The organism is Moritella sp. Urea-trap-13, assembly GCF_002836355.1.
Classification (GTDB): domain Bacteria; phylum Pseudomonadota; class Gammaproteobacteria; order Enterobacterales; family Moritellaceae; genus Moritella.
This window is the reverse complement of sequence record NZ_PJCA01000031.1, coordinates 1-115343: the sequence shown is the minus strand read 5'-3', so window position 1 is coordinate 115343 and position 115343 is coordinate 1. Positions and strand designations below refer to the sequence as shown.

The 115343-nt window shown below is 41.6% G+C and carries 100 protein-coding genes (1 of these 100 running past the window's edge); 38 read left to right on the top strand and 62 right to left on the bottom strand.

The features are described 5' to 3' along the window. From CXF93_RS08595 to CXF93_RS08550, 10 genes are all read right to left on the bottom strand, one after another. Window positions 1-542, bottom strand: partial view of an SAF domain-containing protein gene (locus CXF93_RS08595; protein WP_101062012.1) — the start only. 730 nt of this gene lie to the left of the window's left edge; 542 of the gene's 1272 nt are visible here — the first part of the coding sequence; its start codon is at window positions 540-542; its stop codon lies off the left edge, out of view. A gap of 23 nt (window positions 543-565) precedes the next feature. Then, on the bottom strand, window positions 566-1474 hold the full coding sequence (gene rfbD / locus CXF93_RS08590) for a dTDP-4-dehydrorhamnose reductase (RefSeq protein ID WP_101062011.1): 909 nt from the start codon (window positions 1472-1474) through the stop codon (window positions 566-568). 50 nt (window positions 1475-1524) lie between these two features. Beyond that, window positions 1525-2058, bottom strand: coding sequence for a dTDP-4-dehydrorhamnose 3,5-epimerase (rfbC, locus tag CXF93_RS08585; RefSeq protein ID WP_101062010.1), 534 nt, complete (start codon window positions 2056-2058; stop codon window positions 1525-1527). Continuing rightward, window positions 2059-2946 (bottom strand): glucose-1-phosphate thymidylyltransferase RfbA, encoded by an 888-nt coding sequence (gene rfbA, locus CXF93_RS08580; RefSeq protein ID WP_101062009.1) that lies wholly within the window; start codon window positions 2944-2946, stop codon window positions 2059-2061. Continuing rightward, a complete protein-coding gene (gene rfbB, locus CXF93_RS08575; RefSeq protein ID WP_101062008.1) occupies window positions 2936-4009 on the bottom strand; it encodes a dTDP-glucose 4,6-dehydratase in 1074 nt (357 codons plus the stop codon). Before rfbB ends, rfbA begins: the two co-directional genes overlap by 11 nt. A 4-nt stretch (window positions 4010-4013) precedes the next feature. After that, a complete protein-coding gene (locus CXF93_RS08570; RefSeq protein ID WP_101062007.1) occupies window positions 4014-4883 on the bottom strand; it encodes a glycosyltransferase family 2 protein in 870 nt (289 codons plus the stop codon). Then, complete coding sequence (locus CXF93_RS08565) at window positions 4876-5889, bottom strand: glycosyltransferase (RefSeq protein WP_101062006.1); 1014 nt, start codon at window positions 5887-5889, stop codon at window positions 4876-4878. The genes CXF93_RS08570 and CXF93_RS08565 overlap by 8 nt, the downstream gene beginning before the upstream one ends. Then, a complete protein-coding gene (locus tag CXF93_RS08560) occupies window positions 5879-7048 on the bottom strand; it encodes a glycosyltransferase (RefSeq protein WP_101062005.1) in 1170 nt (389 codons plus the stop codon). Before CXF93_RS08560 ends, CXF93_RS08565 begins: the two co-directional genes overlap by 11 nt. A 241-nt stretch (window positions 7049-7289) precedes the next feature. After that, entirely contained in the window at window positions 7290-9533 is a 2244-nt protein-coding gene (locus CXF93_RS08555; protein WP_101063298.1) for a peptidase U32 family protein, read from the bottom strand. A 269-nt stretch (window positions 9534-9802) separates the two neighbouring features. Continuing rightward, entirely contained in the window at window positions 9803-10816 is a 1014-nt protein-coding gene (locus tag CXF93_RS08550) for a hypothetical protein (RefSeq protein WP_101062004.1), read from the bottom strand. Between the two features lie 336 nt (window positions 10817-11152). Here CXF93_RS08550 and CXF93_RS08545 point away from each other — a divergent pair, with 336 nt between their 5' ends. The 3 genes from CXF93_RS08545 to CXF93_RS08535 all read left to right on the top strand — a co-directional run bounded on the left by CXF93_RS08545 (window position 11153) and on the right by CXF93_RS08535 (window position 14386). After that, window positions 11153-13000 (top strand): M3 family metallopeptidase, encoded by a 1848-nt coding sequence (locus CXF93_RS08545; protein WP_101062003.1) that lies wholly within the window; start codon window positions 11153-11155, stop codon window positions 12998-13000. Between the two features lie 260 nt (window positions 13001-13260). Next, the gene (locus tag CXF93_RS08540; protein ID WP_101062002.1) at window positions 13261-13701 is read left to right on the top strand and encodes a thiol-disulfide oxidoreductase DCC family protein; all 441 of its coding nucleotides are present in this window, start codon (window positions 13261-13263) and stop codon (window positions 13699-13701) included. After that, entirely contained in the window at window positions 13652-14386 is a 735-nt protein-coding gene (locus CXF93_RS08535) for an SDR family NAD(P)-dependent oxidoreductase (protein ID WP_101062001.1), read from the top strand. The genes CXF93_RS08540 and CXF93_RS08535 overlap by 50 nt, the downstream gene beginning before the upstream one ends. A 26-nt stretch (window positions 14387-14412) precedes the next feature. On the opposite strand, the gene CXF93_RS08530 is transcribed toward CXF93_RS08535, so the two are convergent. Next, on the bottom strand, window positions 14413-15261 hold the full coding sequence (locus CXF93_RS08530; RefSeq protein WP_101062000.1) for a type 1 glutamine amidotransferase domain-containing protein: 849 nt from the start codon (window positions 15259-15261) through the stop codon (window positions 14413-14415). 185 nt (window positions 15262-15446) lie between these two features. Between CXF93_RS08530 and CXF93_RS08525 the strand changes: the two genes are divergently transcribed. Further along, window positions 15447-16343, top strand: coding sequence for a LysR family transcriptional regulator (locus CXF93_RS08525; protein ID WP_101061999.1), 897 nt, complete (start codon window positions 15447-15449; stop codon window positions 16341-16343). A gap of 303 nt (window positions 16344-16646) precedes the next feature. Beyond that, complete coding sequence (locus CXF93_RS08515) at window positions 16647-17279, top strand: LysE family translocator (protein WP_101061997.1); 633 nt, start codon at window positions 16647-16649, stop codon at window positions 17277-17279. A 146-nt stretch (window positions 17280-17425) separates the two neighbouring features. Here the strand turns inward: CXF93_RS08515 and gltS are convergent, their stop codons facing one another. The 5 genes from gltS to CXF93_RS08490 all read right to left on the bottom strand — a co-directional run bounded on the left by gltS (window position 17426) and on the right by CXF93_RS08490 (window position 22156). After that, window positions 17426-18625 (bottom strand): sodium/glutamate symporter, encoded by a 1200-nt coding sequence (gene gltS, locus CXF93_RS08510; protein WP_101061996.1) that lies wholly within the window; start codon window positions 18623-18625, stop codon window positions 17426-17428. 76 nt (window positions 18626-18701) lie between these two features. Further along, window positions 18702-19205, bottom strand: coding sequence for a CIA30 family protein (locus tag CXF93_RS08505; RefSeq protein WP_101061995.1), 504 nt, complete (start codon window positions 19203-19205; stop codon window positions 18702-18704). Then, the gene (locus tag CXF93_RS08500; protein ID WP_232784151.1) at window positions 19202-20098 is read right to left on the bottom strand and encodes a LysR family transcriptional regulator; all 897 of its coding nucleotides are present in this window, start codon (window positions 20096-20098) and stop codon (window positions 19202-19204) included. Before CXF93_RS08500 ends, CXF93_RS08505 begins: the two co-directional genes overlap by 4 nt. Window positions 20099-20297: 199 nt before the next feature. Next, the gene (locus CXF93_RS08495; RefSeq protein ID WP_101061994.1) at window positions 20298-21476 is read right to left on the bottom strand and encodes a trypsin-like serine protease; all 1179 of its coding nucleotides are present in this window, start codon (window positions 21474-21476) and stop codon (window positions 20298-20300) included. Next, window positions 21476-22156, bottom strand: a complete 681-nt coding sequence (locus CXF93_RS08490; protein WP_198551627.1) for a hypothetical protein — start codon at window positions 22154-22156, stop codon at window positions 21476-21478. The genes CXF93_RS08495 and CXF93_RS08490 overlap by 1 nt, the downstream gene beginning before the upstream one ends. 254 nt (window positions 22157-22410) lie before the next feature. Here CXF93_RS08490 and CXF93_RS08485 point away from each other — a divergent pair, with 254 nt between their 5' ends. From CXF93_RS08485 to oleD, 5 genes are all read left to right on the top strand, one after another. Then, window positions 22411-23613 carry a multidrug effflux MFS transporter gene (locus tag CXF93_RS08485; RefSeq protein ID WP_101061993.1) on the top strand — a complete coding sequence of 401 codons (1203 nt, stop codon included), beginning with the start codon at window positions 22411-22413 and terminating at the stop codon, window positions 23611-23613. Window positions 23614-23740: 127 nt separating this feature from the next. Further along, on the top strand, window positions 23741-24790 hold the full coding sequence (locus CXF93_RS08480) for a 3-oxoacyl-ACP synthase III (protein WP_101061992.1): 1050 nt from the start codon (window positions 23741-23743) through the stop codon (window positions 24788-24790). A gap of 6 nt (window positions 24791-24796) precedes the next feature. After that, entirely contained in the window at window positions 24797-25675 is an 879-nt protein-coding gene (locus CXF93_RS08475; RefSeq protein ID WP_101061991.1) for an alpha/beta fold hydrolase, read from the top strand. A gap of 5 nt (window positions 25676-25680) precedes the next feature. Beyond that, the gene (gene oleC / locus CXF93_RS08470) at window positions 25681-27411 is read left to right on the top strand and encodes an olefin beta-lactone synthetase (protein ID WP_101061990.1); all 1731 of its coding nucleotides are present in this window, start codon (window positions 25681-25683) and stop codon (window positions 27409-27411) included. A gap of 25 nt (window positions 27412-27436) precedes the next feature. Next, entirely contained in the window at window positions 27437-28507 is a 1071-nt protein-coding gene (oleD, locus tag CXF93_RS08465; protein WP_101061989.1) for a 2-alkyl-3-oxoalkanoate reductase, read from the top strand. A 115-nt stretch (window positions 28508-28622) separates the two neighbouring features. Here the strand turns inward: oleD and CXF93_RS08460 are convergent, their stop codons facing one another. The 8 genes from CXF93_RS08460 to CXF93_RS22090 form a co-directional block, all read right to left on the bottom strand. Continuing rightward, window positions 28623-28928, bottom strand: coding sequence for a hypothetical protein (locus CXF93_RS08460; RefSeq protein ID WP_101061988.1), 306 nt, complete (start codon window positions 28926-28928; stop codon window positions 28623-28625). 125 nt (window positions 28929-29053) lie between these two features. Next, a complete protein-coding gene (locus CXF93_RS08455; protein ID WP_101061987.1) occupies window positions 29054-29674 on the bottom strand; it encodes a hypothetical protein in 621 nt (206 codons plus the stop codon). A 64-nt stretch (window positions 29675-29738) separates the two neighbouring features. Then, window positions 29739-30398, bottom strand: coding sequence for a hypothetical protein (locus CXF93_RS08450; RefSeq protein ID WP_101061986.1), 660 nt, complete (start codon window positions 30396-30398; stop codon window positions 29739-29741). Window positions 30399-30438: 40 nt separating this feature from the next. Then, window positions 30439-31134 carry a heme transporter CcmC gene (locus tag CXF93_RS08445; protein WP_101061985.1) on the bottom strand — a complete coding sequence of 232 codons (696 nt, stop codon included), beginning with the start codon at window positions 31132-31134 and terminating at the stop codon, window positions 30439-30441. A gap of 402 nt (window positions 31135-31536) precedes the next feature. Next, a complete protein-coding gene (locus tag CXF93_RS08440) occupies window positions 31537-33213 on the bottom strand; it encodes a diguanylate cyclase (RefSeq protein ID WP_101061984.1) in 1677 nt (558 codons plus the stop codon). A gap of 757 nt (window positions 33214-33970) precedes the next feature. Beyond that, window positions 33971-34234 (bottom strand): DUF5676 family membrane protein, encoded by a 264-nt coding sequence (locus CXF93_RS08435; protein WP_101061983.1) that lies wholly within the window; start codon window positions 34232-34234, stop codon window positions 33971-33973. 461 nt (window positions 34235-34695) lie between these two features. Next, window positions 34696-35910 (bottom strand): MFS transporter, encoded by a 1215-nt coding sequence (locus CXF93_RS08430; protein WP_101061982.1) that lies wholly within the window; start codon window positions 35908-35910, stop codon window positions 34696-34698. Continuing rightward, on the bottom strand, window positions 35910-36083 hold the full coding sequence (locus tag CXF93_RS22090; protein ID WP_198551626.1) for a hypothetical protein: 174 nt from the start codon (window positions 36081-36083) through the stop codon (window positions 35910-35912). Before CXF93_RS22090 ends, CXF93_RS08430 begins: the two co-directional genes overlap by 1 nt. Window positions 36084-36272: 189 nt before the next feature. On the opposite strand from CXF93_RS22090, the gene CXF93_RS08425 reads away from it, so the two are divergent. Then, on the top strand, window positions 36273-37214 hold the full coding sequence (locus tag CXF93_RS08425) for a LysR family transcriptional regulator (protein ID WP_101061981.1): 942 nt from the start codon (window positions 36273-36275) through the stop codon (window positions 37212-37214). Window positions 37215-37252: 38 nt separating this feature from the next. Here the strand turns inward: CXF93_RS08425 and CXF93_RS22355 are convergent, their stop codons facing one another. From CXF93_RS22355 to CXF93_RS08405, 4 genes are all read right to left on the bottom strand, one after another. Next, entirely contained in the window at window positions 37253-37387 is a 135-nt protein-coding gene (locus CXF93_RS22355; protein ID WP_255418832.1) for a hypothetical protein, read from the bottom strand. Continuing rightward, complete coding sequence (locus CXF93_RS08415) at window positions 37377-38495, bottom strand: lipocalin-like domain-containing protein (RefSeq protein ID WP_101061980.1); 1119 nt, start codon at window positions 38493-38495, stop codon at window positions 37377-37379. Before CXF93_RS08415 ends, CXF93_RS22355 begins: the two co-directional genes overlap by 11 nt. Continuing rightward, entirely contained in the window at window positions 38492-40945 is a 2454-nt protein-coding gene (locus tag CXF93_RS08410) for an FtsX-like permease family protein (RefSeq protein ID WP_369832205.1), read from the bottom strand. Before CXF93_RS08410 ends, CXF93_RS08415 begins: the two co-directional genes overlap by 4 nt. Window positions 40946-41028: 83 nt before the next feature. Then, window positions 41029-41703, bottom strand: a complete 675-nt coding sequence (locus CXF93_RS08405; RefSeq protein WP_101061979.1) for an ABC transporter ATP-binding protein — start codon at window positions 41701-41703, stop codon at window positions 41029-41031. Window positions 41704-42076: 373 nt separating this feature from the next. On the opposite strand from CXF93_RS08405, the gene CXF93_RS08400 reads away from it, so the two are divergent. After that, a complete protein-coding gene (locus CXF93_RS08400) occupies window positions 42077-43210 on the top strand; it encodes an ABC transporter substrate-binding protein (RefSeq protein WP_101061978.1) in 1134 nt (377 codons plus the stop codon). Next, window positions 43207-44544 carry a GGDEF domain-containing protein gene (locus CXF93_RS08395; RefSeq protein ID WP_101061977.1) on the top strand — a complete coding sequence of 446 codons (1338 nt, stop codon included), beginning with the start codon at window positions 43207-43209 and terminating at the stop codon, window positions 44542-44544. Before CXF93_RS08400 ends, CXF93_RS08395 begins: the two co-directional genes overlap by 4 nt. A 109-nt stretch (window positions 44545-44653) precedes the next feature. On the opposite strand, the gene CXF93_RS08390 is transcribed toward CXF93_RS08395, so the two are convergent. Continuing rightward, a complete protein-coding gene (locus CXF93_RS08390) occupies window positions 44654-45865 on the bottom strand; it encodes a DEAD/DEAH box helicase (protein ID WP_101061976.1) in 1212 nt (403 codons plus the stop codon). Between the two features lie 243 nt (window positions 45866-46108). On the opposite strand from CXF93_RS08390, the gene CXF93_RS08385 reads away from it, so the two are divergent. Next, the gene (locus tag CXF93_RS08385; protein ID WP_101061975.1) at window positions 46109-47206 is read left to right on the top strand and encodes a YcjF family protein; all 1098 of its coding nucleotides are present in this window, start codon (window positions 46109-46111) and stop codon (window positions 47204-47206) included. Next, complete coding sequence (locus tag CXF93_RS08380; protein ID WP_101061974.1) at window positions 47193-48743, top strand: GTPase family protein; 1551 nt, start codon at window positions 47193-47195, stop codon at window positions 48741-48743. The genes CXF93_RS08385 and CXF93_RS08380 overlap by 14 nt, the downstream gene beginning before the upstream one ends. Window positions 48744-48846: 103 nt before the next feature. Here the strand turns inward: CXF93_RS08380 and dsbD are convergent, their stop codons facing one another. The 18 genes from dsbD to CXF93_RS08290 all read right to left on the bottom strand — a co-directional run bounded on the left by dsbD (window position 48847) and on the right by CXF93_RS08290 (window position 67753). After that, window positions 48847-50808 (bottom strand): protein-disulfide reductase DsbD, encoded by a 1962-nt coding sequence (gene dsbD / locus CXF93_RS08375; protein WP_101061973.1) that lies wholly within the window; start codon window positions 50806-50808, stop codon window positions 48847-48849. Next, window positions 50805-51692, bottom strand: coding sequence for an FAD:protein FMN transferase (locus CXF93_RS08370; RefSeq protein WP_101061972.1), 888 nt, complete (start codon window positions 51690-51692; stop codon window positions 50805-50807). The genes dsbD and CXF93_RS08370 overlap by 4 nt, the downstream gene beginning before the upstream one ends. Then, the gene (locus CXF93_RS08365; protein ID WP_101061971.1) at window positions 51682-52887 is read right to left on the bottom strand and encodes a DUF3570 domain-containing protein; all 1206 of its coding nucleotides are present in this window, start codon (window positions 52885-52887) and stop codon (window positions 51682-51684) included. Before CXF93_RS08365 ends, CXF93_RS08370 begins: the two co-directional genes overlap by 11 nt. 117 nt (window positions 52888-53004) lie before the next feature. Next, complete coding sequence (locus CXF93_RS08360; RefSeq protein WP_101061970.1) at window positions 53005-53721, bottom strand: DUF4266 domain-containing protein; 717 nt, start codon at window positions 53719-53721, stop codon at window positions 53005-53007. Next, complete coding sequence (locus CXF93_RS08355; RefSeq protein WP_101061969.1) at window positions 53718-54182, bottom strand: TlpA disulfide reductase family protein; 465 nt, start codon at window positions 54180-54182, stop codon at window positions 53718-53720. The genes CXF93_RS08360 and CXF93_RS08355 overlap by 4 nt, the downstream gene beginning before the upstream one ends. A gap of 76 nt (window positions 54183-54258) precedes the next feature. Next, a complete protein-coding gene (locus CXF93_RS08350; RefSeq protein WP_101061968.1) occupies window positions 54259-55446 on the bottom strand; it encodes a VWA domain-containing protein in 1188 nt (395 codons plus the stop codon). Continuing rightward, window positions 55443-56054, bottom strand: coding sequence for a tight adherence pilus pseudopilin TadF (gene tadF / locus CXF93_RS08345; RefSeq protein WP_101061967.1), 612 nt, complete (start codon window positions 56052-56054; stop codon window positions 55443-55445). The genes CXF93_RS08350 and tadF overlap by 4 nt, the downstream gene beginning before the upstream one ends. Beyond that, the gene (locus tag CXF93_RS08340) at window positions 56044-56514 is read right to left on the bottom strand and encodes a TadE/TadG family type IV pilus assembly protein (protein ID WP_101061966.1); all 471 of its coding nucleotides are present in this window, start codon (window positions 56512-56514) and stop codon (window positions 56044-56046) included. Before CXF93_RS08340 ends, tadF begins: the two co-directional genes overlap by 11 nt. Further along, on the bottom strand, window positions 56511-57317 hold the full coding sequence (locus tag CXF93_RS08335) for a tetratricopeptide repeat protein (RefSeq protein WP_101061965.1): 807 nt from the start codon (window positions 57315-57317) through the stop codon (window positions 56511-56513). The genes CXF93_RS08340 and CXF93_RS08335 overlap by 4 nt, the downstream gene beginning before the upstream one ends. Further along, window positions 57317-58213, bottom strand: a complete 897-nt coding sequence (locus CXF93_RS08330; protein ID WP_101061964.1) for a type II secretion system F family protein — start codon at window positions 58211-58213, stop codon at window positions 57317-57319. The genes CXF93_RS08335 and CXF93_RS08330 overlap by 1 nt, the downstream gene beginning before the upstream one ends. Beyond that, on the bottom strand, window positions 58213-59145 hold the full coding sequence (locus CXF93_RS08325; RefSeq protein ID WP_101061963.1) for a type II secretion system F family protein: 933 nt from the start codon (window positions 59143-59145) through the stop codon (window positions 58213-58215). Before CXF93_RS08325 ends, CXF93_RS08330 begins: the two co-directional genes overlap by 1 nt. After that, window positions 59145-60500, bottom strand: coding sequence for a CpaF family protein (locus CXF93_RS08320; protein ID WP_101061962.1), 1356 nt, complete (start codon window positions 60498-60500; stop codon window positions 59145-59147). Before CXF93_RS08320 ends, CXF93_RS08325 begins: the two co-directional genes overlap by 1 nt. After that, window positions 60500-61318 (bottom strand): hypothetical protein, encoded by an 819-nt coding sequence (locus tag CXF93_RS08315; protein ID WP_101061961.1) that lies wholly within the window; start codon window positions 61316-61318, stop codon window positions 60500-60502. Before CXF93_RS08315 ends, CXF93_RS08320 begins: the two co-directional genes overlap by 1 nt. Before the next feature lie 2 nt (window positions 61319-61320). Then, complete coding sequence (locus tag CXF93_RS08310) at window positions 61321-61950, bottom strand: CpaD family pilus assembly lipoprotein (RefSeq protein WP_232784150.1); 630 nt, start codon at window positions 61948-61950, stop codon at window positions 61321-61323. Between the two features lie 7 nt (window positions 61951-61957). Next, window positions 61958-63355 (bottom strand): type II and III secretion system protein family protein, encoded by a 1398-nt coding sequence (locus CXF93_RS08305; RefSeq protein WP_101061959.1) that lies wholly within the window; start codon window positions 63353-63355, stop codon window positions 61958-61960. Continuing rightward, a complete protein-coding gene (gene cpaB, locus CXF93_RS08300; protein ID WP_101061958.1) occupies window positions 63352-64215 on the bottom strand; it encodes a Flp pilus assembly protein CpaB in 864 nt (287 codons plus the stop codon). Before cpaB ends, CXF93_RS08305 begins: the two co-directional genes overlap by 4 nt. Window positions 64216-64270: 55 nt before the next feature. Then, window positions 64271-64504, bottom strand: coding sequence for a Flp family type IVb pilin (locus CXF93_RS08295; protein WP_232784149.1), 234 nt, complete (start codon window positions 64502-64504; stop codon window positions 64271-64273). Between the two features lie 36 nt (window positions 64505-64540). Continuing rightward, window positions 64541-67753, bottom strand: a complete 3213-nt coding sequence (locus CXF93_RS08290) for a hypothetical protein (protein ID WP_101061957.1) — start codon at window positions 67751-67753, stop codon at window positions 64541-64543. A gap of 202 nt (window positions 67754-67955) precedes the next feature. Between CXF93_RS08290 and CXF93_RS08285 the strand changes: the two genes are divergently transcribed. Next, the gene (locus CXF93_RS08285) at window positions 67956-70004 is read left to right on the top strand and encodes a hypothetical protein (RefSeq protein ID WP_101061956.1); all 2049 of its coding nucleotides are present in this window, start codon (window positions 67956-67958) and stop codon (window positions 70002-70004) included. A gap of 16 nt (window positions 70005-70020) precedes the next feature. Here the strand turns inward: CXF93_RS08285 and CXF93_RS08280 are convergent, their stop codons facing one another. Beyond that, window positions 70021-70560 carry a hypothetical protein gene (locus CXF93_RS08280; protein ID WP_101061955.1) on the bottom strand — a complete coding sequence of 180 codons (540 nt, stop codon included), beginning with the start codon at window positions 70558-70560 and terminating at the stop codon, window positions 70021-70023. A gap of 173 nt (window positions 70561-70733) precedes the next feature. On the opposite strand from CXF93_RS08280, the gene norR reads away from it, so the two are divergent. The 6 genes from norR to merA all read left to right on the top strand — a co-directional run bounded on the left by norR (window position 70734) and on the right by merA (window position 78538). Continuing rightward, window positions 70734-72314, top strand: coding sequence for a nitric oxide reductase transcriptional regulator NorR (norR, locus tag CXF93_RS08275; protein WP_101061954.1), 1581 nt, complete (start codon window positions 70734-70736; stop codon window positions 72312-72314). Window positions 72315-72502: 188 nt separating this feature from the next. After that, window positions 72503-74167 (top strand): hydroxylamine reductase, encoded by a 1665-nt coding sequence (gene hcp / locus CXF93_RS08270; RefSeq protein WP_101061953.1) that lies wholly within the window; start codon window positions 72503-72505, stop codon window positions 74165-74167. Between the two features lie 270 nt (window positions 74168-74437). After that, on the top strand, window positions 74438-75892 hold the full coding sequence (locus CXF93_RS08265) for a hybrid-cluster NAD(P)-dependent oxidoreductase (protein ID WP_101061952.1): 1455 nt from the start codon (window positions 74438-74440) through the stop codon (window positions 75890-75892). 228 nt (window positions 75893-76120) lie between these two features. Then, window positions 76121-76567, top strand: coding sequence for a universal stress protein (locus CXF93_RS08260; RefSeq protein ID WP_101061951.1), 447 nt, complete (start codon window positions 76121-76123; stop codon window positions 76565-76567). Between the two features lie 249 nt (window positions 76568-76816). Continuing rightward, on the top strand, window positions 76817-77038 hold the full coding sequence (merF, locus tag CXF93_RS08255) for a mercury resistance system transport protein MerF (RefSeq protein ID WP_101061950.1): 222 nt from the start codon (window positions 76817-76819) through the stop codon (window positions 77036-77038). A 30-nt stretch (window positions 77039-77068) separates the two neighbouring features. Next, window positions 77069-78538 carry a mercury(II) reductase gene (gene merA / locus CXF93_RS08250; protein ID WP_101061949.1) on the top strand — a complete coding sequence of 490 codons (1470 nt, stop codon included), beginning with the start codon at window positions 77069-77071 and terminating at the stop codon, window positions 78536-78538. A 145-nt stretch (window positions 78539-78683) separates the two neighbouring features. On the opposite strand, the gene rarD is transcribed toward merA, so the two are convergent. Both rarD and CXF93_RS08240 read right to left on the bottom strand, forming a co-directional pair. Continuing rightward, window positions 78684-79547, bottom strand: a complete 864-nt coding sequence (gene rarD, locus CXF93_RS08245) for an EamA family transporter RarD (RefSeq protein WP_232784147.1) — start codon at window positions 79545-79547, stop codon at window positions 78684-78686. 344 nt (window positions 79548-79891) lie between these two features. Continuing rightward, a complete protein-coding gene (locus CXF93_RS08240; RefSeq protein WP_101061947.1) occupies window positions 79892-80821 on the bottom strand; it encodes an AraC family transcriptional regulator in 930 nt (309 codons plus the stop codon). Between the two features lie 118 nt (window positions 80822-80939). On the opposite strand from CXF93_RS08240, the gene CXF93_RS08235 reads away from it, so the two are divergent. The 10 genes from CXF93_RS08235 (at window position 80940) to CXF93_RS08190 (ending at window position 94428) form a co-directional block, all read left to right on the top strand. After that, window positions 80940-82460 carry an aldehyde dehydrogenase family protein gene (locus CXF93_RS08235; RefSeq protein ID WP_101061946.1) on the top strand — a complete coding sequence of 507 codons (1521 nt, stop codon included), beginning with the start codon at window positions 80940-80942 and terminating at the stop codon, window positions 82458-82460. A 429-nt stretch (window positions 82461-82889) separates the two neighbouring features. Further along, window positions 82890-84323, top strand: a complete 1434-nt coding sequence (locus CXF93_RS22085) for a DUF4041 domain-containing protein (RefSeq protein ID WP_101061945.1) — start codon at window positions 82890-82892, stop codon at window positions 84321-84323. 2 nt (window positions 84324-84325) lie between these two features. Beyond that, a complete protein-coding gene (locus CXF93_RS08225) occupies window positions 84326-85570 on the top strand; it encodes a DUF4041 domain-containing protein (RefSeq protein WP_101061944.1) in 1245 nt (414 codons plus the stop codon). A 459-nt stretch (window positions 85571-86029) separates the two neighbouring features. Beyond that, window positions 86030-86503 carry a pyrimidine dimer DNA glycosylase/endonuclease V gene (locus CXF93_RS08220; RefSeq protein ID WP_101061943.1) on the top strand — a complete coding sequence of 158 codons (474 nt, stop codon included), beginning with the start codon at window positions 86030-86032 and terminating at the stop codon, window positions 86501-86503. 171 nt (window positions 86504-86674) lie between these two features. Continuing rightward, window positions 86675-87379: a histidine utilization repressor gene (hutC, locus tag CXF93_RS08215; protein ID WP_101061942.1), complete on the top strand. Its 705-nt coding sequence runs from the start codon at window positions 86675-86677 to the stop codon at window positions 87377-87379. 227 nt (window positions 87380-87606) lie between these two features. Beyond that, the gene (hutI, locus tag CXF93_RS08210) at window positions 87607-88818 is read left to right on the top strand and encodes an imidazolonepropionase (RefSeq protein ID WP_101061941.1); all 1212 of its coding nucleotides are present in this window, start codon (window positions 87607-87609) and stop codon (window positions 88816-88818) included. Continuing rightward, entirely contained in the window at window positions 88811-89923 is a 1113-nt protein-coding gene (gene hutG / locus CXF93_RS08205) for a formimidoylglutamase (RefSeq protein ID WP_101061940.1), read from the top strand. The genes hutI and hutG overlap by 8 nt, the downstream gene beginning before the upstream one ends. 85 nt (window positions 89924-90008) lie before the next feature. Continuing rightward, a complete protein-coding gene (gene hutU / locus CXF93_RS08200; protein WP_101061939.1) occupies window positions 90009-91709 on the top strand; it encodes a urocanate hydratase in 1701 nt (566 codons plus the stop codon). Between the two features lie 16 nt (window positions 91710-91725). After that, entirely contained in the window at window positions 91726-93258 is a 1533-nt protein-coding gene (hutH, locus tag CXF93_RS08195) for a histidine ammonia-lyase (RefSeq protein ID WP_101061938.1), read from the top strand. A gap of 432 nt (window positions 93259-93690) precedes the next feature. Then, window positions 93691-94428 (top strand): Crp/Fnr family transcriptional regulator, encoded by a 738-nt coding sequence (locus CXF93_RS08190; protein WP_101061937.1) that lies wholly within the window; start codon window positions 93691-93693, stop codon window positions 94426-94428. A 40-nt stretch (window positions 94429-94468) separates the two neighbouring features. Here CXF93_RS08190 and CXF93_RS08185 read toward each other — a convergent pair whose 3' ends face one another. After that, window positions 94469-95050 carry a DUF2238 domain-containing protein gene (locus CXF93_RS08185; protein WP_369832204.1) on the bottom strand — a complete coding sequence of 194 codons (582 nt, stop codon included), beginning with the start codon at window positions 95048-95050 and terminating at the stop codon, window positions 94469-94471. A gap of 377 nt (window positions 95051-95427) precedes the next feature. On the opposite strand from CXF93_RS08185, the gene CXF93_RS08180 reads away from it, so the two are divergent. Further along, window positions 95428-97026, top strand: a complete 1599-nt coding sequence (locus tag CXF93_RS08180) for a BCCT family transporter (RefSeq protein WP_101063292.1) — start codon at window positions 95428-95430, stop codon at window positions 97024-97026. A gap of 133 nt (window positions 97027-97159) precedes the next feature. On the opposite strand, the gene CXF93_RS08175 is transcribed toward CXF93_RS08180, so the two are convergent. The 4 genes from CXF93_RS08175 to amrS form a co-directional block, all read right to left on the bottom strand. Further along, the gene (locus tag CXF93_RS08175; protein ID WP_101061936.1) at window positions 97160-97777 is read right to left on the bottom strand and encodes a DsbA family protein; all 618 of its coding nucleotides are present in this window, start codon (window positions 97775-97777) and stop codon (window positions 97160-97162) included. A 12-nt stretch (window positions 97778-97789) separates the two neighbouring features. Next, complete coding sequence (locus tag CXF93_RS08170) at window positions 97790-98128, bottom strand: DUF1971 domain-containing protein (RefSeq protein ID WP_101061935.1); 339 nt, start codon at window positions 98126-98128, stop codon at window positions 97790-97792. Between the two features lie 151 nt (window positions 98129-98279). Beyond that, window positions 98280-99671, bottom strand: a complete 1392-nt coding sequence (locus CXF93_RS08165) for a glycoside hydrolase family 1 protein (RefSeq protein ID WP_101061934.1) — start codon at window positions 99669-99671, stop codon at window positions 98280-98282. 257 nt (window positions 99672-99928) lie between these two features. Beyond that, complete coding sequence (gene amrS / locus CXF93_RS08160) at window positions 99929-101008, bottom strand: AmmeMemoRadiSam system radical SAM enzyme (protein ID WP_101063291.1); 1080 nt, start codon at window positions 101006-101008, stop codon at window positions 99929-99931. Between the two features lie 52 nt (window positions 101009-101060). Here amrS and amrB point away from each other — a divergent pair, with 52 nt between their 5' ends. The 4 genes from amrB (at window position 101061) to CXF93_RS08140 (ending at window position 103622) form a co-directional block, all read left to right on the top strand. Continuing rightward, entirely contained in the window at window positions 101061-101834 is a 774-nt protein-coding gene (gene amrB / locus CXF93_RS08155; protein ID WP_101061933.1) for an AmmeMemoRadiSam system protein B, read from the top strand. Next, entirely contained in the window at window positions 101812-102381 is a 570-nt protein-coding gene (gene amrA / locus CXF93_RS08150) for an AmmeMemoRadiSam system protein A (RefSeq protein ID WP_157824432.1), read from the top strand. Before amrB ends, amrA begins: the two co-directional genes overlap by 23 nt. A gap of 152 nt (window positions 102382-102533) precedes the next feature. Next, window positions 102534-103340 (top strand): RecX family transcriptional regulator, encoded by an 807-nt coding sequence (locus tag CXF93_RS08145; protein ID WP_101061931.1) that lies wholly within the window; start codon window positions 102534-102536, stop codon window positions 103338-103340. Between the two features lie 117 nt (window positions 103341-103457). Continuing rightward, window positions 103458-103622, top strand: coding sequence for an SEC-C metal-binding domain-containing protein (locus CXF93_RS08140; protein WP_101061930.1), 165 nt, complete (start codon window positions 103458-103460; stop codon window positions 103620-103622). Window positions 103623-103845: 223 nt separating this feature from the next. Here CXF93_RS08140 and CXF93_RS08135 read toward each other — a convergent pair whose 3' ends face one another. Both CXF93_RS08135 and CXF93_RS08130 read right to left on the bottom strand, forming a co-directional pair. After that, a complete protein-coding gene (locus tag CXF93_RS08135; RefSeq protein WP_101061929.1) occupies window positions 103846-104778 on the bottom strand; it encodes an exopolyphosphatase in 933 nt (310 codons plus the stop codon). 266 nt (window positions 104779-105044) lie between these two features. Further along, the gene (locus CXF93_RS08130) at window positions 105045-105371 is read right to left on the bottom strand and encodes a hypothetical protein (protein ID WP_101061928.1); all 327 of its coding nucleotides are present in this window, start codon (window positions 105369-105371) and stop codon (window positions 105045-105047) included. A 451-nt stretch (window positions 105372-105822) separates the two neighbouring features. On the opposite strand from CXF93_RS08130, the gene CXF93_RS08125 reads away from it, so the two are divergent. After that, window positions 105823-107892 carry a methyl-accepting chemotaxis protein gene (locus CXF93_RS08125; RefSeq protein WP_232784146.1) on the top strand — a complete coding sequence of 690 codons (2070 nt, stop codon included), beginning with the start codon at window positions 105823-105825 and terminating at the stop codon, window positions 107890-107892. 132 nt (window positions 107893-108024) lie between these two features. Here the strand turns inward: CXF93_RS08125 and yghU are convergent, their stop codons facing one another. The 5 genes from yghU to CXF93_RS08100 form a co-directional block, all read right to left on the bottom strand. Continuing rightward, entirely contained in the window at window positions 108025-108888 is an 864-nt protein-coding gene (gene yghU / locus CXF93_RS08120; protein ID WP_101061926.1) for a glutathione-dependent disulfide-bond oxidoreductase, read from the bottom strand. A 260-nt stretch (window positions 108889-109148) separates the two neighbouring features. Next, a complete protein-coding gene (locus CXF93_RS08115; RefSeq protein ID WP_026006180.1) occupies window positions 109149-109874 on the bottom strand; it encodes an amino acid ABC transporter ATP-binding protein in 726 nt (241 codons plus the stop codon). A 22-nt stretch (window positions 109875-109896) separates the two neighbouring features. Beyond that, window positions 109897-110844 (bottom strand): amino acid ABC transporter permease, encoded by a 948-nt coding sequence (locus CXF93_RS08110; protein ID WP_101061925.1) that lies wholly within the window; start codon window positions 110842-110844, stop codon window positions 109897-109899. Between the two features lie 57 nt (window positions 110845-110901). Then, entirely contained in the window at window positions 110902-111702 is an 801-nt protein-coding gene (locus CXF93_RS08105; RefSeq protein ID WP_101061924.1) for a transporter substrate-binding domain-containing protein, read from the bottom strand. 624 nt (window positions 111703-112326) lie between these two features. Continuing rightward, window positions 112327-115343: outer membrane beta-barrel protein (locus tag CXF93_RS08100; RefSeq protein WP_157824431.1), on the bottom strand; the 3017-nt coding region annotated here is incomplete at its 5' end.

Below are 115343 nucleotides of genomic sequence, written 5' to 3'. Positions count from 1 at the left end.
TCAGCCCAAGGTAATACCGTATCGGGGTTAGCAAAAGAATCATGAAAACCTTTAAATTTACCCACTGCCACAATCCCAAAACCCAATACATCCGCATAGTTATACAGATGCTTGATTAAACCCGGTTCATCGCCCCACATATTACTGTAGATTAGATCTTTTTCGCGAAATAACTCAGCAAGTACAGGACCAACAAGCGCATCCGTTTCCGCGCTAACCACAAAATGTTTATTAGCCGCTAGCGTAGCAAGTGCCAGCTCGCAACCAAACTCCGTGTCTCCCGTCAATTCAACCACAATATCAGCGTCACTGTTGCAAAACTCTTCAACGCTGTCAGCAATAATAGATAAGGGTAAGTTAGCATCTTTCAGCAAGGCTATAATTGGCGCTCGCGTTTTGGAGTAAATCGAAACAACATCAATAAAATCCAACAGCGTGATCTGTTGTATCAAGCCCTTACTGATATAACCAGCGCCCGCGATGGCCACTTTGATATTGCCATGTTCTATTTTATACGCATCTAATAAATTTCTATTAATCATTGATTTTCCCCAGCAGCAAGCAGTTATGCCATTGTTATTGCGATTACATGGCGTAACTTACGCCGCCAATCCAAAGGTCTAAAGATCGGTGAAATTTTATGACAGTTTAAAATGCCATTCTTAGGCCTTATGGCAATTGAAGCATACTCTTCAGTTGTCACCCCTGTTAAATTTCGGCCCTGCTCACCGGGTTGGTATTTATCTAATTCGTCAAAAATAGCGTAAGCAAAATCGAGCCAACTTACCCCGCTATCACCACTGCTATTTCCACAACCACTATCACCACAAAAGTTATAATCACCAAATTGATATCGACCGGTTTCAGCTTGGTGATCCTTGGTGATATCAACGACTAAATTTGCTAAATCACCTGCATAAGTTGGGCAACCAAATTGATCGTTAACAATGCGAATCGGCGCATCTTTGCGGCTAAGTGACAACATTGTAGTGACAAAATTTCGCCCATATTCACTAAAAACCCAAGATGTGCGAATAATGATGTAATGGCTCAGACAGGCCTTTATATATTGCTCACCTTGCAGTTTCGTGCGCCCGTATACATTCAAGGGGGCTGGCGTATCTGTTTCGACATAAGTACTATGATTGCGACCATTAAAAATATACTCAGTCGAAAAGTGAATTAATAACGAGCCTAGTTTATGACACTGTATTGCCAATAAATAAGGTCCATAAGCATTAACATATTCCGCCGCTGCCACGTCATGTTCAGCCCTATCCACGTCGGTATAACCCGCTGCGTTAATCACCACATCAGGCTTAAATGCCTTAAACACTGCGGCAACTTGTTCGTCATTGGTGATGTCCAATGTATCTATATCAGTAAATAAGACATCCCAGCCTTGATGTTCAATGCGATCTTTTATCGCTTGGCCTATCTGCCCTTTCAGCCCTGTCACTAATAGTCGATACATAAAGGCCGCCATTGCTCAGACATGTCTGCAAATAGAAGTTAAAATATAGCTTAAAACAAATCCTTAAACTCAAGGCCCATTTTATCCTTATCCGACAGCAAGGGATTACCACAAGGCCAATTGATATTCAATTCTGGATCATTCCAAATCAAGCAACCTTCATCACTATTGTCATAATAGTCGGTACATTTATATTCAAAATCAGCCAGATCAGACAACACCACAAAGCCATGGGCTAATCCCGGCGGCAACCAAAATTGCAATTTATTCTCAGCATTTAATCGTACTCCATGACACTGCCCATAGGTAGGCGAACCTAACCGTATATCCACTGCTACGTCGTAAACCTCCCCCATCACCACACGAACTAACTTACCTTGCGGTTTGGTTTTTTGGAAATGCAGGCCACGTAACACGTTCTTTGAAGATCGAGAATAGTTATCTTGAACAAAATCAAACTGACCACCAATCACATCGCGATACCGCACGGCTTGGAATGTTTCCATAAAGAAACCGCGGTCATCACCGAATACATCCGGCTGTATCACCAAGGCCCCCTCAATTGCAGTTTTTGATACTTTCATCTACAACTCCTCACGAAGTAAACCGTAAAGGTATTGCCCGTACTCGGTTTTCTGTAATAAACATGCTTGGTCTTCTAATTGCCCGCGCGTGATCCAACCTTTTGAAAACGCGATCTCTTCTAAGCACGCCACTTTTAAACCTTGATTATGTTCAATAGTTTGTACAAACATCGCCGCTTTCAATAAGGAATAATGCGTACCGGTATCAAACCACGCAAAGCCACGACCAAAGCGCTCAACGTATAACTCACCTGCCGCCAAATACATGTTGGTGATATCTGTTATCTCAACTTCATTACGGGCTGAAGGCGTTAAAGATTTGGCCATATTAATCACCCGATTATCATAGAAATATAACCCAGTAACGGCATTGTTCGACTTCGGTTTCTCGGGTTTTTCCTCAATACTGATCGCATTACCTTCTTTATCAAATTCGACCACACCAAAACGTCCGGGGTCTGTCACTCGGTAACCAAATACCGTCGCGCCGGTATCCTTGCTTGTCGCATTTAATAACTTACCGGTGAAATGCTGCCCGTAAAAAACGTTATCACCTAAAATAAGGCAGACATTGTCCTCGCCAATAAAGTCTTCAGCAATGATAAATGCTTGGGCGATACCGTCAGGGCTTGGCTGCTCGGCGTATTCAATATTGAGCCCAAATGTGCTGCCATCACCAAATAAAGCCTTAAAGTGCGGAAGATCATCCGGGGTAGAGATAATCAAAATATCTTGAATATCTGCCAGCATCAGCACAGACAGCGGATAATAGATCATCGGTTTATCATAAATAGGTAATAGCTGTTTTGAGACAGCTTTAGTAATGGGATGTAAACGCGTGCCGGAACCACCCGCTAACACAATACCTTTGTATTTTTTATTGCCCATTAGCATTTTCTCCTCGACGTGTTAACTGATAATCACCACTTAAAACACGCTGCCACCACCTAGTATTATCTAAATACCATTGCACCGTTTTGTTGATACCAGTTTCAAATGTTTCTTCTGGTTGCCAGCCTAATTCACGTTGAATTTTACTCGCATCAATCGCATACCTCAGATCATGCCCAGGTCGATCACTGACAAATGTAATAAGGTCACGGTAATGGCCTATGCCATCAGGTTTGTCCGGCGCCAGCGTTTCCAGCGCATCACACAAAGTATTGACGACATCTATATTACGTTTCTCGTTGTGACCACCTATGTTATAACTTTCGCCAATCTGCCCTTTTATCGCCACCAGCACCAATGCGCGGGCATGATCATCAACATATAACCAATCCCTGACTTGTAGGCCATCACCGTAAATAGGCAACGCTTGCCCATTCAACGCGTTTAATATCATGTGCGGGATCAGTTTTTCGGGGAAATGATATGGGCCGTAGTTATTTGAGCAATTGGTGATTAACGTTGGCAGACCGTAGGTTCTTAGCCAAGCACGAACTAAGTGGTCAGCACTCGCTTTGGTTGCGGAATAAGGCGAACTAGGATCATAAGCCGTAGTTTCAACAAACAGTCCATCTTTACCAGCTAAATCGCCAAATACCTCATCGGTCGATATATGATGAAAACGAAAACTGGCTTTTTTTTCATCGGCTAATGACAACCAATAAACACGCGCTGATTCGAGTAAGTTATAGGTACCAATAATATTAGTTTCAACAAAACAGTTCGGATTTTCAATTGAGCGGTCAACATGTGATTCCGCAGCAAGATGCATGACAATATCAGGTTGATGTTGCTGAAAAACACGGTCAACGTCTTCTCTGTTACAAATATCAACACACTCAAATACATATTGCGATGAAAGCAAAGTAGCTGGAATTGAGTCAAGATTACCAGCATAGGTTAAACTATCGAGGTTAACTACCTGATAGTCAGTATCACTCAATATGTGTCGAATAACGGCACTGCCAATGAAACCAGCGCCACCTGTTACTAATATTTTCATATTACTATTGCTCGTAATTAACGTTTGAAGAGCTCTGGCTTTGTGACTTTCGCGCTGTAGGGATACTCGGTTTTAATAAATACTGGAAATGGTAGATGAAGGCATCACGAATATGGAAACGTAAAACACGATTACTAAATACGTCTTTAAAGCCGCCATCACTACAACGTAATCCATCGGCACCGACTACTATCTCGCTCTCATAATGGACTTTGTAACCGAGCTCCCAGCACTTATAACAAATATCTGGATCGGCCATAAAGATAAAATAGCGACTATCAAAACCACCAATTTTATTCCACACATCACGGCTTATAGCCATAAATGATGATTGTAACCAGTCCACATTAGCCGGCTTAAAATAATCAAACTCCACATACTCGTAGTAGTCGGCAATACCTTTTAATAAAGGCCAATTTCTAAGTGAGGTGCGACGTACCACTTGCGCGATTAAGTTAGGGAAACGGCGCACGGTATCAGGTGTCGAGCCATCATCATTAAGCTGCCTAGTACCAACAATACCGATTTCAGGGTCGCGTTTATAGATAGTAACAATATCAGCCAATATACTGGCTGACTTCCATTCAATATCCGGATTCACAAACAGTAAATAGTCACCACTACATAAGTCAGCGCCTTGATTGCTGCCTCTGGTATAGCCATTATTTTGCTGATTAAAAATTAACGTCACATTATCGGTATCTTGATATTGAGACAGTATCTGTTGATTACCGCTATCTATTGAATTATCAATAATGATCACTTCGGTTTCAAAATCACCTTGTTGTGTCAGTATCTTTTCGACATTATTTACAACGCGTGCCGCTTTAAAAAAATCAACAATAACAACAGAAATTAATATTTTCTTAGCCATAGGAATCTTCTCTTTGCTCAACAAATAATTTTTTATCGATAACAGCTGCAAAATCATGATTAGTGATATCAATTATTTGCTCGTACCTTGGTATCGCCATTAGCTCTGCCACGGAATACACAGGCAATAATTCATCAGGATAAACAACGGTCATATTTGGATTACTTAACTCTTTGGCGATTTGCAGTTGATGGTCATCTGAAAACTCACCAAATTGCTCTAATCTTGGCACAAATATCACTTTTTTCTGATAGATAAGCATGTGATTAATACTGCCGACCCCGCAATGACTGATAACGAGGCTGCTCTCTTTCACCAAGGCATCCATTTTGTCTTTGGCAACCATATCCACAATTTCGCCATTGGCTGGCTTCATATCAACCTCAAAACCACCGGTTTGAATAAACCAACGTACGTTTGGATCATGATAAATATCAAGTTTTGCCATCGCCTCAATTAACCGTGGAAAAGGATAACAGTTAGTGCCGGTTGTCACTAAGACCAATGGCTTACCTGGCGGTAGTAGTGGCGTAACAACCTTGTTCGCTTTCCCCTCTAAATCAAATGTTTTTCCCGCATAGCCGACATTATATTGCTTAGCAACAGCTTCCCATTGCGACATAAATTCATCATATAACTTATACCTATGGATCATTTTTCCGGTATTCGATAACTCAACCACCCGTGATAATGTATCTAAATATACAAACCTTAACGGTAAGAATTTACACACCAAGGCAAAAGGTAAAACGATAGGTCCACCCGTGGTAAATACCACCCCCGGTCTTTCCTTTGCGAGAACATACAATGCATAAAAAATATTAACAAAATGAATAAACGCATTTTTCTGCGTGCTCCACATCTTGTATACCTTCTTAATTTTATCGTCATCAAATAATGCGTGAGTCGTTACTAGCACTATATCTTCAACATGATCACAAGCACAAAGCGCTTGAGTAAGATGACCACCAGCAGAAGCAATCACAAGTACTTTTCTATTTGGCATTTACACGCTCCAAATTAAGATCATCAATTAAACATTGATAGTGACTAACAACAGTTGCTTTCTCAAAAATGTCCAACAGATTGGTTTCTAACGCCCTATTGATTCGTGCGTTAAACAAATCATGCTGTAAAATCAGCGATTCAACTTTGTTAACTAATTCGTCGGTATTTTGGTTATCAACTTTAACCGCGGCATCAATCCCTTCTAAGTAGCCATCAATACCGGTATTCGCATGATATAAAATAGGTAACCCAGAAAATAAAGCTTCAACGAATACCATACCGAATGACTCGTTCTGACTCGGTAATAAAAACGCTGAATACTCCGTCAGTTTTTTTTGTAAGACTTTATTATCAATGCGTCCTTTGATCGTGACGTGCTTATCTAAAGACAATACGGATATTTTATCCTGCACTATTTTCATCTTATTTTTAGGTCCAAAACCGTATATATCTAGTTTAATACTCGGGTAATCAGCTATAAGTTTAGCGATAGCTTCTAACAATGGCATTATTCCCTTGCGTTCATATTGGTCAAAACGAAAAACTGTAACAAAATTAGCGGCTTTTTTGGGCACATGCAGGTGAGATAATTGTTTCATATCGCAGAGGTTGGGCAGTAAACTTGATTTATCAGTGTCATTACTGATACTTGCTTTGAGTAATTCAGTTATCGGGTTTTGCGCCCAAGCGCTCACCCAGAAAATATGTTCAGCTTCTTCTAACACTCTTTTCCAGCGTCTTCTTAACAAGAATTTATGACGTAAAATACGCACATCAGTACCACCACGGACCGAAAGGAAATAAGGTACTTTTGCCCGTTTTGCTAATGTCGCGCCTAAGGTGCCATCAATGGCGAGTTTATGCCCATGCACAAGTTGATAATCAATGTGCTGGTTTTGAATTAGGCTTAATAGTAAATGACGGGCAAGAAAGAGAGAGATCGTTAACGCAAAGCCAAACGGCAATCCCCAATAGTAAATGGAGTAAAGCTGCGAATTATTTTGGATAACCTTAACTTGCCAAGGCCATGGAGTACGATGAATAACAAAAATAGTATGGGTAATACCAGAGGTGGCATCGAGGAGTAATTTTACTGCGGGCGTACTGGAACTATTACGACCATCTGGATAATCTGAGTGTATATGTAAAACATTCATATCATAACAACCTACCACAACCGGCTTTTAATTAGCAGGTAACCACTGTTAAATAGGAATTATAGGCATTAGATTCTGGTATTGGCCACATTATTAGTTAAATATGATCATGATTATTGCTAAGTACATAAAAATAAAGCCAAGTTTCACATCATGTATTTTCGATACAATCAGCAACACTTGGCTTTGATAATAGATTAAAGCGGTTGGGCTTCAATCTTGATTTAAAGACTTATAAACTTTATAAACCTTGCTTGTATTGCGCATTAGTAGATACAGGTACTAGGTTGTTTAAAGCTGATTTTGATGCTTCATCACCGGCAAGTAGTGCTTCAAAGTATTTGATTAGCTCAACCTTATCTTGTTCTTCTTTAGAGCCTGCTCCGATATTAGTTAAATCGATAAAGAACTCGTCGAACAGATCAGAGAAATCATTTACCACATCAAAGTTTAAGAATTGTTCGTCGTTGTAAATGCTTGGGTAACCACCCTTTTGTTTATCAACAGCAAACGAAATACCTTTCACATTGGTAATTGTTGTCGCTTTTTCACATTTCAGCATACAACCATCTTCAATCGCTGGTTTCTTACAGCCAACAGTTTGTTGGAAGAAACATTGACGACTCGTCATCATCAGGATTGGGTGGTATATACTATAGAACATCTTGAAGTTTTTCGGGCGACTAATGTTTCTTATTTGAATACGGTTAATTTCATTAGAAATAAACGCACCAGCACAGTTTAACTCTTCTTGCAGGGTTAATAACGCATGTGAGTTAGTCGTATTCAAGAACGGACCAGCAACCCACTCAATACCCATTTCAAAGGCTTTATAAGCAATACCAGTATTGTTAGTCACGATACGTTTTGGTTTTACTTGCTCAAGGATCTTCACTGACTCTAGGTAATCTTTACCAATTAATACAGCTGGGAACCAAGGAATTAGGCGTGGGTTTTCTTGCAATAGTTTAATGTGCTTAGGGCAATTCTTTTTCAAGCTTTCAGGGATCTTGAAGTAAATATCTGCGTCCGTTACATCCGCAAGGTGTAGATCTTTCGCATTGGCTATCATCAATGATAACTTCGGCGTTTCTTCTATCTTAGGATGTTTAGGTAATGCAGGTAAATCAACGTTTTTAACCACTTCACGCGAACCGTTTAATAAGAATGCCGCTTGATTTTTCAGGTCGGTTAACTCTTTAAATGGTACTGTTAGGTTTGCATCGAAATTGTCAAAATTCATTGGCGCAAGATCGAATGTTGCATTACTAAAGCTACGGAAACGTTTTTCAACAGTCTCAGGCGTAATTGAAATTTCATCTGCAACACGTAATAGAGAGTCACTTTTCACTTCAAATGACGTATTACCAGCAACAATATTAAGCGTTAACGGGCTATTTTCTTTGGCAGAAAAAGCTAATGTTAATGCGATTTTATCTATGCTTAAGTCTTTAATCTTGTCTGCTAGTTCAGCACCTAAGGCATTTTTATCGGTATAAAGGTCTTGTTTCACATCATGGATTTGTACAACAGAAATGGCATCACTTTTTTCAACAGCGTAGTTCACACTGTTGTCACGTGGGTTATCCGTAAACATTTTTTTGTTTAGGTCGCCCTGTAAGAATGAGTTAGTGAAGCTACGGTTAAATACTTTATGTAGGTTACCGTCGTCTGCTAATAATTTACCTGATTCAACAAAGTTGTTGATCTGTTTACGCCATGTATCAACGACAGTGTAAACATAGTGAGCGCCTTTAATACGGCCTTCTACTTTTAATGAATCAACACCAGCGTCAACCAATTGCGGTAAATCAAAGTATGCCGAGTTATCTTTTAGATTAAGTGGGAAGCGATGACCTTCCGCTGTCACTTCGTATTCATCACGACAAGCTTGGCTACAACGACCACGGTTACCTGAGTTACCAACACTTACTGAACTTGAATAGCACTGACCAGAGAAAGCAATACATAGCGCACCATGTACAAATACTTCAGTTAATACATCGTGGTCATGAGCGACAGTCGTTAATTGTTTGATTTCAGCTAAGTTCAGCTCTCGAGATAAGTTGACGCGCGTTGCACCAATTTTCTGTAAGAATAAGATCTGACCTTCGTTGTGCGTTGTTAACTGAGTAGAAGCATGGATGTGTAGCGATGGGAAATGCTTTTTAACAATGTTGAACACACCGAGATCTTGTACGATGATGCCATCAATACCACTGTTAACCAGTTTATTAAGCAAGCGCACTAAGCTAACAACTTCATGTTCTAGGATCACAACATTAAGGGTTAAAAACACCTCACAGCTATGCTCGTGTGCAAGTCGTAATACGCCGTTTAGTTCATCAAATGAAAGATTGGACGCACGGTTACGGGCATTGAACATATCTAAACCGCAGTAGACCGCATTTGCACCAGCAACAATCGCCGCTTTAATCGCTTCTACATCACCGCCCGGTGCCAATAATTCTATTTTTCTACTCATGCGAAATAACCCACTTAATGCTTTTATTGTAATTTTTTGAGGGGGCATTCTACCTGTATATGCATGTCAATGCTATGAATTAGCGGTTATTGATCTAGATCAATATTTGAAGCCAAGCTTCATCGGAGTGGTATGAGGTCAGGATTTTGATAATAACCTAGGTTAAATTAACATTTCACCCAGGCTATTATCCTTGTATTTAACTCTTTCTAACGACGTAATTAACTAATATTCCAGTCGAAATTAACGAGTATTACCGCCATATTTAATTATTTAGCATCAGGGACTAATTGTTTAATCACGCTCGGTAATAGCGTTACAATCTTACCGCGCACTGGATGCCATAATGCAGATAACAATAATAACGCTGCACCAATAGCAATACCGGTAATGGCAAAGTTAGTGCCGACATCACCATACATGCTCATCAGGCTTGATAATGCATAAAGTACATAAACCAATGATGACACCATAAAGGCGCGACGGTCGATAATAATTGAAACCAGTGACATCAATAAGTACAGGCTAACAATAATCGCAATACTGCTAATGCCTTCTTCGCCGTTTAGAATACCCACGCCTAAAAATACCGGATGGATAATTAATGGTGCTGACAATAGATGCAGCCAAAATGCGGTATCAGTGCGATTAGTGACACGTGCGCGATCAGACGCATCCCAGTACATAGCAAACAGGAAGGTTAAAATACCGCAGGCAAATATCACCACCAATATCCAATCAGTCAGTACATTGAGCATATCTGGCGTGGTAAACGTCGACACAAAAGAAGATACGATGAAACCGATTGTTGCCGCTGTACCCGCTGCAATCGTAATTGGCACACGAAAACGACGCCAATGACAAGCCGCGGCGATAACGGATGCACCAGTTGCCGCAATAATCGCTTGTTGATCAAGGGCTGAAAAGACTTCCATCGATAACTTAAATACACCACCAATAAAGGCCAGTAATAACATAATCGCGGGAAAAGCCATTTTTCTTTTCAGCACAAAAAACTCGGCAAGTGCCCATGACAGGACTGCAAAAGTGGCAAAGCCTAAGCGAGGATCAATGCTTTTGACTGCCCACAATGATGAAAACAACAGTAGCGCACAAGCGATAACAATAAATATGTCGTTAAATCCGCCGATTAAACGAATATTTTCTTCATCAGCAATCGTTACATGTTTTATTGACTGTTGCTCACGTCGAAATTCATCAACGGACGAAGCAGTAAAAATTCCTTTATCTACTGCATTGTTAAGATCTTCATCTGTATACATATTGGCCCTAAAAGTGTTATTAATAATATTCATTATCTATTATAAAGTGCTGAAGTGTATTGGCTTTATTTATAAGGGACAAGAAAACCGTTAAATAATTTCATAAAAAAACTAAATAGAATGCAAATACAGCACACTGCTACTCCGTTTTAGTTAAAGTGTGATGCAGGTCCAGCCACCGGGTATTTATTTATTCATAATAGTCACTGTCCATTTAATAACAATGACCCAAGAAATAAACAACAAAAGTAAATAATAAAATCAGAATAGCGTATGCATTCATTCAGTGCTTCAGATGCACTATCACCGTTATACGTTGTTTCATAAGGAGATGTTTTGAATCCACAAGATTATTTTAACCAGCTTAACGATAACTATTTAGCCCTACACCGCCGTAAAGAAGATTTATTTTGGCAAACTTACATGGGCACCAGTGATAACCATGACGGTTTTGCCGATGCAGAAGAAGCGCTAAGTGCGTTTATCTCAGACCCTGCTCACATACAAGCAACGCGTTGCAACCTTGACGTCCTATTACAGTTAACCGATGAAGACGATGATCTGATTAGAGGCCTCAAAGGTTGGTTAGCCTTTTTCGATGCCAATGCTATTGAAAGTGCCGAAGGTAGAGATAAAATGGCGGCGCTTATTCGCACTGAATCAGCGTTATTTGCCAAACGCCAAGAATACCTGATGTATTGTAACGATGATAATGGTGACAAACAGCAAGCCTCTCTCACCGTGCTTGCCGCTAACATCCGTACTAGCAATAACGAAAGTGTGCGTAAATCAGCGCACCAAGCGTTATTAGACCTTGAACAATGGGTACTGAATAACGGTTATATAGAACTGGTTAAACAACGTAACGACTTTGCCCATCAACAAGGCTTCCGTAACTTCTTTGATTATAAAGTCAATAAAACCGAGCAGATGACACCTGAGCAATTGTTCACTGTTTTAGATGATTTCGAATTACGTACCCGTGAGCGTAACCAGAGCAGTATTAACAATCTAGCCGAAGTTAAAGGTGACAGCGCCGTTAAAGGCCATAACTTTAGCTTTATGTATGCTGGTGACGCTGCACGTCAACTTGCCCCTTATGTACCGTTCTCGCAATCGTTACGTCGTTGGATGGAATCATTTGGTCGTCTGAACATCGATTATTCACAAGCTGATTTGACGCTGGATTTATTAGACCGTGCAGGTAAATACCAAAATGGTTTCTGCCACGGCCCTATCCCGTCATTTTATGCAGAAGATAAATGGCAACCAGGTAAGATCAATTTCACCAGTAATGCCAAGCCCGATCAAATGGGCAGTGGCTACGATGGTATTAATACCCTGTTCCATGAAGGCGGGCATGCCGCGCATTTCGCCAATGTGAAACAAAATTCACCGTGCTTCTCACAAGAGTTTTCGCCAACATCGATGGCCTATGCAGAAACGCAATCTATGTTCTGCGACAGTTTATTAACAGATGGTGATTGGTTAAAACAATACGCTTACAATGCCGATGGTGAAATAGTTCCTGATGCAGTGATCCAAGCATTAATTGCCGCTAAACAACCGTTCAAAGCGTATGAAGAACGCAGCATTTTAGTGGTGCCTTATTTTGAATGGGCGGTTTATAGCGCTGATGAAGACTTGCTCACACCAGAATATTTAACCACCCTAGCTCGTGATACTGAACAACGTATTCTTGGTTTAGCTGCAAGCCCTCGTCCATTACTTGCGGTGCCGCACCTATTGTCACAAGAAGCAGCCTGTTCTTACCAAGGCTACCTACTTGCACACATGGCGGTTTATCAAACTCGCGCTTACTTTACTGAAAAATTTGGTTACCTCACAGACAATCCAGCCATCGGCCCACTACTTGCCGAGCATTACTGGAAACCGGGTAACAGCATTAGCCACGATGCCACTCTGCGTAGCTTAACTGGCGAAGGCTTCTCTGCCGCTTACCTTGCTGATACCTGCAATAAAACCAGTGACCAAGCTTGGTTACAAGAACAAGCTAAAATTGTCGCGGCGCAAGCAAGAGTTCGAGCTGAACCTGCTGACCTGAATGCTAAGATCAGTATTGTTGATGGCGCTGAAACTATCGCAAACAATGCTGTTTCTGATAGTCAGCTATGCGATAACTTCGAGACTTATATTACCCAACGTTATGGTAGTGGCTGTTAGTCGGTTGCCTATTAAGTAAATAACGCTATGTAAATACGTACCTTTTGATTTTAAAAGGTACGTATTTAAACCCTCTCTTCTTTCCCTTTTTCCCTTTTCTTCTTATCCACATCATAGCTGACATCTATTGGCGTTGAATAACCGTTAATAATGATAATCAATTCTGATCTAAAAACCATTCCATTACGTATTCTTTCTTATGATTCGAACCATGTAACCTGAGTATATAACTCAATAAGTGTTTAACGAGGAATAACACCATGACGTTAACGATATTTTATGATGGTCAATGTCCATTATGTTCCTCTGAAATGAAACATCTGAAAGCGCACGACAAATTAGATGTCATTCATTTAGTCGACTTACATCAAATAGGCTTTAGCACCCTCTATCCAGAGATAAATGTAAATGAGGGCATGAAGATATTGCATGGCACTTATCAAGGTCAACGCCTATTAGGACTCGAAGTAACTCACAGGGCTTGGACGTTAGTAGGTAAAGGTTTTTTGGTCGCGCCACTTAATTGGCCAATTATCAAAACGGTGAGTCATTGGGTTTATTTAGTTGTGGCCAAATATCGCCAGCCTATTTCGACCTTTCTCGCAAAACGATTGGGTATCAGCACGACTAACTGCACTTCAGGAACTTGTTATGATAAGAAAACAGACACTGATCATCGGCGCGAACAGCGTCATCGCTAAGGCAATAGCCGCTAAAGTACCAACAGATTCAGAGATCGGGTTAATTGTCATTAGCCGTGATTTAAACGCTTATTCAGAGATGTGCGACGCCAATGTCAAGAAGATCACAGTACCAGACTATCAGTCACGCTCGATTGAACGGGCAGTCATAGAGATAAAGCAGTGCAACCAAGCACCTATTACTCAAGTGTTTATTTGCAACGGTGTATTACATAACGCGCAACTCCAGCCAGAAAAACGCTTAGAAGACTTCAGCGAACAAGCATTTCAGCAAGTGATGCAAATAAATGCTCTCATACCTATGTTGTGGATACAAAAGCTTACCCCGATATTGACAGGGAAAACACCGTGTACGCTGACAGTATTCAGTGCGCGTGTTGCCAGTATCAGTGATAATCATTTAGGTGGCTGGTACAGCTATCGCGCATCCAAAGCTGCACTCAATATGATGCTAAAGACAGCCGCGATAGAATTATCACGACGTGCTAAGAATATCAAACTCATCGCCTTTCATCCAGGCACTACAGATACGCCGCTATCGAAACCGTTTCAAAAGAACGTACCCGCGGATAAGCTATTCACCAGCGATTTTGTCGCCGAACAACTGCTAAAGATTGTTGAAAATAGCGACATTGATGGTGAAGCGAGCTATTTGGATTGGCAAGGTAAATCGATTAGTTGGTAACGATAGCGCCTCTGTTTCCTATGCCATTACTTATCAAATCTACCGAGAATTTCTTGCGCAACACTTACCGCTGAAGCCGGGTTTTGACCTGTGATCAATTCTCGATCAATGACTACATTAGGATGCCAAATCTCTGAGCTTTGGCTATATTCTCCGCCTGCCAATTCTAAAGCTGTTTGCGGATAGAATTTCATCTCTCCCCCGCCTAGCCAACCTTTACCTGCTTCCTCTTCATCATTACTAAACACGGTCATTTTGTAACCACTATAAATCCAGTCTTGTGGTTTTTCCGTGGCTTTACCAGCTTTTAACGAGGCTGTAAATTGTTCAGCATTTGGCAATGTTGAAAGCAAGGCAATAGGCCCATGACAAACTAACGCTGTCACTTTTTGATTATTATGAAAGTAGGTTAACAATGTTCCCATTTGTTTGTCTTTTAACAAATCATTCATAGGTGCATGACCACCGGGTACATAGATGGCGTCAAAACGGTCATAGCCTATCTGCTCTACTCGGCTCAAACTGATCACGGGTGACTCAACTCGATCTACCAATTTCAATGATTCAAGCAATGCTTTATGATCTTTCAGTGCTTGCTCATTACCACCAAAAAACATTACGTTGTCAGATACCTTATCCATAGTAGGCGCCAAGCCTTTAGGGGTAACAAAAGTCACCTCATGACCAGCATCCAAGAAAAGCTTTACTGGCTGCATCAACTCATTTAGATAGAAGCCCGTTTGATATACATCAGTCCCTTTTAGCTTTAATTGGTCTTTATCAGACATAACAACCAGGATGTTCTCAGCAGCAGCCATTTGGCTACCAGCTACAAATATTAAACTCGCTAAGACAGATTTAGTAAAAATTTTCATTGTGTGTTCCTATTATTCCGTTTGTCCACTAACCGTGGCTCTTTATTTCCAAATTAGTAATCAAAATTGATGTATTTTGGTGTTTTTTATCTTGAAGCTAGCTTACAAGCAAAAATGTGATAGAAAAACCGTGAATACGTGTATAGTTAATTTCCATTTTGGAATTTAAACTCTAGGAGACACTGATGGATACCCTACGATCAATGGCCTTATTTGTTAAGGTCGCTGAAACTGGTAGCTTCAAGCAAGCAGCAGAAGAGATGAACTACTCCAACTCCCTGATCAGCAAAGATATTAGCAAGCTAGAAAAAATGGTTGGTGCACGTCTTCTGCAGCGTTCCACCCGGAAAATACATTTAACTGAGATCGGTCAGGGTTATTTAGAGCGTTGCCGTAAGATCCTCAACTCTCATCAGGAAGCTCAAGATTATGTGCAAGAGATGCAGGGGCAACCAAAAGGGAGTTTAAAGATCAATGCGCCAATGACGCTTGGGATAACCGATTTGGGCTCAGCTTTTGCCGCATTTACGGCACAACATCCAGAAGTAGAATTGGAGATCGATTTAAGTGATGAGCCTGTCGATCTTATCACTCAAGGTTACGACATAGGATTTCGCGCCTCTAGCTCCTTCATCGATGTAAACTATGTAGGTAAACCGATTGCCACTTTTAGTCTGCACCTGGTGACGACACCGAAATACCTCAAAGCCAATGGTCCCATTACTAGCCCAGAACAACTCAGTCAACACAATTTCTATATTTATAGTTTGGCTATCAGTAAAAATAAATTGCCCATTAATGGTGGCATTGTGGTCTCAGGCAATATCAAAGCTAATAATACGATCTTTCTTCGAGAAGCCATACTACAAGGAAGTGGTGTTGGGCTTCTTCCCAGTTTTGTGTGTTCCAAAGAGATTGAATCAGGTCATTTAGTCGAGTTATTGAGTGACCAACCCCTACCTAGTTTGAATTTCTATGTGCTATATCCCAGCCGCCATTATACTCCGCCAAAATTAGTAAAGTTTGTCGAATTTATGCAAGCTTGGTTTAAAAACCAAGAGGAACATAGTTTTTCTGGCTAGTTGTACAGAACAATTCTAGATAGTGTCCATAGACGATATGATTCATCGCAGCACCAATCACCATCGGCTTTGCAATCTCTCTGAACTCGATTTGTAAAAAACAGTCAGACTTATATTGTGATTGAAAATTAATATACTCAAAGGTCTTACTAAGGCTTATAATGTATTTACTTGTAATTAATAGTATAGATTTTGCATCGCACATAGTTACATAACAAGAAAGTAAAAAAGGACTTAAAACAGTTTTTTTTAGTTCCTCAAACATTTTTAAGCCTATTATTTACATCTATCAAGGAAGATCTGATGATTCCATTTGAAACACTAATGCTTTTTCTCGTCACTACATTTGTGGTTGTACTTTCGCCAGGTCCTGCGGCAATTGCAGTAACAGCTGAATCTGCATCCAATGGGTTTAAGAGGTCTTTTTTAGTCATTTTAGGTATCGCAATTGCAAACGTTGTATTTTTCGTTTTCTCAGCAACCGGAATCGCGGCGCTTTTAATTGCCTCGCATACTCTTTTTTCCATAATAAAATGGGTGGGCGTTGCATATCTTCTATATCTTGGTTTTACTGCTATTTTCAGCCATGCGGGGCCTTTGAGTATAAATACATCCAGTAATAAAAAAAGCAGTGGATATAAAGTGTTTTTAAAAGGCTTTGTTTTAGAGCTATCTAACCCTAAGGCGCTTCTATATTTTTCTGCGTTGCTACCCCAGTTTATCGACATATCTAATCCAATTTTGCCTCAGTTAGCATTACTATGTTTCATTACGCTTATTTTAGATCTTTTTTGCTACTCTCTTTATGGATATTTGGGGTTCAAATCAATCAGTGCTGGCATAAAACCAGCGATGATTAAATTTATTAATCGTTCTGCTGGAATGATGCTTATTTTTGCAGGAGTAAAAATGGCATCAGTGGAAAGTGATATATAACAATAACTAAAACGAAACAAAGACAGTTGGCTGGGCTGGGTTACGCTGTGCTATTCTAGTCACAAAGATCTTTCACACTGCCAACTTGGAAGTGCAATCGTTACTTGTATATCAGTAATGATACTTTCCCCCAATCAGTTAATTATCTAAAGTGAGACAAAGAAATTAATCGCTAATGCATTGATAATATCGACAAAGAAACCACATACCAGTGGCACAACGATAAAAGCTTTATGCGCAGCACCATTTTGTTTTGTTACCGCAGTCATGTTGGCAATGGCTGTCGCTGTAGAACCTAGCGTGATACCACCAAAACCGGAACAAATAACACTCGCCTCGTAATCTTTCCCCATCAAACGGAAAACCACAAAAACAGCAAATAGTACCGATACCACAATCTGAATACTCATTACGACTGATAAGTAACCGACCAATCCTGAAAGCTCCCACACTTTTAAGTCCATTAATGCCATAACAATAAACATACCTAAACAGATATCTGAAATAAGGGATAAACCACGGTCCCCACCTTCAACATGTTGCCTCGGTAATATTTTATAAGTACGATTACCGATTATAATCCCAGCCATTAAACACGAAACAAACAAGGGTAATTCAATTCCTGTTTGTCCTAACAGTTGGTCTAACCCGTAACCCAACATTATTGCTAAATTAAGGCGTAACCATGCAAATAAGAGGCTGTAGCTATCGACCATTTCATGTGGTTTTGAGTAAGACTGACCAATGTCTAAGTCTTCTTGTAAGTTACCTTCCAGACTGTTTTTCTTCATTAAATAGTTGGCAATTGGTCCACCAACAACACACGCAAAAATAAGGCCGATGGTATTACTCGCAATACCCAACTCCATCGCATTTTCAATGCCATATTTTTCAACAAAGGTAGGCGCCCACGCAAGTGTTGTGCCCACACCGCCAATTAATGAAACAGAACCGGACATCAAACCTGCGCGTGGATCCATACCAAAGGCACTCGCGACAGTCATGCCTATACCATTTTGTAAAAATATATAAACGGCTGCTAATGCTACTAATATGAGTAATGGTTTTCCGCCATTAATCAGTGACTTAATATCAGCATTAAGACCCATTGCGGCAAAGAAATATAGCAATAACATATCGCGAACTTGCACATCAAAGGTGATTTTAATACCAAAGATAAAATAGAGTGCCGCAACGATCGCCACACACATAAAGCCACCGATTACTGGCTCTGGGATGCTATAAGTACGTAAAAACGCATATTTAGCGAGTGTTAACTTACCAATAAAAAGCAATGATATTGCTAAGGTGAATGAGAAAAACCCACCTGCTACTACTGATTCCATGTTGTGTATCCTCCATATGATTTTTAGGTCATTATCTACGTTACAATCACTTTAATTCGATACTGTTCTTTGCTTGTTACAGCTCCAAAAACGCAATACCAAACACTGACAAAACAAAGTCCCCTGCTTTGTGATTATTCACTAAGAATCCAACTTCTCTCACATCTGACGAGGCGAGTATTGGTGCATTGTTGATTAACCGCCCTCGGAAAGAAGCTTTAAAGTCGACAAGCGGAAATGTTAATGTTTGGCGTTGACCTGCGACAGTCTCAAAATCATGTTTGTAAGCTAAGCGATAGCCATTGTCGAAAACCACAGCTCTTAATTGATAACATTGACCGTCACCTTGTACGTCTATTTGAATGCTATGCAGTTTTGTCGGGACGCCCTCAACAGGCCGAAACACCGAACTAAAACCACCATGGTTTTCCAGCGATATATGCCCGGTAAATACCCCATGATCATGGTTGAATAACATGCGCCCTTCTGACAAGCCGCCCATGATTCCATCATTAGTTATTCGCCAAAGGGCCATACTTTCTTCGCTGCTTAAATCGACCATACGCGTTAAATCAATCATAATGACTCCTTAACTTGCTCATTTTGAACTCGCTCTTTTAAATATTTAATAAACAACTGCGTCCGGGTATGTTCATAATCAAGGGTTGGGTAATAAGCACATACTGCGCCGTGGTCAACCGTCACATCAGGCAATACCTGTATTAATTCGCCAACATCAATTAAATCTTTGAGCATTTTTTGACTGGCAAGTAACACGCCCATGCCACATTTAGCACCGTAAAATAGTGCTTCAGGATTGGTAGTAGCAAAATTACCACGTAAAGTAATACGATTACCCGTCGACAATTTCACATCCCGTATCGGCCGTTCGCCCCAAATAAGCATATTGTGTGATTCAAGATCGTCAATGCTTTCAGGTTTACCGTACTTGTCGATATAATCTGGCGAAGCAAAGAACTTGGCATCGTTTTTAAACAGTTCAATGGCTTTATAACTGTGGGAGTTTAACTGTTCTAAATCACGGCTAATAAACACATCAACATGAGTTTCAGGCATTTGCCCTGGTGATGTCGTCAACAATTGAATTTGGATTTTAGGGTACATCAGTAAAAAATCGTTTAAATACTTGATGATAAATTTAGAACCCACCGCGGTGGTCGCACCAATCTTCAATAAGCCAGTCGGTGTTTGATTGATTGAACGCGCCTCGTCCACCAGCGACATCCATTGATCAAGTTGCAACCGTGAACGTTGATAAAATAACTGACCCGCTTCAGTTTGATCTAACGAACGCGTAGTTCGCTTAAGTAACTGTACGCCTACTTTATCTTCTAGCCAATTGATGCGCTTACTGATCGCTGAGCCTGTGGTATTAAGCTGGTAAGCAGCACCATTAAAGCTGCCTTCCTCAACCACCTTTATGTAGCTACGCACACACATAATCCAATCCATCACGCCCCCTCTTACACGACATTGCAACTGAACAAATACTCAGTCCTAATAAGAGTTAATCTAGCATGATTATATTATTTTATGGCAAAAAAAAGCCTTAACCCGATAATCCCCTATATGACAGGAATCGAGGTTAAGGCTTAATTTATAACCGTCTTAGGTTATTTCACCGATTTCACCGCCGTTTTCACCTCAGTTTTCACTGCGATTTCACTGCAAAATAGTCCAATACAATTTTAGTTTTACCGGTTAAATCACCGACAGGTTTAAATTCAACATTGATGTTATCAGTGTCAATTTTGAAGGTATTCACTTTCAGGAATAACGCATCGGTTTTAGCTGTATTAACGTCAATATTAACCGCGACAGCACGGCCATTAACGAACAGATCAAACGCCGGGGTATTTTTATCCTTAGGTATCACAAATTCGATACTATAGCTTGAACCTGCATCCGCATAGGCCATGGTTTTTAAACCACCGTCATCAGTCCAAAAGGTCTCAGACATACCAATATTTTCTGCTTTCCAATAACTGAAGTACGCATGGTAGTCATCCGCATGTTCTGGTGACGCAGCGCTCCACATAACGTTATCAAGTTCCACTTCTTCAGTATAACTAAAGCCGTGTTCTTGCATCGCTTTATTAATCCAAGGCAGTTTGATAGCCACGTCTTCAAACGTATCACTCCAACCAAACTCGGTATAATATTGCACGCCAATTTCACCTAATAGATAAAACTCACCGTCTTTTTCAACCGTAATACCAGAACCACTATCGCCATGAATGATTAACCACTGCAGATCACTTTGTTTAAAGTGATCGGGTTTAAAGGAATATTCAGCCAGCCATTTCTTATCAACTTCATTGTACTCAACGTATTTTTTGCCCCCGTTACGGCCATTATAATTCCCAAAGCCGACTGAATTTACTTCATAACGTTTACCTTTAGGGAATAGCGCTTCCGTTGCTAACTTAGCGGGTTTAATGCCGCGAATTGGTGTATCCAAACGAACGAGTGCGAAATCATATATTTCGTCTTTAAACTCATATTCCCCGTACTCACCGTTAGGATCGGTTGACGCAGAAACTGATTTTATCGTGGTGTATTCGCCATTTTCATCTTTTTCAAACGAAGTACAGGTCACTGTATTACGGTATGATTGTGATTTTGAACCGGATACGTGATTTGCCGTAATCACCCAGAACGGGTCGATTAACGTCGCGGAACCAGCATTCATATGACATGCGAAATCAAGCTTGGTCTGTAATGCAAAAGCCTTATGTTGCGACACTGAACGGTCATAGCGAGCAAGCCCGGCATTAGCCGTCATCGAAATAGAAGCCAGTACCGCGGTAGCAATAAGTAATTTTTTCATTATTTCACCTCACTTAAATTGATTGCTTCTAAGCTGTGATAGCCTTCTGACTGCGAGTAGTCCCACTGACGAGCAACACGTTTATAAGTCACGATTAATTGATCATCAATCGAGGTGGTGTTAAATACAATACTGTTTTGAACCCCTGTCATGTGCGTTGTAATGTCATTTTTGATGGTCACGCACTGCTGTTTAATACAAGCCGTCACATCCGCCGAAGACAACCAATTGTGTGTATAAAGATCAAGTTTATAGCGACCAATACCTTCCGCTTTCACGTTAAAACTAAAACCACCATCACCCAGTGACATAGCGTGATTAAATTGCTCGGTATAATCAGCATAACTACCGCCATCCCAACTATAACGATTGGCGTGGACAGGTTCATCCCCAGGCATATGCTTAATGGCACCGATGTCTGTTAACGCGCCAATTTTATCGCTATTCGGTTTTTCAACAAAGGTATCGACACCATAGAAAAACTGCCAATCAAGTCCTGCTAATTGAATATCTTTACGATGACCAGCACCCGATAATTCATAACCATTAAACTCACTGATGATGGATAGATCCTCTGTGCCTGCTTTGGAGATATTCGATAGATTATTTAAATCTACCTCTATCTCACTGGCCGCGACAGGTGAAGAACATAGCAAGATTGCTAGCATTGATTTTTTCATAACTTTTCCTTTGTAGGATGAAAGGCATAAGTTTATAGCGACCCCTTTACTCCGATTGTAAAGATTTGTAAGAAATCACAGTGTGTCTATATTTATGCTAAACCCTTAACATAATTCATATTTATTCTTGCTATAAAGACGATCTATGTATCAATTATGCTGTATACAAGCTAGCCAACTAAGTCCCAGCAGGACCTAATGAGCATCCAAAACAAAGAATTATAATTAATACAGTCTTAATGTAGACTATATTAATGAATATAAAAACAACCAAATTTAACAAAATCCCACTTGCATTAGCGATGATGATCATCGCTACAGGACAAGTTGGTGTCAGCATTTATTTGCCATCACTGCCATTAATTCGCAGTGATCTTGGCGTGTCTCAAGCCGACGTACAGCAACTGGTTACCTTATTTTTAATGGGGTTCGGCTTATCCCAACTTTTCTACGGGCCATTATCTGACGCAATTGGTCGCCGCCCAGTGTTCTTACTTGGTCAGGGTATCTATCTGGCTGGTACGCTCATGTGTGTATTATTACCAGACAGTTATACCGCGCTTATTACAGGCCGGTTATTACAAGGCTTAGGCGCAGGTAGTGCCTCGGTATTGGGGCGCAGCGTGATCCGCGATAGCTACAGTGGTGCGCAGTTAGTACAAGCCATGTCTTATATGTCGATAACCGCATCAATATTACCGATCGTGGCCCCTGTCGTCGGCGGCTGGGCAGCATGGCATTTCGGCTGGCAGTCAGTGTTCAGTTTTGTCTTGCTGTATCTATCAGCCATTTTAATTCTCGGTTATTTTGTGTTACCAGAAACCCTGCCACATGCCGTCACCAAGTTTAAGATTAAAGATACAATACGAGGTTATTGGCATTTATCTCGAAACTACCAAGTGATTTCATCGGCGAGTTATAACTGGATTGGTTACTTATCCACGCTGGTCTCCGTGTCACTGTTACCGTTCTTATTACAAGAAGGGCTAAAAATGAGTGCTGCAGATTATGGCGAAGTCATGATTATTCCTTCTGCTGGACTGTTAATCGGTAGCTTGATATTAAATAAATTGAATAAACGTTTCACCACCAATCAACTTATGTATCTAGCATCGAGCATCATGATGATGGCAGGCTGTTGGTTAGTATTTAATGAGATGACGTTAGCGAACCTGATATTTGGCTTTACCCTGCTAACTATCGCCCAAGGCATCAGTTTTCCACTGTCTATAAGCATGTTGTTAGCGCCACACAGCAAACAAGTCGGCGCGGTGTCTGCATTATCAGGTTCAGTCCAAATGTGTATTGCTGGCATTGTCGGGGGCTTTTTAATCGAACACCTGATCAACAATCAAACAAGTTTGGGAATTTTCTATTTATGCACAGGTTCAGCTATCGCGCTGGTATTAACCCATAGTCGCCATAAGCATATAAAAACCAACCCGATTTGCACTTGAAATTGCATGACACGAAATAAGTTTTAGTTGAATCTGCACCGCTTTCTTGCTCAAATAACGTTAACGTAAATTAAGTAACTAAAATAAGGCGATAATTCGCCTTACTATTGAGCTAAATAACCTATCTATGAAATATAACCGCGTTTTTATTAATAGCCTGACTTATGAATTAGCACCAGAAATTATAACAAGTACAGCACTAGAGCTACGCTTAGCCGCTTTATATCAAAAGCTACGTATTCCAGTGGGTCAACTTGCCGCACTAACTGGTATTACCGAACGTCGCTGGTGGCCGAAAGACTACATGTTATCTGATGGCGCGTTACTTGCCGCACAAAAAACCCTTGATGAAACGGGCATTGATGTCAATGATATCGGCGCTGTCGTATATACCGGTGTTTGCCGTGATCAACACGAACCAGCCACTGCATGTCGTATCGCTGCAAAACTGGGCGTCTCTAAAAACACCGCCATTTATGACATTAGCAATGCCTGTTTAGGGGCTTTATCCGGTATGTTAGATATCGCGAACCGCATCGAACTGGGTCAGATCAAAGCCGGTTTAGTGGTTTCTTGTGAATCTGCACGTCACATTGTTGATGTAACTATCGATGATATGCTGGCCGACCCGAGCATCAGAAATTACGCTACATCACTCGCAACCTTAACTGGCGGTTCTGGCGCAGTAGCCATCTTATTGACCGACGGCAGCTTAGATTTAGCTGGCTCTCGCAATCACCAACTATTAAGTGCAGCGCATTTATCGGCACCTGAGCATCACGATCTATGCCAGTGGGGATTGAAAGAAATCGATACCCAGCTATACCGTGAATATATGCGCACCGATGCAGTTAAGTTACTCAAAGAAGGTGTGGCACTGGCGCAAGAAACTTGGCAGCACTTTTTAGAACAACAGCAATGGGCACCCGAAGATGTCAATAAAGTCATTTGTCATCAGGTAGGCGCAGCCAACCAAAAGAAAGTATTAACCGCCTTAAATATACCGGTTCATAAAGAATTCCCCACCTTCAAATACCTCGGTAACATGGGCACAGTATCGCTGCCCGTAACCGCAGCGATGGCCGATGAACAAGGCTTTTTGAGAAAAGGTGATAACGTGAGCTTCTTAGGAATAGGTAGTGGCTTAAATTGTATGATGCTTGGATTAAAGTGGTAATCAAATATGTTAGATAAATTATTTCCTTTTAAACGTAATTACCTTGATCGTAATGGCCAGCAATATCATTACCTTAATGAAGGCACTGGAGAACCAGTCGTCATGATTCACGGCAACCCGAGCTGGTCGTTTTATTACCGTAATCTAGTCTCGGCATTAAGCAACAATTATCAGTGCATTGTACCCGACCATATTGGTTGTGGCCTGTCTGACAAACCCGACGATAAAGACTACGACTATACCTTAGCTAATCGAATTGATGATCTAGAAGCATTACTTGAACATCTGGATATTAAAGAGAACATTACCTTAGTCGTCCACGATTGGGGCGGCATGATAGGCATGGGTTATGCGGCGCGCTACCCAGAGCGAATCAAACGTCTGGTGATCTTAAATACTGCAGCTTTTCATCTGCCATTATCAAAAGCATTTCCACTGCCATTGTGGATCTGTCGTGATACCTTTGTCGGTACATTTTTAGTGCGCGGCTTCAATGCCTTTTCATCTATCGCTTCGATTGTCGGCGTGCGTCGTAAAGCCATGAGCCCAGAAGTACGACGCGCTTATGTGTCACCTTTTAACTCTTGGCGTAACCGTATTTCTACCTTGCGTTTTGTGCAAGACATTCCACTGAAGCCTGGTGATCGTAATTACCAACTCGTCACTGATATTAGCGATAGTTTGAGCAAGTTTTCAACAGTGCCGACTCTAATCTGCTGGGGACTGAAAGACTTTGTGTTTGATAAGCACTTTTTAGCGCAATGGAAACAACGCATGCCGCACGCGCAAGTAAATGAATTTGATGACTGCGGTCATTATATTCTCGAAGACGCCAGCGATGAAGTCATTGGCTTAATCACCGACTTCATGACAGAAAAGCGATAATTCGTATGACCATTAATACTACGCCAGAAGCGATAAACTTCTGCCATCATCTCTCACATGCTGCATTCGCAACTCCCGACTCGCTCGCGGTCGCAGTGCAGCGTAGCCGTAAAGACCAGCTTTTTTATGACGAGATCGATTTATCGGCTCTGAACCAACAAAGTGATGAGCTCGCCTATGCGCTAAATGCTTACGGCATAACGCGAGGAATGAAAGCGGTATTAATGGTCACGCCAAGCATCGATTTTTTCATTTTAACCTTTGCGTTGTTTAAAGCCGGTATCGTGCCGATCTTAGTTGATCCTGGCATGGGAGTGCGCAACCTCAAGCAGTGTTTTAGTGAATCAACGCCGGATGCCTTCATTGGTATTCCCAAAGCCCATCTGGCGCGTAAACTGTTTGGCTGGGGTAAACCCAGTGTCAAACTGAGTCTAACCGTCGGTGGTTGTGAAAAACTATCTCGTCTTACAGGACAAATGAGTCTCGGCCGGTTATTAACAGATCACCGAGCTAGCATCGCAGAACAAGAACAAGAACCTGTTAAGCTCTATCCCATTGCGTTGTTTGAACCGAGTGAGTTGTGCGCCATTTTATTCACCAGTGGCAGCACTGGCGTGCCTAAAGGCGTTGTTTATAGTCACCAGATGTTTGAAGGGCAAATACAAGCTCTGCGTGATGACTACGGCATCAAACCAGGTGAAAGAGATCTTAGTACCTTCCCGTTATTCTCATTATTTGGCCCGGCGCTCGGCATGGCATCAATTGTGCCCGATATGGATGCCAGTAAACCGATAACCGCAAATCCTGATTTTATCTTTGCAGCCATTGAAAAATACCAATGCTCTAACCTGTTTGCTAATCCGGCATTAATTGAAATTCTTGGCCAAGCAGGCAGTAAACAGCAACCACAGCTGTTATTAACTAGCTTGAAACGGGTAATTTCTGCTGGCGCTCCAGCAACCTTATCGTCAATATCGCACTTTACCCGTTTGCTTAAAACTGATGTAGAAGTGTGGAATTCTTACGGTGCCACCGAATCTTTACCTCTGACCAAAATTGGCAGTAAAGCGCTGCTTACCATGCAAGATGTCACTGACAATGGTGGTGGTATCTGTGTTGGCCAGCCAATCAAAGATGTGGAAGTCGCGATTATTGCCATCACCGAAGATGTCATTACGGATTGGCATGATGACTTAACCTTAGCCAGCAACCAAATTGGTGAGATAGTGGTGAAAGGACAAGTGGTCAGTCAAGGCTATTATCATCGCGATGCTGCGACCCAACTAGCCAAGATCAAAGACTCCGCCAGTACCGAGTTACAGCCAGTGTTCCGTCACCGTATGGGCGATCTGGGATATTTGGATGCACAAGGTCAGTTATGGATGTGTGGGCGTAAAGCGCACAGTGTTATAACCCCTAGCCAACCCTACTTTTCAATTCCTTGTGAGCGTATATTCAACACTCATGAACAAGTTAAACGTACTGCACTGGTCGGGATCCAATACCAAGGTGAAACCATACCTTTGTTGTGTGTCGAATTAAAAGATGACAGTGCTATCTCTACTGAACAGTTATTTGGTGAACTTCAAGAAATAGGCAGTAAACATCAGCAAACAGCCGCAATCAGCGCATTTTTAGTTCATCCGAACTTCCCCGTTGATATTCGCCACAATGCTAAAATATTTCGTGAGAAATTAGCGCTATGGGCACAAAAACAAGCACCCTATAATCGTTAACCCGATTCCTAAGCAAGGTTTTAACATGACGAATTTCAGCTCACGTCCACCAGCAGAACAGCAAGCTCTGACGGCATTATCTGCAACCACCAAGCATGTATTTGTCACTGGTGCTGGTGGCTTTTTAGGAACCAGTATCTGCCAAGCATTGTGCGCGGCTGGTATTAAAGTTACAGGGTTCGCCCGAGGTAATTATCCGCACTTAACAAAGCTAGGTGTCAACATGATACAAGGCGATATAAGTGATTTATCGACACTAACAGCTGCGATGAAGGACTGTGACCTGGTATTCCATGTCGCATCAAAAGCCGGTGTATGGGGCTCGAAAGCAGAATATTATCAGCCCAATGTGCAAGGTACTGAAAACATCATTCAAGCCTGTCAGTCATTGGCTATTACGCGTTTAGTTTATACCAGCACCCCAAGTGTGACGTTTACGGGAGTAGACGAAGCTGGAATCGATGAATCGCAGCCTTATGCTCAGTCATTCTTAAATTATTATGCCCAATCGAAAGCACTTGCCGAACAAATGGTGCTGACCGCTAACAGTGATAATTTAAAGACTGTGGCATTGAGACCGCATTTAATTTGGGGACCAAGCGATCCACATTTGGTGCCACGAGTCATCGAGCGCGCCAAACTAGGGCGATTAAAATTAGTCGGTAAACAGGATAAACTCGTCGATACTATCTATATCGACAATGCCGCTTATGCGCATATTTTGGCGGCGTTAAAACTTGCCGAACCCACACCCGTTTGTGCCGGTAAATGTTATTTCTTGAGTAATGACCAGCCTATCACTATGGCCAGCATGCTCAATAAAATACTCCATTGTGCCGATTTACCACCGGTGACAAAACGAGTACCTGCACCACTGGCTTACGTGGTCGGTACCGTTCTAGAGTATCTATACTTGTGGTTAGGCAAGACTCAAGAGCCAATGATGACGCGTTTTGTCGCGCGCCAATTATCGACTAGCCATTATTTTGATATTAGCGCAGCAAAAGCGGATCTAGGTTACCAGCCTTTGGTATCTATTGACGACGGAATGCTGCGCCTGAAGGCCTCGTTATCAGGAGTCGATGCCGCTTCTTAGCGTTATTACAAGGCTTAGAACGATCAATCTAAGCCGTATCTGGACATAATTGGCTTAGAGCCTAAGCTTTAAAGGGTATGGTTCGCATTACATAAAGTATGATGAAATTGACTTGTTAGCCGATCAACTTATAGGAGAAAACAAACTCTTTATCTGGTTTACTGCTTAGCATCTTAAACAAGATATCAAAGTCTGTTACGTCTTTCTGATGTGCTCTCCAGATTGCAGATGTATCGCCTAAGGTCACAACTAACTGCCCAGCCATTATTAACTGAACTTTACGAGACTTACTTATTGTATCGATGATGTAAGATAAGTCGCCAGATACAACTTTAAGTGCAATTTGTTCTTGATTATTGCTAATTGAAGAACGAATATGATCAAGCACCTTCACACTCACTTTGACCGAAATAAGACTCATATTCCCCTCAGTAATTAAATGATATTAAATGTAACGCCTCAAACACCCGACTGGTGAAGTTGGTGGCTTTTTGGAACCAAAAGACGACCACGTCACCAAGTCTGAGTGCTTTGACTTGTTAGCCATTACGTTAACGCCTTTCTAAAAATTTCACCAAATTTTGAGTTTTCATAGTTGGTGATACCTATTTCGCTTTCTCTACCGGAGCGGATTAAATCCTGCCGATCCATAAATTGTTCTCTGATTAAAGGACTACCCACCAAGTTTTCAAGGTTTTGTTGTTCCAAATCTTCGTATGTGTAAAACCAGAGGTTTGATGCAGAAACAAACTCAGTAATATCATCAATAAAGTAGTTATGAATGGTATCCACAGATCTTAAAAAGTTTGACTTGTTAATTTCCCCCGAGCAGTATGAAATAAACAATATACTAATTAATTCTGCCTTTTCGATATCAGTGACATTATCTATGACTTGAATTATTTTATTCGAGATTTTCTCACTGTCTGGAGATCGAGAAAAATCATTAATAGCACTTTTTTCTTTATCTGAGAGACTTTCAAGTTTAAAAATAAATTTGCTAAGTTTTTGTAAGAAAAAGTGGTCTCTAATAGACATTGTTAGTTCAGCTACTTTTATAGCAGTACCAAAGACAGGTATATCTTTTAAAATTCCATTTTCTAATCCATTGTCTAGAGCAACCTCTAGAGCATTGGCTGACAAATCCTTTACTGCACTTTTATTCAACGCGAACTCCTTTCTCGGTTTAGTCCGCTAAATGCCTTGTTAGCATGCTCCACAAATGCATTAATTAGGTGTTTACTTCTAAGGCAAGTTCTTTAGTCTTTTGCAGCACATTAACAATAGGATTAGCCAATTTCTTTAATAATATTGGTTGCTTTTTCATGTGTGCTTGCATGAGCGTAGGATCTTTTGTTTGTGCTTTACTTTGACTAGCGATTATAAAAAGCCCATCTGAGATCCAAGTTTGAAATTCAATTACTACTTTAGATAATTCAAGGTGAACTTCCAAAAGTTCTGGCAAGTATAAAGATTGAATCATATCTGCCTTGGTAAAACTTTCTGGATCATGTTCTACTTTTTCTCCAAAAAACGTTGAAATCATTTCATTATTTAGAGAATTGTTTAACAAAGAAATATGAAGAAAGTATTGTTCTAACTTTTCTCTTTTAAGTGTTTCAAGTTCTTTCTTACGCCATACGTTATGCTCTATGGCAGTCTTAATTTGTTCTGAAGTCTCTGTAGTTAACTTAACTTGTTTAGCAATCGTTTCTAAGCTTGATTCAATTGCTAGGTACTTACTCTTTTCTTTTCCAAAACCTTTTAAAAGAGAGCCGAAAAAAGCTCCTATGGTTGAAACACATAGAAGTAATAAATAAAAGTACCAATTAGTGATGAATGTTTCATTCATCACCTCTAAAGCGATTTGTTTTATTAAGTCTTGATCCATTTATAGCTCTTAAGTTGATGTTTGCCTAAACACTAACGTCTCAATCAGCCGACGCGTTAGCGGTCGGCTGCATTGATTTGTTAGGCATTTTTTGATTATCTTTAAGGCCAGAATTAACGGCGGCCAATATACAGATGATTAAGAGCAAGGAAGAAATATAGATGTAGTAGCTTTTAAAATAGCTAAAACTACCTCGCTCGAAAAACTCACAATCACCAAGTTTAGATAAAATAAACTTCGGCACAGTCATAAAAAGTGGCAGAAACATTGATACAAATATGACCCACCACGTATGAATAGTAGGATCACCAAGCCCGTACCATAGCCATATACCAATTGGCGCTACTATTGCTAAAACCCAATAAAATGTAAGATTAGGTTTAACTTCGCTTCCGTATTTTTCACTAATTTTGCGAAAAGCTACTTTTTGCCCCATTGCCTGAACACGCATTCCTATAGCAATACAAATAGAAGAAACAATTGCGACGTGAATCTCTAGTTCGGTATAACTCAAACCAACATTCGATGTTAGGTAAGTTACAGGTTCAACAAATATCGAACGATAGAAACCCAACCCATTTAATATAAATCCCTTCCACGCTACAATTTTGCTAGACAGTTCTGCAAGAGAGCTTAGCGAAAGAATAAATCCCATAGCCATTACAACTCTCGTTAATGCGTTCCCTTCTTTAAAGGACTTCTTTAGCTCATCAATTTCTTTGTTTAAATCTAACACAAATGATTCTCTGATTAAGGTGCCTAACGTCTTAGTATTCGGAATTCCGTATACCGTGAATGCCACTTTAATTTAACTATCATAAACAGTACCAAATTTGTCATTAATTACAAATAGATAATGGAAAATAACGATTCTAAATCAAATAAACCGAGGAAAAAATAAGAATTGTATTTATATAGCCCCATATAAAACTCGGTTGCCGATTGACCCGCAGAACTTATCCATAACAAATATATGGCAAATCGATATGCGCATATTATGACAGAGTAAGGACTCTAAGCCAGAATGGGGCAAATCTGGCTTAGCGTTATTACACTAAGCCAGATTTGGACAGGATGTCTTAGTGTTTAAGTTTCAAATGATATAGTCCACATTACTAAAATCATGCCTGAATTGAGATTAACGCTCACATAAGCCGTGAACAATACTGGCACATTGTTTCTTATCTTGTTTGTATTTATACATACGTTGATCGGCTAATGATAAACACTCGGATTGATTTAGGGTTTCAAAACTCGTCGCAATGCCAAAGCTAATACCAGCTTCTTTCCATCTGATTTTTTGTAGTTCTTTTTCCGTTTCTAGTAGAAGGTCAGACAATTGCATTAATAGCGATTCAACATGTTGCGGATTTTTAATATCGACCACTAAAATAAACTCATCACCACCACAGCGAAATATAGAACCTAACTCATGCAGTTTCTTTTGCATTATATCTGTTACTGCAATCAACACTTTATCGCCTTCATCATGGCCGAGTTTGTCATTTATTTTTTTAAAACCATCAAGGTCAATAAAAGTAATGCAATAAGGTCCTGTTAAACTAGCCAGTTTCTCGTTTTGAGCAAAGCGATTACCAATTTGTGTTAATGGGTCAATACGCGAAATAGCATAGGTACGATGAAATTCTTTTTGTTGTATTTGCAACCATTCAGCTAAGGAAAGCAGTATGCATATGCAATCAATGGTCAATGCAATTTGGACTATCACTTCGAGTGAAATATCCCAGTCAATATGATACAGATGAGATAAAACATATCCCATTAACGTGAGACCGTATAAAGAGTTGCCTATTAAGTAATACTTCGCTCTGAAGTCCTGCTTCGCGAGCATAAATACGCCTGTACCAATACAAAGCGGAATCCATATTGTTGCGAGAATGTGTGATATAAGGAAACTCACAGTAAAGGGTAAAAAAGGCATCAGCACGCCTAAGCCCAAGCTGACTATTGACAGTAAGTTAAATGTTTTTGCCAATTTAGGGTGGTCTTGCTGACAGTTAAATAGCAACTTAGTGAACTGACAGGCTGAAGCTATAGCAAAAGGAAATATGATGATGCCGCTATAAACAGGATTAAATGCCGACACTGCCAATAGATGACCGAAGCTTCCTGATGCTGTAAACCAACCTAAGCCTTGTATACCGATATAACCTGTACAGGCCAATGTAACTACATACTTGGTTCTGAGGTATATAAAGAAAGCGATTAAGGCTAGTGTCATCATCACTGTAAATGAAATTGAGGTGATGCTATTTATAAGGAATTGCTTGCTATAGAACTCTGTTTTACTGTAAAACTTGATGACAACAGGTGTCGCAAACATTTTTGCCTGAATATAAACCCAAAGTGTGCCACTTTCTTCATGGTCTAATGGAAGTGAAAAAACTTGTGAATGTGCCAACTTTGGGTTTTCATTCCCAACCTGGCCAAAGTTTTCTAACCGTATTGGTTCACCGTGTTCAGGCTGCCAATAAGCAGTTCCGATATCTAAATAGACCGCTTCTAGATTGACAAACCAAGTATCTTGTTGCCCCTTTGTATTCGTTAATTTAATCTTTGTGACATAAGCGCCACTACCGCCAAATGTAGACGTGACTCGATTAGCGTTTTCGTACAATTGTCTTAATTTGACAAAGCTAAGACTTTTATCTAACAATTGAGTCTGGAACCAGAGGTTATGTTCATCTAATTCAATTTTGTTGAGATTATCTAATTCTACATAAGGCTGTGCACTTATCGAATTAACGTTAAACAAAAAAACAAAAAGAGTAAATGACACAAAAAAGAATTTCATGGATACCACTTATTTCAAGATAAAAATACGTATTTAGAGTCACGCATAAAATGTAAAAGGTACTCGTAACAAGTTTAAGTTATTATGCGGCAAAATTATCAATCCACCGGTGTTTCCCCATCAATATTGATTTGAATTCCTTCTTGCTTCTATCTGCTTGTAAATGCCTCACTGATAAATTGACAGCCTTGATCTGTGTTGAATTTTTGAGGTTTGTCATAGCATTTTAACTCGATAATGTAGCTTCAAGCCTAGTTGAGCATCCTGTAACCACGAAGAGTATGCTTAGTAGTATTAATGTTTTTATTACTTTCATTATTAACAACCCGACCAATAAGAACGTTGCAACTCAATTTTATCGATGTTAATGAAAACTATAATTTTTTATACATTAATTACCACCTTATCATGAAGCATTATTCATGGGGTGCTTTTGTTTATGTTCTACAACACAATTATTTTATTTACATTTAAAAACTTAATTATATTTAGATAATTGTGGCTGTAATACTTCTTCTATCTTTCGCTGAAATTATGATGGTTAACATTTTAGTATTGAGGACGTAACTCTAAATGAGCAAGGAGTGTATTAACGTGTAAGCTTAGCTTTATTGCACTAAGCCAGAGGTGGACAAATTCGGCTTAGCGTTATTATTGAGTTAATGTTATTGATCTAAGCCATTGCTGGACAGGAACAAGTTAGATTACCTACTCGAAATTAGTGATTTTAGATTAGATATTTCATGGCAAAATCAGTCTAGTCAGCGCCTGACACTACATTGTAAATAGTGGCTATCAGCCATGCAGTAACGCCCGCGATTCCTGCCCAAGAAACAAGGCCAATAAAGAAACCTGACCAAGTTAGCGTCCAATGCATAGCACTTAAATTAACATGCGCCATATGCCCTGTCATCAACATCATTTGCCCTGGGACAAAATATACGATCGCACTACAAATAACCCAAAACAATGCAAATACTGTTGCGCTAGAAATTCCTAATTTTATCGGATTAATTTTCATAACACCCCAAAATTCAACAGTTTATATAAAAAACCAAATCACTCAGTTAGAGGTCTTATGATATACACTATTATTAGTAAAGGTGTCCTAATTATTCACAATTGAGCTCGCAATCGGGTTCGCGTGTGCTGTTTTGATATGACAAATCCCTCACATGAGTAAATGTATGGGAAATCGGTATGAACATATCATGGCTGAGTAACAGCACTAACTCAGTTTGGGGCAAAATCGAGTGAGAGCTTGAGCTAAAAAGGTGTGAACTTAAAGGATTACTTCGCAGAAAGCATGGATAAATTGAGATTAATACGTTGACCTTCCGAATAAAAAAATAGCCTGGTACCAGCATAAATAAGAGAATAACAATAACGCTATATAAAATCGATTTAGTACCATGAGCCTTTTACTACTAGGATGTAATAAGTGATAAAGGCTCACTTTATTGCAACGTTATCAACCAATGATTAGGTTGCGGTTGCGACTGTTAAGCGTGGTACAGGGCGATCATTAATCGGTAAGTGGAGCAACGCAGCGCACAGTGCCATCGCAACTGTTGACCACCATATTGGATCGTAAGAACCGTAATAGTCATACATTAATCCGCCAACCCAAGCACCTAAAAAACTACCAACTTGATGAGTAAAAAACACCAGTCCATATAATGTAGACATATACCGAGCCCCAAATATTTGGCGTACTAAACCAGAGGTAAGTGGCACTGTGCCTAACCAGCAAAAACCAATAGCAGCACCAAAAATAGTGGCGGTATCCACAGTAACAGGTAATACAACAAAAGCGCCAATAACGACTGAGCGGATTAAATACAAGGATGTCATGACGTAACGTTTGTCGAACTTATCCCCCATCACGCCCCAGAAGTAAGATCCGAATATATTAAAAATACCAACATAGGCTAGCGCCATTGCCGCAGTCGCAATAGGAAGTCCTTTATCGGCGAGATAACTAGGCAGGTGAGTTGCAATAAACATGACATGAAAACCACAAACAAAGAAACCGGCGTGGATAAGCCAATAACCACGATGATTAAACGCTTCCTTTAACGCCTGGCTTAAGCTTTGTGAATCATCAATAGCTGTATTTGTAGCAGCGGAAGTCTTGTTGTTCTTGATAAAAGAAGCAAACGCGATCATTAAACAACACATTAAGGCAAACACTTGCAGGGCGCTCTGCCATCCAATATTGCTCAATAGTGATTGTGCACCCGGTATTACTGCAAACATGCCAAACGAACCCGCAGCCGTTGTTAATCCAAACGCTTTTGCAGTGTGCTCTGCAGGAACAACACGAGCAACAGCGCCAAGAACAACAACGTAACTTGTCGCACTTAACCCGAATCCAACCAGCGTACCTAGGGTGAGATATAGCCAGCTTGGGTCAGTTGCTAGTGACGTCAGATATAAACCCGCAGCATAAGCCACTGCACCCAATATAATGATGCGCTTAGGACCCCAGCGATCAGAAGCCATACCAACAAAAGGTTGAAACACACCAAAGAGTAGATTTTGTAATGCGATGGTAAAACTAAAAAATTCACGCCCGGTATTAAAAGTATCTGAAATTGGCAGCATGAAGATACCAAACGATTGTCTGATGCCTAAACTAACGATTAATATTGCTATGCCTGCCCAAACTAAAAGAGGAAAACGAAAAATACTCATTAATGATGTTCCATGTGTTCGTGTTTAAGTGAATTTTGCTGGTGACAACCACCGCTTGTTGCATTTTTAGCTAATGCATCTACTAATGGTTGGCATTGCTGCACACCGTAAAGCGTAAATATCAGTAATAGAAACATACGTATTAGTTGTGCAAAAAGTGACTGAGAAAACATTGATGTTTCCTATCGCAGTAGAATGATCCTGGATAGTAAAGAAAAGCAATACATGAAACAAATGAATAAAAATCACAATATACATGCATAAAACGCAACTATTAAGTTAGCATTCTTAAATAAGTGTTGGATGTCTCTTTTATTGTTGGCCATAATGAGCCTCTTTTTAGTTATATTGTGGATGTAGATATGGAGCTTGAAGAAGTTTATCGTCGAGACTTAAATCTATTAGTCGCGTTAAAAGTGCTGATAGAAGAAGGGAGTGTTAGACGCAGTGCAGTGAGGCTCAACTTAAGCCAGTCAGCGATGAGCAGAGTGTTAGGAAGATTAAGAGAACTACTCAATGACCCGCTTTTTATTCGTCAGGGCCAACACCTGCAACCGACACAACGCGCAATAGAGATTAGTAACGCAGTTAATGAACCGTTAGAATCACTGCGCATTTTACTGTCACCTACCAATTTCGATCCAAAACTATGCAAGCAGCATTTTGTTATCGCCACCACCGATTATGCAATGCAGACAATTTTACCCTATGCATTACCGCGAATTTATGAAGACGCGCCAAATATTTCACTGGAATTCTCTCCACTTAAGCAAGAGCAGATGCTGGATCAATTAACAGCAGAAGGGGCTGATATGGCGATCTGTCGTCCGACTCATAGTATCGAGCCATTAGTGTACGAAAAATTGGGGTTAGTCAGTGTTTTTTGCATGTTATCGAAATCACACCCACTCGCAGACAAAAAGCTGACCTTAGCTGATTACCTTGCTTATCCACATGCATTGATTGCTATTAGTGATGGCGTGAAGGCTCTTATTGACACTGCGCTTAGTGACCATCAAAAACCTAATACTGTATTACGGGCTTATCATCTAGAAGCAGCGTTAGCGATTGTTGATAAAGTGCCACTGATTATCACTGTACCTGCTGATTTAGCCTATTTAATGGCAGAAAAACATGACCTGGTTGTGAAAGCTTTACCCTTTGAGTTTGAACCTTTTGAATATTCACTTATTTGGCACCCTCGCTGCGAACACTCATCAGCACAGATATGGCTACGTAATTTATTAAAAGAGCAATGTGGCAGATTAATAGACAAACGAGTACAAGAGATGAAATTGATATAGCAGGTCCCTCATTGCGTTCGCAATAGTGTTCGAGTGAACTATTGCGATATAACCCGAACTTCATGGACTGTAGCCTGTAAAGATACAGAGCCCGGTTTCACACCTAAATATTTATAGAGTCGCTCAGAAGATGCAAAGCCTAAACGTGAAACCGCCAATTGCTTAGTTAACATAACCCGTCATTTCCACAAACCCTTCTCCGACATGAGTTCCTTTAAAGCTAACCATACCCTCAAAATATTCAATTCCAAAACGCATGATCTGCTGCTGATTAATCACCGCGACACGTAAATCGACATTCAAACCAATACTTTGTTTTTCCACCTGCAAGTCAAAAGCGTAGGGATAATCTAGCGTATCGCTAACATGACTTATCAGCTTAATATCGTTCGTATCAAGAATATCAATATTGCCATCACTGTGCATCAAACTGCCATAGATAAAATCCTGTTCAGAAGAACGAATACGGTAAATCATCAACGCCTTATCGGTTGATAAACGCAGAGAAAACCAGTCCCACCCTTGCTGATCCTGCGCGAGCATTGCCGACCCCCATTCACGATCAAACCATGCTGAGCCAGTCACATTCAACCATTGCCCCTGCCATAATATTTTACCTTCAACGTCAATAAACGGTTGGGAATAATAATGGCTAGCGATCGCTTCACGCTGATGTTTTTTACTATAGCCCTGCTCGCCTTGCAGAAAAAATGAACTCTCCGTCGCCAACGATAATTTTACCTGCCACGCTTCATCGTCCGACCTTGCAGCACCATAGCTAAGCAGTGCCGGCAATAGCTCTGAAGGTAATAACTTTGAAGGTAATTGCGCCGCTGACGACTGCCATAACCAATCATCAATGGCAGCACTAAAAGGCTCCTCGGTAATCGTAACATTAGCAAACTCTTCCCGACCTTGACGGAAGCTAGCAAGATGCACCTTAGTATCCGCCAGCGCACCATGAGCAAAGTACCAATGCGCTCGATTATCCGCGGTACGGAATAACGTCCACTGCGTAGCAAAGCGTATTCCCGTGTCACTCTGTAGGTTCGCCGTTAAATACCACCATTCATGACGATAATCTTTATGTGGTAAATGATCTTGCGGAAAACTAAGCTTATTTTCTGCTGATGCTTGCGTATATTGCGACTCATTATCTTGGCCTTTCAGCGGATTTCGATTCAAGCCAGAAGGCGTTTTCACTTCTGGTTCACAAGACAATAACAAGAGTGCTAATAAGACTAAAAACACGCATAATTTTAAAAGCTTACGTAATTTCATCTGCGACTCCTTAGATTCAAGTTATACAGCGGGATACTCAGTGCAGGCAACAGAAATAACAATCCCAATATGCTGCTAACAGCAAAAGATCCGACATTAAACAGCAGTGGCATTGACCAACCAAAAGAAGCCGGTAATGCTTGGCTCACCAATGCATGAGCCAGTATCGTAGCGATTGGCCAACTCAAGATCACACAACCAACAGCAAGTAAGCACCATTGCATCAGCATATGAACAAACAACTCAACCTTACTATAACCCAGACTGCTAAGGATATATAAATCAGCTTTACGTGCCAGCTCTAAGCCGTTAGCCGATAAAAATAGCCCAAAACAAGCAATCACCAGTAATACAATCGCGATCAACTGCGTCAGTAAAAAGGTCTGCGCAAAAACTTCCAACGCTAATTTTTTTACTTGTGCGGGTTCATATACTTGCTCATCAGCCAGCCCCAGCATCATAGCTACAGCTTGTTTATCGATAACGCTGTCAGGATGAAAATACACCCTGAAACCACTATGAACCCAACCCGTAAATAACTTATTTGCTTGTGGATCATCTAAAGTCAGCGAAAATCCTGGGTAACCGTATTCATAATAAATACCTTGAATATGGCAGCTATATTGCTTATCACCCTGACTAAAAGTAATTGATTGATCGACGGTCAATTGCTGGTTAAGCGCGAGCTGCTCATTGATAAAACACCCCGATTTGGTCTTAATTGATGACGACTTTAATAATAGCGATGCTAGCTGCCGTGGTGATTGGAAACTGGAGACTTTAACGGCATCATTATCCATCCTCGCCCAAGTATGTTGATGCAGAATATATTCATCAACATCAGCGTTTTTTTGCAATCCAAGTTCTACCTGCGACTTTTGCCCATGGTGATAACGAATAAACAAATCGGCACTTAATTGCTGATCGAGAAAGCGCACAAACGCGCCCTCAAAACTGTGAATCATTAAGGCGGCGGCAATGCTGGCAGTGAGGGCTAAATAGAACGCCGCCAAGGGTAAATAACGCCGGCCAATCTGGTTACTGGCATCTTTGAAGATATAGTCACTCCGAAAAGCATTACCTCGGAAATAATTGGCTTGAAAAAACTTAAAGCAAAGCCCAGTTAGCAACAGCATCCCTTGTAAAAAATGCGGTAACAGCGCCACACTCGCGAACAATAACCAGCCGTACTTCAGCATGATCTGATACCAGCTATGACTAGGCCACCAGCTAAATAACAATAATAAGCTAACGCCTACGGTTAAAGTTAGCCATCGTGGAAAACGCGCCGTTAATGCACTGGCAGATAACGTGACATGAGCCGTACTGATGCGCTTAAATTGCTTTGCTAATGCCAGCAATACTGCTACTGATGAGATAAACAGAGCCCATAACCCATATTGCCATTGCCAAGCAAAATGACCCGTCATATTGAGTGAATAAAGCTGACTAAACGTTAAACCCATTAACGGTAACAACACAGTCACCAAGGCGACGGCAATCAATATCCCGACAATACTGGCCACCAGCACCAACAATAAAGCTTCAATCAGCATCGCTAGTTTGATGGTATTTAGCGCTACTCCCAACAAACGTAACTGCATGGCTAATTCAGTGCGTTTATGCCAAGCCTGTTCTCCGGCTTGAAACGCAATAAACATACTGACAATAAATCCTAATACCGCTAATGCCATCAGATTAAGATGCAGGGCATCAGCGAAACCACTGCGTTGTTGATATGACCAAGGCTCGTTAAGCGATAGATGCGCGGGTAATGCCGCCGCTAATGCTTGCTTCTGCGGCACCGTCAATGGCGCAACCATTAACGAAGTAAAATCAACTTGTTGGGGAAATAGCTGCCAAGCGAGCGCAATATCAAGTAGCGCCACCCTGCCCCATTGCTCGCTAGTGGTTAAAGCAATGGGGATGACGGTCTTGTCAGCCAATATCAGTACCGGATTAACGTCTGCGTTTACATCTACATCAATAGCCAGAGACGCAAGATGTGCTTTCGTTAGCAAGACCGCTTGATGATTAAATTGGCTGGGGTTAGCAATACTCAGGGGCAGCATATCAATAGCAAAAAACTTCAGGCGCTTGCCATTAGTAAGCTGTTTTCGAAAAGTTAATACCGGGGTTATTTGCGTAAAACCTTGCCTGCGCAAGTCAGCAAAATCACGTTTGCTTACTCTAGCGCCTTGCTCTGCGACAATATAAAAACCGACTGGACTGATTAATTGCGCATTAGCTTGTTGATATTGCTGTTTACTCGCATGATTTAATACCAGAATGGATAACAAGGTACTGGTCGCGATGGCTAAACTAAAAATAAACCCCAAATGTAATAAGCGATGATGGTTATATTCGGCAATTTGGGTTTGTAATACCAGCCGCAGCTCTTGCCAAGCATCTCGATTAATCAAATTAACTACAGGGTTAGCCGCCATCATTTTTATCTACCATCATGTCTATTCACCGTCATATCCACCGCAATTGCATCGGCCAACTTGATTATTTATATCTATCCCCCCTTTCAAAGTACCTTGCTAATTAAGGTTAGCTGACCATTCGCTAATTGATAGGTTTTGTCCATTTTGCCCGCCACATTGTGGCTATGTGTAACCAGCACGAGTGCAGTATCGTGAGATTTAACTAACTTGACCAACAGCGCCACCACGCCAGCACTATTATTATCATCCAGATTACCGGTCGGCTCATCAGCAAGCAGTAATTTCGGTTGGGCGCTCATCGCCCTAGCAATCGCGACGCGCTGTAATTCGCCACCAGAAAGAGTCGAAGGGTATTGCGTTAATAAGGATTGGATATCTAACTGTCGTGCCAAATCGCGGCACAGAGAGGCATCGTAGCGCCCTGCCAGACGGGCGCTGAAAGCAATATTATCCTGAACCGATAAACTAGATAATAAGTTGTACTGCTGAAAGATTATCCCTAACTGTTTTTTTCTCAGCCCACTCAGCTGCTGTTCGCTCGCTTGTGCCAGTTCAACCCCAGCAAGGGTGATCTGTCCTTGCTGTATTGGCTCTAGCCCAGCAATAAGATTAAGTAAGGTGGTTTTACCGCTGCCACTGTCCCCCATCAGTCCAATGCATTCACCTTGCCCCACTGCTAAACTTAGATCTGACAGCAACTGTCGTTGGCCATGGCCGTCCGAGACCTGATGGCTAAGTCCTGCTATGGTTAATGACATTCTTACTCCTTGGCACATAGTGCTTACAAGTCGATGGAGATAGCACGAATGCCACGCCGTTAGTTTAACAATAGTGCGAATTTAACAAGATTGGTACATTTATTCAGTGGCTTGATATCGGGGTCTTGGGCGTGAATTTGTATTTTTTGAGGCATTTTAGCGACAAGTTCTTACAGACTATATATTGACACGACATTCAAAATTGTTAATATTCAGTGAATAATCATGTCACCATAGTTATGTTGATTCGGTAACATAACGTAAATGTCTATTTAAGGGCTCGGATGCTAATTTAATAACAGTGAAATATCCCGTTGTTCTGAAGTCCTTTTTAATTAATTAGCATGTTGCGTTAACTCCGGAGTCTTATTTAGTGTCATTAATTGCATCTCAAGTCATGAACGTATTCAAGTGCCAGCTTGTTTTTCTGCTCCTGATATTTGTTCCCACCGTTAATGCAACGTCACATACTGTTGTCTTCATTAGTCCTGGACATGCTGATCAAGGTTTTTGGCAGGCGGTAACTGATACGATGAGTGCCGCTGCCGAACAATTGGATTTTGAGCTCGAAGTTCATTACGCCGATCGCGAATGGGCAAAGATGGTTCGCATTACAGAGCTTGTAGTTGCCCGAACTGACAAGCCTGATTTTTTAATACTGGTTAACGAATATCAACAAGGTGCACGCTTGCTAGCATTAGCGGATAAGGCTGGAGTGCCGACTTTGATGCTATTAAATAGTTTGACCCCAGAGCAACATAATATCTACGGCGCACCTCGCGGCCAGCTCAAAAACTGGTTAGGTAGCCTAACGCCTAATAATGAAATCGCCGGATACGAAATAGCACAGTCCTTAGTACGTCATGTTAACCAGGAAAATAACCCGCCACCAATCGCCTTACTAACCTTGGCTGGTGACAATAAAACACCAGCTTCACAAGCAAGGCTTCGGGGTTTAGATCGTGCCCTAAATGACTTTCCAGTATTAAAAGAACAGCGTCGCGTCTCCGTTAACTGGTCAGGGGATGAAGCTTATAAGCGGACGCGCCTCTGGTTACAAAGCGGACAGCCATTAGGGGCAGTTTGGGCGGCGAATGATGCCGTAGCTTTAGGCGCTATCAAAGCCATTCGAGAGGCCGGATTGAAACCCGGTATTGATGTCAAAGTCGCAGGATTAAACTGGTCCCAAGACGCCATTGAGCATGTCATAGATGGCGAGATGACGTTAACCCATGGCGGCCATATTTTTGCTGGTGCCTGGGCCATAGTGATGCTTTATGATTATGTACAGGGGCACGACTTTAACAGCATATCTGCGGAGGTGGACTTTCCCATGACCGCGATTAACCAAGCCAATGCGCCTGACTACCTCAAACATTTTGGCCGTCAACAATGGTCTCATATTGATTTCAAAAACTTTTCTTTGACACATTCAAAAAAATTAACTGGCTATCAATTTACATTACCCAAGCTATTTCAATCTCTACGAGAACCGATACAAAAATGAGTACCAAATCAACAATGAATTATGGTCAAGGCTTAGCATTTCGTCAGGCTTATTTGACGGTCGGCATTGCTTTGCTGGTTGGTTTTCTTATGGCACTGATATTATTAGTGTTCGAATATAAAAGTGAACAGCGTCGTATCGAACAGCAGTTACACAGGATAATAGAAGCGTCATCCGCAGCTGCTGCAGAGTCTCTGTGGACACTGAGCACCGACTTGGCTAACGTGGTATCAGAAGGACTAGTAGGCCACCCTTTTATCGTTGAAGCAAAAATTGAAACGTTTACTGGCACTATGCTGAGTCAACGCAGTAATCCTATTATGTCTGAATCCTGGTTAGATAATGTATCGTGTTTATTTGGCGCAGCAAAAGTGAAAGTGATGCCGCTATTTCACGGCAAGGATATTATCGGGTATTTAAAGTTGAAGATTGATCTGTTACCAGCACGGCAAGCATTTTTTAACATCATGCTGACTCTTTTTATGGGCGAACTGGTAAAAACCTTGATTTTGGCGAGTGCCTTGCTGGCACTATTCTATGTGACACTAGCACGCCCTATTCGAAATTATGCGAAATGGATTGAGCAGATTGATCCAGATGATCCTGAAGGCTGGCAGCAAGCCCCACCAAAACGTCAACAGCATGATGAGTTGACCGTTTTCGGTGAATCCATCTTCCAACGCTTTGTACAGGCGCGGGTCTATTTTTTGGAATTACAGCAAACTCGTCGTGCTCTGAACATCTTAAATCTGGAATTGGAAGACCGCGTACAGGCAAGAACCAAAGAGTTGAAAGCCGCTCTAGCCCGTGCAGAGCATTTGGCTACGACAGATGTGATGACAGGTATTCCTAACCGCCGTAGTTTTATGGAACAAGCAAAGAAAAGGCATGCGGAGTGGTTGCGATGTCAGCACCCCTATGCTTTGCTGATGATAGATTTGGATAAATTCAAGCCGATTAACGACACTTATGGCCATCCAGCAGGGGACCAAGTGTTGATATCTGTCGCCTCTGCTTTACGCCAACATACTCGAACAGAGGATATAATCGGCCGCATAGGTGGGGAAGAATTCTGTGTATTACTGGTTGGTGTATCCGAGGCTGGAGCCATGACGTTGGCCGAACGTATTCGTGTTGAAATAGCGAAATTGTCAATTGAGTTTGGAGGGCTAACTATCTCGGTAACGGCAAGCTTTGGACTAGTGCCGCCGGAACTATTACAAGCAGATTTCGATGAAGTACTTAAAAACGGCGACCAGATGTTATATCAAGCTAAAAATGAAGGGCGTAATCGAGTTTGTATTTTACCAGGCACAAAAAAGCGACTCAAGTGAGTCGCTTCAATTCATACTAAGTACTGTTAATTTTCAGTACTATCTCTTTTCAACACTACCTATTTTTAATACTGGCTATTCTTAATAAGCCAAGCTTAAAGAACAGTTCTTATTTTTTTACCGGACGTCGACGACGTGGCGGTTGTGAACGTTTTGGTACATAACCTAAGATAGAATCAGGGATACCCACTTTCGCTTCAAAACCTTCCACTTCTTTACGTTCAATAACGTGCTCTAGCAATTGTTCGATAGCACATAAGCTACGGAAATCATCACGAGATACCAGTGAAATAGCTTCACCCGTTGCACCAGCACGGCCAGTACGACCAATACGGTGAACATAATCAGCGGCTTCTTCAGGTAGATCGTAGTTAACTACACGATCTAAATCATCAATATCAATACCACGAGAAGCAACACCAGTTGCAACAAGTAAGCCTAGATCACCGGCTTTAAATTCTGCAAGTAACTGCTCACGCATCGCTTGGCTACGGCCACTGTGGAATGATTCCGCTTTGATACCGCGTTTTTCAAGCTGAGAAACTAATTTAGCCGCGCCACGTTTAGTCTCAATAAAGATCAACGCTTGCTTCCAGTCATTTTCAATAATCAAATGGCTAAGCAATGCAGATTTCACATCTTTATCAACCACTGTTAACCACTGGTCAATTTCTGGTGCAGTTGTGTTTTCTGGTTCAATCGAAATTTCCAGTGCGTAGTTAATCGCAGTTTTTGCTAAGAAACGTACTTTGTTCGATAACGTTGCCGAGAACAATAAGTTTTGACGTTCTTGCGGTAAACGCTCGATGATTTTGTTGATGTCGTTAACAAAACCCATGTCTAGCATTCTGTCCGCTTCATCAATAACCAATACTTCTAGTTCATCAAAATGAAGTGCACGTTGATGGATCATATCTAATAAACGACCAGGCGTCGCAACCAGAATATCAACGCCTTCGATTAGACGTTGTTTCTGTGGATCTATGTCAACACCACCGTACATCGCCATTGATGTAAGGTGTAAGTGACGACCGTATTGCTCAACATTTTCAGCTACCTGAACCGCTAGTTCGCGTGTTGGCGTTAAGATCAGCGCACGAATACGTTTACCACGTAATGTATGTTTGTGGCTGAACATTTGTAATAGTGGTAATACAAAACTTGCTGTTTTACCTGTGCCTGTTTGCGCAGCCGCGATCAGGTTTTTACCCGATAAAATAGCCGGTATTGCTTTTTGTTGAATTGGAGTTGGTTGCGTATAGCCTTGTTCCGCTACCGCTTGTGTAATTAATTTGTTTAATCCAAACTTAGAAAATGGCATTTTTAATCTCAGGTATTTGATAAATAGGTAAAATAAACTTCAATAGGTAATAAACTGTTAAGGTCGGAATAAGTAACAGTTGGATATTGGCGTGCATTCTAACACGAAGCAAGGCTCGCGGGGTAATTTAACGTTTACTGTTTTTATGTCATATTGTGAAGACTTATTCAAAACGAAATATGCATGAATAACAAAATACATTATGATTTCTATACTTATCGTTTATGAGGCAATAAAAATAATATGTTTGATGCCATAAAAGAATTTATCAACCCAAGTAAAAACCCAGATATCGCCAAAGCATTCGAGTATCAAAATACGTATTTGCCGACACTGTGGTTATTAGGTAAAACAGGCGCAGGTAAATCTTCGTTAATACAAGCTATCACTGGCGATAGCGATGTTGAAGTCGGTAATGGTTTCGAACCTTGTACCATGACATCGCACGCTTATAACTACCCTAAAGCAACGCCCTTACTGCGCTTTCTTGATACCCGAGGATTGTCAGAAGCAGATTATGATCCGGCAGAGGATATTGAGATCAGCGCGCAACAAGGCCATGCTTTACTTGTCATCGCTAAAGCTGAAGAACCTGAACAAAGCGATGTTATCAATGCATTGCAGAAGATTAAAAAGCAAAATTCAATCAAACAAATCTTAATCATCCACACCGCGGTTAAACAAGTAAGCGCCGATGAGCAAGCTAAAACGGTGCAATATAACCAGCAACAGTTCGAGAAAATATGGGGTGAGCAGCTCGCTTACCTTGAAGTTGATTTTGAATTGGCCAACGGCGAGACATTCGGTATACCCGCACTAACAGAAAAGCTGGCCGAACTATTACCGATCATCCAACAATTTAATCAACAGCAGCAACATGACGATACCGAAGGCGCTAACTTTCAAAAACTAAAAACTGAAATACTCTGGTACGCAGGTTCCGCTGGCGCGGCTGATGCAATACCCGCCGTGGGTTTAGTCGCAGTGCCAAGCATTCAAGCAAAAATGCTCCACAGTTTGGCAAATCAATACGGTGTCGATTGGGATAAACAGGCCTTTGCAGAGTTTATCGGAACATTAGGATCTGGCTTTGCCTTTCAATATGCGTCTAAGCTCGGGATCCGCCAGTTAGTTAAACTCATTCCAGCTTATGGACAAACCATCGGCAGTGCATCTGCTGCAGTCATTAGTTTTGCATCCACCTATGCTATTGGTCGCGCTGCGTGTAAATACATGTACCATAAAAGCAAAGGTGAAACGGTGTCGAATCAAGATATGCAGGACGTATACAAAGACGCATTAGCAAATATTAAAGAGGTAGCAAAAAGTGAGACGCGTTAAAAACAGCCTGACTCAATTAGACAAGCTTTCAAGTGGTGTCACCGCCGTACTTACTTTGGCTATATTGCTACCAGTATTGGTACTGTGTGGCTTTGGTTTATACGCCATTATCCAATATGGTTACACCTTACATTTTGCTATCGCGCTGGTCGCTAGTTTTTTCCTTTTCTACATCCCCTTGCTATGGCTACGCAGAAAAGCCAACATCAAAGTAGCGACACAGGAAGTCAGCGAAGACAGCGAAGACAGTCTCGTTCAAGCTTCTGCTGACTGGTCTGAAGCTGAAAATGTAATTTGGCAGCGCCTTAATGAAAATATTGACACACAATTAGCCGAAGATGATGCCTGGGGATCGTTAAAAAACCATGGTTTAGTTATCGCCAATGCGACTGCACAAGCATTCTCTCGCGGTGATTTACAATTTTCAGTCACCGACGGTTTAAAGCTACTGGAAGAAGTCAGCAGACGTTACCGTGCAACCCTCAAAGACAACGTGCCTTTTGTTGAAAGCATTAAAGTCTCACACCTCAAGTTTGCTTTTGATCACCAAGACAAAATAGCAACCGGAAAACAAGCGGCAAGCTTAGTCAGTAAAGCTTATCGCGTTTATCAATTTATCAACCCTGTTGCTGCGATCACTAAAGAAGTGCGCAACAAGTTGCTCGGCGATATTGCTGGTAACGTCGGCGATAATTTACAACTCAATATGAAACGCGCATTTCTGCAAGAAGTGGCTGCCGTTTCGATTGATTTATACAGTGGCCGCTTTTCGATTGAAGATAAAGACATTAAGAAAAGTACTATCGCAGTGGAAGATGAGCAAAGTGAGCCTAAACCACTAGAGCCTCTACGCATTGCCGTTATCGGACAAATTAGTGCGGGTAAGTCATCGCTGATTAATACAATTAAAGGCGCTCTGGATGCAGAGGTAAGTGCACTGCCCTCTACTAACGCAGTGAATGTCTATAGCTGTGCCGTCGGTGATATTGAAGTGCTGAACTTGGTGGATTTACCCGGCCTTGATGGTAATGACAAAACCAACAAAACAGTACTCAAACATGTGACGAATGCAGACATGGTGCTGTGGGTGTTAAAAGCCAACCAATCATCACGCCAACTTGATCGCCAATTTATGCTCAGCTTAGAAGAGTTTTACGCGCACAAGGATAACTTACATCGTAAGAAGCCTGTGTTTACCGGGATCTTAAATCAAGTTGATAAGTTAAAACCGTTAGCAGAATGGTCGCCACCTTATGATTTAAACCAGCCTGATTCGCCCAAAGTGGATACCATCAATAAAGCCATTGAATACAATCAAAAACTGCTCAACTTGGATAACATCATCCCGACATCGTTTTCTAGCGAATCACAGGTCTGGGGGCTTGAAAGTTTAGAGCAACTGATTGCCAGTAATCTCGATGCAAGCATTAACGTGCAACGTAATCGACAACGTTTAGAGGGTGGCAATACCAGTGCAACAGCACAATTTAAGCGCGTATTTAAAGGTGGTAAAAGCCTGTTTAAAAACATATTGTAAATCTGTCTATATGAGCCAGTCTATATAAGAGAGTTATAAGCAGTAATATTGGGCTAGTTTTATCTAACCAGCCCAATATTACTGAATAACCATATAGACTAAACTAGCTCACAGGTACAGTGCCCACAACCAGTTCCAGATGCGCCAAGAACTGCTGTTTATCCATTTCTCCAACAACGCGTAATTGTTGCAACTCCTGACCATCGGCATCAAAGAACATCATACTTGGTGGACCAAATAACTGCGCTTTCGCCATCCAGTCAGATTGTGCTTTGGTATTGTCGGTAATATCAAACTTCATTGCATTAATACCTGTCATTTTAGCGACCACGTCTGCATGAGAAAATACCTGCTTATCCATCACTTTGCATGATGTACACCAGTCTGCGAACAGATCTACCATAGTCACCGCTTTAAGCGCAGGTAAGTTATTAATTGCCGTTTCAATTTTAGTTAGCGACGCTGTTTTCATAAATAACGGTTGTGAACCTTGTTCAGTACCTTTATTCATCACACCTCGCTGGGTAATATGTTGCAGCGGATCGGCTAAATCATCAGCCCCCGTCACCACGCCAATCATAAGCATCGCGCCATAAACCAAGGATACGAACACCACCACGTGACGTAACCAAAATCGACTGACTTGTATATCAGTCATATTATGGATGTACATCGCACAGCTGATAATCAACAGCGCCCATAATCCAAGTGTTACCGATGGTGCTGCAAACCGGCTTATCAGTAATATCGCTATCGCTAATAACATCACGCCAAAACCTTGTTTAACGCGGATCATCCAAGGACCACTGCGCGGTAAGAATTTCCCGCCTGATGTACCAATAATCACTAACGGTACGCCCATGCCTAACGCCATTACAAATAATACACCACCACCGAATAGCCAGTCCTGTGTGGTCGATACATATAATAATGCCCCCGCTAAAGGTGCAGACACACAAGGTGAAACAACCAAGGCAGAAATAGCGCCCATCATGAACACAGTAAATACCTTTCCGCCAGATAATCGTTGTGATTGGTTATTTAACGCCACCTGCAATCGCGATGGTAATTGCAGTTCATAAACCCCAAACATAGCTAAAGCAAGTAATACAAACAGTCCCGCAAAAATCACCAACAACCAAGTTTGCTGCATCGCAGCTTGGATATTAATACCTTGACCCACTGTCGCCATCAACACGCCAATCATGGCATAGCTCGATGCCATGCCAAGCACATACGCTAACGAAATATAGAAACCTTTCCACCCAGTCATGCCATCACCTTGCCCGCCAATAATACTCGATAAAATCGGGATCATCGGCAACACACAAGGCGTAAATGCAAGCCCTAAACCAAGTACGAAGAATAATAACAATGCTTGAGCACGCCCGGTACCAGCGAGCATGCTAGCCAAACCTTGACTGTCATTCGCCGTATCATTAACAGCCGCTACCAATGAACTGCTTGCTGCTGTTGTGTGTGCTTTTACCGCAGCAGTTATAACAGCAGGAACCTTATTTTCATTCACTCCCTTAGCATCGTTAACATCAATGCCATTAGAATCAACCGCACTCACATTAATTATTTTACGTTGTGGTAAATAACATAAGCCGCTATCGGCACAACCCTGATAACTGACCTTCACATTACCACTGCCAGTGAAAGGTAACGTGATCGTTAACGCTTGATGATAAACTTTAACTAAGCCAAAGTTAGGATCTTGCTTCTGCTCTGCCTGCACTGAGAATTGCGGCTTAGCTAAACTGATATCACCATTTATATTACCATCGAGATCACTATTGATAGCTTTAAACAAAAAGCGTTTATGGTAAAGGTAATAGCCAGCTTGAGTCGCAAAGTTAAGCACCAATTTATCGCCATCAGTCGAGCGAGATATTTGAGAGGTGAATGGAAATGCCTCGTTTACCGTTAAAAATTTGGCCTGTGTATTACTGCCCGCTTGTGCCCAGGTTGATACGCAGATACTCATGAGTAACATCAGGAAAATAATGCACTGCGCTACAGCCTTATTTGTCTGTAGCGATGTTTTTAAAAATAACTTCATAGTAATAAAAAATCCGTATTTTGGTGAACATTTAATTGTTCATCTACCAGTGCAAAACCGATCTCTTCAGGAACGGTTAAACGAGGGTTAATTGTTAATGCGGTACTCATGATCCCAGCTTGTAAAGCCGTGTTCGCGACAACGGTTACAGACATAACCTGTTTATGAGTATCCTGCGAAGCCAGTATGTGCGAACTGTCATGATCTGAAAACTGCTGTCGCCTGGCATAATGTGCCGACGTGGTCAGCGCTTGATTACGTAACGGTAAGGCAAACAACGCTTGTGTTTGCTCATGGGGATTAACCACCCCGACAATAAAATCATCACCATCAGATTTTTTACCTGCAACACGAATATCACCACCAAAGTTAATCAGTACACCACTGCTTGATGCTGATGCCATCGCCAGCGCTTGATCAACAGCGACTTCTTTAATCACACCACCAAGGTCTAACTGAGTAAGTGGAAAATGTAAGAGTAAGTAATCATCTTCAATCTCCCAGGCGCTCAGCCCCATATAAGGCGCCGCATCTTGATAGATTTGCTCTCGCGTTAGGGTACTGCGCTGTAATAATGCTTTCACTGTGCCAACGGTAATATCAAAAATACCCTGCGTTAACGCACTATAATCACGAACCTTGGTTAAAATATCGCGAGTCTCAGCATCGACCATTACCCGCTTGCCCTCTCGCTGATTAATCAAGGTAGTGAGCATGGACGTATCCGAATAGAAGTTAAACTTGGCTTCCAATCGTTTGGTATTTACTTCTATATCACGGGCTATTTGCGCGGCATTAGTCGCAGCATCAATCGTAATTAAAGTCACTTCACAAGGTACAGTCATGCCCATAAAATGGTGCGTATAGGCTTGGTTAGTAGTCATAAGTCACTCCCACTGCCCACCAATTACTGGCATAACCATTACTCTGTTCATAATAAGCAGCCAAGGCATTCATACGCCATTTAGACGATAACTTAATGCTTGCACCCAGTTCATAGGCATTAGCATTAAAATCACCTAACCGAATATCTGAAGTGGCGTAACCTGTTGATGCAAAAGTAGGATCTTGTGCTTTAGGATCAATAAAGAAGTTCGCCCCTTGTTGGGTGTACCAAAAATAACCTGGCGCAAACGTTAACCAATCAGTTACTTTGACACTCATTTTACCGCCGAGTTGATGTGACGTTACGCCCCAGTCATCGGTAAAGAATTTATAACGAGGACGAACAACAACGCTGTCGCTAACGCTGTAGAATGTTTGCAAGTTCACGCCACCAGAAATACGAGTATCAGGACGTGAATCTTGTCCTAAAAACACCTCATCATCACCAATTGAACCGTCACCATCAATATCTACTTCACGTAGTACGGTCAAATAATGATTACTTAAATAACCACTTTTATAACCGCCATAAGCCGTGAAAATGGCATATAAATTAGGTGTGAATACTTGTGACATGCCCACTTCCATACTCGATGTGAAAATGTCTTGCCATGCTTGGGCATTACCACCATTTTGATATTCTTGGAATGCTAATGTCTGATCCGTCAATATCGAGCCACCAACACTAAACGAACGGTTTTTAGTATTGTCGGTATAGAACAGCGCTTTCGCATTGGCGCCCATACTCTTGTAATCTTCCTCTTGCGAATAATTTACCCCGGCAGTCCATTCATCACGGTCTTTATCACGGTAGGTCACATTAGTTGACGCAGAATAACGGGTATCTTCTAGCTCAACAGGACGTATTTCATAATTGCCACGATGGGGGTCATAACCCGCTCGGATCACTTCCGAGGTCATATTTTGTGCATCTTGGGTAATTTGGTCATGTGAGCCAGATGATGGTGTCGTCGCGACCCAAGCTGGAGAAGCGCCAGAAACAGTGTCATAACCCAATTCAGCAGTAATGGTCCAATCTAAACCAATATTTTTTTCTAATGACAACACATTATCACCGGCTTTAACTTTATCGCCGTATTCTTCAAAGTTCATATGATGGATAGAAATGTGATCGGCTGCAGATGCTGAACCAGCAACAAGACCAAGTATCGTTAACGGTAATTTTATATTCATTATTTTATTCATCTTTAATTAGTTACAACAGTGGCTTATCAACAGTGACTTATCAGCTATTCCTTATAAACCACTCATGATAAAACAGGATAAGTTTACAGGCGGTGATGGGTATATTTAGTTACAGCCACAACCGCCGCCCCCTACGCCATTACCACCAATAGAACCTTGTTTATAGGCAAATACTTTTTCAGAGAAAAAATCAAATTCAGGTACTTCCCCACCAGGCTTCATTGCCTTTTTCGCTAGCGTGCCTTTTTGCCAAGGTTTAACCGGTTTAACACTAAACCAATCACTTATCGCAGAGAATAATGACGGTTCTTGCTGTTTCTCGTTGGCTTCTGGGCGCGCTAATCCTGCCGTATTCAAAATAGGATGAACAGGCGTTGGCATAATGACAGCTTGCATTGTCGGTTTAACTGCTGGCTCAGAGAACGTGGCCAAAGGTAATTGCGAGTTAGATCTGACAAGTGAACTCACCGACACCATAGATACAGATGTGATTTTCGCGGGTAAAGGTAGGCTCAACGCCGTTTTATTAACACCACCTGCACTTGCAGGTATTTGCTTGCTTTGCGGCGTCTTAACAACAGAGAGCACAGCTTCGTCAGTAGAATGTTTAACCCTTGTTGACTGAGCCTCAATTGACGATACTTTTTTTAACGGTACAGGTGTTGAAGATACAGATGTTGTTTTCTGGCTTTTATACACCACTCTCGACACTGATTCTGAAACTTGATAGTGATCATTCAAGGCTGTTTCAACAACTGCGGCCTGCAATCCAAAACTTAAAACTGAAGACGCTAATAATGTTAATTGTGAATAGTGCTTCATTGGCTTAATCCCATCGCTTTCAGGTCACTCATAATGACGTCACCTATATGGTTAATCGCGCCATAACGCACCTTAAGCACTTGCCCCTGATAAACGTAATACAATGCAGGCATACCAATAGGTTGAAAGTCATCAACTAGAGTTTGTTTATCGTCATTTACTACCCTAAAGTTGAGCCCAAGAGATTGCTGAAATGCAATCCCTACAGCCATATCCTCATCAACATCAACGCCGACTACATCAACCCCTAATGCACCTAATTCGGGAGTAAGTTCATTCACTTCCGGTAATTCCGCACGACAAGAAACACACCATTCGGCAAAAAAATCAATCAGCGATACACGGTTTGGATCTAAGCCTAATTGCGCCTGTGCAGATGCTGATAACATCTCACCTTCTTGATAAGCATGTGCTTGGCTAGACAATAATAATGTGAACACCACAAGCCACTTTTTAAACATAACTACCTCTAATATAATAAATAAAACATTTCTTAAAAATTAAAAGCTTCAAAATAAAAGCTTAAAAACTAAAACGCTACTGACCCAACACGAGCCTAGGCTTGGATTCAACCTTAAGTGCATTCTCAAAATAAACGGCTAGATCGGCACTGTTTTTAGCATCAAACACCGCACCAGTACGGCCTGCGCATTGTTGAAATTGCTTAATACGATTAGCAGATACGCCAAAACCAATAAAGCTCACTTCAATGTTTAAGTTTTGTTGGATTTCGTCACATAAACCCGCATTCATTAGGTCATCAAAATGCCCTCCGCCGTTATCAGACCCATCGGTAAACAAAATTAATCGTTGAGTTAGTGACGAAGATGTCACAGGGGTAATCTTCCATTCCAGCTGCCATTTTTCAGTAAGCGTTCTAACGCCCCAAATCAAGCCTTGATAAGATGCGGTAGTACCACTGGTACTTAAGCTGTTAACATAATCAATAACGTTATTGAGATCGTTTGTAAGTGGTAAAATAAATGCAGTCTGACTACAACGATCTAACCACCGCCCAGGTGTGACCTCTTTAAAATCAAGGTTTTTAGATGACGAATTTAACAATTCTACCGTTTTGTCGGCATCAAAACTCCCATTGCGGTAGGCCAAGCCATCAACACATTTAGGGCTTGCTTTAGAGCTCGGAAGCCAAGGTGCTGCAGTCACCCCTACTCCGGTTTGAAAAGGCACAATAGAAAAGCGAACTTGATTATTACCCGGGTCAATGTCGCTTATCACATCGGTAATGATTCTTTTTAGTTCAGGTAAATCCGACACCATCGAACCTGAAATATCAAGAACGAGTGAAAAATCAGTCTGATTTTGAATTACATTCGCCACTAATTTAGAGCTAGATCCGCTATTTGATGTGACCAGACTTGAACTATTAACTTCAACTGGCAGTAATTTATTCATTGCTGGCTTAAAATGATATTGCACTGATATATTACAAGCCTTGTCACCATCCAAGCTGACACTATTACCAAGCGCAGGCAGCACAAAGTTAGGTCGGTAATAATTCAAAATACCGTCAATAACAGTTGGAACATTACGTTGTTGATACGTGCAGGCAAGCCCTGCGGCTTCAGCGGCTTGACCCGTTCTAATCACAACTTGGCTGTACATCGAAAAAAACACCGTCATGGCTAATAAGCTCATAATCGCGGGTAACATAAACGTGAATGTGAGTGCTATTGCGCCACGTTGACGTGATATGGACATCATATTTTACGCCCTATTAATAACGCCGAGCTTTGATAATAACGATCACTGAAGCTACGTATAAATAAAGGGGTAATACCATTACCAAAGCTCTCGATACCCTTAATACACAGGGTGACTTGAAATAATTCAGCCCGTAGTCCATCATTTATGCTCGGCGTCATCCCTAAGGGTGATAAATCCTCTAATGAGGATAATGACGTAGCCGCGTCACACTCTACCCCTCTATTTAAAGAGTACCGTTTTGAGTTTTTGGTTGAAGGATCAAAGACCAGCCTTTCAACTTGAAGTCCAATATCAGCTGACGATTCAACAATTAAATCGTTGAAATGCCGCAGTGCAACTTGAAATAATGAATCCGCTACTTGATCCGGAATGACACCTGGAGTAACAGGACTTGAAGCTGGCTTATTCATGCCATTATCACATTCAGCACAAGCTACAATTGATGTCAGTGAATAAGCTAACGCATTAAGTTGGTTCTTGTGGTTGATCCCTTGGTTTATCTTTATGACAAATAAAACAAGAATAACCATTACTAATGTAATGATAGGGAATTCGATGACACTACTGCCACGCTGAGCAGCATGCGGCCTGCGTTTAGTTAGCATAATTAGCACTCCGCTCTACAGTCACTAACGTCGTGCGTTTAAAGTTGGATAAACGCTCAAAACCATCAGAAAACCCTGCAACAAATAGCGCTTTATACGGATACAACAAGGTAAACTCAGCGAAGTCTTGCCCGTCAAAACTGGCTACAAAATCATCATTTTCTAATGCAACCAAACTGGTAAAATAATGAGCTTGAACAGTGATGTTGTTACCATTCAATAATGGTAACTGTTGTTCTGACAGGGTTAATTGTAATTTGGCGGTTAAATCTTCACGCGAATGATCAACCACTAACTCTCGCGTGGCTGAAGCTAAGGCAACATCAACCATGCTGCTCACCATCATAAAACGGCTAATTTCGATCAATCCCAACAACAATACAAAAAATGGCACAATCGTCACTGCAAATTCAATACTAACGCCACCTTGCTGACGATTTCTCATGTTAGACAGAGTCATTGTTTAACCTGCTCTGTCAATAACGATCCTTGCTGTGACAGGCCTTGATAAAGCTGCTGATAATAAGCAAGGTTATTTTCTAATTCAGCTTTAGTTAGATCTTGTTTTGCAATTGTTTCTGCAGCTTCAACATCGCCCTTCATAGCAAAAGCTAAGGCCAAATTCTGGCGGCTTTTAGACGTCGAACTACCACGTAAATAATGTGAATAAAGCACACCGATACCTTGCTGTGGTTGCCCATCTAGAATCCAAGCGAGTGCTAAATTATTACGGTATTCTAAATTGTCTGGTGCATTAGCAAGCGCACCTGTGAACGCGATTCTTGCTTGAGGATAGTCCTTAAATAATGCGTAATTAATGCCTAAACTGTTTAATGCTTTAGCATCGTAAGGTAATAATTCAGCTGCTTTTGTTAAATCTACAATGGCCCCATCTAAATTACCTAAACCTTGCTGTGCATTGCCTCGTTCACGTAATATTTGACCATGTATCACAGATGATTTATTGGTCTCAGTTAACATCAACGCCTGTGCTTGATTAAGATAATGCAGTGCTAAATCAAATTCAGACATTTTGTTGTAAGCAGTTCCTATCGCTAACAACAGATCGGTATCGTTTGGGTGCAAATCGAGTTGCTTACGATAAATAGAGATCGCACTGTCTGGTCGGCCACTATCAAGTGCCAACTTTGCTAGGTCACGATCCGAGTGCATTTCTTCGGTTTGGCTTAATTGATTAGTGCTACAGCCAGATAACATGAGCAAGCCAAACATAATAAACGCTTTCACCAGTGACTTTTTCATCACATACCTCCAAGGCTATCTAATAATGCGATGATCGTTGGTGAAACGATCAGGACGACTACAGGCAGCATGATTAATACCACCACAGGTAATGACATTTTCGCAGGGATCTTACCGACTCTCTCTTCTAGACGTAAATATTGATATTGACGGCTGTCACTGGCGATTAAGCGCATCGTAGGCGCTATCTTACTGCCATATTTTTCAGCTTGAGATAAGGCGATAACCATGTTTTCAACTTCCACTAAACCCGTTCTCTCCGCCAAGTTATTTAATGCCGTAATACGAGAGTCCAATAAACGTAACTCCGCTTCAGTGATTAACCACTCACGTGATAATTCAGGAGTAACGGTAGTCATTTCACGGCCAACACGTTGAAATACGGCTTCCAAGGTTAAACCTGATTCGACACAAATAACCATTAAATCAAGCGCATCAGGTAGCGCTAGCGCAATACGGTAATTAACAGTGCGGGCACGCCATTTCAGCCATTGTTCAGCAACAAGCCCGCCAGAAATAGCAAAGATCAAGGTCTTAGCCATGACGAATTTATCGGTATCAAAATTGACATACCACTGCCACGCCATCGCACTAATAAGCATTAAGCTTACTTTGCACAATAAAAATATAGCGCTTGCTCTTGGGCCATGAAATCCAGCTTTAACCAATAGTGCGCTAATATCAGGCGCGACAGTTAAACGGCGTAACCAGCCAATTTTTGACGCTGATTTACTTAAACCAAGAGACGAATATTGCTGTTGTGCCGATTCCGATGCTGATACCAACACCAGTCGTTTTAACAGCTGCTCACGGCGCTGTGCTGGAGCACTAAATAACAGTGCTATAACCGCGCCAGTAATAAGCAAAGTAACGGCTATCCATAAAGATAAAGACATTAAGCTCTCACCTTCGTTAACAAATGAATAATAGCGAAACCAAGCGCCATACTGGTAACCACATAACCTAAGACTAAATGTCCACTCTGGTTTTGAGTTAACGTAATAAATACACTCGGATTTTTAAAGAACATCACCGAGATAAGGACTACCGGCAAGCTTGCTAAAATAGCGGCTGTCATGCGCGGCTCTGCCGTTAAACTTCTGATCTTCATCTTTATAGCGGAATTGTCATGCACTGTTCGACTCAAACTATGTAATACCTCACGCAGCTGACCACCATTTTCTTCGTTCAAAATTAATGCCACGCTAAAGAAATGAAAACTCACATAAGGCAAACGAATACGGGCCTGGTTTAGCGCTTGCTTTAGGCCAATACCAATCTCTAATTTATCGCGGATCAAACCAAACTCGCGCCCCAATATCCCTTGTTGATAATCAGCTATTTGAGCGATAGCTTGCGGCACTGAAATACCTGCCGACACAGCCCGTGACATTTGACCTAATACTTGCGTGAAACCAGCATTAAATTCACTATGTTGACGCACAGTCATGATCCAATAGCTCACAGCCAATACCGCAAGCATGATAATCGCAATAATCATCATTCTTATTAGCAGTGTAAAAAAAGGTAACGTAAACCAGACAACAACAGCCAAAATCGCTAACAATAGTTGTATAAGACGCTTAGCTTTACGGTCAAATAAGGCGTCGATACGCGCTTTCAGATCGTGACTATATTTCAATAAAGGGCTCGTTTTTTGCGCCCAATGAAATAATGTTGACGTCGCTTTACTATCTGCACTATTCACTGTTGATATCGAACTTAACCGACGCTTTAATACCTGTCGTTGACGCTGATGCTGTAAGGCTTTATAACTACTAAACACAAACATAATCAATAACAACAGGCCTGTCACCATGACTGACATTATCTAACTCCCATGGCTTGTTTTAACTGAGATTCAAGTTGGTAGTAACGCGCCTTTTCACTAAAACGCGGCAATATTTTCGTGGATAGAAACTCCCCAACAAGATCACCGTTAACGTCCATGTGCTGATAATCAAAATGGAACAAATCATAAGTAAGGTATTGATCACCTTCAAGGCCGACGACCTCGGTAATATTAACCACTCGACGTTTACCGTCTCGCATACGTTCCACTTGTACAACCACATCCAAAGTACTAGCGATTTGGCGGCGTAAAGCAGACACAGGTAAATTAATCTCTGCCATTAACAGCATGTTTTCTAAACGGATTAACGCATCGTGCGGTGTATTAGCATGCAGCGTTGACATAGAACCATCATGACCAGTATTCATCGCCTGCATCATATCAAACGCTTCCGCGCCACGGACTTCACCTAAAATAATTCGGTCAGGACGCATCCGTAATGCATTACGTAACAATTCACGCTGACCAATGGCTGCAGCGCCTTCGATATTGGCAGGCCTTGTCTCAATACTCACCACATGTGGTTGCTGTAACTTTAATTCTGCAGCATCTTCAATCGTAATGATGCGTTCGTCGGGTGAAATACCAAACGACAATGCATTCAGTAATGTCGTTTTACCGGCACCTGTACCACCCGAAATCAATACATTAACTCGGCAGCGAGCAATAATATTCAGCACATCTGCCATATCAGACGACATGGCTCCGAGCGCAGCAAGTTGCTGCAAGCTATGTTTTTGCTCATTAAATTTACGGATAGAAATACACGTACCATTTAATGCCAATGGTGGAATAAGCACATTCACACGGCTGCCATTGGGTAAACGCGCATCAACCATCGGCGTTGTTTCATCCACACGGCGACCGATACGGCTTACTATTCGGCGCGCTAAATTCAATACATGTTCTTCATCGCGAAAGCTAACATCAGCACGCTTGACCTTACCGCGATATTCAACGAATACCTCGGTATGACCATTAACCATGATGTCTGTTATCTCAGGATCATCCATTAACACTTGTAAAGGACCCAACCCCAGCATTTCATCAACAAGACGCTGGCTGATATTACGCTGCTCAGTTCCCCCAATTGGAAATTGCTGACGAGCAGCAATATCACCGACGGCTTCAAACGTACGAACTTCAAGTTCTTCAGGCGTCAGCGTGACAACGACAGCAGGAGCAATAATCGCCATTATCTCTTGTTGGATAACACGAAAACGTTGCTCTTCAACATTACTATTCGGTGTGACGTCCGCAACATCCGTGGATACGGATAATGTCAGTAATGACTCCGTTGGCGTCGGTGTGACTGTATTAGTTCCAAACATTACGCCCCCTTACGCCAGCGAAACACACTAGGCTTTGATACTTTTGATTCACCACTAATAACAGCAACCAATTTTTTCAATGCTTTTGCACTGCGGCTTTTTTGATTAATAGCCAATAAACCGAGCGCATTACCGGTCCGCATATCCTCTGGAGAATACGGAATTTCAACATCCAATTTACGGTCCAAAGTCGCCGCGACATCATTAGTCGTAATTAAGGATTGTGCTGCGGGTTTCGTGTGATTAAGCACCACGATCGTGCGAGTATCTAATGAGTCTGTAGATGCTAATTTCGTCAATAATTGATTGCTGCTGCGGATAGATGCCAATGTCGGTTCAACAATCACCACGCGAATATCACTGCGATTTAATGTTTCAAATCCCACTTTATCGCGTAAACAGAATGCAGGAATATCCCAAATAACATGGTTTGCTTGTTCTAGGCAAAAATCAGACACTTTATCCATACTTGCAACATCAGGCCAAAAATGCAGTTCAAAACCAGATGCATAACCGGTGAATAGGTATAAATCATCATTAACCTTAACCCCGCTACGTTGATAGATAACAGGCTCTAAGCGGTCTGGGAATTGCAGCATTTCTAATAATGCGTTGTTCGCTTGCACACTAAACTGTAAGTCTAAGTCACCCGTCAAAAAATCAAGATCCGCACAGGCGACACTGGTCTGACTCAATTGAGATAAACCCCAAGCAATATTGGCGATTAACGAGGTTGTACCAGCGCCACCTTTGGCACTCACGACTGCGATCTTATGACGCTTTACATGACCATTCGCGATTGGATTAGACGCTTGCATTATTACTGCCCTCCTAAGCTAGACGAAATACTACTGCTGTTATTTTTATCTGCTTGTTCGCTGTTGCTGGTCGTAGGCTGATAATAAGTATCCACTCTTGATACAGCTTTACGGCCCTCTGTTGCATCGAGCGTACGCCCAACAGCAAGATCTCTTGGTGTTGCAACCATTTGCGCTAAAGCACTCGCATTAGCGCAACCAAAGTTAGGGCTCGATTTGAATTCATTTAACACACTGTGTTTCTGCTTCCCCGCAGCACAATTCGGTACTAGGCTACGATAAGATTCAACGAATAAGGCTACATCAGCTACCGTCGATGTTTCAGCTACTTCGCTCGTTACCTGAGATGGATACACACCAGCTTGTTTTAACAATGCCGTTAATGCAGGTACCGCACTCACGCCTTTGCTGCTATAAGTAGCTATTTTTATTCGCAGTGCTGACGAATCACCTCGTTGATAAATAAATTCATTCAACGCGACCTGATCACTTTTTGATAATCCCTTTTGATCCAGTTGTAACGCTATTTTGTGCGTAACGGCTTCTACTTGAATTTCAGGTTGACGCTGCACAGAATCAATTGCACAAGCACTCAACAAACCACACATTATTAATATCGAAAATATCCGCATAACTACCTCAGTAATAAAATCCGTTATCGCCAAGCAGTCGCGGTTGGCGATTGTCAGTGCGATTTTCATTGGTTGTTGAACTTGCTGTTTGTTTTTCTATTGGCCAGGCTAATAACCGTTCAACATCACTCATCGGGATCAAACCATCTGTTGGCAACGCGAGTGTGTCAGAACGAGTCGGCTGGACTAAATAAGCGGTCGCAATAATAATAAGTTCCGTTTCTTCACGTTGAAACTCGGTTGAACGGAATAGCGCGCCAAGTACTGGAATATCACCCAACAATGGCATTTTTTGTAACTGTTCAACATCTTTTGATTGCAATAATCCACCCAATGCAAAGCTTTGACCACTGGCCAGTTCTACCGTCGTCGCAGCTCGGCGCGTCACAAACGTTGGGAATGAAGAACTGCCTTCCTGCCCACCAATTTGCACGCTGGTTTCCGAAGATACCGTGCTTACTTCAGAAAATACTTGCAGGCTAATTTGATTGGCACTTAATACCGTCGGTTTAAAATCAAGCTTCACACCAAACTGCTTATATTCAACTGACGCCGTATCGTTATAAACCAAAGGCAATGGGATCTCGCCACCAACGAGAAACGAAGCTTCTTCACCACTCATCGCGGTTAAATTAGGCTCAGCGAGTACCGACATCATGCCGTTAGTTGCCAATGCATCAACAATCACCGACAGGTCAGCCCAGCCCGCAGGGTTCATACCACCAAGTTTGCCGCCGTAATTATCTAAAAAGGCAAACGTACCAGTACCAAAACCTTGCGAGCCCCATTTAATGCCCAATTTGTTAGACACCTTACGAGAAACCTCAGCAATACGAATACGCAAATTAACTTGATTTGGCATAGTGACTTGTAATTGATTGATTAACTCATCGTCATCCGTTTTGGCGACTGGCGCGGCGGTAGTTGTGCCACCTTCCGAGCTAGTGCCTTGCTGAACCTCACTTGATTGTGCTAACGCCGAGACATAACCTTCAGATAAACGAACTATCTTTTCCGCCATGCTTGCTGTTGGTACTTGTCCTTTTAAAAACAACTTACCGGCTGTTGATTCCGCGTTAAATATTGCATCAGGAAATTCACTGTGAATCAGCGAATTAAGCTCAGCTATATTATGATTAACTTTCACTGTCGCAGAATAAATAACGTTTTCTTTAGCATCGAGTACATACAAAGACGTGCTGCCAGTTTTCTTACCAAACACCATGATTTTGGTATTGGTTAAAGTTTGGTAATCGGCAATACCACTACTCGCAATAAAAATAGACTTTGCAGTGCTTGGAAGAACCACTAATCGCGCTTTGTTTAATACCACATCCAACGTTTGCGCTTGTAACACAGTGCTGAGTAGTAATAGCGACAATGCACTTACTAATTGCTTAATCATTTTTCGCTTCCTGCATTATTCATCACTCGTTTATCCTTGGCACGAAATTCAACTAAACCAATATCCGGTTGGACTTGTTTAATTGCAGGTAAAATATCATCGACATTTATAGCTGCGATCTCCGCATTATCTGTATCCAAGTTGTTTTTACTGCGTAAGACCATCGACAATGTACCCAGTTGATTGGCTAGCGTAATTTGGTTTGCTTGTGTCGGTGACACTTCTAGCGTCACGGTACTGTTATCTGGAAATACGCCTTTATTATTTTTTTGCTTTTCCATATAACGCGTAAGCTGTAAGGCGTCATTAAATGCCAACACGCGGACGTTCTGTGCGATAGTTTTAACGTATAAACTTTGGGTTTCATTACCACGAGAGCGAAGTTCTTGCTCTTTTGATGCCAGCAGTAATACATCAACATGATCACCTGGACCAATTAAACCTGAGTTAGCCGTGACTTGATCAACAGGTACTGAAACTGCACGATAACTGGGACGTAACATCACCGACAAAAAACCGCCTTGCTCAGGTTTCAAAAAATCAGACGGGCTTAATATTTGTCCTACGACAAAATCATTCGCTGCCACGGTATTGTCTAACGTCGACATTAAGAACGTGGCTTTATCAATAAAGTCGATACGGTCACTAACATCCTGTTCATTTACCGTTTTCCAGGCAAATAACGAGGCGCTATAAGGACGACCAATAGCGATATCCTGCGTGGTAACAAGTGCTTCATAAGTCTTAACGATATTCTCTGTAGGTGTACTGATCACTGGCGCGGACAAGCTGAAAAATAGCCAAACCAACCCAAGTAAAGACGTACAAACAGACAGATAAACTAAACGTTTTGCATGCATAATTGTTGCTTCTATTAATACGGCCGAAACCGTATATCCTCTGAGTTAATGTCTATTATTTATCAGCTTGGATCGTTTCAAGCTTTTCAATTACAGACCCATAAGTATCTTCAATTGCGCCTGTAAGCTTGCCGTCAGAACCAAGAAATTGCAGCATAAGAAGTGACATAGCCGCCGCTAAAATTGCATATTCAATTGCTGCAGCGCCACGTTGTTTTTGTTTGTTGTTTTTCATTTTTTTCTCTATTATTTTATGGTTATGGTTATTGAGTGTTTTTGCAGTTAACATTAGCTAACTGCCTTAACAAAAAATATAAGAATATAATTAATCAGAAGTAATCAAACGATAAATATAGCTATTTGAATTGTATGGTTTTTTATCTACGCCATCACTTTTTTCAGAACCTGTGTAATAGCATTTTTGACGGCTGTACCTTGCCGGATCAGCGCTCACATAACACAGTTCTTTACCGTATTTCTCAACATTACTGTAAGTAAATACTTCGTGATTAACAGGCGATAACGTTTTTAGTTCAGCCAAGCTTGGCACACGCCAATTACTCTTATTACATAGCTTTTCACTGTTGCGTTGTACTGCCTCAGCTAATACGGTGCCAACATCAGCGTTTGTATTACCGTAATCTTTTGATCTTGTCTCTAGATCTGCATTATCAAATAATTGCCACGTTACCTTCGACTCCGGCTGATAAGCACATACGGCCGCATCAGTATCAGCCGTGATATCACCAGCGCTATCAAGCAGTTGATATATAAGTTTAATTTCACTTACTAAACGTCCCATTACCACTTTATCCTCATCACCCTCTTTTGATTCTGAGCCAGTAGTCGACGACTTATGGTCTGTAGCAAAGTGGTAGGTACGCTGTTCGCTACTATTACGCTCTTCATTCTTCCAGTACCAAAATCGAGTTGATGGCTTCGCCGAAGATGACCAATCGTTGGTGTCATACTTAGCATCAAAAGCAAGATGATGAGGGAATACATCAACATCAATTGTTGCTGTACCATCAATCGTTCCAGTTTCAAGCGAGGTTAACTGACTGCTACTTGGTAGAGCCCAATCACTACGCCCACATAATTGCGCTGCTGTTGTTGATTCAATTAAACCACCAGTCCCCATCACACTTGCAATACCAGCACTAGATGCATCAAATGCCAAATCATCAGCACCATTTGGCAGCCCGTCCTTAAGCAATGTCCACATACGTTTACGCACAAGGTCGCGGTTATCCATCACACAACGCCAGCCTCGTGCATACGTTGTGGCGCTTGGTAAATAGTCACCATTAATGTCTAACTTAGCAAAGTGAGTACCAATAACAGCATCCGCAGCAGCAACGCTATAACCCCCACTTGATGCACGTTCTAATCCTTTAACAGCATGTGCAGTCAGGGCCTCTGAATCAACAGCCGTCGGTAAGTTGTTAAACATGATAAGTAACTTATCCAGCGCCGAAATAAGTGCTGTATTACTCGTAACTGGTAGTTCTGAAGTAGCGCTATTCAAGTCTGCAACAAGGCTTACATTCGCTTTAATAAAGTCGTTTATTAAAGCCGCTGCAGCAAATAAATCTAAACTACGGCCATGAATATCAGCGCCATCATTGGCCGCTAATAACGTATCTCTGACACTATTCGCAGTCGTTTTTTGATCTGTTAACTTAATCAGCGCGGTTAACGCGGGTGTCACTGTTAATGCAGATTGGAATGAAGTATGTAACGAGGTTAGATTAATAAAGTCGAGTTTAATCGAGGCTATATTGTTATTGATCGTCGCTTTAAGTGCTTTATCAACACTGCTATCGCTTTCGAGCATAGTTGAGTAAAGCGTTAATACGTCGATTTTATTCTGGTATTCCGTTAACGCTAACGTGAGTGAATCAAATGCAGTTTTAGAGTTAGCCTCCGCAGTCGTCACATCAGATAATAATGGTGTCAAAGGTTGATCCACTAACGCGCTAATATTATTGATAACATTAATTAAATCTACTGAGGTAGTTTGCCAATTACTATTCTGCGATGACACTAGAGCTTTCAGTGCGGTATTCGTAGATGTAGTCTCTGTTAATATTTTCGCCGTATCTGGTAATTCCCATTTTAGAATCACTCTTGTACTATATGCAGCGTTAACCTCTTGACCTGCACTAATAGCTTTCAGTGCTTCAATACCATTAACCGTTTCAGATGCCCAATGTTTATAATAGCTGTCGCTAGTCACTAAATAGTGATTCAAGGTTCCTGTGATATAACTCGAATCCACTAACGTTTTCACTTTCATTTCTGTCGTAGTTAGCAGCTGCCAATTCTGCATGCCGCAAAACTCCGTACTCAATAATTCAAGCACCTTATCAGCATTATCATTAGTACCTGCATAAGCCCAGAATTGTGGATTTTCTCCATTGATATCATATTCAATGTAACAGCCCTCAGCCCCTTTTGAAGACTTCGCTTTAGACCAGTTACCAGCTGACGTTAATTCTTGAGCTTGATTCCATGTATTCATCGAAACAACGCGGGTTACATAAAAATCAGCACTTGCACCTGTAGCAAAAAGTGTTTGTCCAGCGGGGTTAACTTGATTCGCAATCGCGTTTTTCTTAACACGCACACCGACCTTATTTTTAGCATAAGCTTTAGGGCCAACATGTTGCGGTCGACTCGTTACGGCCTGCCAGGTCATGCCGCCATCATTGGTAAATTCATAATACTCAGGCTCATCATAATCTACGCCTGTATTGCCATTCGTCACCCACTCCCAGCTAAAACCATTGGTTTTAATTTCTTGCGGATAATTTGTGTTACCAATATTGTTGTTAACAATAACTGGCGCCGTAGGCGCTGATATCACAACAAGAACACCCGCTGTAAAGGCTTGCGTGCTGATTAACACCGAACCTGCAGCAGTGCCATCGGCAGCATTTTCTTTAACGCGTACTTGAACATGGCCAACATCAATATCAACATCACCAACAAGCAGAGGTTTATTGGTTACCGTATTCCAACTTACGCCGCCAGTGAGTGAATATTCATATTCGTTAGCCGTGCTAAAACCACTAACAAACTCCCAATCAAAGGTATTCAGGCTGTCATTCTGCACTGGGTTAGTTGGGGATTTGGGGCGTTTGACCAATGAATTAGCAGTATAAATAATGGGATTAACTAATACGTCACTTGCTGTTCGATTCTTGCTTGAGTCTGCCTTTACACGGATTTGAATATCACCCGCAGCATAAATACCATCAATAACGAGTTGATGAGGATTACCATTCACCGTCGACCATGGCTGATTCGGTATTTTTATTTCATAAAATTGTTTATCACTCAAATTATGACTCCAAGACCAGCCAAACTGATCAAGGTCATCATTCACGATAGGTCCAACGGGAGCATCTGGTTTAACGATATTTTGCGTCGGATTTGTTGATTTTTGATCTGGGCTTGCTTCATTACAACCCGTTAACAACGTACCTGTAACCACTGTCAACGCGAGCAGTGACTTGTTTACTCCTAACAACATTTTACCTATCCCTTTTATGTAATTATAAATAACTTTATGAAAACTATAGTCAAACATAAATTTTCGCATATACTAACGGGAATGAGAGTGATTATCAATTGTATTTGATCATATATTTTACTAATCATCTTTATTTACATTAAAATGACTGGTTTCCAAAAGGTAACCGGTATAAAACTTCAATCAACAAAGTGTTATCTATATGAATGGAAAATTTAAACTATCTAAAATAGCGGTTATTCTAGCGGGATGTAGTCTCGTGATTAGCTGTGGCGGCGAAGAAAGCAGTAATACAAAATCAGATCTCTATGACTACAGTAAATTATCAATTTGTGTCGATGCAGATCGTAATTATGCTTGCGGACCTCAAGAACAAAAGGTGTCAAGCTTATGGAGTGTTGCGGCTGATAACACAGCTCCATTCGTCATCGATAATGTGGCATATTTACTTACCGCACCAGCAAGTGCCAATGTAGTGAGTCCGTTTACGACATTGATTCAAAATGAAGTGTTATTTAACCCACAAGTTTCCGGTAGTGTTGCGCAAGCACAAGCGCATTTACAACAGCTATTTGGGGATCAATATAATCTTGATTTTCATAAGCTAAATACCGAGCATGGACCAAAAGAAGCGACTAATCTATTACTCGCTTCTTTTGCCCATGCATTGTCATTAGAGGGGGATTCTAAAGCGTTAAAAATCTCGGCTGCTGTAGATAAAATGGTAAGTAGCGGTAATTTTGATATAACAGGAAGCTTGCAACAAGCAGATTTAGATAATACCTATGTGAACTTAAATAAGCGCTATTTAATTCCTGGTTCATATCCGATGCGTACGCTATCCAGTGGTCGTGCAATCACGATGAATGAAAATACCGGCATGTTACTTGCGCTTACCTCTGGCGACAAATTACTACAAGTTGATACCGCCACAGGATTAAGTAACACCTTCACTCCTGCAACGACGACGCAAACATCGCCAGTGATAAGTACGTACGATGACCATGATGACGACGACGATGATGATGATGACCATGACGGGGATGATTGTGATGATGATTACGGTTCCCTTTTCGGTGATGACTGCAATGGCGGCGGCACAACCCAACCGGCATCAGCCATTTTATCAGCCGCTCAAGGCGACCATAATAAAAATGCTTATTTGATTTATCAGCCAACGATCTATGGCGATAACACCATGAGTTCTACCTGCAATAGTACGGGTAACAACGGTATTTTCTTAACAGAATTAGGCAAAAATAGTCAAGTTTCTCCCTTGTCTTCTGCACCGCAAATTAGTACCTACAGCAGTGCATCTGGTGGTACAACACCTCCAGTAGTCGTGCCGGTATTGCCGGTTTCATCTGCGGCCTGTAAAAACAACCATATTAATACCTTAATCGTCTCGCAGAATCACGACACAGTGACGGCAGTATTTAGCAAAGGTTATTATGGACAAAGTGCTGAATTAAAACAGTTAGTTAGCGGCACTTTAAAGCCCACTGGTAATAGTTATGATCTATCCTCAACTCAGCCAGTACTCATATTAAGTAAGCAACAAAAATCATTATTCGTGCTGCAAAATGCTGGTACTCCAGCGGTTGTGATTAATGCTCAAACCTTGAACTTACAAAGTGAAATAATAAAAAATGACATAGATAAAGCCGCATTCGTCAATAATGATAAACAGCTGATTGTCAGTGATCAAACCAATACCCTTCGTTGGATTGATATTGCGCAAGGCTCATCAATCGCAACCTTAGTATTAGCTGAAAATGCCATTAAACTCACCTCCGACCCCACTGGTAAATATAGTACTGCGTTAACAAATAAAAACTTGTACCTTATTGATAATGAAACAAAAGCTGTTATCTACTCGCAAGCTTATGCACAACGTAATGTGTACGGTATGAGCATGCTGAGTAATCGCATCATTATTAGCCGTGCGGGTGCGATTGATTATATTCAATTTGATAATTTGACCGGTACCCCAATCAAAGTAGCCAAGCAGATGTTATCTAAAGACTTGCTACAAAATTGGTCAACAACAAAGTCCGGCGCTTCATTAACGGATATGACGCTTGCAGAACTACTGCGAGATATTGGCGAAGATGATGTAATTAGCCAACAATTCAATGATATTGACCTGCAATGGCGACCAGCAAGTGCTACCAATATTGAAGGCGTAAAAGAGGTTATTATAACGGGGGATTATCGCGACCAACGCATTAGCATATCTAAAATGCTATAACATCAACTGGCAGCGATTAGTTACTTGAATCCAGCACCAGTCCACTCAGCATCACCGACAGGCGTTCAATTTTGATATTGGATAACTGTCGGTAATCAAAATACGGGCACACAACTAAACGGTTTTTAACATCAATCGCAAACTCATCATCTATCCACACCAGATTAGCCTCTAGCTTACCAGACGCCAGTAAGTCTTTTGCATAAGTGCGTCCGCATATAATGTGAATAGTCTGGGTATTGGCATTAAGTACTGGTGGGCTAAATAACAAGGCTGTTGCACTACCCGTTTGCAGTAAATAACTATCACGGTACTGCTGCCAAGTCGGTGCACGCTGTGCAAAGTCAAAATCGGTAGGGTTTAATACATACAAGAGTTTGGCATAGACGTTAAATACTTTACGCCAGCCATTGCCACAAGCTTGACCGATAGCATTCACTTCACCACTGACGAGTGAATTAACGCTGCTTATGTCTTGGTATTCCAACATGTTCGGCGTATTTGCTAGATATACTGCAAAGGTAAATTTAGAACAGCCAAGGCCTATATTTGTCATTATGTTTACGCCTTAAATTTCGAATATTAACAAGCGTATTATAAAGGATATCGAGAGCAAAATTAACCCAGATCAACAAACTCTTTGTTATCCAGCCGTTTCTTTATCTAGTCATTTACAGCCCCTACCCCACGATGTAAAAATCACATCACTCTCGATATTAAGGCTTATGCATGCAGACTTCTCTCGACCAAGCAATGTTACAAATTGCACTCGATCTCAATTTAAATTTGCCCTCAGGTCATCATTATCAGCGTTTGATGCAATCTCTGCAGTCTGTATTACCTTGCGATGCGAGCGCCTTACTCTTGCTTGATAATGAAGGGCTGTTATCTGGTGCTGCCGTTAACGGTTTATCCGAGGAAGTATTAGGTCAACGCTTCGACCCGCAACAGCACCCTCGCCTACAAGCTATTTTGTCAAGCCGAGAACCTGTGCGCTTTCCCGCGACATCACCCTTACCAGACCCTTTTGACGGTTTATTAAAAGACGATCCGAATCGTTCTATTGATGTACATGACTGCATGGGTTGTAGTTTATACGTTGAAGATCAACTGGTTGGACTTATCACCATCGATGCGATGCAAGTTGGTGCATTCAAACGGATTGATGATATTACCGTTGCCACTTTCGCTGCATTAGCCGCTGCAACAATAAGAAACGTCAATCAAGTGGAAGCTCTGCAAAAAAGCCACCAGCAACAACAGAATATGAATCAAGTGCTGATCCAAGAGGCCCGCAATAAAGGCGGTGAACTCGTTGGTGTTAGTCCTGAAATGCAAACCCTGCGCAACAATATCAACATGGTAGCTTATTCCGATTATGCGGTATTAATCAGTGGTGAAACAGGTACAGGTAAAGAGCTAGTTGCCCACGCGGTACATTCACAATCCTCACGCGCAACCAAGCCGATGATTTATGTAAACTGCGCCGCTTTGCCAGAAAGCCTTGCTGAGAGTGAATTGTTTGGTCATATCAAAGGCGCATTTACTGGCGCTACCAGTAACCGCGCAGGTAAATTTGAGTTAGCGGATGGCGGCACTATTTTCTTAGATGAAATCGGTGAATTACCACTGTTAATGCAAGCTAAACTACTGCGTGTTATCCAACAAGGCGAAGTACAGCGTGTTGGTGCAGATAAGAACTTGCTCATTAATGTCCGCATTATCGCCGCAACTAACCGCGAATTAACTGAAGAAGTCGCTGCAGGTCGTTTTCGAAGTGACCTATACCATAGGTTAAATGTGTTTCCAATTAAGGTGCCACCATTACGCCATCGCCAAAGTGATATTGCGGTATTATCAGGGCACATACTCGATCGTGTACGTAGCCAATTCAATGTGGCTAAATTGCAATTGCATCCACAGGCATTAACAGCACTGAATCATTACAGCTGGCCAGGTAACGTCCGTGAATTAGAACATACCTTGATGCGTGCCGGACTACGTGCAATTCAAGCACAGCAAAGCCTGATCTTACAGCAACACTTATCCGATGAAGTGAGCCACACTTACGCCTATTCAACAGAAAGCGACTCGAATACAGAGGCAGATGATTTGCCAACGACATCATTTGAGCTACGTGGCGCAGTAGAAACCTATCAAACCAAGCTTATTTCCCACGCCCTACAGCAATCTAATTTTGTGTGGGCGCAAGCGGCTGAGTTTTTACAGATGGATCGCGGTAATTTATACAAAATGGGCAAAAAACTCGGCATTGAACCTAAAGCGTTACGTGCTGCAGAGTTAGTTTAAAATCAATATGAACGCTGTTGATGTATAAATCACATCAGCAGCGTTGTTATAACCACATCAAAACACCATTCACAAAAACACAAACCCCTTAAATATCAAACACATAAAAGTTGGCACGTTAGCTGCAACATAGATTATGAGATCATCGTTAATTCGATATCAATCATATAATTATAATGGAGTTTTAAATGTTCTGTATTCAATGTGAGCAAACGGTTCAAACACCTACGGCTAAAGGCTGTTCTTATACTCAAGGTATGTGTGGTAAAACGGCTGATGTTTCAGACCTACAAGACATATTAGTATTTAATCTCCAAGGTGTGTCTTTCTGGGCCGAGCTAGCGCGTAAATACGACATCATCGATGCTGAAATTGATGCTTGGGCACCACGTGCATTCTTCTCTACACTAACTAACGTCAACTTTGTTCCAGAACGTATTACTGAATACACTGAAATTGCTGAGCGTTATAAGATCCAATTAAGCACACAAGTAATGGCAGCCGCTGCAGCAGCCGGTGATACATTACCTGAATTATCTCCAGCAGCGCAGTTTGTATTGCCAAGCACAGCTGAAGAAATCATGAACTTCGCACCTGAAGCAGCGGTTAACCGTGGTCATGAAGAATTACACGAAGACATCATTGGTCTACGTTTATTATGTCTTTACGGCCTTAAAGGCGCTGCAGCATACATGGAACATGCCCATGTTCTTGGTCAAAGTGAAGAGTCTATCTGCGCTGAATACCACCAAATCATGGCATTCTTAGGTACTGAACCTACAGATGCGAATGCGCTACTTGAAACATCAATGCAAATTGGTTTATTAAACTACCGCATCATGGAAATTCTAGACCGTGGTGAAACCAATACGTTTGGTCATCCACAACCAACACAAGTAAACGTGAAACCAGTTGCGGGTAAATGTATTCTTGTTTCCGGTCATGACTTACATGATTTAGAAAAAATCTTGCAACAGACTGAAGGTAAAGGCATCAACGTTTACACCAATGGTGAAATGTTACCTGCTCACGGTTACCCTGAACTAAACAAATACCCACACTTAGTTGGTAACTTCGGTAGCGCTTGGCAGAATCAGCAAAAAGAATTTGCTAACTTCCCTGGCGCAATTGTGATGACATCTAACTGTCTAATCAATCCAAACGTAGGTCAATACGCAGACCGTCTATTCACACGTAGCATCGTGGGTTGGCCTGGTGTTGTACATATTGAAGGCGATGATTTCTCGCAAGTTATCGAATGTGCATTAGCACAAGATGGTATCGCGCACACAGAAATCGAACACATGATCACGGTTGGTTTTGGTCGTAACGCGCTAATGGAAGCTGCTCCTGCAGTTATCAAAGAAGTTAAAGCGGGTAACATCAAACACTTCTTCCTAATCGGTGGTTGTGACGGTGATAAAGAAGAGCGTAGCTACTTCACTGACATCGCTGTTAATACACCTAAAGATTCAGTGGTACTAACGCTGGCTTGTGGTAAATACCGTTTCAATAAGAAAGAGTTTGGCGATATCAATGGTATCCCGCGTCTATTAGATGTTGGCCAATGTAACGATACTTATTCTGCAATTCAATTAGTGTTAGCACTGGCTGAAGAGTTTGATTGTGGTGTGAATGAATTACCGCTAAGCATTGTTTTATCTTGGTTCGAACAAAAAGCAATTGTGGTTTTATTAACGTTATTCGCTTTAGGTATCAAAGGTATTTATACCGGTCCTACAGCTCCTGCGTTCTTAACTGACAACTTAATCAAAGCACTTCAAGATAACTTTGATATGCGCAGTGTTGGTGACGCTGAAACTGATTTAGTGACTATGTTAGCTGGTAAATAGCACTCGCTGATCAATGCGGTGATAAGCCGCATTGGTTAAAGACGTTCGACACGCCGTAGCGCCCATCCATGGGGCTATTTGCTAGAACAGAGGCTGACATCCATGCCAGCAACAGTCGACTTACTTTAATCAATGCTCATGGTTTTAGATCAGCATTCGAATTAAAAAGACAGCAGCTACAAGTTCAAATATTTCATTCTAGCGGCTGTCTTTAATAAACATTTTCTTAATAACAATTATTCTTAAATTATCACTGCGATAGGTGCAATAATGTCTTCTTCAAATACGCCGTCTTCAACTATTTCGCCACCAGCGCTTTCTTCACCAGTACTTAAGCCTCTTAAATTAAACAGTGCTGGATTAGGTCAATCAACGACGAGCAAAGAAAAACCTGCGCCTGTAAGCAGTAAACTACAAGCTCCCAAGCTTAGTTTTTCTCTTGGGGGTTCAGATAACAACAGTTCAAAAAACACAGCCAAACCAGCGACTGCTAAGCTGTCTACTTCCAAGCTAAAACCACCTAAGCTTAACTTTGCTCTTGGTGGTAGTAAGTCGACGAGCTCTTCAAAACTTGCAACGCCAAAGCTGAATTTCTCACTTGGTGAAATGGTAGCTAAACCAAGCTTAAAGCCAACAACTTGGTCACCTACTACAACTTCATTAGTATTGGTAAAGCGTGAATTAGAAACGCATGACTCGATGAGCTTTACTTTTGCGGCCGCAGACCAAACTTTGTTTGATTTCAAACCTGGTCAATTCGTGACATTAGCGGTAGAAATCGACGGTAAAACCCATTATCGCGCCTATTCAATTAGCTCTGTACCACAACAAAAACAATTACGTTTAACCATTAAGCGTGTACCTGACGGTTTAGTTTCTAATTGGTTAGCGGATAACTTAACTATCGGCGATAACTTGTCGGCATTAAACATTGCCGGCCAATTCAATAGCAGCGATTGCCAACACAAAGCAAAACTACTTTTGGTTAGCGCAGGTTGTGGTATCACTCCAGTCATGTCGATTGCCAAAGCATTATTAGCGCAAGATAGCGACGCTGACATTGAGTTCTTACATTGCGCCCGAGACAAAGACAACGTTATCTTCCATGCAGAGATGCAAACGTTAATCGCTCAACATAGCAATTTCAAAGTTCAATTACTGTTAGAAAACAGTGACGGTTTTGCTAACTTCAGTGCTAATGACAATGATGACAATGCCACGACTAATAGTCCTGCTTTAGCACATCAAACAGGCATGGTGAGTAAAGACGTTATTCAGCAGTTATATCCAGATTTACAAGATCGCACTATTTTCTTGTGTGGCCCTGTTGGCTTTATGAAAGCAGTAGAGAATATAGCCCAAGAAAGTGACTTTGATATGGCGAATTTCTTCCAAGAAAGCTTTACGCCAGCTGCAGACAACAAACAGCAAGATGACATCACATCAGGCGCATCAACAGAGAGCGTGATGCTGTACGTACCCGACTTTGCAGTAGAGAAAGAAGTTGCACAAGGTTCATCACTATTAGAGTTACTAGAGAACAATGGCGTGCCAATTATCGGCGCTTGTCGCGCGGGTGTTTGCGGTTCGTGTAAGTGTAAAGTCACTAGCGGTGAAGTGAAATCAAGCAGCAGCGAAACACTGACCGCAGCAGAAATTGAACAAGGGTTTGTATTAGCCTGTTCAAGTACAGTTGAGGGGGATATCACTGTAGCACTCAGCTAATAAAGCAAATGAGTGAGATGAAATAATACCAGATAAGCATCGAGGTATCATAAAGTGGCAGGCTTTATCGATAGCTCGATTTTATGCGTCTGCCAATTTTTCACACCCTACAGCCCAATCTATTCCTCAATCTATTTCCCACGCCCTACTTCTCAATCTATTCCTCAATCTAGTCAACCAGATTAACTCTGCTACTCTTAATAAGAGACATCGTAGAGGATAAACTCAATGAGTTATAACCATATATTAGTGGCTGTCGATTTAACTAGCCCCAGTGAAATAGTCATGAGTAAAGCAGTTACATTAGCAAAAGAGGCTAATGCTAAGCTTTCACTTATTTATGTTAGTGCGCATCATTTGAAAGTGTCGGCTCCCGGGGGCATTCCGTGGTTAGCGTCGCATGACATCGAAGATACAGACACAGACGAAAAAGAAAAGGAGCAGTACCAAACAGAGCTCAACGCATTAGCTGAACAGCTTGATTACCCCGTTGAAAATAGGTTGGTTTTAATGGGCGAGTTGGAAGTGGAATTAACAACAGCTATCCATCAATTAGAGGCTGATTTATTAATTTGTGGACATCACCATGATTTATGGAGTCGGTTATTATCTTCAATACGAAAAATTGCTAACGCCGTCGACACTGATTTATTAATTGTTTATCTTGAAAAATAATAAGATAGCCTGTGAACGTTAAGCCTACCTCCCCAAAAAAGTACATTAGGGTCACTATTTTTGTTCAGTAACCACGTTCATTTTCTATCGTGACTTACCTTCACGGTTAACATTTTTGTAGGCATCAATTAATTCAAAATAGCCTTATGGCGATGTTTATACGCCTTTGGGCTAAGCCTCAGATATGTGTCTCTAGAACTACCGACAACGAATGCGGACTACCCCTCATACTTAAAAAAGTAGGTTTATATGAATAAAGAACGTCCTCTACTAAAATGGGGCATTACAGGTACTGTGATTTTTGCACTGTGCTGTTTTACTCCAATTCTGGTTATCGCTTTGGGGGTTGTTGGTCTTTCTGGGCTACTTGGTTATTTAGATTACGTCCTACTGCCTGCACTCGTTTTTTTTATTGGGTTGACGGTTTACGCATTGTTTAAAAGTAAGATGAAAGATAAATCTGATTGCTGACATATAAGCCCAAAGAATGGAGGAAAATAAATGGATAAGTGCGATTCTAGCAAGCAGCCAAATGCATCATCTTGTTGCAGCAGCAATAAAACCAAACAAGACCATGACCTTCATCTTGCAATTATAGGTAGTGGCTCAGCGGCATTTGCCTGCGCGATAAAAGCAGCGGAAGGTGGCGCGAGAGTCACCATTATAGAGGCGGGAGATGTGATTGGCGGCTGCTGTGTCAATATTGGATGTGTGCCATCAAAAATATTAATCCGTGCAGCACAACTAGCTAAGCAGCAACGAGATAATCCATTTTCAGGGTTGAAGAATCAGACTCCAATTATTAACCGCGCGTTATTGACGAAGCAGCTAACATCGCGTGTTGATGAATTGAGAGCAGCTAAATACCAGAATATTTTAGATGGTAACCCGTCATTGAGTTTAATTAAGGGGTACGCCCGCTTTAAAGATTCAAATACTTTAACTGTTACCTCAGAGAGTGGGCAGGAAATCGAGGTTGTCGCAAACCGCATTTTAATCGCAACAGGCTCAACACCAACTATTCCACCGATTGCAGGTTTAGTTGATACGCCTTATTGGACTTCGACAGAGGCATTATTTTCAGAGGAAACACCTGACCACTTAGTGGTGATTGGCTCATCGGTAGTCGCTCTGGAAATCGCTCAAGCCTATCGCCGTTTGGGCTCCGAAGTGACAGTACTGTCAAGACATACCTTACTGTACAGAGAAGACCCTCTTCTGGGAGGGCGCTTATGTCAGTCTTTTGAAAAAGAAGGGATTAGAGTTCTTAACCAGACGCAAGCCAGTCAAGTAAGCTTTGATGGTATGTCTTTCACTCTTTCAAGTAACAATGGTCAAATTAATTGCGATAAATTACTGGTGAGTACAGGGCGTCATGCGAATACAGCTAGATTAAATCTTGATGTGGTCGGTGTTAATACAGACAGCAATGGCTGTATAGAAGTTAATGCTCGAATGGAAACGTCTGTGCCTAATATCTTTGCTGCTGGTGATTGCTGCAATATTCCTCAACATGTGTATGTTGCCGCTGCGGCAGGCAGTCGTGCGGGAATTAATATGACGGGAGGGAATGCAGAGCTTAATTTATCATCAATGCCAGCAGTCATTTTTACCGACCCACAAGTCGCAACGGTTGGGTTAACCGAGACTCAAGCAGAAAGCCAAGGCATAGAGACTGACTCTAGAGTATTAGATATGGAAAATGTACCAAGGGCATTAGCTAACTTCGAAACTGACGGTTTTATAAAATTAGTGATAAATTTAGATTCACAACAGCTCATTGGTGCGCAAATTCTTGCTCATGAAGGTGGTGAGTTAATTCAAAGTGCTGCGTTAGCTATTAGCAATAAAATGACAGTAAATGAATTAGCGGATCAGCTTTTTCCATACCTTACTATGGTTGAAAGCTTAAAGTTATGTGCCCAAACTTTTAATAAAGACGTCAAAGAGCTTTCTTGTTGTGCTGGTTAAATCGAATGCATAATATTCATTTTTCCATATTAAAACGGCTCTGAAGCTATGTGGTTAAAGTATAAGATCTAACTCACTTATGCCCACATATGGCTTAGAGCAGTCCATTCATTACAGCAGTCCATTCATTATTTCCAATATAGTACTAACCGCGTCGCTTATAACTATCTATAGCGATTAATACCAAGGCCAGCATAATAGCCCCGTAGATTGGCCATTGGATTAGCTCAATGCGCTCACCAAGTAATAGGCCAACACAAAAAACCAAGGTCGGTTCTAAATAAGTTAATAAGCCAAATAGGCTAAGTGGCAGCATTTGTGAGGCGTATAAAAATAATAACATGGGTAGTGTGCCAGTGATCCCGAGTCCTAGGTAATAAGCCCAAGATGATACTTCGATTTGTTGCCAATCATGAAAAGGTTGTAAATAGAGCATGGCAAGCAATGCGATTGGTAGTAAAAAAAGGTTGTCTAAGGTGAATACCAGGTCGCTCGCCATTGGGTAACGTCGGCGATTCATAAAGTACAGCGGATACCCTAAGGCAACCACAAACACAATCCAAGAGATGCCATCGGCAATAACATAGGCATAAACAACACCACAAGCAGCAATGATGCATGCGATTAACTGTACACGGCTTAATTGCTCACCATACACAAAGTAACCAACGGCAACCAACGTCAGCGGCAGCGCAAAATAGCCTAATGCCACAGAGAGTATTTCACCCTGTAGAGGCGCCCAGATAAACAGCCAAAACTGTGGCGCAATTAAACAGGCGGAGAGTAAAAATCTAGGCCATAACCGCCATTGTTTTAATTGTTCCCACAACATTGAGATTCGCCCAACTATGATTAAACCCAATAGCATAATGACGGAACTCCACAAAACCCTTTGCCCGGCTAGCCAATGACCAGCGCCTCCGGTAACAGCTGTTTCTGGCCAGGTAGGTTGAAACTGTACATACATGGGCAGCAATGCAAATAAACAAGACGCTATTATTGAAGCCATTAATCCCTTTTTGTGATCGGAAAAATGAAAAGTTTTATTATTAAGTTTGGAGAAAATCATAGGTTATCAAATTAAACTGGTTAGAGAATGAGAGTAAGGGCGTGGATGATACCATGACCACTGCGCATAACAGATAGAGACCTTCAATTACCCCACAAAATATAATGGATATTACCATCGGCTAGTACCATGATTCTAAGCCATTCCCGTCCAGCTATGGCTTAGTGCAATAACATTAAACCGAATTCCCCCAAAAACACGTTAGAGTCACAATTCGCTCATCAGTAACCACATTCATTTCTATCGTGATTTGTCTTCACGGTTAATATTTTTGTAGGCATAGATTAATTCAAAATAGTCTTATGGCGATGTTGATATGACTTAGGACTAATGCCATAAAAGCGTTTGAAAATACGACTGAAATGACTGCTACTAATAAACCCTAGCTCAAAGCTAACTTGGGTGATCTGCATACCTGTCTTAATCAATTCTGCCGCTTTCTTCAAACGTTGCTGTTGCTGAAAAGCCAAAGGCGTACAACCAAAGTGAGCTTTAAATTGATTAAAAAATTTGGTTCTGCACATGCACGCAATACGGCACAACTGGTCGATATCAATACATTCATGTAGGTGTTGATTAATAAACTCAACCGCCATGGTTAACCCACTGTGATCGGGTTGCTGCTGGCAAAACGACATCATAAAGTCACGACTTTGCTGACGTAACAAACGTACCGTCAATTCCGATACCGCTAAATTGATCATGTAACTACGATCAGGATCGTCATCCACATACAACTCGGTCATACGTTGCAATAGTGCCTGCGTCTGCGAATTATGATGAGTATGTAGTAACTGTTGTTGATATTGCACTGGGCCAAATTCACTGTGCTTTTCAGCTTGGGCATTAAGGTTATCAGCTATCTTCGCGATACGGTCGGTGGATATTTCAATCGCTAGACAACGAGTTGGCGCAGCTAAACTGGCAATGGGAAAATCAATTTCAACGCTTTGACTTGGCGCTAATACAAAGGATTCATGGGGTACAAAGTCACTGTCATAATTCGAGTCCTGACTGTGCATTACCTTTTTCCCGCTGATCATGGCGCAAAACAACGGATTTTCTGACTTCAACTCTACCCGCTTAGCTTGTTGAAAAGTATCATAAATACTTAACTGAGACTCGGGGCCATCATAGCTGGTTTGGTTTTCTACCATCACTTCTGGCTTAAATTCTGGATCGAGGTTGGATCCTCTATTAGGCACTATCTGCATCACACACTTCCTTGTTATGGACTGACAGTCAATTTTTGCGAACTCCCAGCGCAGTTTATGACACACCGTCATGATAACTTCACTCTCTCGCAAAAAACAATAACTAAAGGAAAGAGTTATGATCTATGCAGCACCTGGAACCAAAGATGCACTTATTAATTTTAAGCCGCGCTACCAAAACTTCATTGGCGGTCAATGGGTAGAGCCTCAAAACGGCTGCTACTTTGACAACATCAGCCCAATCAATGGCGAAGTCATCTGTCAAATTCCACGTTCAAACTACCTAGATATCGAACTTGCATTGGACGCAGCACATAAAGCTAAAGATGCTTGGGGCTCAGCGTCAGTAACCGTTCGCTCTAATACCCTACTTAAAATCGCTGATCGTTTAGAACAAAACATCACCAAACTAGCCATCGCAGAAACGTGGGATAATGGTAAAGCCATTCGTGAAACACTGGCCGCTGACATTCCTTTAGCGGTTGACCATTTCCGTTACTTCGCAGGTTGCTTACGTGCTCAAGAAGGCAGTATTGGCGATCTAGATGAGAATACTGTCTCATATCATTTTCATGAACCATTAGGTGTTGTTGGCCAGATCATTCCGTGGAATTTCCCTATTCTAATGGCTGCATGGAAACTAGCACCGGCATTGGCTGCTGGTAACTGCGTGATCTTAAAACCTGCTGAACAAACACCTGCCTCTATCTTGGTATTGATGGAGTTAATTGAAGATCTATTACCAGCTGGTGTGTTGAATATCGTCAACGGTTACGGCGCTGAAGCGGGCCAAGCGTTAGCAAGTAGCACACGTATTGCTAAGATCGCGTTTACAGGTTCAACCCCTGTTGGTTCGCATATTCTAAAATGTGCGGCGGAAAACATCATTCCATCAACTGTCGAACTCGGCGGTAAATCACCAAACATCTTCTTCCCCGATATTATGAACCATGAAGATGCTTATCTGAGTAAATGTATCGAGGGCGTGGTATTAGCGTATTTCAATCAGGGCGAAGTCTGTACTTGTCCATCACGCTTGTTAGTACATGAAGATATCTATGAGCAGTTTATGGCTAAGATCATCGAACGTACCCAACAGATCAAACGTGGTAATCCATTGGATACCGAAACCATGGTTGGCGCGCAAGCATCAAAAGAACAATTTGAGAAGATCTTAAAGTACATTGAGATTGGTAAAGAAGAAGGCGCTGAACTGCTTATCGGTGGCGAGATTGAAGAAGTGCATACCGATCATGAAAATGGTTTCTATATCCAGCCTACCTTGTTTAAAGGCACCAATAAAATGCGTATCTTCCAAGAAGAGATTTTTGGCCCAGTGATCGCAGTAACCACCTTCAAAACTGAAGCTGAAGCATTAGAGATAGCCAATGATTCTGAATTTGGTTTAGGTGCAGGTGTTTGGAGTCGCGACATGAATGTAGCTTACCGTATGGGTCGTAAGATCCAAGCTGGTCGCGTATGGACAAACTGTTACCACATGTACCCTGCCCACGCAGCATTTGGTGGTTATAAGAAATCTGGTGTTGGTCGTGAAACCCATAAAGTGGCGCTAGAGCATTACCAGCAGACTAAAAACTTACTTGTTAGCTATGACGTTAACCCGCTTGGTTTCTTTTAATTAAGCTTTTATTCTGATTTATTCAATTAGCAGCTTAACGGTTATCTCATTATCGTTAAGTTGCTGAGTTAGACCTCTAGCCTAACATTTCATATTTAAAGATAGCCAAACCTACATTTTTGTAACCATCTTATTCGTCAAAATAAGTCAGTTACCTCGGTAATGAAGCGACAAACTAAAACCCAAAAATAAATGACAGCTAGATACACTGATACTTAATTACTTCAATTAAAACTCTGATTAATAAAGTATTTTATAATTTAAAATATAAATAACCCATAATTTTTTAGACTTGTTCTAATATTCAAAATCCCCCCCTATTAATGACAATCAATTGAAATAATTCATAAAAAATTGATTTCATTAACTTATATCAATTTACTGAGTGTTATACTTCTCACCAATTTTAATTGACAGCTAAAGGTATACATGAAACGACTCTCGACTTGTGCCCTACTCTATCCTACCTCGGTATTATCCAGTGAGGAAACAAGTACTACGATCTCCAATGTTAGTAATGAAAGTTACCAATTTTTGGTGCTTGGTATTCTAACTATTGCTTTAATTATTTTCTATATCAGCATCAGAACCTTAATTTCAGCTTCCAAAGCTAAAAAAGAAGCTATCGATTTACAAAAAAAATTGGATACTGAACCATTAGATGCTGCTCTTTCTCGCTTAGAATCTGAAATTAACGAATCCAAAAATAAAGTCGAAAAGAATATAGGGTTGCTAGATACTCTTTCTAAACTAGCTTCTCCAGTCATTCTTAATGCTGAAAAAATTAAAGTTGGTCTATTGCCTCCAACCTTTTGCTCTGAAGATACTCAAGAACTTAAAGAAAATATTCATCAGTGTAGAATAGAGCAGTTCGAACTTATAAAGAATGGCTTAGCTGTTGAAATTTATGGTGAGTTCACCTGGTTAGGTTCTAAATCTAATGGCATGATTTTCATGAGTTCATATCGAGACCTGATCTTAAGAGCATTCAACGCTGAATATGAGATGATCTGTAGAAAAATGCGTATCAATAGTTATGTAGGCGCGGTAGAGAAAGTTAATAAGCTAACAACTCAATTGAGTAAACTAGGCGAAACGGCAAATGTTGAGGTTACTAATGCATATGTTAAATCCAAACTTATTGAGCTCAAATGGTGGTATCAAGGTTTAGAGCATATTGATCAATTAAAAAATCAGCGCAAAGTTGAAAAACAGCTATTGAGAGAACAAAATAAAGTAATGGGTAGCGTAAATGCAGCTCTGGAAGATAAAATTGAAGATTCAGAATTAGAACTAGAAGAAGCTAGAAAACGAGCAGAAAAAATGGTTGATAATGAACTTGCTGAAATTGAAAAAATGATTTCTCGAATAGAAAAAGAGAAAAAAAGCCTGGAAGAGAAGTTTGAACGTGCTATATCTCAAGCTCAAATTACACGTTCAGGCTATATCTACGTTATATCAAATAAAGGTTCATTTGGTGAAGGTGTAGTAAAAATAGGCATGACTCGTCGACTAGAACCATTAGATCGAGTGCGAGAATTAGGTAATGCATCAGTTCCATTTAGATTTGATGTACATAGCTTGACCTTTGTAGACGATGCACCGTCAATTGAAAAAAAACTTCACAATAAATTTCATGATAAACGTGTTAACACGGAAAACTTTAGAAAAGAATTCTTTAAAGTGAGCATCAAAGAGGTCATGGAAGTATTTGATGAATGTGGATTAGAAACTGATTGGTACGTGGAAGCAGAAGCAAAAGAGTATGAAGAAACAAAACAAAAACGTGCAGCGTTGATTGCAGTATCCGGATCAAAAGAAAAGCCAAAATCTGTTGCTCAAGACTTACCGGAGTTTATTTAACTATGACAAGCATTCTATTACTAGGTGTTAGTACAGGCATTATTTTTATTGCAAGTATTGCACTCTATTTCAATTCGAAGTCTAAGCTCAATAAAACTAATGAAGAATTAAATCATCTTAAAGAAATTGCTTCACCTCGTGTTAATCTTGAGAAAGAATTATCAGGAATCAACGACAAAGACGAAGCTACGAAATCTACATATCGTAATTTAAGAGAGAAGCTAACTGATTGTGAAGCATTAATTGAAGAACATGATATTGGTGTCGGTACTGTAGACAGCAAATTATATATACTGCCAGACTATACCGATAACACGTATTCCATTGAGCAAGAAATAAAATCCGTAAAAGATGAAGCAAAAAAAATGGTCAAAGATCGTACTGCTTGTATCTGTAATATAGGTGATAATATTACGTTAGGTAACAGTAAAGCAAAAGCAAGATCTGCATTTAAACGAGAAGAAAAACTTCGTATTCGCTGTTTAGATAATGAAGTTAAGGCCGCTATTGTCCTTGTCGATTGGTATAATGTTCAACGCCTTAAAGAACGTATAAAGAAAACATTTCACGTGATCAATTCTTCTGGCCATCTTACCAAGACATTTTTACAAGAAGACTATTTAAAGCTTAAACTTGCGGAGCTTCAGTTAAGCTTTGACCTAACCGAGCAAAAACAAGTCATCAAAGAAAGAGAACGTGAGGAAAAAGCTATTCAAACTGAAGCTGAACGTGATGAACAAAAGCTACAAGCAGCTCAAAAGAAAGCAGAAACTGAGCGCTTAAAAATGGAAACCCTTATTGAGAAAGAATTGGCAAAGCTAACAGATAAAACCGGAGCATCTCAAGATAAGCTCAATGAATTAAAAGCTGAGTTAGCAAAGCTAAAGGAGCGTGAAGTACGCGCTATGTCGATGGCACAACAAACACGTGCTGGTTATGTGTATGTGATTTCAAATCCAATGGCGTTTGGCGATAGAATTTGTAAAATTGGTATGACGCGTCGCTTAGAACCATCCGATCGAGTCAAAGAGCTAAGTAGTGCCTCTGTACCAGATGTGTTTACGACACATGCATTTATTTATTCTGAAGATGCTCCATCACTTGAACGCCAGCTTCACAATAAATTTGATAATAAGCGGTTAAATCTGGTGAATTTACGCAAAGAATATTTTGAAATAGATCCTAACCAAGCTATCGATGCGGCTTCAGATATCGATAGCTCCTTAGAGATTAAACGGTTTGCTTAATTTGAAATACGTTTAAAATCAGTAAATTTGACATAAAGCCTCTCCCTACAGGGCTTTATGTCAAACTACCTCTGAGTTTAAGTGAGCAAGCCGAGTCATTCTACGCAAAATATGGTTTCGAGGTACTTTGTTAAATCAACGGTCGTGTAAGAATGTTCATTCCAATAAAAACAGTCAGCTATTCACTTAGATGTATCAAGTAATCAAACCCAGCCCAACCCAGAACAGAGTAAGACTTTTATTAAAATTCCCCCTTTCCTTAAAGTTACATTGATCCTTTCCCGATATTCATCCGTATAGATTCATTAAGAATTATGAGTAGGTAGGGAAAACCAACGTACTTAGATGTCACGGTATGGCAGGCGTCGATGGTTATACCTGTTGGTGACTTACAAATTTTCTTCAATAAAATTGAAAATTTGCAATCTGATAAACCCATTGCTGAAAGATGAGGCGTTAATGAATATTTTCATTTTAGATACTAATATTCAAAAGTGTGCACAATACCACTGTGATCAACATGTGGTGAAAATGATCTTAGAGAGTGTACAACTACTCTGTACTGCATTAAATAAAAAAGGCTTCGTAACTCCTTACAAGTCGACCCATTCAAATCACCCTTCAGTATTATGGGTTGAAGAGTCTTATGACAATTTTTTGTGGCTTAAAAAATTAACGTTCGCACTCAATAAAGAATATAAATATCGATACAATAAAGAAGTAGATCACAAATCAATAGCAACGCTAAATGAAATTAGTCATTATTCATTTCCGGCCATTGGTCTAACTGCGTTTCCTCAAGCGATGCCAGACAAATATAAAGTTGATAGCGATGCCGTCAGTGCCTACAGGAATTTCTATATCGGCGATAAATCCAAATTTGCAAAGTGGACTAAACGTGTGGCGCCAAATTGGTTTATCGAAGGGTTATAAGCGGTTCTGATCCTACATTTAAAAGCAAACTCCCCCCTCAGTCCTTTACCACCAACACATAATAACTTGCATTTTCTCACCAACTAATAGATCATTTGTATAGTCAATTAAGCTTAATTGATTACTTCATTACACTGCTATTAAAATTAGACGTTATCAAGGTTAGACACTATGAACAGTTCGCCGCGCTATATTCAGATCCAAGACTTCATCCTTGAAAAAATCAATACCCATGTTTGGCTGCCTGGTAACAAGATCCCAACAGAACTAGAGCTAACCAAACAGTTTAACGTCAGTCGGATGACAGTGAATAAAGCCATACGCGATCTAGTCAATCAAGGTCTGTTAGAAAGAACCCCGCGTCTAGGTACCTTTGTATGCCAGAAAAAGGTCGAATCATCCCTGAGTGATATTCGTAATATTGCTGATGAGATCCGTCAACGCGGTAAAGCCTACAGTAATAAGATACTGCGTCAGGTGACGATACCTGCTGATGATGAAATAGCGATGCGCTTGGGCGTTAGAATAGATACGCCAATTTTCTTTAGTGAAATCATACATTACGAAGACGATGTCGCATTACAGTTAGAAGTGCGTTGGGTCAATCCACAGTTTGCGCCAGACTACATCACGCAAGACTTCAGCCTAGCGACACCCAATGAATACTTAACTAAAAACTGCCCATTAAGCTCGATTGAACATACTGTTGAAGCGGTAATGCCAATCACGTCTATCCAACAGCACTTGAACTTAACAGCACTACAGCCTTGTCTGTTACTCAATCGTCGCACTTGGAGCAAGCAAGATTTGATCAGTGTTGCCCTACTTTATCACCCAGCAGATAAATACAAGCTAAGCCTGAAAACTGAAATATAGCACTGCCTATTCAACGCCAAATCAACTTATTCCGCTAAGCTATTACCGTCAAACCGTGTCGATTCAATATCGACACGCATCATAAAAACACCTCAAATAATTAACAAAACCACAACTAGATCACAACAAATTGATTTAGAACTTGCGCTTCATCCTTAAATTGTCTATTTAATTGTATATACATTTAAACGTGCCTTTATATTTGAATCTAACAACGTGAGTATCTGATGAGTTTATTGCTAACCAATACAACAATTGTATCTATGGATCAAAGTGATTCCGATTACCAAACCCAACCTCATTGTTACATTGCAATGGAGCACGGTAAGATCGTCGAAATTGGTGCGATGCAGCAATGCCCAACAGCCGCGTTTACTCAGGTTATCGATTGCCAAAACCGTCTTATCACTCCGGGTCTTATCGACAGTCATACCCATCTGGTATTTGCAGGTAACCGCGCTAAAGAATTTGAGCAACGCTTAACAGGCGTGCCGTATGAAACAATCGCCAAGCAAGGTGGTGGCATTCTTTCTACTGTAAACGCCACCCGCGCTGCCACTGAAGCAGAGTTAATCGAACTGGCACTTAAGCGCCTTTCTGCACTTACTGCAGATGGCGTCACAACGATTGAAATCAAATCAGGTTATGGCTTAACGTTGGAAGATGAATTGAAAATGCTACGTGCAGCCAAGCAATTAGAGCAGCACGCCAATATCAAGGTATCAACTACCCTGCTCGCAGCTCACGCTGTGCCACCCGAATATAAAGGCGATGCCGATAGCTACATCCGTTACGTGTGTGACGAAATCATTCCGGCAGCTGTCGCCGCCAAACTAGTCGATGCAGTTGATGTGTTTTGTGAAGGTATCGGTTTTAACTTAGCGCAAACCCAAGCAGTTTTCGAAACGGCCTTATCTTATGGACTCGGCATCAAAGGTCACACCGAACAATTAAGCAATCTAGGCGGTAGTGAACTGGCGGCAAAAATGGGCGCGACCTCGGTTGATCATATCGAATACCTTGACGAGCAAGGCGTGAAAGCACTGGCTGAACATGGCACAGTCGCCACCCTGCTACCTGGCGCATTTTACTTTTTAAGAGAAACCCAGTTACCGCCCATTGAATTGTTGCGTCAACATAACGTGCCAATGGCATTAGCAACCGATTTCAATCCGGGCACCTCGCCTATTGCCTCATTAACTATGATGATGAATATGGGCTGTACCTTATTTAGATTAACGCCGGAAGAAGCACTGCGAGGCGTAACTTGCCATGCCGCCCGTGCATTAGGGTTACAAGATGCTCGCGGCCAAATTAAAGTCGGCTACGATGCTGATTTAGCCATCTGGGATATCGACCACCCTGCACAGTTATCCTATGAAATCGGAACACCAAGGTTGCACGCACGCATCTTAAATGGAGCGCTTTGTCATGACTAAGACTATCTATCCGGCAGTAAGTAATTACGAAACGACCAAAGCGGACATCTGGCAAGGTCGTATTGACGCTGAAGACGGCGAAGCTGGTATGCGTTTTCATCAAAAGGTGCTCGTAGCAGATAAAGACGAACAGTTTACAACTGACAGCCAAAATGGTGTTGTGCTACTCGGTTTCGCCTGTGATGAAGGTGTTAAGCGTAATAAAGGCCGTGTTGGCGCAGTACAAGCACCAGATGTGATCCGTAAAGCGTTAGCCAATATGGCGTGGCATCATGACAATCCAGCTGCGATGACGACTAATAAAAATACATCAACCTTTATTGATGGCGGCAATATCTATTGCAACGATACTGATTTAGCTCGTAGCCAACAAGAACTGGCGAAACATGTTGAAGCCGCACTGAACAAACAGAACAAAGTCATCGTATTAGGCGGCGGACACGAGATCGCTTGGGGCACATTCCAAGGACTTTCTCAGCACTTACAAACAGTTAATCAGCACTTCCAAAGCACAAGCGTTAACAAAGCCAATGTAACTAAACCGAAAGTTGGTATTATCAACTTTGATGCCCATTTTGATTTACGCACCTATTCAGCAGACGATAAAGCATTCCCGACCAGCTCTGGCACGCCTTTTAATCAAATAGCCAAACACTGCCAACAATTAGGCTGGGAATTTAACTACGCCTGCCTTGGTGTCAGTCGCGCCAGCAATACCCAAGCGCTATTTACACTAGCAGATGAGCTAGGCGTACATTATCGCGAAGACCACCAGCTGGCCTCTTATTACCTTGCTGAACGAATCAGTGAGCTAAATACATTTATAAATAAGGTCGATTATCTGTACTTGACCATCGACATTGATGTGTTCTCGGCATGCACTGCGCCCGGTGTCAGTGCACCCGCAGCGCGAGGCATATCTCTTGAAAGCGTCGAAGCTTTATTGCAACCCATCTTTAATGCGACAAACAGCGCAGGTCAAGCCAAGTTATTAGTGGCAGACCTAGCCGAATACAACCCTAATTTCGATATAGACAATCAAACAGCAAGGCTTGCAGCGCGACTAACGTGGGATATCTCCCGCGCTATGTTCACAGTTAAATAGCTCAAGCTTACATAGCAAACCAGATAAAAACTGAATTGCTCATTAATTAAAATACCAAACAAATTAAAGTGAAAAGGAAATCCCAATGACTGATAAACGTTTAGATACATCTCGTACTATCATTGCCCCGCACGGCACAAAGCTGAATACCAAGTCGTGGCAAACCGAAGCGCCATTACGCATGTTAATGAACAACCTACATCCTGATGTTGCCGAACACCCGCATTCATTGGTTGTCTACGGTGGTATCGGCCGCGCCGCGCGTGATTGGGAATGTTACGACAAGATCGTCGAAGTACTTAAGCGTTTAGAAGATGATGAAACCTTATTAGTACAGTCCGGTAAACCAGTAGGCGTATTCCAAACCCACAGCAACGCACCGCGCGTATTAATTGCTAACTCAAATCTAGTACCACATTGGGCTAACTGGGAACACTTCAACAAGCTAGATAAAGCCGGCTTGATGATGTACGGACAAATGACCGCAGGTTCTTGGATCTACATCGGTTCTCAAGGCATTGTTCAAGGTACTTACGAAACATTCGTGGCCATGGCAAAACAGCATTTCGATGGTAAAGCCCAAGGTCGTTGGGTATTAACTGGCGGCTTAGGCGGCATGGGCGGCGCGCAACCGCTTGCAGCGACTATGGCTGGTTTTTCTATGATCGCCGTTGAATGTGATGAATCGCGTATCGACTACCGTTTACGCACAGGCTATGTCGATAAGAAAGCCACCACGCTTGATGAAGCATTAGCGCTACTTGATGATGCAATCAAAAGTGGCAAACCAACTTCTATTGGCTTATTAGGTAATGCCGCTGATATCTTCCCAGAATTAGTCAAACGCGGTGTCGTGCCCGATTGTACTACCGACCAAACATCAGCACATGATCCACTGAATGGCTACTTGCCACAAGGTTGGACAATGGCACACGCTGCAGCAATGCGTAAAGAAGATGAAGCAGCCGTTGTTAAAGCTGCTAAACAGTCAATGGCAATTCAAGTGCAAGCCATGTTAGACCTACAAAAAGCAGGTTCAGCAACGGTTGATTACGGTAATAACATTCGTCAAATGGCTATGGAAGAAGGCGTAGAGAATGCGTTTGATTTCCCAGGTTTCGTTCCAGCCTATATACGTCCTTTATTTTGTGAAGGCATTGGTCCTTTCCGTTGGGTGGCATTGTCTGGCGATCCAGAAGATATCTACAAAACCGATCAGAAAGTAAAAGAGCTGATCCCCGATAATCCACAACTGCATAACTGGTTAGACATGGCACGTGAGCGTATTCAGTTCCAAGGTTTACCTGCGCGTATTTGTTGGGTTGGTCTAAAAGACCGTCAACGTCTGGGATTAGCCTTTAACGAAATGGTTAAAAATGGCGAACTAAAAGCACCGATTGTAATTGGTCGTGACCACCTCGATTCCGGCTCTGTTGCCAGCCCTAATCGCGAAACCGAAGGCATGATGGATGGTTCGGATGCTGTATCGGATTGGCCACTGTTAAACGCCCTGCTTAATACAGCCAGTGGTGCAACGTGGGTTTCACTACATCATGGCGGCGGCGTTGGCATGGGCTTCTCTCAACATTCCGGTATGGTCGTGCTTTGTGACGGTACTGAAGATGCGCATCAACGTATTAGCCGTGTACTACGTAACGATCCGGCAACAGGCGTGATGCGTCATGCTGATGCGGGTTATGACCTTGCCAAAACCTGTGCTAAAGAACAGAATTTAGACCTACCTATGCTTGATACAGCTAATAACAGTAATAATCATAATAAATAATCTTGGAGAAATAAACATGTACCAACTAACAATTAAACCAGGGTTATTAACGCTGGCACAACTTCGTCAAATCAGCCGTGCACCAGTACAGGTATCACTTGATCCTAGCTGCCACGAAGATATCCACGCCAGCACTAAAGTCGTTAACGACGTGATTGCCGAAAACCGCGTTGCTTATGGTATCAATACTGGCTTTGGCTTACTGGCTAACACCCGCATTGCGCCTGAAGATTTAGAAACCCTGCAACGTAGTATCGTGTTATCCCACGCGGCTGGTATCGGCGAATTAATGAATGATGAAACCGTACGCTTGATGATGGTGCTGAAAATTAACAGCCTAGCACGTGGTTTCTCAGGTATACGTTTATCAGTAATCGAAGCATTAATGCAGTTAGTTAATGCCGAAGTATACCCTTGCGTGCCGAAAAAAGGTTCTGTAGGCGCATCCGGCGATCTTGCGCCACTTGCTCACATGAGCACTGTGTTGTTGGGTGAAGGTGAAGCGCGTCATCAAGGTAAAATCATCACAGGTGAAGAAGCATTAGTCATCGCCGGTATGCAAAAAATCACCCTAGCACCTAAAGAAGGCTTGGCGCTGTTAAACGGCACCCAAGCATCGACAGCATTTGGTCTGGAAGGCTTATTTGCCGCTGAGGATCTATTTGCTTCGGCCACCTTATGTGGCGCAATGACAGTCGAAGCCGCGTTAGGCAGCCGTCGTCCGTTTGATCCACGTGTACATCGTGTTCGTGGTCATCGCACGCAAATGGATTCGGCGACTATGTATCGCCATATTCTTGGTTTTAGTAGTGAGATTGGTAATTCTCATACTGCCTGTGAGAAAGTCCAAGACCCTTACTCGCTGCGTTGTCAGCCACAAGTGATGGGCGCTTGTTTACAACAGATACGTAATTCTGCAGAAACATTTGAAGTCGAAGCCAATTCAGTATCGGATAACCCTTTGGTTTTTGCTGATGATGGTGACATTATTTCAGCCGGTAACTTCCATGCAGAACCTATCGCCATGGCCAGTGATAACCTTGCGTTAGCGATTGCAGAAATAGGCAGTTTGTCTGAACGTCGTATGGCACTACTAATTGATAGCAGCTTAAGTAAATTACCACCCTTCTTAGTGGACAATGGCGGCGTTAACTCTGGTTTCATGATCGCGCAAGTCACCGCGGCAGCTTTGGCCAGTGAGAATAAATCATTAGCGCACCCAGCGTCAGTTGATAGCTTACCGACATCTGCGAACCAAGAAGATCACGTATCTATGGCAACCTTTGCTGGCCGTCGTTTAAAAGACATGGCAGAAAACACCCGTGGTATCTTAGCGGTTGAATTGTTGTCAGCGGCGCAAGGGTTAGATTTCAGAGCACCACTAAAATCGTCGCCTTTAGTTGAACAAGCGAAAGCAGAATTACGCGAACGCGTGACGTTCTACGATAAAGACCGTTATTTTGCGCCCGATATTGCTAAAGCTAATCAGCTTATTCTCGAAGCTAGCCACAACAAGCTTGTTGCTACTGACATGCTTCCGAGTTTATAAATTCAGGACCTTGCACTATAAATAAATTATAAATAGATTCGCAGGCTTGACTCTAAATTAACGGTTAACCGTTAAAGATTGTCTGCGAATTTTTACATTTTATCTACGGTAACATCGACACTTTGTTTCCCTCCGACACTAGTCTCGATATAACCACCGCTACCTATATTTGCACATTTACTCTCTCCAATCTCATCCAATTTAGCTTTTAACCTTAAGGCTTAGACTCAACGATTACTTGCCCATTAATTACACAACGAATCTAGACATGCACGCCGTAAACGATTAAACGAAGAGAATATAACCTTGGGTAGTCTTGTACTGTTCGATATAGGACATTTGTTGTATATTTGCGCTAATATATTTTATAAATATGCCGTTTTTTAATTATCTATTTATCAAAAAAATAAACCACCATAAAGGAAACACCTTTTGATTGATTCAGCATTAGCCAAATCCATAAACTGGACCACAAAACTATCTCCAGAACTAATGACGCAACTGACATCAATTGCACAGGTAAAAAAGAATCTAACAACAAGCGAACTCGAAGGATCCGATATTGCCCATCAAGGTATTAGTTTCATTCTTGAAGGTACCGTGGCAATTTGCTTACAAACACCAAATCTGAAAACAGTTAACAGCGTCATTGTCGGTAAAGGCAGTTGGTTTGGTGGATTTGAGGAAGGTGAATCTGACTATACGCCATTCTTTATAAGCCAGATAGATCCAGTATCTATCGTCCATTTTAAAAATAGCCAGCTACAGCGTATCGCCGAAAATAATGTCGAAATATACAAATGGTTTCACGGCATGTCGTTTGATGTAAAAGCGAAATGGTTACAAGCACAAATAATAATGAGTGCAAATACCTTATCGCGCGTTATTTATCTGCTACTTGAAATCGCAACAAACAAGCAGAAGTTACAAGGTGAAATACCTAAAATAATGATATCGCAACAACAGATTAGTCGTATAACAGGTATTGCACGTCAACGTGTTAATGAAGCAATCAAGCAGCTCGAAAAAGAAAAGATGGTAGATTTAGGCAGAAGTTGTATTTATTTATCTGATATAGCTGGTTTGAGCGCTAAGCTCGATGACATAGATCTCAGTGTTAGTGATCCAAGAAGCTTCTTTTTTGAATCGCAAATAAAGGGCTGGGTTTAAATATAACGTTGCCATTAATGTAAACCCAGTCGCATGCTATTTATAGCCTTGAATTATCAATAGCATTTAATTGTCTATCATGCGGTTTGGCTAACAATATTACCGAGCAAATAGCACCGATCAGCGCCAGTCCCATATCTGATTGGGTATCCCATATATAACCTTGGGTACCTAAGAATGCTTCCGCATCTTCACCCGTCGCTAATGCCACCCACCACTCAATCAGCTCGTAGAATGCGCTAAAGGCTAAACTCACAGAGATGATAAATAATACTCGCCAGCGCGCACCATTAACGACATTTTTACGAATAAACAATTCTCTGGCAATCAATGCTGGTACAAATCCTTGGAAGAAATGCCCGACTTTATCGTAGTTATTACGTTCAGCACCAAATAGGCCATCAAAGAAAGGTACTTCGGAATAGGTATAATGACCGCCTATCATCAGCACAATACAATGCGCTAAAATGAAAAAGTACAATAGTGAAGTTAGCTTGAAAGACCGGTAAGTGAGCGCGAGAACAACAGCACCGATAATAGCCGGTACAACTTCAAGGAACCAAGTAAACTGATCTTTAGGCTCAATACCAGACCACACTATTACCACTGCAAAAGTTAACATCCAAAGATATTTAATAACGCTACACTCCATAAATAATAGTTAGGCTACTAAGTATATTAATCGAAGCTAATTGTGACAAGTTAAATACCAATAACCCCGAATAGCTTCTATTTCGATGCCTATCAGCTATTGACCAGCAGTGGTCAATAAGTGAACAATGGTGAAAAGTGTCGAAAAAATAACCGTGATAAATATCACATTAATACTTGTGGGGTAATTAATAACGTAACTAACTGATTATGAATAAAATTTAAATATCATGTAAATACAAGGATATAAGATAACAAACCAGACGGCTAATCTAAGGAGGTAGATAAAACTGGAAAATCACGCCAATGTCGGTATTATCTCGCCCCTCACCCCTTAGTGAGAATTTTATGCAAGTAAATGCATGCCAGATTGGCGAAGATGTACCCGTAACAACGACTACCTCAGAGCGTCGCAAAAGCGACAAATTGGTTCCAGCATTAACGATTGGCTTCATTAGCCTATTCTTATTAGCTGCGATCATTGACCTTCCTCGTTTCACAACCTTAATTCAAAACTTATTTTCAGCTGCTGCTGAACAATTTGGTTACTTTTGGCAATGGCTAATGGTAGCAAACTTTGCAGTTGCATTATGCATCGCAGCAACCCGTTACGGTAAAACTCGTATGGGCATGAAAACCAAACCCGAAATAGGCACCTTCCGCTGGTTAGCAATGATCATGTGTACGCTTTTAGCAGGTGGTGGTGTTTTCTGGTCTGCAGCCGAACCGATTTATCATTTCATTACGCCATCAGCAAGCTATCCTGACATTACAGGGTCGACTGTTGAAGCCGTAGTTCCAGCACTAAGCCAAAGCTTTTTGCATTGGGGCTTTCTCGCCTGGTCTGTACTGGGTACCCTCGCAACGATTGTGTTGATGCATGCGCATCACCATCACGGAATTAAGCTACGCCCACGAGCGTTACTTTTCCCTATCGTTGGTAACCGTTTAGAAAACCATTGGTTTGGTGCTGTAATTGACGCTTGTTCAATTATCGCCGTAGCCGCTGGTACTATTGGTCCTATTGGCTTTTTAGCATCACAAATGGGCTACAGCCTTGAAGTGCTAACAGGCCTTAAAAACGACATGAACTCTCAGCTGATGATTTTAGCTGTGGTAGTGTTTATTTGCGCGGCATCAGCGGCATCAGGTATGGATAAAGGTTTACAGTGGCTTAGCCGCTTAAACGTTATCGGTGCATTTGCATTGCTGCTCGCAATCTTAGTATTAGGTCCAACACAATTCATCTTTGAACAATTTGGTCGTGCTTTTGCAGTTTACTTGCAAGACATGCCAACCATGAGTATCACTAACGACAATCCAGGTTGGAATGTTTGGTGGACTTGGTTCTTCTGGGGTTGGTTCATTGGTTTTGCACCTATGATGGCTATTTTCATTGCGCGTATCTCTGAAGGTCGTACTATTCGTGAGTTGGTATTGGCTGTTGCCGTTGGCGCACCGATTGCAACAAACTTCTGGTTCGCAGCACTCGGTGGCACAGGTATCTTCTTTGAGCTACAGACGCCTGGGATTATTTCTGGACCATTAGCTGAAGCGGGCTTGCCTGCGGTATTGCTAGCAACATTACAGCAATTACCATTAAGCTGGCTCTTGTTACCTGCATTCTTGGTACTGACAACCACGTTTGTCGTGACGACTGGTGACTCGATGGCTTATTCAATTGCTATGGTGGTATCAGGTGATAACGAACCGGATCGTAAACATCGCGTATTCTGGGCAGTGATCATGGGCTGTGTTGCGGCGGTATTATTGCTTGCAGGTGACGGTGGTTTGAATGCATTGCAATCATTCATTGTTATCACTGCAGTGCCAGTATCATTCTTAATAGCTATCACTCTGGTAACAGGGCCTATGGCTGCGATTAAGATGACTCACGCACAAGAAGCGTTAGCTTTAGCTGCTGAGAAAGAACTAGCACAAGCGTAATAGGCTATTAATTTTATAAAGCTATTAGCCTTACAAAGCTATTAACCTACAAAAATCAGCCTGACTTTATAAGCGATACTTGCTTAAAATTGTCAGGCTGATTTTTTTTATCTTTAAAAATCGTTAAAATATTTCAAATAACACTTCTTATCAATTCTATCGTCACTTCCGCATCTTTATAATCTACGGGTATTTCAACCTGCTTACCCTCTCGCACTACAAATAGAGAAGGAAAACTACTGCCACCTATCGAACGGGCAAATCTAATTTCAGTTAATAATGCTTGATGGGTTTTTAGCGCCAACAAATCTGTTTCGAATTGAGGTATATCCAAACCAATATTTTTTGCTAAAGCCACCAGCACAGAGTTATCACTGGGGTTTTTAGCTTGCGTATAATAAGCAACTTGAATCGCATCTAACATCGCTTGTTCGGCGTCTTGTGCTCGCGCGGCAACAATAGCGCGACAGGCAGGATAAGTAGCACGTCGAGGGGTATTATCAGTCCAAAATTCATAGTTAAATTTACTGCCAAGGAAGTTCTCAATTTTTTTCCAGTGAGAGGCTATTTGTGCCTGCATCATTTCTGGCATAGGTTCGTCTGTATCCGGTGCTAAACCACCCAATACATAAATAATCTCAACATCATCAGTAACGGCTTGTTTAATTTGATTCCACACCGGTTTATAACCCCAACACCACGAACACATAGGATCATAAACATAATATAATTTTGGTTTTAAAACTGGCATTGACGCTTTCCTTTAATCGTTACGCTCAGAGCGATTTTCAGCAACAATATCCGAATCTTGCTGAGCATAAAAATCAACACGAAAGCTGGTATCATCCGTCATAAATTCGACTTTGTGCCAATACTCAGGAGGTGATACCGCTATTTCACCTTGTTTAATCACGATCTCTTGTTCAATCGCGCCACGTCTTTCGGTAAAACCATAAAATTTAAGCTCACCGCTAAGCACATTGATCTGTCCATAAACACCCGCACGGGTATTATGCAAATGTAGGAACATCTTCGGGATATTATCTGAGGTAAAAACAGGGGTTGATTTGTAGTTCACAAAGTCTGTATGGATTGCAGGCATAAGAACCTCACTTGTATAGAAATACGTAATTGCTAGTTGATAGCGAATAATTTATAACTGACTGCTAATAGCTGATTGCTATAAAATATACGCCCATTATCCATGAGCGCAAGTAAGGTGTTACAACAATTAGATCTTACAACCGTAGATCTTAAACGGTAAGCGACGCGCCACGTGTTTGAATTACATCGCGATACCAGAAAAAACTTTCTTTACGGGTGCGCTCTAAAGTGCCACTGCCATCGTCACGACGGTCAACATAAATGAAGCCATAACGCTTATCCATCTCAGCGGTGGAGTTAGCCACTAAATCAATCGGCCCCCAACTGGTGAATCCCATCAGTTCAACACCGTCTAAAATCGCCTCTCTGGCCTGCACAAGGTGATCATTCAAATATTGGATGCGATAATCATCTATGATCTCGCCATCCTCAGTCACTTCGTCACGGGCACCTAAGCCATTCTCAACAATGAATAACGGCTTTTGATATCTGTCATGCAAGAAATTCAATAATATCCGTAAACCTTTCGGGTCGATTAACCAGCCCCACTGACTTTTTTCTAAATAAGGATTCGGCACACTAGCAACAATATTACCGACTTCTTTCTGCTTAGGATCAGCACTCGCACAGCCACTGGCGTAATAACTAAACGAGATAAAATCAACACTGGCATTGGCAAGTGTCTCTAAATCGCCCTCTTTCATCACCACTTCAATATTATTGTCTCTGAAATAACGCAACATATAACCAGGGTAGCGACCACGGGTTTGCACGTCACCAAAGAATAGCCATTTGTTATTCTCATGGACGGCTGCCATCACATCGTCAGGGTTACAAGTATAAGGATAATTAAGCGCGCCCAATAACATATTACCGATTTGCGCATCTGGGATGATTTGTTTACACAAGGTCACCGCTTTGGCACTGGCTAGGAGTTGATGATGAATAGCTTGATAAATTGCCTGTTCATCAGCAGCTTCAGGTAAACCAACACCAGTATACGGCGCATGTAACGACATGTTGATTTCATTAAAGGTCAGCCATAGTTTTACTTTATTTTTGTAACGTTCGAATACAGTTGTCGCATAGCGTTCAAAAAAGCCGATCAGCTTACGGTCTGCCCAGCCGCCATAACCTTCAACGAGACCGACAGGCATTTCATAATGCGATAAAGTGACAAAAGGTTTAATATCGTGCTTGGCTAACTCATCAAAAATACCATCATAATAAGCCAGACCCGCTTCATTAGGTTGGCTTTCATCGCCGTTGGGAAATATACGCGTCCACGCAATCGACAGTCTTAAACAAGTAAAACCCATCTCTTTAAATAATTGAATGTCTTGTGGATAGCGATTGTAAAAATCGATAGCAAGATCTTTAATGCCAGGGGTTTTATCAGCACTTTCTTGATGCTGGCTCAATATACCATTAGGCAATAAGTCCGCTGTTGATAAGCCTTTACCGTCTTGCTGAAATGCGCCTTCGGTTTGGTTTGCAGCAATAGCGCCGCCCCATAAGAAGTCTCGTGGAAATAAATTCATCTGTCCCTCAATTATTATCACTATCCATGTAGAGCACTAGAGTAAACGATCAAAAATAATAACTCATTGAAGAAGTTCACATTTTTGATATTGAATTAGGCTAACATTGATTTTATAAAAGTTTATAGAGGTAATTATAAGAAGGCTAATTTATGAATAACAATTATCAAATGTACTTATTATGATTACGTTTGCTAATGGTAATAGTCATGGTATTAAGTAAGTGATCTTTATTCAGTGAGGATAAATTGGCACTACTACTCGATTAAAACGGGTAATCGTCTCGCTCCCCATTGCCCAGGTTGATCTTCAAATACTCCCGCGATCGGGTGACCACAATGCTGGCAATTCCCTTGATTAAGCGCCCACTGTCCGAGGGTGTACCAATCCCGCTCAATAACCAGACTGCCACACTGAGGGCACCAGGTGCTGTCTCCCTTTGGATCGTGTACGTTGCCGGTATAGACATAATGTAAGCCCTGCCCTAATGCAATCTCACGGGCACGGGTTAATATTTGAATGGATGTTGCAGGGATATCTCGCATTTTATAATCGGGATGAAAAGCAGTAAAGTGCAGCGGAATTTCCGGGCCAAGATTGTCTCGAATCCATCGCGCCATCTGCTCTAACTCTTTACTGGAGTCATTTTGACCGGGAATGAGTAGTGTGGTGATCTCAAACCAGACTGAAGTTTCATGTTTCAGATACAAAAGCGTATCGAGTACGGGCGCCAAGCTACCGCCGCAGATTTGATGATAGAACTTCTGGGTAAACCCCTTGAGGTCAATGTTGGCTGCATCCATCGCATTAAAAAACTCAACTCTGGGTTTGGGATTAATATAACCGGCCGAAACCGCGACCGAGCGAATATCACGCGCATGACAAGCAGCGGCGACATCAATGGCATACTCCATAAAAATAACGGGATCATTGTAGGTAAATGCCACACTCCGACAACCATATGTCTCAGCCATAATAGCTAACTGTTCGGGGGTCGCATGACCAGCTAAGGTGTCTAATTGGCGGGATTTACTGATATCCCAATTCTGGCAGAATTTGCAGGTTAAATTACATCCCGCGGTGCCAAAAGAGAGTACTGGCGTGCCGGGTAAAAAATGATTCAGTGGTTTTTTTTCAATCGGATCGATACAAAAACCTGACGAACGGCCATAACTGGTCAGCACTATTTCACCGTCCAGTGCCTGACGAATAAAACAGACCCCACGCTTGCCCTCCCGAAGATGACAAAATCGGGGACACACAGTGCACTCGACAAGCCCATCATCAAGCTGACGCCAGTATTTGGTTGCCACAATGCTTGGATTATTATTGGCCATAAGCACCACCTCTATTATAATCATAGTATGAAAACGCATTGAGTGAGGCCTTATGAAATCACGTTCCGCTGCTGTTGCTGGTCTTTTTTATCCTGAAGATCCAACCGAGTTGACGCACTCGGTCAAGCAGATGCTTGCAGCACAACCCTTATCCCAGATCGAGAGGATCCAAGCACTGGTGGTTCCCCATGCAGGCTATCGTTACTCTGGCCAGATCGCAGCGGCCGCCTACAAACAGCTGACTAAGGGACAATTTAAACGCGTGCTATTACTGGGACCGAACCACAGGATCCCGCTGCGTGGTATCGCGGCACCGAGTGTTGACGCGTTTCAAAGCCCCGTCGGCGCACTGCCACTCGATACTCTAGCAATCAAACAGGCAACGCAACAAGCAAGCGTCTCCTACCTTGATAAGGCACATCAGAGTGAACACTGCCTGGAAGTGCAGTTACCCTTTGTACTTCTCACGCTTGGTCAAGTGACACTCATACCGCTAATTGTGGGTAATACCCCGGCCATACAAGTGTGTGAGTTAATCCAATCACTAATGACCCCAGAAACCCTGTTGTTGATCAGTACCGATCTAAGCCACTTTCACCCACTCTCACAGGCGAACCAAATAGATCAACAGACGCTTGACCAGATCATGGCATTGCACCCGACATTAACCGGAGAGCAAGCTTGTGGTGCTTTCCCCCTCAATGGTGCTTTGATGTGGGCAAAACAGCAGGGATTAACCGCGACCTTACTCGCCAAAGGCAATTCTGTAGATGGTGGCGGTGATGCAGATTCGGTGGTGGGCTATGCCTCAATCGCTCTGCATTAGTCCAGTGGACCAAAAACAGCTGTTGTTAACAGCACGTATGGCCATCGCAAGCCGGTGGCAAAATAACGCCATTGCTAAAAATTCACTGCCCTTGTCGGTTAAAGATAAACAGCTTGGAAACTTCGTCTCCCTACACATACAGGGTGCATTGCGTGGGTGCATTGGCTTGATAGAAACCAATCAGCCACTATCAATCACCTTGGTCAGTAACGCCCTCTCCTGTGCCTTCAATGATCCGCGTTTTCCTCCGCTGACTAAAGACGAGCTCGCACAGTGCCAAATAGAGATCAGCCTATTATCACCAACACATCAGCTCGTTTTTAACCGTAAAATAGATTTACTAACACAGCTAAAACCCACCCACGGGTTAATATTGGAAGATACCAACAGACTTGCAGTCTTTTTACCGCAAGTGTGGCAACAATTGCCGAAACCTCAGCAGTTTGTTGATGCATTATTACGTAAAGGGGGATGGTCGGAGAAATTCTGGTCTGACCGTATCAAAGCCCGCACATTCACCAGCTTGGTGATAGCCGAGAGCACTTAAATCACAAATTAAAGAGGGGAAATAGTTTGACGCTTAAGCCCTATCTTAATCCGTTCCATAATCTCGTCAGAATTAACCGCATCAATAACCTAGATAAAGCGTATGATATAAGATCATTCAAAAACATAATATGTTACAGGTAGGCTAAAGACATGCTGCAAAAAGAACTCAGGCAAGCGAAGTCGATCGACAATGTCTACAATTCGGCATACTGGCATTTAGCTCAACAAGACTACACCATTGCCGAAATTCGCACCAAACTTGAACGTAAAACAGAAAATCAAGACTGGGTTGAAACGGTACTAGCGGATCTCATTGAGAAAGGTTACATCAAAAGCGACTTTGACTTTGCAGTGAAATTTGCGGGTTCAGCGTTTAGCAACGAACAGGGTAAATCGGCCATCACCCGTAAATTACGCGCCCGAGGCGTGGGCCAGAAAGAAATAGCAGAAGCCATCGAACAGGTTATGTATGATGAAGATATCGATCAATTCGCCCTCGCCGAATCACGCTTAAGCAATACATTTCAAAACTTTCACAACACCACAAAAGAGAAAGTTTACTCTCAGTTCACCACCAAAGGCTTTTCACGTGCCGAGATTGACCATGCCCTGTCGATGCACCCAGAAAAAGACACCTTAAGAAGTAAGCTCGAAGTAAAAGCCGAGAAGGCAGACTTAAGCAAAGAAACCATGAAGCTGTACCGTAAAGGCAAAGGTAAACGGGTAATACAGAATGAATTGCGCAGCAAGCTGATTGACGTCGAAGACTTTGATAACCTAATTGATCAACTTGAAGAAGCTGGTGATATCGACTTTTATCAAAGCTGTATCGATGTATTAACCAAAAAACGCCTCGATATAAGTAGCGGCAAGGGGAAATCCAAGGCTTACGCATATCTATCTGGTAAAGGTTTCGACTCAGATCAAATTAAAGAAGCCCTCAATCCGTCTGATTAATGGCTAATTTAGTTCCCACGGCAATTTTTTTGCAATAACTTTAGCCAAACCCGAAAAACTTTGTTATATAGTTTCATCAAAGATAACCAAGTACTGAAATCGAATAAGGAATAGACAATGACAAACCAACACACACACGGCGAAGAAGGTCACGTACACGGTCCAGGCTGTAGTCATCATCACGCACAAGCTCCAATCGTAAGAGATGGCGCTAAAGTGGGTCGTAACGATCCTTGCTCATGTGCTAGCGGTAAGAAATTTAAGAAGTGTTGTGGTAAATAATCACCCGCTTTATTAAATGCGCTTTTGGCTAACCTAGTAGACGTACTAAATTAGTTCAAAGCAGTACGGTTAATAGCATTACTTATTAACCTTACTAAAAAGCCCCCCACAACTATGTCTGTAGCTGTGGGGGCTTTTTGCTAACTAGGCTATAGTCGATTTCTTATTAACCCATCAATACGAAACTCTTAACTACTCGCTAATAACGACTGGCTAATAACGATTAACCGTCAGCAGTGATCTTGGCAATCAATTCTTGCTGTACTGCTTCTGCTTTATCAATTTCAATCTGACAAGTACCTGCAGCGATGTGACCACCGCCGCCATAACTAAGCATTAACTCACCGACGTTAGTTTTGGAGTTACGATCAAAGATAGACTTACCTGTGGCAAACACGATGTTTTGCTTTTGGAAGCCCCACATTTTGTGGATAGAGATATTACATTGTGGGAATAACGCGTAAATCATGAATCGATTACCGGCGAAAATAGTCTCTTCGTCCGTTAAATCAAGTAACACTAAGTTACCGTGTACTGTTGCACAACGCTCAACCTGTTGTTTAAACATAGTTTCATGTTCACGGTATAAATCAATGCGTTCTTTCACATCAGGTAATCCCAAAATGTCATCAATATTGTGGTCTTTACAATAATCAATCAAATCCATCATTAAGGCGTAGTTAGAAATACGGAATTCGCGGAAACGCCCTAACCCAGTTCGAGCATCCATCAGGAAGTTCATCAGGTTCCAGCCCTGAGAGTCTAATACTTCGTCACGATTGAACTGTGCAGAGTCACCTTTATCAACCGCCTCCATCATTTCAGTCCACTGCGCAGGGAATGTGTCTAAACCACCATAATAGTCCCACACTACACGTGCAGCAGAAGGTGCATCAGGATCAATGATGTGATTAGCGCGTTCGCCTGTATTACGGATCGTTTCAGAAAGATGGTGATCAAAAGTCAGATAAGCACTTTTAACATAAGGTAGATTAGTGACGATATCATTCGGGGTAATATCAATTTTCCCGTCTTGCATATCCTTAGGATGAACAAACTTAATGTCACTGATAAGACCTTGCTGTTTCAATAGTACTGCACATACTAAACCATCAAAATCACTACGCGTTACCAATCTATATTTTTGCTCTGACATATTCATTCCTTTGTCACATAAGTTTAAACCTAAGATAACTAAAGATAACCGTATAGAAGTGTGAGAATCAAGCGGAGATTACCCAAGATAGGGGTTGCAGTTACCCAAGCTTGATCTTGCGCGCAAAACAAGCTCAAGATGGGTAAATTATCAACGTTATTTTCGCTTAACATTTGAATTTAAGAGACCTGAAGAGCACCAAAGATAACCGCTATGTTAAGCGCATAGTGAACCAATATTAAAAACAAATAAAATCATAAATTACTTCATTTTAACTTAACGACGTCACCGGATACTGTAGTCTGATAACCGTTCAATATCCATGCCCAAAACCAATCTTCTTGTACTTCGACATTAATAAGCGCGTCACCACCTTGGGTTGCAATAGCCGCATTTTGAGCACGTACAAAGCGGTCATTTTGTTGGATCGGAATAAACTGAAATAACATGATGCCAGTTGCTGTCGCAGAACCAGGTCCAAGAACAGTATATTGACTCTCGTCGAGACTTTGTGTTTTCATCGATGTGCCAGAACAACCCGCTAAAATTACCGACGACAACAAAATAGTACTTAATGCTTTGACCATTTTCATTAACAAACCCTCGTATTGTAGTTAAAGACTATAAATAGACTCATTATGCCTAAGTCTAGTGGTAGCTAAATAAAATGCCATCAGATGTAATTAATAGGCAAAAATAAAGCTTTATTTACTGATAACATGCGACTTTTTTAAGATTTACATCAAAAAAAACAATACCAAGTTCACCTTTTTAGCACTGCCATTATGCGAAAAGGTAACGATGAACTAAATAGCACTTTAGTATGACCAAATAATGACTACTTTCATCTGAAACCATTATAAATCACTCGTAACACTTTATTATTTTGCATTAACTTGCTATAAACATATTTAAAACATTTAGTATGATGTTTATTTGAAATATAAACCTAACAGATGTAACTATATTAGGGTATTAAAGGGAATTTAAATGGGTTCGTTATCAGTTCAATGGAAGATAACTTTGCTTTCTGGGTGTTGCATTTTGCTTGTCGCAATATCATTAATCAGTTTTACACTTTCATCATCAACTTCCAATCAAGAAATTATTCAAGTCCAAACCAGCAATTCTGTCGGTGAAAAGTCCGAACAATTACTCATGAGCGAAGCCAACACACAAGCTTCTATCGTGCAAAAATATTTAGATGAAGCGACATACCGTGCAGAAATGCTAGCCGAAAGTATTGCCTTCGTGCAGTATAATGCCGAAGACAATTTTACCAGCAGTGATGAGTTGCGAGATTCAGTCTCCGAGTTATTAAAACGCTCAGTACTAAATTTCGATAATATGCATGCCGCGTTCACGACCTTCCAGCCCGATATGCTCGATGGTGAAGATGCTAATTATGCCGATGCCAGTTATGTCAGTTCCAATGATAAAGGCCGTTTTTCTGCTTATTGGTATAAAGACAACCAAAATGACCCAAAATTGATAATCAAAAGTGAACAGCAAATCAATGACACATCGCTGGCTGCCAGTGGCCAAGCAAATAACTTTTGGTATACCTGCAGTATTACCAACAAACGCATGTGTGTGATTGAACCTTACTTATACAATGAAGATGGCCTAACTAGCTTAATCAGTACCATAACAGTGCCGATTCGTAAGCAAGGTGTCATCATTGGCGTAACCGGCATTGATCTCAAAATAGACGTATTACAAGCGTATGCCCAGCGTGCAGACCAGGCTTTGTTTGCTGGCGCAGGTAAGGTTCGTATTGTCAGTAATTATGGGCTACTGGTCGCTTCTGATGATAAAAATGCTGCGATTGGTAAAAAAATATCAGACCCACAGTTAAAACAATGGTTAGTCGATGGCGTTACGCAATCGCAATGGAGTACAGACCAGCAGTTTTTAACCGTATTCATGCCAATCAAGCTCAATGACATTAGCTGGGGCATTGTCATTACCATGCCAAGAGAAACCGTGATGGCAGATGCATTAGCGCTGAATAAGCTAATTGAAGAGCAAGCAGGCGAAACACTTAGAATTCAAATTATCACAGGGGTTATTGTTACCCTACTCGGTTTATTGATTATTTGGTTTGCAGCAGTGAAATTAGTGGCTCCGATTAAAGCCGTTGCTAATCGATTACAAGATATCGCCACTGGCGAAGGTGATTTAACCCAGCGACTCGATGTTAGATCAAGCGATGAAATTGGTGAGCTGGCCACTTGGTTTAACCGTTTTTTAGATAAGATCCAAGGCACCATTAAAGAAGTCATCGAAACGTCAAATACCATCAGCAACACCTCAAAACAAGCTGAAGAGATCGCAGTGCAATCACGACAAGGCTGTGAATCTCAATTTAAAGAAGTGGATATGGTGGCAACCGCTTCCGAAGAGATGACGCAGACATCAGCGTTAGTATTAGAAAATGCCGACAGAGCCGCTGAAATGGCGAATCAAGCCGAACAACTTGCACAAGGTGGTCAAACGGTTGTGCAGCAATCTGCTGATACCATGCAAGAATTGGTCGAAAGAATGGCAATGGCAGTACCAATCGCGAATGAGTTGGAAAAAAATAGCGGTAACATTAGCTCTATACTGTCGGTTATTGAAGGCATTTCCGAACAAACCAACCTGCTCGCTCTGAATGCAGCTATTGAAGCGGCAAGAGCCGGCGAACAAGGCCGAGGTTTTGCTGTGGTCGCCGATGAAGTAAGGCTGCTGGCAAGTCGTACCCATGACTCTGTCGATGAAATTAGAGTGGTTATCGAGGAACTGCAATCAGGTACTCGCAGCGTCACAACCGCGATATCAGAAGGTAATCACCTTGCTCTTGAAACCGCTACACAAGTAAAACAAGCGGTAGAGAGCTTAGCTAACATTTCATCATTTGTGGCAGATATTCAAGTGATGAACAGCGAGATTGTTAATGCAGCAAGCGAGCAAAAGACAGTATCGACAGAAGTGAATGGTAACGTCGCAAATATCCGCGACCTAAGCCAATCAATGTTAGAACAATCAACAGCCGCAGAAAAAGTCGGTCAGAATATTGCCCAGCTATCGTCGCAACAACAGGCATTAGTTGGTCAGTTTAAAGTGGATTAGTGACCCATAGGTAGGTAGAAATAAAAATAAAAATAAAAAGATCATTAGGGTCTAAAAACAATGCCCGGTATTAGCCATAACGTTTGGCTAATACCGGGCATTTTAATTAGCGTTGAATTAAAACACTCATGTTTAAGGTTTAGGCTTTAGCTTCAACACGTTATCAATATCAGCTGCACTATGACGCTCAGGGACTTGTTCCCAATCTTCGCCAAATGAACGATTAACAATACGACCACGTTGCACTGCTGCTCTTTGTGAAATCATCGTCGCCCAACGCATAATATGGGTATAACCTTCTACCTGTAAGAACTCTCCAGCATCATATAGTTTACCCAATACTAAATTGCCATACCAAGGCCAAATAGCCATATCAGCAATGCTGTACTCTTCGCCTGCAACATAGGTATGTTGAGACAATTGCTTATCTAAAACATCTAACTGACGTTTAGCTTCCATCGCAAAACGATTAATCGGGTATTCAAATTTTTCATCCGCGTAGGCATAGAAATGCCCAAAGCCACCACCTAAAAATGGTGCAGAGCCTTGCGCCCAGAACAACCAATTAAAAGTTTGCGTTCGAGCAGGCCCTGCTTTTGGTAAAAACTGGCCAAACTTCTCAGCCAAATGCACCAGGATTGAAGCCGATTCAAATACATTAACGTCATCATCGCCAGACTTATCGACTAACGCAGGGATTTTTGAGTTGGGATTAACATCCACAAAGCCTGATGAAAATTGATCTGCTTCGCCGATATCAATTAAATAAGCATCGTATTCAGCTTCTTTAATGCCTAATGCTAATAGCTCTTCGAGCAGGATCGTTACTTTCTGGCCATTCGGCGTACCCAAAGAGTAAAGTTGTAGCGCATGATCGCCCACAGGTAAGTCTTTTTCATGAGTTGCCCCTGATACTGGACGATTGATATTTGCCCACTTATTACCGCCATCAGTGTTATGAACCCAAACTTTAGGTGGTGTATATTCATTTTCCATAATGTTCTCTCAATACTATTTATTTAGATGAGGTGAGGTAAGTCAGTTCACCTATACATGAAACGGCTTTGCTGTCATAAAAGACTATATTGATACGCGATATTACTCAAGGAGTATGGGACAATTTTGTCCGCTAAGAGGATGCTCGTTAATGCTTTTGGTTAGTACTTTTCATAAATACAAGTTAGACCACCTCACAGATAGTCAATTTACTGCTATCGGTGAGGTGAAGAGAGGTAAGGTTGAATTAGCGATTTAAATTACAAGATACTCGATAGGAATTTTTTCAACCTTGGATGAGAAGGGTTTTCAAAAAAGTTGGCCGGCACATCGTCTACAAGCAGTTGACCATCTTCCATAAACAACACTCGGTCGGCAACTTCGTTAGCAAAGCCCATTTCGTGCGTAACCACAACCATGGTCATGCCTTCTTCTGCCAGTGATTTCATCACCTCAAGTACCTCCCCGACCATTTCAGGATCCAGCGCCGATGTTGGCTCATCAAATAACATCAGATCAGGTTTCATGGCTAATGCTCTGGCAATCGCCACTCGTTGCTGTTGCCCGCCGGATAACTGACTTGGGTACACATCCACTTTTTCAGCTAAGCCAACTCGAGTAAGCAAGCTTATAGCGTCTTTTTCAACTTGCTCCTTACCCAAATTTGATACCTTTAATGGCGCTAACTTCACATTTTCTTTAACCGATAAATGCGGGAAAAGATTAAACGATTGAAACACCATGCCGACGTTTTCACGTAAGGTATTAATATTGGTAGAGGAGTCGTACATATTGATACCATCAATAGTAATATCCCCTTCAGTCACCGTTTCTAACTGGTTTAGCGTACGTAAAAATGTAGACTTACCTGACCCTGATGGGCCAATAATAACCACTACTTCACCACGCTTAACAGTCACGGATACTTTTTTAAGGGCATGACACTTGTTAGGGTATATTTTATCTACATCAGTGGCGATCACCATATCATCGCCGTTATAATTTGCTCTAGTCACTGGTTGATAACCTCTTTTCTATGCGCTGAACGCCGAAAGATAACGTTGAAGTAAGTACAAGATAAAGCGCTGCTACCGCAAACCAAACTTCAAATGTAGCGAAACTGCCCGCAACTACTTCCCTACCAGCTTTAGTTAAATCTGTAATTGAGATAACTGATACCAGAGACGAATCTTTGATTAAGTTAATAAACTGACCAGCCATTGGCGGCAAAGTACGTTTAAATGCCTGTGGTAAAACAACGTAGATCATCGCTTTTGGATAACTCATGCCCAACGAGCGTGCAGCTTCCATCTGACCAGGTGAAATAGACTGAATACCTGAACGTATTATCTCCGCAATGTAAGCACCGGTGAACACAGATAGGGCGGCAATACCCGCGGTAAATCGATCTAAATCGAAAATGGTCCCTAAGAAGAAGTAAACAATAAATATCTGCACAAGTAACGGTGTGCCACGGATCACTTCGACATATAAGAAGGCAAAGTTCCGGCTTAAAGGATTAACAGATATACGCATTAATGCCGCGACTAAACCAATGATAATGGCAAAAAATAGCGAGATAAGTGACAACTTAATCGTCATTAACAAGCCTTGTAACAATACCCCCATACTCTGTTGATTGAGGCTTGATACTGTATCACCTTCAAAAACCAGATCGCCATCACTGACAAATACATCATCTGCTTTTACGACGACCTGAGTTGGTTCACCGTTATCGAATTCAACAGTAACGAGGCCACTGCCATTAATACTGATAGTACCATCATACTCAGCATAGGTTTCCACTGGTGAGGTATCTATAATGTAGGGAACCACGCGATTCCATTGCCAAGTATAATCAATTTTTTGTGATGCTGAATAGATTGAAAATCCTACTGCTACCAAAACCATAAGAGACAGTAAGTGCCACATCCAATTATTTTTTTTATCGTGCATATTAATCCCAAATAAAGAGCTAAAAAGCCAGTAACAGAAGGCTACTGGCCCATTCGCTTATTTAACTTGCTTTAACCAAGCATCACTCTTGAACCATTTGTCATAGATTCGATCATAGGTGCCGTCACCTTTGATTTGACGCAAGAAGTTATTCAGGAAGTTAAGCATGTCATGATCACCTTGTTTCACAGCCCAACCAAGCGGCTCGTAAGTGAAAGGTTCAAGAATCGATTCAACTTTATCGCTATTTTGCGCAGCATAAATAGATATAAATGGCATATCGTAAACCATTGCATCTGCTTTGCCGTTGATAACCTCTAAAGCCGCGTCAGTTTCTGTTTCAAACGCATTGTATTTGGCTTTTTTAAGCATTCTTTTGATAACAACTTCGCCTGTTGTGCCAAGTTTACCCGCCACTGTGTATTGTGGATCGTTCAGGTCCTTATAACTGGTAATTTCACCCTTAAGTTTCGGGTTGATAATGATAGATTGACCAACAACAATATACGGGTCAGCAAAGTTCACTTTGAGATTACGCTTAGCTGTAACCGTCATACCAGCCATGATCAAGTCACATTTCCCGGTGATAAGTGCAGGGATAATACCGTCCCATGCTGTATTGACGGGTACATATTTAACACCCATCTGTTTCGCCATTATTTTACCTAAGTCGACATCAAAGCCTATGTAACTGTTATTCTTTGATTTCATCTCAAATGGCATATAGCCTGCATCAAAACATGCGCGTAGCTCACCAGATTCAGCAATGCGATCTAATACAGCACCGGCATTAGCACTTGCAGAACAAAATATCATTGTACTTAAAGCGATAATTTTGCTGATTTTATTCTTTTGCATATTAATTCCTTGTTATATTTTCGAACAAATTAATCCATTAGTCGGTGTTTATTCATAATTACCATTGCTTTGCACATATGTAAGCAAGACTGACGCTTACATATTCATATCTAAAAACACTTAAAATCAGTGTTCCGCTCTACGTAGATAAAGTAAAGCAGCTAATTAGACCTAAATAGAATGATAATTAAAAATATAGAACAACTATGCACTAGGCTGAATCAAATAACATTGAACTAAAACACATAACAATAAATTAACACTAGTCACAACAAGAAAATAATGCAAACGATAAAATAAATGACGTAATACTAACTAAAACGCAGAAAATAAGAGGTATTTTTAGTGATTGTTAAAAATCATAACGCTAAACTGCGTAACTCGCTATAGTTCAAGTTTGATATGAACAACCTCTTCGCCATCGATTGCAGCAGGTACGGCACAACAAAGTCATCGTCAGCAATTGGCAGCACAGTAATCCGCTGCGGGTTAGATAGGATTTAATTTGTCCATAAAAATGGCCTGAAAGTCAGACCATTTTTAGTTATTTTATTTCGTTTAAAATAAGCTTAAAACTGATAAGCCAGCGTTAAGTTTTAATACCATGCATTCCACAGTTAGGGGTTAGAAACGGTATTTGATCCCAAACTCCCATGCATCAACATGGGTGTTGGCAAAATCATAACGGTTCCAGCCAAAATATACAGGCAATGCGGTTACAAACTCGACTTCAACCCCAGCTCCATAATGGGTGCCCCAACCACTGTCATCAAACTCACGGGTAATCGTTCCCGTGGATAACTCATACTTACTGGCCCAACGCATTTTGCCCACTTGCAATACTCCGCTGATATGATCAGTCAAAGCCAAATTAAAGATCATGTCAAGCACGCCAGCATCTGCGGTGACCGGATAAACCTGCTGAGCACTATCTAAATAGACGTTAGCATCAATCGCCTGCCCAGTTAGCGTTGTTTCAACCTGCCCTAAATTAACATAACCTAATTCAAATGCTAACCAGGGGGTAGTTTGTAGTCCGATATAACCCCGGAAACCCGGTCGAGACAAATCACTTTGGCTAACCTGAGCATCTAAGCCTAACTGAGTTAGCTCACGCTCAAAATCATCGTTACGCTCTTCACTTTTGACCGCCAGTACGCTCATGCCGATGTAAAAACGTTTCTGTGTGGTTTTTTCCAATGCCATTGTTGTTGTTGTCGGCGTCGTCACACCCCGAAGCTCTTGCTCAATGGGAGTAGCGGTTACCACAGTTGTCGTCGTACTTACTGGTATATTTTCCGTCGACGTGCTGTCGGCGGCCTGAGCTGACTTCAACATAATAGCCATAGCAATCAAACTATACTGTAATACCCGCCAGTAAGTGGTGCCGGTTTTTGATTGCATTACGCCCCTTGTTAACGCCAATAATCCAAGTAATATCACTAAACTTTCAGACATTGACCCCGCGCCACCTTTACCCTTCGTTGTCACTTCAATGGGTTCAAAGAGTGCCGTAGCGACACCGCCTGGATCATTCACGGCACCATTGATTTCACCATCGGCATCATTCGGTCCGCCATCTTCAATGGTGAGCTGTACACACCAATGACCCAGTGTTAATCCCGCCACGTAAGCAACATCACCAGGAGGTGGGCAATAGCCTTTTTCGCCGGGTGCCGATCTCAGCTGATTATTGGCATTTTCGGTAAAATCGACCCAGCCCGTTGGCATCAGTTTTCGATAAATAGCATCGGCGGGGATTGCTTTAAACTGCGCCAGCACAATATTAACGCTTTGCCCTGCTACAGGCAGATCATCGACAATGAAATTGAAAATACCATTATCAAAATTATAACGGGTTAGCTCCTCAGCAACGCCGCTGCCCACTTCATGAAACTCGGCAATATTCTCGGCTGAGACGCCAGAACCCGATTCATTACCGGTTTGACTAGTGCTTCCTGAGTCAAATGCCACATGCCCTAATCTCAGTGACAATCCGGCCTCAGTTTCCATTAAGAACGCCTGACTATTAATCACTTCGCCAGCAGACTCACTGCGTATTTCCTGAATAACATTACTGGCCAGTGCAATATGGTCAAGGTAATCAGGGATGCCATCAAGATCACTATCTGTTAAGCCCTCGCTTTCATCGCTAATACCATCACCATCGCTATCGCTACTACCAAGCGCTATCACATCTTTTATCACTCGCAGGGATGTTTCTACCATAGCGGTTTTTTCACCATCACTTATCTGCACCACTAACTTATAACTACCTGTAGCCAAGTCCGCTGGGTTAATCGTGAATAGACTATTCGTACTATCAATATCACCTAAAGCACCGTCACTGGATGACCAATCATAACTGTGGTTATCACCCGTATTTGGGTCGGCAACCACAGCGTGAATAGTAAACTCGTCATCATCATTATGGATAATTCGTTTAATCGCACTATTTTCCGTAACCGTTGCTGTAGCACTAAACCGTACCTTGGGGGCAACATTTTCTTCATAAATCGTGATCGTGTGGCTATCTTTAGCACCTATAACCGCATTAGTTGGTTGGTTCATGGTAACCGTAATGTTTTCAGTCCCCTCACCTACGCCATCATCCCTTACGTCAAAGGTCACGGTTGCTGTTGTTTCACCTTTGACTGCACCTGTTATTTTTTGCAAGCTAACGCTTCTATCGGTAAGGTTATGATCTTCAGGGTTAACCGCTGTTCCCGATATAGTAAATGGAATAGTCACTGGATATATTGCAGCCTGTCCATTAAGGATAATATCAAAGGACACCTCGCCCTCTTCTGCGGTATCTTGGTTTTTACTGAACTCCACCAACGGAATAACATGCAGTTTTTGGGTTAGATTGGCGTTGTTACCAGCGGAATCTACTGCTGACCAGAGGATGTTATAGCAACCAGGTGCAAAATGGGTTTGCGCTGATTTGCCAACCGCATCATCTTCGCTAACACAGGCGAACAGATCATATTGAGCAAGCAAGGTTCCATCTTTACCATCTTCGACAGTTGGGACAACCAAACTGACTTTAGTAAATAACCCCGTGGCATTTACGGCTAAGTCTCCGATTAAATCTTCCGGCGCGGTAAATACAGGGGCGTAATCATCCCGAGTCGGATCAGTTCCAGCTAAATATTCATCTAAATTAGTGACGCCATCGCCATCTAAATCCAAACTAGCATCGCTAGCATCCAGCGGATCTAAGCCATTTGCAAGTTCAAACTCATTGCTCATGCCATCGCCATCGATATCGCTATCAACATCATCACCGATTTGATCGCCATCCAGATCGCCATCTACTGCAATGCTAAAGGAGAGTGAATCGCTGGCGCTGCCGTCTGATACACTCACTGTAATATTACTGGTGGTCACATCGACTTCCGCTGCCGTAGGCGTACCACTGACCACACCACTTATTGCGTTAATCGTTAACCAGCTTGGTTGATTACTGAGGCTATAAGTGAGTTCGGCTGACGTATTATCCACATCAGTTGCACTTGCCGTAAAGCCATAAGCAACGCCTGCGACAGCGAGTGTTATTGGTGATGCTGATATTACGGGCGCATCATTTTGTCCCGTAATCGCGATAGATACAGTCACTATATTGGAATCAACCGTGC

Excerpts from the sequence above, each read along its gene's own strand:
- rfbD (WP_101062011.1), bottom strand. The coding sequence starts at position 1,474 with ATGTATCGACTATTAGTGACAGGGCTGAAAGGGCAGATAGGCCAAGCG.
- rfbC (WP_101062010.1), bottom strand. The coding sequence starts at position 2,058 with ATGAAAGTATCAAAAACTGCAATTGAGGGGGCCTTGGTGATACAGCCG.
- rfbA (WP_101062009.1), bottom strand. The coding sequence starts at position 2,946 with ATGGGCAATAAAAAATACAAAGGTATTGTGTTAGCGGGTGGTTCCGGC.
- rfbB (WP_101062008.1), bottom strand. The coding sequence starts at position 4,009 with ATGAAAATATTAGTAACAGGTGGCGCTGGTTTCATTGGCAGTGCCGTT.
- CXF93_RS08570 (WP_101062007.1), bottom strand. The coding sequence starts at position 4,883 with ATGGCTAAGAAAATATTAATTTCTGTTGTTATTGTTGATTTTTTTAAA.
- CXF93_RS08565 (WP_101062006.1), bottom strand. The coding sequence starts at position 5,889 with ATGCCAAATAGAAAAGTACTTGTGATTGCTTCTGCTGGTGGTCATCTT.
- CXF93_RS08560 (WP_101062005.1), bottom strand. The coding sequence starts at position 7,048 with ATGAATGTTTTACATATACACTCAGATTATCCAGATGGTCGTAATAGT.
- CXF93_RS08555 (WP_101063298.1), bottom strand. The coding sequence starts at position 9,533 with ATGAGTAGAAAAATAGAATTATTGGCACCGGGCGGTGATGTAGAAGCG.
- CXF93_RS08550 (WP_101062004.1), bottom strand. The coding sequence starts at position 10,816 with ATGTATACAGATGAAGATCTTAACAATGCAGTAGATAAAGGAATTTTT.
- CXF93_RS08540 (WP_101062002.1), top strand. The coding sequence starts at position 13,261 with ATGACGTTAACGATATTTTATGATGGTCAATGTCCATTATGTTCCTCT.
- CXF93_RS08535 (WP_101062001.1), top strand. The coding sequence starts at position 13,652 with ATGATAAGAAAACAGACACTGATCATCGGCGCGAACAGCGTCATCGCT.
- CXF93_RS08530 (WP_101062000.1), bottom strand. The coding sequence starts at position 15,261 with ATGAAAATTTTTACTAAATCTGTCTTAGCGAGTTTAATATTTGTAGCT.
- CXF93_RS08525 (WP_101061999.1), top strand. The coding sequence starts at position 15,447 with ATGGATACCCTACGATCAATGGCCTTATTTGTTAAGGTCGCTGAAACT.
- CXF93_RS08515 (WP_101061997.1), top strand. The coding sequence starts at position 16,647 with ATGATTCCATTTGAAACACTAATGCTTTTTCTCGTCACTACATTTGTG.
- gltS (WP_101061996.1), bottom strand. The coding sequence starts at position 18,625 with ATGGAATCAGTAGTAGCAGGTGGGTTTTTCTCATTCACCTTAGCAATA.
- CXF93_RS08505 (WP_101061995.1), bottom strand. The coding sequence starts at position 19,205 with ATGATTGATTTAACGCGTATGGTCGATTTAAGCAGCGAAGAAAGTATG.
- CXF93_RS08500 (WP_232784151.1), bottom strand. The coding sequence starts at position 20,098 with ATGGATTGGATTATGTGTGTGCGTAGCTACATAAAGGTGGTTGAGGAA.
- CXF93_RS08495 (WP_101061994.1), bottom strand. The coding sequence starts at position 21,476 with ATGAAAAAATTACTTATTGCTACCGCGGTACTGGCTTCTATTTCGATG.
- CXF93_RS08490 (WP_198551627.1), bottom strand. The coding sequence starts at position 22,156 with ATGAAAAAATCAATGCTAGCAATCTTGCTATGTTCTTCACCTGTCGCG.
- CXF93_RS08485 (WP_101061993.1), top strand. The coding sequence starts at position 22,411 with ATGAATATAAAAACAACCAAATTTAACAAAATCCCACTTGCATTAGCG.
- CXF93_RS08480 (WP_101061992.1), top strand. The coding sequence starts at position 23,741 with ATGAAATATAACCGCGTTTTTATTAATAGCCTGACTTATGAATTAGCA.
- CXF93_RS08475 (WP_101061991.1), top strand. The coding sequence starts at position 24,797 with ATGTTAGATAAATTATTTCCTTTTAAACGTAATTACCTTGATCGTAAT.
- oleC (WP_101061990.1), top strand. The coding sequence starts at position 25,681 with ATGACCATTAATACTACGCCAGAAGCGATAAACTTCTGCCATCATCTC.
- oleD (WP_101061989.1), top strand. The coding sequence starts at position 27,437 with ATGACGAATTTCAGCTCACGTCCACCAGCAGAACAGCAAGCTCTGACG.
- CXF93_RS08460 (WP_101061988.1), bottom strand. The coding sequence starts at position 28,928 with ATGAGTCTTATTTCGGTCAAAGTGAGTGTGAAGGTGCTTGATCATATT.
- CXF93_RS08450 (WP_101061986.1), bottom strand. The coding sequence starts at position 30,398 with ATGGATCAAGACTTAATAAAACAAATCGCTTTAGAGGTGATGAATGAA.
- CXF93_RS08440 (WP_101061984.1), bottom strand. The coding sequence starts at position 33,213 with ATGAAATTCTTTTTTGTGTCATTTACTCTTTTTGTTTTTTTGTTTAAC.
- CXF93_RS08435 (WP_101061983.1), bottom strand. The coding sequence starts at position 34,234 with ATGAAAATTAATCCGATAAAATTAGGAATTTCTAGCGCAACAGTATTT.
- CXF93_RS08430 (WP_101061982.1), bottom strand. The coding sequence starts at position 35,910 with ATGAGTATTTTTCGTTTTCCTCTTTTAGTTTGGGCAGGCATAGCAATA.
- CXF93_RS22090 (WP_198551626.1), bottom strand. The coding sequence starts at position 36,083 with ATGTTTTCTCAGTCACTTTTTGCACAACTAATACGTATGTTTCTATTA.
- CXF93_RS08425 (WP_101061981.1), top strand. The coding sequence starts at position 36,273 with ATGGAGCTTGAAGAAGTTTATCGTCGAGACTTAAATCTATTAGTCGCG.
- CXF93_RS22355 (WP_255418832.1), bottom strand. The coding sequence starts at position 37,387 with ATGTTAACTAAGCAATTGGCGGTTTCACGTTTAGGCTTTGCATCTTCT.
- CXF93_RS08415 (WP_101061980.1), bottom strand. The coding sequence starts at position 38,495 with ATGAAATTACGTAAGCTTTTAAAATTATGCGTGTTTTTAGTCTTATTA.
- CXF93_RS08410 (WP_369832205.1), bottom strand. The coding sequence starts at position 40,945 with ATGATGGCGGCTAACCCTGTAGTTAATTTGATTAATCGAGATGCTTGG.
- CXF93_RS08405 (WP_101061979.1), bottom strand. The coding sequence starts at position 41,703 with ATGTCATTAACCATAGCAGGACTTAGCCATCAGGTCTCGGACGGCCAT.
- CXF93_RS08395 (WP_101061977.1), top strand. The coding sequence starts at position 43,207 with ATGAGTACCAAATCAACAATGAATTATGGTCAAGGCTTAGCATTTCGT.
- CXF93_RS08390 (WP_101061976.1), bottom strand. The coding sequence starts at position 45,865 with ATGCCATTTTCTAAGTTTGGATTAAACAAATTAATTACACAAGCGGTA.
- CXF93_RS08385 (WP_101061975.1), top strand. The coding sequence starts at position 46,109 with ATGTTTGATGCCATAAAAGAATTTATCAACCCAAGTAAAAACCCAGAT.
- dsbD (WP_101061973.1), bottom strand. The coding sequence starts at position 50,808 with ATGAAGTTATTTTTAAAAACATCGCTACAGACAAATAAGGCTGTAGCG.
- CXF93_RS08370 (WP_101061972.1), bottom strand. The coding sequence starts at position 51,692 with ATGACTACTAACCAAGCCTATACGCACCATTTTATGGGCATGACTGTA.
- CXF93_RS08365 (WP_101061971.1), bottom strand. The coding sequence starts at position 52,887 with ATGAATATAAAATTACCGTTAACGATACTTGGTCTTGTTGCTGGTTCA.
- CXF93_RS08360 (WP_101061970.1), bottom strand. The coding sequence starts at position 53,721 with ATGAAGCACTATTCACAATTAACATTATTAGCGTCTTCAGTTTTAAGT.
- CXF93_RS08355 (WP_101061969.1), bottom strand. The coding sequence starts at position 54,182 with ATGTTTAAAAAGTGGCTTGTGGTGTTCACATTATTATTGTCTAGCCAA.
- CXF93_RS08350 (WP_101061968.1), bottom strand. The coding sequence starts at position 55,446 with ATGATGTCCATATCACGTCAACGTGGCGCAATAGCACTCACATTCACG.
- tadF (WP_101061967.1), bottom strand. The coding sequence starts at position 56,054 with ATGCTAACTAAACGCAGGCCGCATGCTGCTCAGCGTGGCAGTAGTGTC.
- CXF93_RS08340 (WP_101061966.1), bottom strand. The coding sequence starts at position 56,514 with ATGACTCTGTCTAACATGAGAAATCGTCAGCAAGGTGGCGTTAGTATT.
- CXF93_RS08335 (WP_101061965.1), bottom strand. The coding sequence starts at position 57,317 with ATGAAAAAGTCACTGGTGAAAGCGTTTATTATGTTTGGCTTGCTCATG.
- CXF93_RS08330 (WP_101061964.1), bottom strand. The coding sequence starts at position 58,213 with ATGTCTTTATCTTTATGGATAGCCGTTACTTTGCTTATTACTGGCGCG.
- CXF93_RS08325 (WP_101061963.1), bottom strand. The coding sequence starts at position 59,145 with ATGTCAGTCATGGTGACAGGCCTGTTGTTATTGATTATGTTTGTGTTT.
- CXF93_RS08320 (WP_101061962.1), bottom strand. The coding sequence starts at position 60,500 with ATGTTTGGAACTAATACAGTCACACCGACGCCAACGGAGTCATTACTG.
- CXF93_RS08315 (WP_101061961.1), bottom strand. The coding sequence starts at position 61,318 with ATGCAAGCGTCTAATCCAATCGCGAATGGTCATGTAAAGCGTCATAAG.
- CXF93_RS08310 (WP_232784150.1), bottom strand. The coding sequence starts at position 61,950 with ATGCGGATATTTTCGATATTAATAATGTGTGGTTTGTTGAGTGCTTGT.
- CXF93_RS08305 (WP_101061959.1), bottom strand. The coding sequence starts at position 63,355 with ATGATTAAGCAATTAGTAAGTGCATTGTCGCTATTACTACTCAGCACT.
- cpaB (WP_101061958.1), bottom strand. The coding sequence starts at position 64,215 with ATGCATGCAAAACGTTTAGTTTATCTGTCTGTTTGTACGTCTTTACTT.
- CXF93_RS08295 (WP_232784149.1), bottom strand. The coding sequence starts at position 64,504 with ATGTTAACTGCAAAAACACTCAATAACCATAACCATAAAATAATAGAG.
- CXF93_RS08290 (WP_101061957.1), bottom strand. The coding sequence starts at position 67,753 with ATGTTGTTAGGAGTAAACAAGTCACTGCTCGCGTTGACAGTGGTTACA.
- CXF93_RS08285 (WP_101061956.1), top strand. The coding sequence starts at position 67,956 with ATGAATGGAAAATTTAAACTATCTAAAATAGCGGTTATTCTAGCGGGA.
- CXF93_RS08280 (WP_101061955.1), bottom strand. The coding sequence starts at position 70,560 with ATGACAAATATAGGCCTTGGCTGTTCTAAATTTACCTTTGCAGTATAT.
- norR (WP_101061954.1), top strand. The coding sequence starts at position 70,734 with ATGCAGACTTCTCTCGACCAAGCAATGTTACAAATTGCACTCGATCTC.
- hcp (WP_101061953.1), top strand. The coding sequence starts at position 72,503 with ATGTTCTGTATTCAATGTGAGCAAACGGTTCAAACACCTACGGCTAAA.
- CXF93_RS08265 (WP_101061952.1), top strand. The coding sequence starts at position 74,438 with ATGTCTTCTTCAAATACGCCGTCTTCAACTATTTCGCCACCAGCGCTT.
- CXF93_RS08260 (WP_101061951.1), top strand. The coding sequence starts at position 76,121 with ATGAGTTATAACCATATATTAGTGGCTGTCGATTTAACTAGCCCCAGT.
- merF (WP_101061950.1), top strand. The coding sequence starts at position 76,817 with ATGAATAAAGAACGTCCTCTACTAAAATGGGGCATTACAGGTACTGTG.
- merA (WP_101061949.1), top strand. The coding sequence starts at position 77,069 with ATGGATAAGTGCGATTCTAGCAAGCAGCCAAATGCATCATCTTGTTGC.
- rarD (WP_232784147.1), bottom strand. The coding sequence starts at position 79,547 with ATGGCTTCAATAATAGCGTCTTGTTTATTTGCATTGCTGCCCATGTAT.
- CXF93_RS08240 (WP_101061947.1), bottom strand. The coding sequence starts at position 80,821 with ATGCAGATAGTGCCTAATAGAGGATCCAACCTCGATCCAGAATTTAAG.
- CXF93_RS08235 (WP_101061946.1), top strand. The coding sequence starts at position 80,940 with ATGATCTATGCAGCACCTGGAACCAAAGATGCACTTATTAATTTTAAG.
- CXF93_RS22085 (WP_101061945.1), top strand. The coding sequence starts at position 82,890 with ATGAAACGACTCTCGACTTGTGCCCTACTCTATCCTACCTCGGTATTA.
- CXF93_RS08225 (WP_101061944.1), top strand. The coding sequence starts at position 84,326 with ATGACAAGCATTCTATTACTAGGTGTTAGTACAGGCATTATTTTTATT.
- CXF93_RS08220 (WP_101061943.1), top strand. The coding sequence starts at position 86,030 with ATGAATATTTTCATTTTAGATACTAATATTCAAAAGTGTGCACAATAC.
- hutC (WP_101061942.1), top strand. The coding sequence starts at position 86,675 with ATGAACAGTTCGCCGCGCTATATTCAGATCCAAGACTTCATCCTTGAA.
- hutI (WP_101061941.1), top strand. The coding sequence starts at position 87,607 with ATGAGTTTATTGCTAACCAATACAACAATTGTATCTATGGATCAAAGT.
- hutG (WP_101061940.1), top strand. The coding sequence starts at position 88,811 with ATGACTAAGACTATCTATCCGGCAGTAAGTAATTACGAAACGACCAAA.
- hutU (WP_101061939.1), top strand. The coding sequence starts at position 90,009 with ATGACTGATAAACGTTTAGATACATCTCGTACTATCATTGCCCCGCAC.
- hutH (WP_101061938.1), top strand. The coding sequence starts at position 91,726 with ATGTACCAACTAACAATTAAACCAGGGTTATTAACGCTGGCACAACTT.
- CXF93_RS08185 (WP_369832204.1), bottom strand. The coding sequence starts at position 95,050 with ATGTTAACTTTTGCAGTGGTAATAGTGTGGTCTGGTATTGAGCCTAAA.
- CXF93_RS08180 (WP_101063292.1), top strand. The coding sequence starts at position 95,428 with ATGCAAGTAAATGCATGCCAGATTGGCGAAGATGTACCCGTAACAACG.
- CXF93_RS08175 (WP_101061936.1), bottom strand. The coding sequence starts at position 97,777 with ATGCCAGTTTTAAAACCAAAATTATATTATGTTTATGATCCTATGTGT.
- CXF93_RS08170 (WP_101061935.1), bottom strand. The coding sequence starts at position 98,128 with ATGCCTGCAATCCATACAGACTTTGTGAACTACAAATCAACCCCTGTT.
- CXF93_RS08165 (WP_101061934.1), bottom strand. The coding sequence starts at position 99,671 with ATGAATTTATTTCCACGAGACTTCTTATGGGGCGGCGCTATTGCTGCA.
- amrS (WP_101063291.1), bottom strand. The coding sequence starts at position 101,008 with ATGGCCAATAATAATCCAAGCATTGTGGCAACCAAATACTGGCGTCAG.
- amrB (WP_101061933.1), top strand. The coding sequence starts at position 101,061 with ATGAAATCACGTTCCGCTGCTGTTGCTGGTCTTTTTTATCCTGAAGAT.
- amrA (WP_157824432.1), top strand. The coding sequence starts at position 101,812 with ATGCCTCAATCGCTCTGCATTAGTCCAGTGGACCAAAAACAGCTGTTG.
- CXF93_RS08145 (WP_101061931.1), top strand. The coding sequence starts at position 102,534 with ATGCTGCAAAAAGAACTCAGGCAAGCGAAGTCGATCGACAATGTCTAC.
- CXF93_RS08140 (WP_101061930.1), top strand. The coding sequence starts at position 103,458 with ATGACAAACCAACACACACACGGCGAAGAAGGTCACGTACACGGTCCA.
- CXF93_RS08135 (WP_101061929.1), bottom strand. The coding sequence starts at position 104,778 with ATGTCAGAGCAAAAATATAGATTGGTAACGCGTAGTGATTTTGATGGT.
- CXF93_RS08130 (WP_101061928.1), bottom strand. The coding sequence starts at position 105,371 with ATGAAAATGGTCAAAGCATTAAGTACTATTTTGTTGTCGTCGGTAATT.
- yghU (WP_101061926.1), bottom strand. The coding sequence starts at position 108,888 with ATGGAAAATGAATATACACCACCTAAAGTTTGGGTTCATAACACTGAT.
- CXF93_RS08115 (WP_026006180.1), bottom strand. The coding sequence starts at position 109,874 with ATGGTGATCGCCACTGATGTAGATAAAATATACCCTAACAAGTGTCAT.
- CXF93_RS08110 (WP_101061925.1), bottom strand. The coding sequence starts at position 110,844 with ATGCACGATAAAAAAAATAATTGGATGTGGCACTTACTGTCTCTTATG.
- CXF93_RS08105 (WP_101061924.1), bottom strand. The coding sequence starts at position 111,702 with ATGCAAAAGAATAAAATCAGCAAAATTATCGCTTTAAGTACAATGATA.